The organism is Kerstersia gyiorum, assembly GCF_048595715.1.
GTDB classification, from domain to species: Bacteria; Pseudomonadota; Gammaproteobacteria; order Burkholderiales; family Burkholderiaceae_B; genus Kerstersia; species Kerstersia gyiorum.
In genome coordinates this window covers 862,901-978,243 of the sequence record NZ_CP169556.1, presented here as the reverse complement: position 1 = coordinate 978,243, position 115,343 = coordinate 862,901, and the positions used below count along the sequence as shown (strand labels likewise).

99 protein-coding genes and 1 tRNA gene (2 of these 100 running past the window's edge) are annotated in these 115,343 nt (G+C 63.1%); 45 read left to right on the top strand and 55 right to left on the bottom strand.

What is annotated here, in order from left to right; all coding sequences use genetic code 11:
• The 7 genes from ACEW7X_RS04250 to ACEW7X_RS04220 form a co-directional block, all read left to right on the top strand.
• A protein-coding gene (locus ACEW7X_RS04250) for a flagellar protein FlaG (RefSeq protein ID WP_420177646.1) crosses the window boundary here: on the top strand, positions 1-392 show its 3' portion. Its footprint begins 1 nt before the window's first position; only the last 392 of its 393 coding nucleotides appear in the window; only part of the start codon is in view: it crosses the left edge, with 2 bases visible at positions 1-2; the stop codon is at positions 390-392.
• Positions 393-445: 53 nt separating this feature from the next.
• Positions 446-1,870 carry a flagellar filament capping protein FliD gene (gene fliD, locus ACEW7X_RS04245; protein WP_420177645.1) on the top strand — a complete coding sequence of 475 codons (1,425 nt, stop codon included), beginning with the start codon at positions 446-448 and terminating at the stop codon, positions 1,868-1,870.
• A gap of 33 nt (positions 1,871-1,903) precedes the next feature.
• Positions 1,904-2,347 (top strand): flagellar export chaperone FliS, encoded by a 444-nt coding sequence (gene fliS / locus ACEW7X_RS04240; protein ID WP_339137900.1) that lies wholly within the window; start codon positions 1,904-1,906, stop codon positions 2,345-2,347.
• A 4-nt stretch (positions 2,348-2,351) separates the two neighbouring features.
• A complete protein-coding gene (fliT, locus tag ACEW7X_RS04235; RefSeq protein WP_420177644.1) occupies positions 2,352-2,735 on the top strand; it encodes a flagellar protein FliT in 384 nt (127 codons plus the stop codon).
• On the top strand, positions 2,732-4,075 hold the full coding sequence (locus ACEW7X_RS04230; RefSeq protein ID WP_420177643.1) for a flagellar hook-length control protein FliK: 1,344 nt from the start codon (positions 2,732-2,734) through the stop codon (positions 4,073-4,075). The genes fliT and ACEW7X_RS04230 overlap by 4 nt, the downstream gene beginning before the upstream one ends.
• Positions 4,072-4,419 carry an EscU/YscU/HrcU family type III secretion system export apparatus switch protein gene (locus tag ACEW7X_RS04225; RefSeq protein ID WP_339137906.1) on the top strand — a complete coding sequence of 116 codons (348 nt, stop codon included), beginning with the start codon at positions 4,072-4,074 and terminating at the stop codon, positions 4,417-4,419. Before ACEW7X_RS04230 ends, ACEW7X_RS04225 begins: the two co-directional genes overlap by 4 nt.
• 130 nt (positions 4,420-4,549) lie before the next feature.
• On the top strand, positions 4,550-5,887 hold the full coding sequence (locus ACEW7X_RS04220; RefSeq protein WP_420177642.1) for a FliC/FljB family flagellin: 1,338 nt from the start codon (positions 4,550-4,552) through the stop codon (positions 5,885-5,887).
• A 223-nt stretch (positions 5,888-6,110) separates the two neighbouring features.
• Here the strand turns inward: ACEW7X_RS04220 and ACEW7X_RS04215 are convergent, their stop codons facing one another.
• From ACEW7X_RS04215 to ggt, 4 genes are all read right to left on the bottom strand, one after another.
• Complete coding sequence (locus ACEW7X_RS04215) at positions 6,111-7,427, bottom strand: NtaA/DmoA family FMN-dependent monooxygenase (RefSeq protein WP_420177641.1); 1,317 nt, start codon at positions 7,425-7,427, stop codon at positions 6,111-6,113.
• A 69-nt stretch (positions 7,428-7,496) separates the two neighbouring features.
• The gene (locus ACEW7X_RS04210) at positions 7,497-9,785 is read right to left on the bottom strand and encodes a TonB-dependent siderophore receptor (protein ID WP_420177908.1); all 2,289 of its coding nucleotides are present in this window, start codon (positions 9,783-9,785) and stop codon (positions 7,497-7,499) included.
• Positions 9,786-9,959: 174 nt separating this feature from the next.
• Entirely contained in the window at positions 9,960-10,883 is a 924-nt protein-coding gene (locus ACEW7X_RS04205) for a helix-turn-helix domain-containing protein (RefSeq protein ID WP_420177640.1), read from the bottom strand.
• A 101-nt stretch (positions 10,884-10,984) separates the two neighbouring features.
• Positions 10,985-12,715: a gamma-glutamyltransferase gene (gene ggt, locus ACEW7X_RS04200; protein WP_420177907.1), complete on the bottom strand. Its 1,731-nt coding sequence runs from the start codon at positions 12,713-12,715 to the stop codon at positions 10,985-10,987.
• Positions 12,716-13,074: 359 nt separating this feature from the next.
• Between ggt and ACEW7X_RS04195 the strand changes: the two genes are divergently transcribed.
• Positions 13,075-14,997, top strand: a complete 1,923-nt coding sequence (locus tag ACEW7X_RS04195) for a bifunctional metallophosphatase/5'-nucleotidase (RefSeq protein WP_420177639.1) — start codon at positions 13,075-13,077, stop codon at positions 14,995-14,997.
• Positions 14,998-15,066: 69 nt separating this feature from the next.
• Here the strand turns inward: ACEW7X_RS04195 and ACEW7X_RS04190 are convergent, their stop codons facing one another.
• Positions 15,067-15,747: a response regulator gene (locus ACEW7X_RS04190; RefSeq protein ID WP_068371844.1), complete on the bottom strand. Its 681-nt coding sequence runs from the start codon at positions 15,745-15,747 to the stop codon at positions 15,067-15,069.
• 188 nt (positions 15,748-15,935) lie between these two features.
• Complete coding sequence (locus ACEW7X_RS04185) at positions 15,936-17,729, bottom strand: ATP-binding protein (RefSeq protein WP_420177638.1); 1,794 nt, start codon at positions 17,727-17,729, stop codon at positions 15,936-15,938.
• 4 nt (positions 17,730-17,733) lie between these two features.
• Between ACEW7X_RS04185 and ACEW7X_RS04180 the strand changes: the two genes are divergently transcribed.
• Complete coding sequence (locus tag ACEW7X_RS04180; protein WP_257740745.1) at positions 17,734-18,069, top strand: hypothetical protein; 336 nt, start codon at positions 17,734-17,736, stop codon at positions 18,067-18,069.
• Positions 18,070-18,472: 403 nt separating this feature from the next.
• Here ACEW7X_RS04180 and ACEW7X_RS04175 read toward each other — a convergent pair whose 3' ends face one another.
• The 5 genes from ACEW7X_RS04175 to ACEW7X_RS04155 are packed head-to-tail and all read right to left on the bottom strand — an operon-like array spanning position 18,473 to position 26,480.
• Positions 18,473-19,201: a response regulator gene (locus tag ACEW7X_RS04175; RefSeq protein WP_415358840.1), complete on the bottom strand. Its 729-nt coding sequence runs from the start codon at positions 19,199-19,201 to the stop codon at positions 18,473-18,475.
• Between the two features lie 4 nt (positions 19,202-19,205).
• The gene (locus ACEW7X_RS04170) at positions 19,206-21,938 is read right to left on the bottom strand and encodes a sensor histidine kinase (RefSeq protein ID WP_240733291.1); all 2,733 of its coding nucleotides are present in this window, start codon (positions 21,936-21,938) and stop codon (positions 19,206-19,208) included.
• A gap of 25 nt (positions 21,939-21,963) precedes the next feature.
• On the bottom strand, positions 21,964-22,623 hold the full coding sequence (gene kdpC / locus ACEW7X_RS04165; RefSeq protein WP_420177637.1) for a potassium-transporting ATPase subunit KdpC: 660 nt from the start codon (positions 22,621-22,623) through the stop codon (positions 21,964-21,966).
• Positions 22,624-22,633: 10 nt separating this feature from the next.
• Positions 22,634-24,664, bottom strand: coding sequence for a potassium-transporting ATPase subunit KdpB (gene kdpB / locus ACEW7X_RS04160; RefSeq protein ID WP_253105321.1), 2,031 nt, complete (start codon positions 24,662-24,664; stop codon positions 22,634-22,636).
• Positions 24,665-24,674: 10 nt separating this feature from the next.
• Positions 24,675-26,480 (bottom strand): potassium-transporting ATPase subunit KdpA, encoded by a 1,806-nt coding sequence (locus ACEW7X_RS04155; protein ID WP_420177636.1) that lies wholly within the window; start codon positions 26,478-26,480, stop codon positions 24,675-24,677.
• Between the two features lie 352 nt (positions 26,481-26,832).
• On the opposite strand from ACEW7X_RS04155, the gene ACEW7X_RS04150 reads away from it, so the two are divergent.
• On the top strand, positions 26,833-27,003 hold the full coding sequence (locus tag ACEW7X_RS04150) for a hypothetical protein (protein ID WP_420177635.1): 171 nt from the start codon (positions 26,833-26,835) through the stop codon (positions 27,001-27,003).
• Between the two features lie 137 nt (positions 27,004-27,140).
• Here the strand turns inward: ACEW7X_RS04150 and ACEW7X_RS04145 are convergent, their stop codons facing one another.
• The 5 genes from ACEW7X_RS04145 to ACEW7X_RS04125 all read right to left on the bottom strand — a co-directional run bounded on the left by ACEW7X_RS04145 (position 27,141) and on the right by ACEW7X_RS04125 (position 34,787).
• Positions 27,141-28,157 (bottom strand): mechanosensitive ion channel family protein, encoded by a 1,017-nt coding sequence (locus ACEW7X_RS04145; RefSeq protein ID WP_068371826.1) that lies wholly within the window; start codon positions 28,155-28,157, stop codon positions 27,141-27,143.
• 200 nt (positions 28,158-28,357) lie between these two features.
• Complete coding sequence (locus tag ACEW7X_RS04140) at positions 28,358-28,969, bottom strand: hypothetical protein (RefSeq protein ID WP_068371822.1); 612 nt, start codon at positions 28,967-28,969, stop codon at positions 28,358-28,360.
• 155 nt (positions 28,970-29,124) lie between these two features.
• A tRNA-Gly gene (locus ACEW7X_RS04135) sits at positions 29,125-29,200 on the bottom strand.
• A gap of 285 nt (positions 29,201-29,485) precedes the next feature.
• Positions 29,486-30,265 carry a hypothetical protein gene (locus ACEW7X_RS04130; RefSeq protein ID WP_415358815.1) on the bottom strand — a complete coding sequence of 260 codons (780 nt, stop codon included), beginning with the start codon at positions 30,263-30,265 and terminating at the stop codon, positions 29,486-29,488.
• Positions 30,266-30,278: 13 nt separating this feature from the next.
• Complete coding sequence (locus ACEW7X_RS04125) at positions 30,279-34,787, bottom strand: phosphodiester glycosidase family protein (protein ID WP_420177634.1); 4,509 nt, start codon at positions 34,785-34,787, stop codon at positions 30,279-30,281.
• A gap of 374 nt (positions 34,788-35,161) precedes the next feature.
• Here ACEW7X_RS04125 and ACEW7X_RS04120 point away from each other — a divergent pair, with 374 nt between their 5' ends.
• Complete coding sequence (locus ACEW7X_RS04120) at positions 35,162-37,099, top strand: FUSC family protein (RefSeq protein WP_420177633.1); 1,938 nt, start codon at positions 35,162-35,164, stop codon at positions 37,097-37,099.
• A gap of 12 nt (positions 37,100-37,111) precedes the next feature.
• Here the strand turns inward: ACEW7X_RS04120 and ACEW7X_RS04115 are convergent, their stop codons facing one another.
• Entirely contained in the window at positions 37,112-38,473 is a 1,362-nt protein-coding gene (locus ACEW7X_RS04115; RefSeq protein ID WP_278856726.1) for an anti-phage deoxyguanosine triphosphatase, read from the bottom strand.
• A 173-nt stretch (positions 38,474-38,646) separates the two neighbouring features.
• Here ACEW7X_RS04115 and ACEW7X_RS04110 point away from each other — a divergent pair, with 173 nt between their 5' ends.
• The 3 genes from ACEW7X_RS04110 to ACEW7X_RS04100 all read left to right on the top strand — a co-directional run bounded on the left by ACEW7X_RS04110 (position 38,647) and on the right by ACEW7X_RS04100 (position 41,487).
• Positions 38,647-39,570, top strand: coding sequence for a DUF2520 domain-containing protein (locus ACEW7X_RS04110; protein ID WP_253105123.1), 924 nt, complete (start codon positions 38,647-38,649; stop codon positions 39,568-39,570).
• Between the two features lie 73 nt (positions 39,571-39,643).
• Entirely contained in the window at positions 39,644-40,042 is a 399-nt protein-coding gene (locus ACEW7X_RS04105) for a nuclear transport factor 2 family protein (RefSeq protein ID WP_130487252.1), read from the top strand.
• A 185-nt stretch (positions 40,043-40,227) separates the two neighbouring features.
• Positions 40,228-41,487, top strand: a complete 1,260-nt coding sequence (locus tag ACEW7X_RS04100; RefSeq protein ID WP_420177632.1) for a ParB/Srx family N-terminal domain-containing protein — start codon at positions 40,228-40,230, stop codon at positions 41,485-41,487.
• 51 nt (positions 41,488-41,538) lie between these two features.
• Here ACEW7X_RS04100 and ACEW7X_RS04095 read toward each other — a convergent pair whose 3' ends face one another.
• Entirely contained in the window at positions 41,539-42,390 is an 852-nt protein-coding gene (locus tag ACEW7X_RS04095) for a MurR/RpiR family transcriptional regulator (protein WP_420177631.1), read from the bottom strand.
• A 406-nt stretch (positions 42,391-42,796) separates the two neighbouring features.
• Between ACEW7X_RS04095 and ACEW7X_RS04090 the strand changes: the two genes are divergently transcribed.
• The 4 genes from ACEW7X_RS04090 to ACEW7X_RS04075 all read left to right on the top strand — a co-directional run bounded on the left by ACEW7X_RS04090 (position 42,797) and on the right by ACEW7X_RS04075 (position 45,862).
• Positions 42,797-43,606, top strand: coding sequence for a transporter substrate-binding domain-containing protein (locus tag ACEW7X_RS04090; RefSeq protein ID WP_068371800.1), 810 nt, complete (start codon positions 42,797-42,799; stop codon positions 43,604-43,606).
• A gap of 98 nt (positions 43,607-43,704) precedes the next feature.
• A complete protein-coding gene (locus ACEW7X_RS04085; RefSeq protein WP_068372084.1) occupies positions 43,705-44,361 on the top strand; it encodes an amino acid ABC transporter permease in 657 nt (218 codons plus the stop codon).
• Between the two features lie 28 nt (positions 44,362-44,389).
• Entirely contained in the window at positions 44,390-45,049 is a 660-nt protein-coding gene (locus tag ACEW7X_RS04080; protein ID WP_068371797.1) for an amino acid ABC transporter permease, read from the top strand.
• Positions 45,050-45,082: 33 nt separating this feature from the next.
• The gene (locus ACEW7X_RS04075; RefSeq protein WP_420177630.1) at positions 45,083-45,862 is read left to right on the top strand and encodes an amino acid ABC transporter ATP-binding protein; all 780 of its coding nucleotides are present in this window, start codon (positions 45,083-45,085) and stop codon (positions 45,860-45,862) included.
• Between the two features lie 94 nt (positions 45,863-45,956).
• Here ACEW7X_RS04075 and ACEW7X_RS04070 read toward each other — a convergent pair whose 3' ends face one another.
• Entirely contained in the window at positions 45,957-46,616 is a 660-nt protein-coding gene (locus ACEW7X_RS04070) for a TetR/AcrR family transcriptional regulator (protein ID WP_127773314.1), read from the bottom strand.
• Between the two features lie 17 nt (positions 46,617-46,633).
• The gene (locus ACEW7X_RS04065; protein WP_253103527.1) at positions 46,634-49,069 is read right to left on the bottom strand and encodes a membrane-bound PQQ-dependent dehydrogenase, glucose/quinate/shikimate family; all 2,436 of its coding nucleotides are present in this window, start codon (positions 49,067-49,069) and stop codon (positions 46,634-46,636) included.
• Between the two features lie 451 nt (positions 49,070-49,520).
• Between ACEW7X_RS04065 and ACEW7X_RS04060 the strand changes: the two genes are divergently transcribed.
• The 3 genes from ACEW7X_RS04060 (at position 49,521) to ACEW7X_RS04050 (ending at position 52,876) form a co-directional block, all read left to right on the top strand.
• A complete protein-coding gene (locus tag ACEW7X_RS04060) occupies positions 49,521-50,351 on the top strand; it encodes an aldo/keto reductase (protein WP_420177629.1) in 831 nt (276 codons plus the stop codon).
• A 1-nt stretch (position 50,352) separates the two neighbouring features.
• Positions 50,353-50,688, top strand: a complete 336-nt coding sequence (locus ACEW7X_RS04055; RefSeq protein ID WP_083969622.1) for a thioredoxin family protein — start codon at positions 50,353-50,355, stop codon at positions 50,686-50,688.
• Between the two features lie 79 nt (positions 50,689-50,767).
• Entirely contained in the window at positions 50,768-52,876 is a 2,109-nt protein-coding gene (locus ACEW7X_RS04050; protein WP_420177628.1) for a TonB-dependent receptor family protein, read from the top strand.
• Between the two features lie 19 nt (positions 52,877-52,895).
• On the opposite strand, the gene ACEW7X_RS04045 is transcribed toward ACEW7X_RS04050, so the two are convergent.
• Complete coding sequence (locus ACEW7X_RS04045; RefSeq protein ID WP_068371782.1) at positions 52,896-53,159, bottom strand: hypothetical protein; 264 nt, start codon at positions 53,157-53,159, stop codon at positions 52,896-52,898.
• A gap of 167 nt (positions 53,160-53,326) precedes the next feature.
• Between ACEW7X_RS04045 and ACEW7X_RS04040 the strand changes: the two genes are divergently transcribed.
• A complete protein-coding gene (locus ACEW7X_RS04040; protein WP_420177627.1) occupies positions 53,327-53,851 on the top strand; it encodes a GNAT family N-acetyltransferase in 525 nt (174 codons plus the stop codon).
• Between the two features lies 1 nt (position 53,852).
• Here the strand turns inward: ACEW7X_RS04040 and ACEW7X_RS04035 are convergent, their stop codons facing one another.
• The gene (locus tag ACEW7X_RS04035; protein ID WP_083969621.1) at positions 53,853-54,752 is read right to left on the bottom strand and encodes an ABC transporter ATP-binding protein; all 900 of its coding nucleotides are present in this window, start codon (positions 54,750-54,752) and stop codon (positions 53,853-53,855) included.
• A gap of 128 nt (positions 54,753-54,880) precedes the next feature.
• On the opposite strand from ACEW7X_RS04035, the gene fepB reads away from it, so the two are divergent.
• From fepB to ACEW7X_RS04020, 3 genes are read left to right on the top strand one after another with little or no spacing between them, the layout of a single operon-like run.
• Positions 54,881-55,858 carry a Fe2+-enterobactin ABC transporter substrate-binding protein gene (gene fepB / locus ACEW7X_RS04030; protein WP_083969620.1) on the top strand — a complete coding sequence of 326 codons (978 nt, stop codon included), beginning with the start codon at positions 54,881-54,883 and terminating at the stop codon, positions 55,856-55,858.
• Positions 55,848-56,870 (top strand): FecCD family ABC transporter permease, encoded by a 1,023-nt coding sequence (locus tag ACEW7X_RS04025; protein WP_420177626.1) that lies wholly within the window; start codon positions 55,848-55,850, stop codon positions 56,868-56,870. The genes fepB and ACEW7X_RS04025 overlap by 11 nt, the downstream gene beginning before the upstream one ends.
• Positions 56,867-57,937 (top strand): FecCD family ABC transporter permease, encoded by a 1,071-nt coding sequence (locus ACEW7X_RS04020; protein ID WP_130487260.1) that lies wholly within the window; start codon positions 56,867-56,869, stop codon positions 57,935-57,937. Before ACEW7X_RS04025 ends, ACEW7X_RS04020 begins: the two co-directional genes overlap by 4 nt.
• Before the next feature lie 150 nt (positions 57,938-58,087).
• Here the strand turns inward: ACEW7X_RS04020 and ACEW7X_RS04015 are convergent, their stop codons facing one another.
• Positions 58,088-58,447 (bottom strand): EF-hand domain-containing protein, encoded by a 360-nt coding sequence (locus ACEW7X_RS04015; protein WP_134838123.1) that lies wholly within the window; start codon positions 58,445-58,447, stop codon positions 58,088-58,090.
• 259 nt (positions 58,448-58,706) lie between these two features.
• On the opposite strand from ACEW7X_RS04015, the gene ACEW7X_RS04010 reads away from it, so the two are divergent.
• Positions 58,707-58,964, top strand: a complete 258-nt coding sequence (locus ACEW7X_RS04010; RefSeq protein ID WP_068371773.1) for a DUF2789 domain-containing protein — start codon at positions 58,707-58,709, stop codon at positions 58,962-58,964.
• Positions 58,965-59,074: 110 nt separating this feature from the next.
• Here ACEW7X_RS04010 and ACEW7X_RS04005 read toward each other — a convergent pair whose 3' ends face one another.
• The gene (locus tag ACEW7X_RS04005) at positions 59,075-59,809 is read right to left on the bottom strand and encodes a tyrosine-protein phosphatase (RefSeq protein WP_420177625.1); all 735 of its coding nucleotides are present in this window, start codon (positions 59,807-59,809) and stop codon (positions 59,075-59,077) included.
• 169 nt (positions 59,810-59,978) lie between these two features.
• On the opposite strand from ACEW7X_RS04005, the gene ACEW7X_RS04000 reads away from it, so the two are divergent.
• Entirely contained in the window at positions 59,979-60,257 is a 279-nt protein-coding gene (locus ACEW7X_RS04000) for a peptidylprolyl isomerase (protein ID WP_068371766.1), read from the top strand.
• Positions 60,258-60,371: 114 nt separating this feature from the next.
• On the opposite strand, the gene ACEW7X_RS03995 is transcribed toward ACEW7X_RS04000, so the two are convergent.
• The 9 genes from ACEW7X_RS03995 to ACEW7X_RS03955 all read right to left on the bottom strand — a co-directional run bounded on the left by ACEW7X_RS03995 (position 60,372) and on the right by ACEW7X_RS03955 (position 70,507).
• Complete coding sequence (locus tag ACEW7X_RS03995; RefSeq protein WP_068371763.1) at positions 60,372-61,439, bottom strand: linear amide C-N hydrolase; 1,068 nt, start codon at positions 61,437-61,439, stop codon at positions 60,372-60,374.
• A gap of 215 nt (positions 61,440-61,654) precedes the next feature.
• Complete coding sequence (locus ACEW7X_RS03990; RefSeq protein WP_420177624.1) at positions 61,655-62,614, bottom strand: peptidylprolyl isomerase; 960 nt, start codon at positions 62,612-62,614, stop codon at positions 61,655-61,657.
• A 110-nt stretch (positions 62,615-62,724) separates the two neighbouring features.
• Positions 62,725-63,234, bottom strand: a complete 510-nt coding sequence (locus tag ACEW7X_RS03985; RefSeq protein ID WP_253103537.1) for a YbjN domain-containing protein — start codon at positions 63,232-63,234, stop codon at positions 62,725-62,727.
• Positions 63,235-63,333: 99 nt separating this feature from the next.
• Positions 63,334-64,005 carry a DNA repair protein gene (locus tag ACEW7X_RS03980; RefSeq protein WP_253103539.1) on the bottom strand — a complete coding sequence of 224 codons (672 nt, stop codon included), beginning with the start codon at positions 64,003-64,005 and terminating at the stop codon, positions 63,334-63,336.
• Positions 64,006-64,007: 2 nt separating this feature from the next.
• Positions 64,008-65,756 carry a putative porin gene (locus ACEW7X_RS03975; protein WP_068372066.1) on the bottom strand — a complete coding sequence of 583 codons (1,749 nt, stop codon included), beginning with the start codon at positions 65,754-65,756 and terminating at the stop codon, positions 64,008-64,010.
• A gap of 47 nt (positions 65,757-65,803) precedes the next feature.
• Positions 65,804-66,574, bottom strand: a complete 771-nt coding sequence (locus ACEW7X_RS03970; protein WP_238591388.1) for an energy transducer TonB family protein — start codon at positions 66,572-66,574, stop codon at positions 65,804-65,806.
• Between the two features lie 14 nt (positions 66,575-66,588).
• Positions 66,589-67,005, bottom strand: coding sequence for an ExbD/TolR family protein (locus ACEW7X_RS03965; RefSeq protein WP_068372060.1), 417 nt, complete (start codon positions 67,003-67,005; stop codon positions 66,589-66,591).
• Between the two features lie 12 nt (positions 67,006-67,017).
• Entirely contained in the window at positions 67,018-68,844 is a 1,827-nt protein-coding gene (locus ACEW7X_RS03960; protein WP_420177623.1) for a DUF2341 domain-containing protein, read from the bottom strand.
• A 49-nt stretch (positions 68,845-68,893) separates the two neighbouring features.
• A complete protein-coding gene (locus ACEW7X_RS03955; protein ID WP_068371748.1) occupies positions 68,894-70,507 on the bottom strand; it encodes a ShlB/FhaC/HecB family hemolysin secretion/activation protein in 1,614 nt (537 codons plus the stop codon).
• A gap of 213 nt (positions 70,508-70,720) precedes the next feature.
• Here ACEW7X_RS03955 and ACEW7X_RS03950 point away from each other — a divergent pair, with 213 nt between their 5' ends.
• The 5 genes from ACEW7X_RS03950 (at position 70,721) to ACEW7X_RS03930 (ending at position 75,629) form a co-directional block, all read left to right on the top strand.
• Positions 70,721-71,137, top strand: coding sequence for a hypothetical protein (locus ACEW7X_RS03950; protein ID WP_253103545.1), 417 nt, complete (start codon positions 70,721-70,723; stop codon positions 71,135-71,137).
• 154 nt (positions 71,138-71,291) lie between these two features.
• Positions 71,292-73,382, top strand: coding sequence for an FUSC family protein (locus tag ACEW7X_RS03945; protein ID WP_253103548.1), 2,091 nt, complete (start codon positions 71,292-71,294; stop codon positions 73,380-73,382).
• Between the two features lie 13 nt (positions 73,383-73,395).
• The gene (locus tag ACEW7X_RS03940; RefSeq protein WP_068371745.1) at positions 73,396-73,590 is read left to right on the top strand and encodes a DUF1656 domain-containing protein; all 195 of its coding nucleotides are present in this window, start codon (positions 73,396-73,398) and stop codon (positions 73,588-73,590) included.
• A 28-nt stretch (positions 73,591-73,618) separates the two neighbouring features.
• Positions 73,619-74,542: an HlyD family secretion protein gene (locus ACEW7X_RS03935; protein ID WP_238591387.1), complete on the top strand. Its 924-nt coding sequence runs from the start codon at positions 73,619-73,621 to the stop codon at positions 74,540-74,542.
• Between the two features lie 10 nt (positions 74,543-74,552).
• Complete coding sequence (locus tag ACEW7X_RS03930; protein WP_420177622.1) at positions 74,553-75,629, top strand: efflux transporter outer membrane subunit; 1,077 nt, start codon at positions 74,553-74,555, stop codon at positions 75,627-75,629.
• On the opposite strand, the gene ACEW7X_RS03925 is transcribed toward ACEW7X_RS03930, so the two are convergent.
• The 9 genes from ACEW7X_RS03925 to pcaF all read right to left on the bottom strand — a co-directional run bounded on the left by ACEW7X_RS03925 (position 75,607) and on the right by pcaF (position 84,201).
• Positions 75,607-76,230 carry a transferase hexapeptide repeat family protein gene (locus ACEW7X_RS03925; protein WP_420177621.1) on the bottom strand — a complete coding sequence of 208 codons (624 nt, stop codon included), beginning with the start codon at positions 76,228-76,230 and terminating at the stop codon, positions 75,607-75,609. The genes ACEW7X_RS03930 and ACEW7X_RS03925 overlap by 23 nt on opposite strands.
• A 14-nt stretch (positions 76,231-76,244) precedes the next feature.
• Complete coding sequence (gene paaZ / locus ACEW7X_RS03920; protein ID WP_253103556.1) at positions 76,245-78,287, bottom strand: phenylacetic acid degradation bifunctional protein PaaZ; 2,043 nt, start codon at positions 78,285-78,287, stop codon at positions 76,245-76,247.
• A 138-nt stretch (positions 78,288-78,425) separates the two neighbouring features.
• On the bottom strand, positions 78,426-79,178 hold the full coding sequence (locus ACEW7X_RS03915) for a Phenylacetic acid catabolic protein (RefSeq protein WP_130487269.1): 753 nt from the start codon (positions 79,176-79,178) through the stop codon (positions 78,426-78,428).
• Positions 79,179-79,202: 24 nt separating this feature from the next.
• On the bottom strand, positions 79,203-80,279 hold the full coding sequence (paaE, locus tag ACEW7X_RS03910; protein WP_068371724.1) for a 1,2-phenylacetyl-CoA epoxidase subunit PaaE: 1,077 nt from the start codon (positions 80,277-80,279) through the stop codon (positions 79,203-79,205).
• A 37-nt stretch (positions 80,280-80,316) separates the two neighbouring features.
• On the bottom strand, positions 80,317-80,844 hold the full coding sequence (paaD, locus tag ACEW7X_RS03905) for a 1,2-phenylacetyl-CoA epoxidase subunit PaaD (protein ID WP_068371721.1): 528 nt from the start codon (positions 80,842-80,844) through the stop codon (positions 80,317-80,319).
• Positions 80,845-80,855: 11 nt separating this feature from the next.
• On the bottom strand, positions 80,856-81,632 hold the full coding sequence (gene paaC, locus ACEW7X_RS03900) for a 1,2-phenylacetyl-CoA epoxidase subunit PaaC (RefSeq protein ID WP_068371719.1): 777 nt from the start codon (positions 81,630-81,632) through the stop codon (positions 80,856-80,858).
• The gene (paaB, locus tag ACEW7X_RS03895; RefSeq protein ID WP_068372050.1) at positions 81,632-81,916 is read right to left on the bottom strand and encodes a 1,2-phenylacetyl-CoA epoxidase subunit PaaB; all 285 of its coding nucleotides are present in this window, start codon (positions 81,914-81,916) and stop codon (positions 81,632-81,634) included. Before paaB ends, paaC begins: the two co-directional genes overlap by 1 nt.
• Before the next feature lie 47 nt (positions 81,917-81,963).
• Positions 81,964-82,953, bottom strand: coding sequence for a 1,2-phenylacetyl-CoA epoxidase subunit PaaA (gene paaA, locus ACEW7X_RS03890; RefSeq protein WP_068371717.1), 990 nt, complete (start codon positions 82,951-82,953; stop codon positions 81,964-81,966).
• A 42-nt stretch (positions 82,954-82,995) separates the two neighbouring features.
• The gene (gene pcaF / locus ACEW7X_RS03885) at positions 82,996-84,201 is read right to left on the bottom strand and encodes a 3-oxoadipyl-CoA thiolase (RefSeq protein ID WP_127773295.1); all 1,206 of its coding nucleotides are present in this window, start codon (positions 84,199-84,201) and stop codon (positions 82,996-82,998) included.
• Between the two features lie 335 nt (positions 84,202-84,536).
• Here pcaF and ACEW7X_RS03880 point away from each other — a divergent pair, with 335 nt between their 5' ends.
• Together ACEW7X_RS03880 and ACEW7X_RS03875 are read left to right on the top strand one after the other, a co-directional pair.
• Positions 84,537-84,785, top strand: coding sequence for a PD-(D/E)XK nuclease family transposase (locus ACEW7X_RS03880; RefSeq protein ID WP_416054060.1), 249 nt, complete (start codon positions 84,537-84,539; stop codon positions 84,783-84,785).
• Complete coding sequence (locus ACEW7X_RS03875) at positions 84,673-85,056, top strand: PD-(D/E)XK nuclease family transposase (protein WP_068371710.1); 384 nt, start codon at positions 84,673-84,675, stop codon at positions 85,054-85,056. Before ACEW7X_RS03880 ends, ACEW7X_RS03875 begins: the two co-directional genes overlap by 113 nt.
• 118 nt (positions 85,057-85,174) lie before the next feature.
• On the opposite strand, the gene ACEW7X_RS03870 is transcribed toward ACEW7X_RS03875, so the two are convergent.
• The 8 genes from ACEW7X_RS03870 to paaN form a co-directional block, all read right to left on the bottom strand.
• On the bottom strand, positions 85,175-86,092 hold the full coding sequence (locus tag ACEW7X_RS03870) for a PaaX family transcriptional regulator C-terminal domain-containing protein (protein ID WP_127773293.1): 918 nt from the start codon (positions 86,090-86,092) through the stop codon (positions 85,175-85,177).
• A 37-nt stretch (positions 86,093-86,129) separates the two neighbouring features.
• Positions 86,130-88,175: a 3-hydroxyacyl-CoA dehydrogenase NAD-binding domain-containing protein gene (locus ACEW7X_RS03865; protein ID WP_420177620.1), complete on the bottom strand. Its 2,046-nt coding sequence runs from the start codon at positions 88,173-88,175 to the stop codon at positions 86,130-86,132.
• Positions 88,176-88,177: 2 nt separating this feature from the next.
• A complete protein-coding gene (locus ACEW7X_RS03860; RefSeq protein WP_068371705.1) occupies positions 88,178-88,879 on the bottom strand; it encodes an ABC transporter ATP-binding protein in 702 nt (233 codons plus the stop codon).
• Positions 88,866-89,657, bottom strand: a complete 792-nt coding sequence (locus tag ACEW7X_RS03855; protein WP_068371702.1) for an ABC transporter ATP-binding protein — start codon at positions 89,655-89,657, stop codon at positions 88,866-88,868. The genes ACEW7X_RS03860 and ACEW7X_RS03855 overlap by 14 nt, the downstream gene beginning before the upstream one ends.
• A 1-nt stretch (position 89,658) precedes the next feature.
• Positions 89,659-90,618 (bottom strand): branched-chain amino acid ABC transporter permease, encoded by a 960-nt coding sequence (locus ACEW7X_RS03850; RefSeq protein ID WP_068371699.1) that lies wholly within the window; start codon positions 90,616-90,618, stop codon positions 89,659-89,661.
• The gene (locus ACEW7X_RS03845; protein WP_068371696.1) at positions 90,619-91,491 is read right to left on the bottom strand and encodes a branched-chain amino acid ABC transporter permease; all 873 of its coding nucleotides are present in this window, start codon (positions 91,489-91,491) and stop codon (positions 90,619-90,621) included.
• A gap of 198 nt (positions 91,492-91,689) precedes the next feature.
• Entirely contained in the window at positions 91,690-92,847 is a 1,158-nt protein-coding gene (locus tag ACEW7X_RS03840) for an ABC transporter substrate-binding protein (RefSeq protein WP_253105356.1), read from the bottom strand.
• A gap of 177 nt (positions 92,848-93,024) precedes the next feature.
• A complete protein-coding gene (paaN, locus tag ACEW7X_RS03835) occupies positions 93,025-94,704 on the bottom strand; it encodes a phenylacetic acid degradation protein PaaN (protein ID WP_420177619.1) in 1,680 nt (559 codons plus the stop codon).
• 237 nt (positions 94,705-94,941) lie between these two features.
• On the opposite strand from paaN, the gene paaG reads away from it, so the two are divergent.
• The 4 genes from paaG to ACEW7X_RS03815 all read left to right on the top strand — a co-directional run bounded on the left by paaG (position 94,942) and on the right by ACEW7X_RS03815 (position 98,672).
• On the top strand, positions 94,942-95,745 hold the full coding sequence (gene paaG / locus ACEW7X_RS03830) for a 2-(1,2-epoxy-1,2-dihydrophenyl)acetyl-CoA isomerase PaaG (RefSeq protein WP_253105444.1): 804 nt from the start codon (positions 94,942-94,944) through the stop codon (positions 95,743-95,745).
• Between the two features lies 1 nt (position 95,746).
• Entirely contained in the window at positions 95,747-96,202 is a 456-nt protein-coding gene (gene paaI / locus ACEW7X_RS03825; protein ID WP_130487274.1) for a hydroxyphenylacetyl-CoA thioesterase PaaI, read from the top strand.
• Positions 96,203-96,304: 102 nt separating this feature from the next.
• Complete coding sequence (gene paaK, locus ACEW7X_RS03820; RefSeq protein WP_253596044.1) at positions 96,305-97,615, top strand: phenylacetate--CoA ligase PaaK; 1,311 nt, start codon at positions 96,305-96,307, stop codon at positions 97,613-97,615.
• Between the two features lie 454 nt (positions 97,616-98,069).
• A complete protein-coding gene (locus tag ACEW7X_RS03815) occupies positions 98,070-98,672 on the top strand; it encodes a TetR/AcrR family transcriptional regulator (RefSeq protein ID WP_130487276.1) in 603 nt (200 codons plus the stop codon).
• 115 nt (positions 98,673-98,787) lie between these two features.
• Here ACEW7X_RS03815 and ACEW7X_RS03810 read toward each other — a convergent pair whose 3' ends face one another.
• Both ACEW7X_RS03810 and ACEW7X_RS03805 read right to left on the bottom strand, forming a co-directional pair.
• Positions 98,788-100,050: an MFS transporter gene (locus ACEW7X_RS03810; protein ID WP_420177618.1), complete on the bottom strand. Its 1,263-nt coding sequence runs from the start codon at positions 100,048-100,050 to the stop codon at positions 98,788-98,790.
• Complete coding sequence (locus ACEW7X_RS03805; RefSeq protein ID WP_130487278.1) at positions 100,047-101,144, bottom strand: class I SAM-dependent methyltransferase; 1,098 nt, start codon at positions 101,142-101,144, stop codon at positions 100,047-100,049. The genes ACEW7X_RS03810 and ACEW7X_RS03805 overlap by 4 nt, the downstream gene beginning before the upstream one ends.
• Positions 101,145-101,381: 237 nt before the next feature.
• Between ACEW7X_RS03805 and ACEW7X_RS03800 the strand changes: the two genes are divergently transcribed.
• From ACEW7X_RS03800 to ACEW7X_RS03785, 4 genes are all read left to right on the top strand, one after another.
• Entirely contained in the window at positions 101,382-102,353 is a 972-nt protein-coding gene (locus ACEW7X_RS03800) for a helix-turn-helix transcriptional regulator (RefSeq protein ID WP_130487279.1), read from the top strand.
• 309 nt (positions 102,354-102,662) lie between these two features.
• Positions 102,663-105,815 (top strand): TonB-dependent receptor domain-containing protein, encoded by a 3,153-nt coding sequence (locus tag ACEW7X_RS03795; protein ID WP_130487280.1) that lies wholly within the window; start codon positions 102,663-102,665, stop codon positions 105,813-105,815.
• A 76-nt stretch (positions 105,816-105,891) separates the two neighbouring features.
• A complete protein-coding gene (locus ACEW7X_RS03790) occupies positions 105,892-106,740 on the top strand; it encodes a Slam-dependent surface lipoprotein (protein WP_130487281.1) in 849 nt (282 codons plus the stop codon).
• 98 nt (positions 106,741-106,838) lie between these two features.
• Positions 106,839-108,332 carry a surface lipoprotein assembly modifier gene (locus tag ACEW7X_RS03785; RefSeq protein ID WP_130487282.1) on the top strand — a complete coding sequence of 498 codons (1,494 nt, stop codon included), beginning with the start codon at positions 106,839-106,841 and terminating at the stop codon, positions 108,330-108,332.
• Between the two features lie 111 nt (positions 108,333-108,443).
• On the opposite strand, the gene ACEW7X_RS03780 is transcribed toward ACEW7X_RS03785, so the two are convergent.
• Together ACEW7X_RS03780 and putA are read right to left on the bottom strand one after the other, a co-directional pair.
• Positions 108,444-108,788 carry a DMT family protein gene (locus tag ACEW7X_RS03780; RefSeq protein WP_130487283.1) on the bottom strand — a complete coding sequence of 115 codons (345 nt, stop codon included), beginning with the start codon at positions 108,786-108,788 and terminating at the stop codon, positions 108,444-108,446.
• A gap of 145 nt (positions 108,789-108,933) precedes the next feature.
• Positions 108,934-112,710, bottom strand: coding sequence for a trifunctional transcriptional regulator/proline dehydrogenase/L-glutamate gamma-semialdehyde dehydrogenase (gene putA / locus ACEW7X_RS03775; protein WP_253596039.1), 3,777 nt, complete (start codon positions 112,708-112,710; stop codon positions 108,934-108,936).
• Between the two features lie 112 nt (positions 112,711-112,822).
• Between putA and ACEW7X_RS03770 the strand changes: the two genes are divergently transcribed.
• The 3 genes from ACEW7X_RS03770 (at position 112,823) to ACEW7X_RS03760 (ending at position 115,259) form a co-directional block, all read left to right on the top strand.
• On the top strand, positions 112,823-113,308 hold the full coding sequence (locus ACEW7X_RS03770; RefSeq protein ID WP_068371656.1) for an Lrp/AsnC ligand binding domain-containing protein: 486 nt from the start codon (positions 112,823-112,825) through the stop codon (positions 113,306-113,308).
• 179 nt (positions 113,309-113,487) lie between these two features.
• Positions 113,488-114,639, top strand: a complete 1,152-nt coding sequence (locus ACEW7X_RS03765; RefSeq protein WP_253103192.1) for an ABC transporter substrate-binding protein — start codon at positions 113,488-113,490, stop codon at positions 114,637-114,639.
• A 146-nt stretch (positions 114,640-114,785) separates the two neighbouring features.
• A complete protein-coding gene (locus ACEW7X_RS03760; protein WP_068371650.1) occupies positions 114,786-115,259 on the top strand; it encodes a MarR family winged helix-turn-helix transcriptional regulator in 474 nt (157 codons plus the stop codon).
• A 55-nt stretch (positions 115,260-115,314) separates the two neighbouring features.
• On the opposite strand, the gene ACEW7X_RS03755 is transcribed toward ACEW7X_RS03760, so the two are convergent.
• A protein-coding gene (locus ACEW7X_RS03755; RefSeq protein WP_127773275.1) for a MarR family winged helix-turn-helix transcriptional regulator crosses the window boundary here: on the bottom strand, positions 115,315-115,343 show its 3' end. Its footprint extends 466 nt past the window's final position; 29 of the gene's 495 nt are visible here — the last part of the coding sequence; its start codon lies off the right edge, out of view; the stop codon is at positions 115,315-115,317.

Sequence of the window (115,343 nt, the reverse complement as noted above, 5' to 3'; positions counted from 1 at the left end):
TGGCTGCCGTTTCTTCTTCTACGCTGCTCATTGCACCGATACCGGCAGCGGTATTCACTGCCGTTCCTGCTCCTCGAGGCCTGGAAAAGACCGCCGCGAGCGGCCGCACCGCAACAGACCCGCAAACCCAGCCGGCCGTCACCGCGCAAGACGAAACACCATCCTCGCCCGTGCTGGAAGAAGCACTGGCCAAGCTCAACCAGAGCATGCAGGCCTGGGCCACCAGGCTGAACTTCGTCGCCGACAAGGAAGCCCAACGCATCGTCATCCGCATCATCGACAGCGATAGCGGCGAAGTCATCAAGACCATCCCCAGCGAAGCCGTCCTGCACGCTGCCAGGCTGCTCAACAACCAGACTGGCGCCGCCGCTACGATTGCGGCGCAGGCCTGACCCCGGGAGTACCTGCAGACAGCGCAGGCACACCAACGCATCAAGGAATTTTCATGGCAACTTCTTCTGTCTCTTCCAACCTCGGCGTAGGTTCCGGCCTGCCTCTGACCAAGCTGCTCGAAGACCTGCGCAAGGCCGAGAACAAATCCCTGGAACGCATCCAGGTACAGCAACAGACCCAGGAAGCGCGTCTTTCCGCGTACAGCCAGTTGAAAGGCGCCGTCGAAACCATGCGCAGCAGTGCCAAGACGCTGGCATCCGGCGACCTGTTCAACGCCACCAAGGCCACCAGCAGCAGCGAAGCCTTCACTGCCAGCAGCACCAACAAGGCCATCGCCGGTGATTACTCCGTCGCCGTGACTTCTCTGGCACAGGCCCAGACGCTCTATACAGGCAGCGCCTTCAGCGCCCGGGACACTGCCGTAGGCAGCGGGGGTAAAGTGACCTTCTCGTTCGCGGGCAAGGAAAGCACGACCCTGGAATTGCAGGGCGAACTGACGCCGGAAAAGCTGGTCCAGGCCATCAATGCCAAGGAAGACCTGGGCGTGAAGGCCAGCCTGCTCAATGACGGCAATGGTTTCCGGCTGCTGCTGACCAGCAGCGAAACCGGTACCCAGGCGGCCGTGACCGCAATCCAGGTCGAAGGCAACGCCGCACTGGGCCAGGCTATCGGCTACAACGACGGCACCGGCGCCGATCCGGCCACTCAGTTGCAGGTCGGCACGGCCGCCGCCGATGCAAAGCTCAACATCAACGGCATCGACATCACCAGCCAGAACAACACGGTGAAAGACGTCATCGACGGCGTGACGCTGAACCTGAAAAGCACCACAGGCGACAGCACGGACCCCAAGCCTGCCAGCCTGAGCATTGCCCGCGACAACACGCTGGCAAGCACGGCGATCCAGAATTTCGTCAATACATACAACAACCTGCAGAAGACCATCGCCAACCTGACGGCCTTTGATGTCGAGGCGGAAACCGAAAGCGTGCTGACCGGCGACTACACGACGCGCCAGATCCAGACCAGTATGCGCCAGCCGCTCAATACCATCGGCAGCGGCGAAACCATACGCTCGCTCAGCCAGATCGGCATCACTACCGACCCTGTCAGTGGCGACCTCAAGCTGGATACTGATAAATTGTCCAAGGCTCTGAGCAATCACGGCGCGGATGTCGCCGCCCTGTTCCAGGGAGAAGACGGTATTGCGGCCAAGGTGGAAAACACCACCAAGCAAATGCTGGAAGACAGTTCGGCAGGCAGCGGCCTGTTCAAGAACCTGGAAGAAAACATCAACCGCAACATCAAGAGCCTGAAAAAACAGTACGAGGCTGCCAGCCTGCGCCTGGAAGACCAGATGGCGGTCTATACCGCGCAATTCACCGCGCTGGACGCTGCCGTGACAAAAATGAGCTCTGTCAGTACCTACCTGACCGAGCAGTTGGCGCAACTGAAGAAAAATACGCAATCCTCATAATCCTTACCGCCCGCAGCCCGGATAGCCGCATTCATGAACACTTTTTCCTACTCCGCAGGCCGCCGCCCCGGGCAAGGCGCCCGTGCCTATGCCCGCATTGGCCTGGAAACCCAGGTGGGCAGCGCTTCACCGCAACGCCTGATTACCCTGCTGTTCGACGGTGCCCTGGCCGCCGTCGCCAAGGCCAGGCACCAGCTTGCTGCCCATGACATCGCCGGGCGCGGCCAGTCGGTCTCCAAAGCCGTCGACATCGTCCAGAACGGCTTGATGAACAGCCTGAACCTGGACGCCGGCGGTGAACTGGCAGCCAATCTGCACGACCTCTACGACTACATCATCCGGCAACTGCTGCTGGGCAATCTGCAGGCTGACGACGACGCCCTGCAACGTGCCGCCACGCTGTTGGGCCAGATTGCAGATGCCTGGCGCAGCGGCGTAGACACGCCGGCCAGCAGCAGCCATGCCCTGACACCCTGAACCGATGAAAACGTCCCCCTCCCCCCTGCCCACGCCAGACAGCGCCCGCGACGCAGCCGGATGGCTGCGCTGCTGTGCTGCGCTTGCCAGCACGGCCAGCCAGCTACTCGAGGCTGCCCAGGCCGGCCGCTGGAGCGATTTCATTGCGCATGGCCAGCACTACGCAGGGCTGGGCGAGACCTTGCGAGCGGGCATTACCCTGGCTGAGCTGCCCGAACCGACGCAGGCCCGCTGCGCGGCCCTGCTGCAAGAAGCCCTGGCGCTGGAACTCGCCGCTCGCCAGATATCCGGCAAAGAGCGCGACAGCCGGCTGGCTGCAGTACACAGCACGCGTCATTCCCAGCGCCTGCACCGCAGCTACGGCGCACTGCAGGCTGAATTCAAATGAACGGGCCGTCGGCTCCCAACGCGCTCCTGCTGCAACGGCTGGATGCCGTGCTGGGCGTACCGCTGTCGAAATATGCCCGCCCGGCCACGGCACCTTTTCCCCTGCCGGAGCATCCGGGCCATGAAGCCGCTCCCGGCGCCGATGGCCGCAGCGGCGATGAAGACGGCGCCATCAGGGCGCCTGGCCGTACTGGCAGGCGCCCCATTGCTCCCGACACATCGGTGCCCGGGCAAAACGCCACCGACAGCACGGCGGGAAGGCGTTTCCCTTCCTCGCCCACCACGCTGGGACAGGCCGCCCGCGCCATCCTCACATTGCTGCAACAATTGCCGCAACAGCCTCCGGCAGTTGTGCTGCGCCAGCCCATGCTGCCCGGCGCAGATACCCTGCCTGCAGCCACACTACTGGCCGCCGCCACTCCTCATCCCCAGCCAACCCTGGCCGACGGCCTGACGCCACGAACAGGACAGCCGCCATCAACGGCCAGTCTGTCGGCAACGCCCTTCGTGCCGGGCAATAGCGCTGTGCAGCCCGCCGCCATGCAAGCCAGCTCGCCGCTGGTGACCCTGCTGGCACAGCACCTGATGCAACAGGTCAGCCAGAGCGGCATGTTCTATGAAGCCCAGCTGGCCCGGGTGGCGTTCGAAGGCCAGCCGGCCGACACCCTGCGGCAACAACCGCAGAGCAGCCTCCCGGCCCTGGCGGGTGCGGACCGCGGCGCACCACCCGCTGCCGCCGTTCTGGCTGGCCAGGGCGGCACGCCGCTGGCGCCTGAACACGCCATGCTGGTACGCCAGCAACTGGAAGTCCTTGCCACGCAGACATGGCAGGCCAGGGGCGAGGCCTGGCCCGGCGCCCCCATGCACTGGGAAATCCAGCGTGACGCCATGCCGGCCTTGCTGCCGGAATTGCCGGGACGGGAAGGCAACGATGATGACGGCAATGACGGCAATGACGGCAATGCTGGCGAAGAGGAAGCCGGCAAGGCAAGCGCAGAATCGTCCGCCAGCGCCTGGAGAACCCGGTTGCGCCTGCAATTGCCACACCTGGGAGAAGTGAATGTCGCCTTGAGCCTGCGCGGCATGCAATGCGAGCTGCAGTTCGAAAGCGCCAGCCATGAAAGCGTGCTGCACCAGGCCAGCCCCATGCTTCAGCAACGCCTGGCTGCCGCCGGCCTGGATATCCTGAGCCTGGACGTCCAGCAAGCCGGACCCATGGCAAGCATGGCACGGCAGGCGGAAGCTGCGGAAACGGCGGAAGCTGCGCCTGCTGCTACCGCCACCGATGCCAGCCGCGCGCCCCCATTGCCGGCAAGGCCCCGCAACGGAGAGTCGGCATGAGCACGCAGGGCGGCCCCCCTTCTCCAGGCCCCCGGCGTCCGCGCGCCGCCGTCCTGCGTTATGAAAGCCATGACAGCGCACCACGAGTGGTCGCCAAGGGCTATGGCGCCATCGCCGACACCCTCATCCGTACCGCCAGGGAACATGGCGTTCATGTGCATGAATCGCCGGAACTGGTCGAGCTTCTGATGCGCGTGGATATGGATGCAGAGATTCCGCCAGCCCTTTATCTGGTGGTCGCGGAACTGCTGGCCTGGCTATACCAGCTGGATGCAGAAGCGGCGCCCGCTGCCGCAAAGATAATTTTGCCGGACACACTAAATCCTGGCGGCCAGCAGCCGTAAACCCGGGTGTACAGGAAACACAGGGCCTGCCCGGCACCAGCGGTGAAGGGCCAGGATTCCACCCCGAACGGGGTTTTCCTGGTCAACCGGCAGCAGGACATTGCTGCCTTATCCCTCACAGGAGTCATCTATGTCCGTCATTAATACCAACTACTTGGCTTTGGTGTCCCAGAACAACCTGAGCAAGTCGCAAAATGCCCTGGGCACGGCCATCGAACGCCTGTCGTCCGGCCTGCGCATCAACAGCGCCAAGGATGACGCGGCAGGCCAGGCCATTGCCAACCGCTTCACCGCCAACATCAAGGGCTTGAGCCAGGCGTCGCGCAATGCCAACGACGGCATTTCCATCGCCCAGACGACGGAAGGCGCGCTGAACGAAATCAATAACAACCTGCAACGCGTGCGCGAACTGACGGTGCAGGCCGCCACCGGTTCGAATTCCAAGACCGATCTGGACACCATTCAGGCAGAAATCACTCAGCGCCTTGGAGAAATTAATCGCGTTTCAGAACAAACTCAATTCAATGGTGTCAAGGTACTAGCATCCAATCAAACACTATCCATTCAAGTAGGATCGCACGATTCTGAAACAATTTCGGTAAATTTGCAAAAAATCAACCGAAACTCATTGAATCTGAGTAATTTGGATGCAACAAAAATCGCTCAAACCATCAATGAAGGAGATGCCGTTTCTGTTACAACTGCGCCAGTTACTGAAACAAAACTCAGTCTGGATACAACAGGGATAACAGGGCAATCTATAGAATCGGGCATCTTTACAGATGGCACTAATTACTATGTTAAAGATAGCGGCGCTTCCGAAACTTACTATCAAATCGACCTTGACAATGCGAATCCTGATACTGGTGCAGTAACGCAAGATATCTCAGGCGCCACTGCTGTTACAACAGGTACGTTTACCCCGGTCACCTCGGGAAATGAACCTACTGTACGCACAGCATCTGCAGGAGAGCCTGACGACGGAAAAGCAAAAATTGATCTTTCTGCCAATACTGCCATTGCCAATAATCAAAATAATTTGATTAAACTGGAAAACAGTTTCTACATTCGCAGTACCGATGCGTCAGGCAACACCTCCTACTACGATGCAACGCCAGGTGCCAAAGATGCTGCAGGAAATATCACATTCACGGTTGCTACAACCGCTACGACTGACGCCATCGCTCCTGAGCAGGGATCTCCTCTTGCCGCATTGGACCAGGCCTTGCAACAAGTTGACTCACTACGTTCTGACCTCGGTGCCATCCAAAACCGCTTCCAGTCCACGATTGCCAACCTGAACAACACGGTCAACAACCTGTCGGCCGCCCGTTCGCGTATTGAAGACGCCGACTACGCCGTCGAAGTCTCCAACATGACGCGTGCGCAGATCCTGCAACAAGCCGGCACCTCGGTGCTGGCCCAGGCCAATCAGGTTCCGCAAACCGTGCTGTCGCTGCTGCGTTAATTCCATCAGCAGATAGTCACCTGCCATGGTTGCCTCCGCTCAGTGAACGGAGGCAACCCAAGTGCCGACGCAGGCGTCTTCCCCTGGACGCCGCGTGGCAAAATAGAAATGCCAGTCCTGGCAACAGGGCTGGCATTCTCGCATTCGGTTCCATGTTTCTGTCACGCACTTATCCCCGGGCAATGTCCCCCCAGCTTGGTCCCGCCAATGCAGCCGCCCTGCCTCAGGCCTCCGTCATGCCCAGGTGCTCGCGCAGGGTGGAACCTGCGTAGTCCTTGCGAAACAGCCCCGCCTGGGCCAATCCAGGCACCACCTCATCAAGAAACAGCGTCAGGCTTTGCCAGGCGCCGCCCGGCAAGGCGATGAAACCGTCCGCCGCGCCGGCCCGAAAGCGCTCGCTGATGGCCGCCACCGCCTGCGCTGGCGTACCGACGACCTGCCAATGCGCGGAACCGGCCACTTCCGGGCGCTGCATGAAATCACGAATACTCGGTGTTTCCCGTTCGATCAGGCGGCGCATCAGTGCCGCATGCGTCTGTCCTTGTCCCGGCGCGCTATGCGCCGCCGGCAGCATGTCCAGCGCCAGCGGTTCGTCCGGGTCCAGCACGGTGAGGTCCACTCCCAGCAGTTGCTGCACGCGCGCATACTTGCGCGCCATATCCTGCTCGACGTGCGTCTCGGCATATAGCTCCCGGGCTTCGCGCTCGCCGGGCGCCAGGAACAGGCTGAGCCCCGGCAGCACGCGAATGGCGTCGGGCTGGCGGCCGTAAGCGCTGGCGCGCTCACGCAAATCGCGGCGCAGTTCCTGGCCGGCTTCGATATCGGGCGTGGCGGCGAAGACCGCATCCGCGATACAGGCCGCGAAATCCCGCCCCCAGGGAGAAGCCCCGGCCTGGAACAGCGGCATCATGCCGTAGGCCGGCGCCGGCAGGTTCAATGGCCCCTGCACCGAGAAAAACTCACCGTCATGGTCGATGGGCCGCACACAGGATGCGTCGGCATAGGCACCGGATTCCCGTTCGCAGCGCAGCGCTGCGTGAGGATAGCTGCGCCAGAGTTCGCGCACAACCTGCACGAACTCCAGCGCCTTGCGATACCGCTCAGCAGACGACGGCATGGCCGCCGCGCCAAAATTCAGGTTGCCGTCCAGCGCCGTCACCACGTTCCAGCCCACCCGTCCCTGCGTCACCCAGTTGAGCGACTGCAGCTGGCGCGCCACGACATAGGGCGGATTGAAGGTCGTCGCGGCCGTGGTGACCAGGCCGATGCGCCGCGTGGCACCAGCCAGCGCAGCCACCAGCACGGTCGGGTCCAGGCTGCTGAATCCGGGCGAATGCCGCAGTGCCTGCCGGTCCAGGAAGAGCGCATCCGGCCGGAACAGGAAGTCCAGACAGGCCGCTTCGGCCCGGCGCGCCAACCCGGCATAGAAGCCGATGTCATAGATGTCTTCGACGCGGCTGTCCGGACGGCGCCAGCCGTTGCCCATCAGCCAGGTCACGGCCAGCGACAGGCCGATGCACAATTGTTTTTGTTGTCCCACCTTGAAACTCCTTGCCGCCTGCCGCGGATGCCACCGGCGGCAGGCGGGCAACCGCTCTTGCGGCTGTGATTACCAGCTGTAGCGCAGATTGGCGATGACCGTCCGACCGGTACCGTAGTAGCACGATGTTGCCGCCGTGCAGGTAGCAACATAGCGCTTGTCCGCCAGGTTGCTGGCGTTGATGGACAGCCTCAGGTCGCCGTTGCCGACATGGGCGATGTCATAGCGCAGCGCAGCGTCGAACAAGGTATAGGACGGAATATGCAGCACATTGGCCAGATCACCATAGGTGTCGTCGATGTAGCGCAGGCCGCCGCCGAAACCCAGGCCCTTGAGCGCGCCACTGCGCACGGTGTAGTCCAGCCACAACGAGCCCATCCAATCCGGTACGCGTATCATTTCATTGCCGACATTGCCGTCATTGCTGCGCATGACCTTGGAGTCCATGCGCGTGACTGCGCCGATCACGCTGAAACCATCAAATGGCGTGATCCGCCCTTCCAGTTCAATGCCCCGCACCCGCACCTTGCCGGTCTGCACCTGGAACGACGCACCGGTCGTCACATTGGTCGGATCGGCCGTCAGCACATTTTCCTGGGTCAGTTCATACGCCGACAGCATCAGCATGCCGTCCACGTCCCGGGGTTCGTACTTGATACCCGCTTCCCATTGCTTGCCCTTGAGCGGCTTGAAGGTATCGCCATTGCGCTGCACGCCGCCCACAGGCTGGAACGACTGCGAAAAGCTCAGGTACGGCGCCAGGCCATTGTCGGCCAGGTAGGTCAGCCCGGCCCGCCCGGTGAAGGCGCGATCGGACGTGACCGTGCGTTCATCGTTGAGGCGGTTCAGCGTGTCGATGCGGCTCCAGTCCTGGCGCCCGCCCAGCGTGACGCGCCACTTGCCCCAGGCCAGCTGGTCCTGCAGGTATACGCCCATCTGGCGGTTCTTCTCGTCCGTCTCCATCTGCACCAGCGTCAGCGAAGGCTCGAAATCGTAGTGGGTGTAGACGGGATCGTAGATATCTATGGCGATGGCATCCGGCGAGGCATTGGACATCTTGCGCAGGAAATCCCACTTGTTCTCGCGCCAGTCAAAGCCCGCCAGCAAGGTGTGCTCCAGCGCGCCGGTGAAGAACTTGCCCTCCACCCGGGTATCGACGGTCTTGGCGTTGGAATCCCCTTCCCCCTGCACCGCCCTGCGCTTCAGGATATGGCCGTCGGTCAGGGTATTGAGATCCGTCACCGCCGCGCCGCGCACGCCGAACCCCACCGTCGCGCGGTACAACGAATCCACGTGCGTGTAGCGCGCATTCTGGCTCAGTTTCCAGTTGTCATTGAACTTGTGCTCGAACTGCCAGCCGGCGTACCACTCCTTGCGGTCATAGACATTCCAGTCAGGCTCGCCCAGGAAGGTTTTGTTCTTGATAAAGCCTTGTGCGCCCGGCACCACTGTCCCCTGGTAGGGCAGGAACTGGAACGTGCTGCCGCCGCTGTCCTTCTGGTACATGCCCAGCAGAGTCAGTTTGGTGTTGTCCTCGTTGAACTTGAACGTCACGCTGGGCGCCACGAACCATTGCTTGTGGCGCACGTGGTCGAGCTGCGTCTTGCCGCTGCCATGCAGGCCGACCACGCGCCAGAGCACGCTCTCGTTGTCATTGGCGCCCCCCAGATCAAACGCTTCGGTGGGGCGGCCATTGGCGTCTATCTGGGCCCAGACCGTCTGCATCTGCCCGGCACGCGGCACCTTGGTCACCTGGTTGACCATGCCGCCGGGCGCCAGCTGGCCGTAAAGCACGCTGGACGGTCCCTTGAGCACTTCCACGCGTTCCAGGTTCCAGGTGTTGAACGATGCGCGGTTCCAGCTCAACGTGCCATCCGAGGGCGCCCGCATGCCGTCCAGCATCAGGTTGGCCCCCCAGCTGCCAGCATCGAAACCACGAATGTACATATCGTCGACACGGTTATCCATACCCTGGCTTTCCGGCAGCACACCTGCGGTATAGCGCGTGGCTTCGTTGAGGTTCTGCACGCCCCGGGCATCCATTTCGTCGCGCTCGATAACCGTCACCGTCTGTGGGGTTTCGATCAGCGGCGTTTCAGTCTTGGTTGCCGCGCCTATGGTTTCCGCCTGGCGGTAGGCATTGATGGTGATGCTTTCCAGCATTGCAGGCTGGGCCGGTGAAGCCTCGCTCTCCGGCGTGGGCAGCGGGGCCACGGCGGACTGGGCCGCCGCCTGCCCCCAAACGGACAGCAGCAGCGCCGCCAGCAAGGCATGGGTGAATACCGGTAGGGAAGCGGCGTCATGATGACGCTGGCCCAGGCCGATGCACCGGTGCGACAAACGGCTGGGGGAGGACATATGCACGGAATTCTCCTTGGTGATAATAAGATTCCTTACCATTTATGAAATGGTCGCATGTGCGCTCCTGTCCGGCCTTCGCCGGAAAGGCAAAAAGCTTCGAGGAAAATGCAATCGAAAATACTCAGGGGAACATGATGGCGCCCACTCCGTACCGGCTCGCCGGGACGAAGCTCAGCGCAGGCGGGCCTGGCTGGGCGACAGACCGAAACAGCGCCGGAAGGCCGTGGCAAAACCGGTGGCATTGGCATAGCCCGCCAAGGCAGCCGCCTGCTCCACACTGATGCCATCCCGCTCCAACGCCACCCTGGCCTGGCGCAATCTTTCCTTTTGCAGGAAATCGAAGACCGTCGTGCCGAACGCCAGGCGGAAGTGACGTTGCAGGGTGCTGGGGGTGGTATGCATCTGGCGGGCGATCTGTTCCAATTGCAGCGGCTCGGCGGCATGGCCCTGCAACCAGGCCTTGAGTTCAGCCATGCGCCGCAGACTGGCGGCGGACAACCGGGCGCCGCCCGGCTCCTGACCGGCAATGCTGCCGCCGCGCGCCTGGACCAGCGCCTCGGCAATCAATTCGATGGTGCGGCTTTCCTGGTACAGCCCTGCCAGATAGGATTGCAGCGCTGGCGGATTCAGCAACTGTTCCGCCAGCACGCAGGCACGCGGCGAAATAGCCCATTGCACGGTATCCAGATGCCTGGCGGACACACCGCTCTCATGCCCCGGTTCCCCCAGCGTGTCCTGCAGCCAGGCGCGGGACACGCCTATGCTGATACGGCGCGAGGCATCCCCCTGCTGCACGACCCGGCGCAGGCGAACGGGTTCCTGCAAGGTAACGACCGCCCCGTTGCGGACGTTGCGGCCCATGCCGCCGGACGGCCCTTGCAGATTCAGCGGATGCGAGTCGTAGCGCAGATCCAGCGCGCCCTCCAGGACCAGCACGATACGGATATGGTCGTCGATGATGGCTTCGCCCACGCAGGCGTCTGCGTGGGTATCCACCCCGCACTGCAAGGTCAGGCCCGGCCGCAGTTCACGCCAGCCATGGCGCGGCCGTTGCGGCGCAAACGCGCCGCCGCCGATGCTTCGCTGTTCTGTCATATCCACCGGACGCCCTGACCATGCCGCGATTTCTCATTAATGAGAACTATTATATTTAATATATCCCTGGCCAGGGGCGCAACTTGCGACACGGCGGAAGTTCAGTCGCCCAGCACCAGCCCTTCGCGGCGCGGGTCCGTACCGCCGCTCAGGCCCTGGGCATCCAGGACGATGCCATTCAGCCCGCTGGGAAATGCCATGATATTGACCTCATGCCCCATGAGCCGCAGGGGCTCGGCCAATGATTCCAGCGCCGTGTCGGCTTCCAGTTCGGTCTGCCGGTTACGGCTGCCCATATTGGGCAGGGAAATCGCCTGCTGGATGTCCAGATGCCAATCGAGCACGCCGACCAATACCTTCGCCACATAGTTGATGATGGCACTGCCGCCGGGCGACCCCAGCACGATATAGGGCTTGTCGCCGCGATACACCACCATGGGCGCCATGCTGCTGCGCGGCCGCTTGCCGGCCTCCAGACGGTTGGCGACCTGGCGGCCGGCCTTGTCCTCGGGTGACAGAGAGAAGTCGGTGAGCTGGTTATTGAGCAGGAATCCCCGGACGAAAATCTTGCTGCCGAAGGCCTGTTCGATGCTGGTCGTCATGGACAAGGCATTGCCTTGCGCATCCACGGCCACGATATGGCTGGTGGACGGCAGATCAAGCGCCTGGTCCTGCCCCGGTTCCGCCTGCATACCTGGCGGCCGGCCCGGCGCAGCCATGCCCATGGAATATTCAGGGTCTATCAGTGCACTGCGATCATCAAGATAATCCGGGTCCAGCAGACCTTCCAGCGGCACGTCGACGAACGCCGGATCACCGACATAATAGTCGCGGTCGGCATAGGCCAGGCGGCCTGCCTCGGAGAACAGATGCACCGCCGCCAGGCTGCCTGGCTCCAGGTGGCGGATTTCATAGGGTTGCAGCACGTTGAGCATCTGCAGGATAGCCAGCGTGCCGGAACTGGGCGGCGGCATGCCACACAGCCGGTAGATACGGTAAGTGCCGCACAGCGGCTCGCGCTCTTCGACGCGGTAGGCGGCCAGGTCTTCCATGCTCAAGTCGCCCGGCACGGGATGCGCCTGCACGGCGGCGACGATGTCGCGCCCGATACTACCGTGATAGAACGCATCGGCCCCCTGGCTGGCCAGCAATTGGAACACCTGGGCCAACTGCGGATTCTTCAGCAGATGGCCGACCGGCCACGGCTCGCCGTCCGGGTCCAAAAAGTAGGCAGCGGCCGCGGGCTGGTCGCGCAACGCCCGGTTCTCCGCAAGCAAGCCATGCAAGCGCGGTGAGACCGGGAAGCCTTGTTGCGCCAATTCAATCGCAGGCTCGAACAACTCCGCCCAAGGCAACTTGCCGTGCTCCCGATGCATGGTTTCCAGCAGGCGCAGGACACCAGGCGTCCCGACCGACAGACCGCTATTGATGGCCATGCGCATGGGCATGGGCTGGCCATCGGCCATGAAACGATCAGGTGTGGCGGCGGCCGGCGCCGTTTCCCGGCCATCATAGGCATGCAGACGTCCCTGCTCCGCATCGTGGTACATCAGGAACGCGCCGCCGCCCAAGCCGGACGACTGCGGCTCCACGAGCGTCAGCACCAGTTGCGCCGCAATGGCGGCATCGGCGGCGCTGCCATGGCGGGCCAACATGCGATAGGCGGCCTGGGTCGCCAGCGGATTGGCCGTCGCCGCCATGAAATCGTGGGCCCGAACCAGGGTTCTGTCGGCATAGCCAGTGGCTGCCTCGGGATTCTGATCAGCCGCCACCAGCCGTGCAGCGGCAGGCCCCGCAAGCAGCAAGGCTGCCAGCAAGCCCACGCCGGGCAGGAAACGAAATCGAATGGCGCGCAATGAAAATGACATGGCAATGCTCCTCCCAGCCCTGGCAGGGAAGCCGTCGTGAACCCAGAACCGCTCACGATATCACGCATGCGCCAGGGCTCGTCCTAGGAAAAAACGCCAAAATTCGTCATTAACGCAAAATATGCAGCGAAAAGTGCCAATTATCCGGTCGGAACCGCCCCCGGCATATTCCTTCCTGCCGTCGCATCCCCGGCCGCCTGCCCCCGGGCCCGAAGCGAAGCCCGCCAGCCACACCTGAAAGCACCGCCTGCAAGCACAGTCAAATGCCTGTCATGCCACTGCGCCAGACTGTCTGCTCCGAACTTCCAAGGACAGGGTGCCTCATGAATTTCCCCTTGCGCGCATCAGCGTTGGCGTTGATGCTGGCAGGCCTGCTCAGCGCCTGCGGCAGTGACCACGACAAAGACGATTCGACTACGCCGGAACCCTCCGCCCCGCTGGCGCTGACGATCCTGCACATCAACGATCATCACTCCCACCTGGATAGCGAGAGCCGTACGGTCAAGCTGCTGAATCCGGATGGCGATACCGTGGAAGTGAATGTCGCATCCGCCGGTTTCCCTCGCGTCACCACCGCATTCCAGCAATTGTCGGCCCAGCACGACAATGTGCTCAAGCTGCATGCAGGCGACGCCCTGACCGGCACGCTGTACTTCAACCGCGCAGGCAGCCTGGGTGCCGCCGACGCCGCGCTGATGAATACGGTGTGCTTCGACGCCATGGCCGTCGGCAACCATGAGTTCGACAAGGGTGATGAGGGCCTGGGCATCTTCATCGACGAATTGCACAGCGGCGCATGCAAGACACCGGTGCTGTCGGCCAACGTCAAGTTCGGCGCGTCGTCGCCGCTCAAGGACAGCGGCAAGGTCCTGCCCTCCACCGTGGTCGAGCGCGGCGGCCAGCGCATCGGCCTGGTTGGCCTGACCATCGCCAGCAAGACCAAACAATCCTCCAGCCCCAATGCCGACACCGAGTTCGAGGACGAAGTCGTTGCCGCCCAGCGCGAAATCGACCAGCTGCAATCCCAAGGCGTGAACAAGATCGTGCTGCTGAGCCATATCGGCTACACCTACGACCTGGAAGTGGCCAGCAAGCTCAAGGGCGTGGACGTCATCGTCGGCGGAGATTCGCACACGCTGCTGGGCCCCAAGGATAAACTGTCGCGCTACATCGGCGCCGACATCAGCCCCGGCTATGACTATCCCACCCGCGTCAAGGACAAGGACGGCAACACGGTCTGCGTGGTGCATGCCTGGGAATACTCGCAGGTCGTGGGTGAACTGACCGTGAACTTCGATGCCAACGGCAAGGTCGAGAACTGCGACGGTACGCCGCGCGTCCTGATCGGCGACGACTTCCAGGTCAAGGACGGCAGCGGCCAGCGCGCCGCCACCGCCGCCGAAGCCAGCGCCTTCAATGCCGACATCAAGGACAGCGGCATTCTGTATGTCACCGCCGAGGACCAGAAGGCCGCCACCACCCTGGCGCCATTCAAGGTCGAAGTCGATAAGTTCAAGGCCAAGCAGGTTGCGGTTGTCCCACAGGAACTGTGCTCACGCCGCGTGCCTGGCGGCCCCGATTCCATCGACTACTCCCGCTCGGCCTCCTGCGCCAACGGCCAGGCTTCGGTCAGCGCGCGTGGCGGTGATATCCAGCAACTGGTGGCGCAAGCCTATTACGACATTGCCAACAGCAACTACGGCGGCGCCGACATCGCCCTGCAAAACGGCGGCGGCGTGCGCGTTCCGCTGAAGGGCAACGTCACCGCAGCCAATGTGATCGAAGTCCTGCCCTTTGCCAACATGCTGTGGAAGATGACGGTGAGCGGCCAGGAGGTCAAGGATACGCTGGAAGACGCGATGGACATGGTCTTCGGCGAAACGCCATCGTCCGGTCCCTACCCCTATGCCGGCGGCCTGCGCTGGCACGTGGACACCAAGCAGCCCAAGGGCCAGCGGATCAGCAATCTGCAGGTCTTCAACCGCGACACCAAGCAATGGCAGCCGCTGGACCTGCAACGCCAGGACTACACGCTGTTCCTGCTGAGCTTCGTCGCGCAAGGCGGTGACGGCTACGCCACGCTGGGCAAGTTGCCGGATTCGCGCCGCCTGGACGTGGGCGTACTGGATGCCGACGCCTTCCAGGAATGGATAGACAGCCAGACGGAAAAGGACGGCACGACGAACCTGCCTATCCTGCGCCCGGTCGACGACGCGTTCTACAGCACCCAGCAGTTCGTGGAGTAACACGGCGGCGGCAGGCGCTGCCTGCCCCGGTCTGCCGCCCGCGCCCTCAGGCGCGGGCGGCAGACCGTATCAGGGCAGCAGCCCCCGAGTACGCGCCTCGTTGACCGCACGCACGCGGGAGGACACGGCCAGCTTGTGATAGATATTCTTGACGTGGCAATCGACGGTATAGCGGGAAATGCAAAGCATGTCCGCAATCTCCCGGTTCGTCAGGCCATCGGCAACCCGTGACAGGATCTCATGCTCGCGCGCACTGAGCGCATCCATCGCCACCTGCCCTGACGCCTGTCCGCTCGCTGCCGGCACAGGCTTGCCCCCGAGCTGATCAATCACCCGACGTGCGATGAACGGATCAATCGGCGCGCCGCCCCTCAGTACGCTGCGTATCGACAGCATGACTTCCATGTCATCCCGCTCCTTCAGCACGTAGCCTGTCGCCCCGGCACGCAAGGCGGCAAGAATGGCGTCCTCGGTACTCCAGGCGGAAATCACGAGAATCCCCATGTCGGCATCCCTGGCGCGCAATTCGCCGATCAGATCTATGCCATTGCCATCCGGCAGGCCCAGATCCACCAGGGCCAGCGCGTAGGCGTACTTCTGCACCAGGCTGCGGGCGTCCGTCAGGGTGGCGGCACCATGCACCGAACCCATTTCATAGCTCAATTGCGCCAGAATGGAGGTCAGGCGGGTACGGATGAAAGGCTCGTCTTCAACGATCAGAACCGGTGCTGGCAAAAGAGTGTCGGACATGGGTGAAGCACCTACTTCTATCGAACAATAAATGTCTGCGGAATCATACCGTCACCGCCGGCCAGGGCAGACCGGACCACGGCGCCATAGCCGTTCGCCATGCGTCATGCATTGCTGCAGCAAACGGTCTGCGTCTTTTCACGCCTATAGTACGCAAGCCTGTACGGCATTCGCATCGCCTGAACCGGTTAATTCGCGGTTCGCAGCGTCGCACCGCCCTCTGCCGCACCGGCAGCGTGCAGGTGCAGGCTGGCCTCCAGCATGGTATGCCCACGCCGCGAACTCACCTGCAGACTGCCGCCTATGCGCTCCATCCGCACGTGCATCGAACGCATGCCGACGCTGAGCCCGGCGTCCTGCACAGCGTCGACATCGAACCCCACGCCATCATCCTCGATGCGCAGGACCAGCATATCCTGTTCCGGCAGTTCAAGCGTAATCAGGGCACGACGGGCGCGGCTGTGCTTGATGACATTGGCCAGTGCTTCTTCGACCAGCCGGGTCAACGCCAGGCACACCCGGGCACTGGGCGCCATACGCCAGGCGGACGGAATACTCCATTCCGACGCAATACCCAATTCGTCAAACAGATTCACGAAACGGTGGCGCAGGGGCGCCATCAGGGCTTGCGGCGAATGCACACCGGCCGATTCGACCTGGGCGCTGCTATCTATGACCTGGCGCAAATCGTTGCGCAGCAGCTTCAGCATGGACAGGAAGCGGGTATTGTCCAGCGGGGTACGAGCCTGCTCCACCACTGCAATCGAGCGCACCAGCGAGCCTCCCAGGCTGTCGTGCAGGTCGCGCGAAATCTGCAGGCGCTCCTGCAAAACGGAATTGTCCAGCGCCAACGCATGCTCACGCGCCAGGGTTGCGCTCAGATCGTCACAGGCCTGGGACACGGCACTGCTCAATTCCTGGTTGAACTGCGCGATGCGGCGCATGTTGCGGGCAATGCGCCGCCCCAGCAGAATGGACAGCGTCAACATGGTCAGCAAGCTGGTGTAGCTCAGCAAGGGCTGCGACTTGATGAGCTCGGCCATCAACAGAATGTCATGAATGCTGATCGCGATGCACAGCAGCCCGCTGATTGCCAGGACCAAAGGCTCTACCGAGCGTTTGACCAAGCCGTAGCCCAGTAGCAATAGATTGCTGGAGCTGAAGATTGCAGCGGCCCCCAATATGGCGACCTGAGTGACCGGCGACAGCCATTTGTCTGGCACAAGCAGTACGGCAAACGCCATCCCCAATTGCAGCAAACCCAGTACCCATGCCGTGCGGCGCAGACGCAACCGGCAGAAACTCCAGGTAAACATGCAATAGCAGCACACGAACAACAGGCAGGCCACGACATTGATTCGAGCCATCCACAGGGTGCTCAAGAACGGCCAGGGCTCGGTGCACAGCATATTGGCGGCAAACACAATCCAGAAAAATGCCGTCAGCACATACCAGCCGCTGGCATGCTGGGAGCGGTCCTGCAGCCAGATGCAGAAAAACAGGCAACCCAGCACAGTGGAAATGGCCAGGTTGATGATGAACATGGTGCGCTGGTGCCAGACTTTGGTTTGCTGCAAGCTTTCCAAAGCTCCGGGCTCGCCCAGGTGCACCCGGCCCAGGCCGCCGCCCTGCGAGCTCAGGCCATGCACCCCGATCCATAACGTATTGACTCCATCATGCAGGCTGGACTCCGGCAGGCGCCAGTAACGCGGCATGTTCCAGCTGCGCGAAAAAGGTTCGGACAGGCTGCGGTCGCGCCACAACAAGTCGTCATTGATATATACGATGCCTGCCAGGCTGATCCATTCCATCGCCAGCCCTACGGGCGCAGGCGGCGCTGCACTGTCGCGGCAGCCGCGCACCCAATCGACGCGATACCAGACCGCACCGGTATATTCCGGCCAGTGCGCGGCCCAGCGATCCGGCAGCACGGTTTCCTGCCAGCCCTCCACCGGCCGGCTGCCATCGGGCGCTTGCGCCATCTGTATGCTGAGGATCTCCGGTTCGCACGCGTCGGTAGCCTCTGCCCATGCTGGCATACAGAAAAAAACCGCTGCCAGCCAAAGCCAGTTCGGCCATGCCGCCAGCCAGCGCATGACGCCCCGGCCCCATGCCAACGGGCCGGCTGCAAACGCGCCTCTGATCATGGCCTGCCCCGGCGACAAGGCCCGCAAACACATTGCACACGGTTGGAACGGCAAGCGCCACGGATACCGGCACACGCGGGCAGAACAGGAAAAGTCATGGGATCAAAAAACGGAATTTCAGGAAAATGCGTCCAATCATACTGGTCAATCAGAAAATGACGCACTCCAGGCCTGAACACCTGCCCCGCATTCTTATGCTTCACCATCACAGACTTCACGCCCTAGCTCTTGCTGCAATGATGCGCGCCTGCCACAGGAAAAAGGGTGGCATGGTCCCGTCACACGAGCTGCCTGCCTCAGACTGGCTGGCGGCGCACCGGGTGCCTCTGCTGAATTTATGCACAATTTACACAGACCGGCATCCAGGAAAATTACACTGGAGGCATCATTTTCCTATCCGGGATAGTCCAACATCATGGACTCGTTTGAATTTCCTTTACTCCTGATACTGGCCATGGCCTTTATGTACTCGCTCATCATGGCAGTCATATGGGTGGCCTCGCGGGCATCGAACAGCGCAACCAGCACCCGACTGCCCGACTCCTGTCATTCCGACAAGCGCCGGGCCTCGCGCAACGTCACATAAGGCTGCGGTCTTTCACCACAAAGCGCAGGCCGACACCAGGCTCGGTCACAATATAGCGCGGCGCCGACGCATCATCCCCGAGCTTGTGACGCAGTTTCCCTACCAGGATGCGCAAATAATGTGCATCGTCTTCGTGGGTAGGCCCCCAGACTTCACGCAATAGCTGGGTTTGCGTCACCAGCCTGCCCGGCTGGCGCATCAACAGCGACAGCAGCGTAAACTCCTTGCGCGTCAGCGCAACCGGTTCGCCACCGAGAGTTACCTCACGCAAGGCCAGATCCACCCGCAACTGCCCATCGTCAAACACCGGGCTGGCCTCGCCACGCGCGCCCGCCATGCGCAGCAGCACACGTATCCGTGCCATCAGCTCGTCCACGCCGAAGGGCTTGGTGACATAATCATTGGCGCCCAGGTCGAGCAGATCGACCTTCTCCTGCTCGCCATCGCGCACCGTCAACACGATCACCGGCACCGGCGACCACTGGCGCAGCTCGGCCAGCACCTCGCGACCGTCCTTGTCCGGCAGGCCCAGATCGAGGATGACGATATCCGCCCCCTTGCTGGCCAGCAGCGTCAGCCCCTCCTGCCCGGTCGCGGCCTGCAGCGTGGCATAGCCCTGCGAGCGCAGGCTGATATCTATGAACTTGCGTATCTGCGGCTCATCGTCGACGATGAGCACCCGCGCCGCCGGCAGGGCGGCATTCGTCTCTGTTTGGCTTATCACGCTATGACATTTCCTCTTCGTCATTCCCCAGGGCAGGCGCAGCTTCCCAAGGCAGGGTCATGCGCACGCAAGTTCCCTGCCCGTCCGGGCCGGGCAAGGCAATGACGCTGCCCATGTGGGCGCCCACGATGCCCTGGACGATGGCCAGGCCCAGGCCCGTGCCATGGCGCCCCCGGTCGCCCCGTTCCACACTGTAGAACATATCGAAAATACGTCGCCGCTCGTCTTCGGGTATCCCCGGCCCACGATCGGACACGTCGATCTGCAACTGCCCTTCCTCGCCTGGCCGCACCTTCACGGTAATGGCTTGCCCAGGCGGGGAAAATTTTGCCGCATTTTCCATGACATTGAATAGCGCCTGCTCCACCAGCGCCGGATGTACATGAATGGGCGCCAGGTCCGCCGGAATGTCATGCTCGACCCGGACATGCGGTTCGTAGCGCTGCAGGCGGCGCGAGGCCGAACCCACCAATTCATCCATGCCGATCCAGTCACGCGTGAGGGTCAGCCCTTGCTGCCCCAGGCGCGTCATGTCCAGCAGATTCTGGATATAGCGGTCCAGCCGCTCTCCTTCCACATGAATGGTTTCCAGCAGGCTGCGCTGGTCTTCCTCGCTCATGTCCTTGCCGTAGCGCGCCAGGCTGTCGGCAGAGCCTATCATGGAAGACAGCGGCGAACGCAGGTCATGCGACACCGAGGACAGCAGCGCAGACCGCAGGCGTTCGGTTTCTCCGGTCACGCGGGCGGCCTCCAGTTCCGCCACCAGGCGGGTGCGCAATGCCGCCTGGGCGATATCGTCCACCATGCTTTCCGCCAGGCGGCGTTGCTCGAAGGACAGGCGGCTCATGTCTGCCGGAAACCGCAGGCCCACCACGCCCAGCGTGTCCTGGTCCGAGCGCACCGGCAAAAACCACCATGACGATCCCGACAGCGTATCGGTAAAGCGGCCGCTGGCCTGCCCGTGCTGCTGGGTCCAGTCGGCGGCGACCTGTTCCTTGCCACTCAGCGCCACGCCCGGTGGCGCCTGCGGCGTCACCACATTGCCTATCCTTATCCAGGCGTCTGCCCGCAAGGCCCCGTGCAAGGCGGCAGAGCCGGCGGCAATCACCTGCCCCAAATCTGCCGCCTTGGACAGGCGGCGCCCCAGGTCCTGCACAGCAGCGGCATGGGTATTGGCGGCGCGCAGCGCCACCACCTGCATGCGCAGCCGCGACGCCAGGCGGCCGGCAATCAGCGCAGCGGCCAGGAACAGCAGCACGGTGGCCACGCCACGCGGCGCACTGATCATCGGCGTGAAGCGCGGCTCGATGAAAAAGAAATCGTAGGACAGAAAGCACAATGCCGCCGTCATCACGGCGGCCACCATGCGCGTGCGCGAGGCCACCAGCATCACCGCCACCAGGAACACCATGGACAGGTCCTGCAGGCCCAGCAGCATATCGGCCAGCGCCGCCATCACCGTGGCGACCAGGCTGGCCTGCAGCACGAACATTGGCTCGCCCTGTGTCAGCCACTCGCCCGTCACGTCCGGCCAGCGCGGCAGGCGCTTGCGCACCTCGGGCGTGCTCACGATGGTCAGTTCGTAGTGCGCTCCGCGCCGCAGCAGTTGCTGCGTCAGGGTGCGGTTGAACATACGCGCGATGGGACGCTCGCGTGTACGGCCAATCACGATGGATTTCGCGCCACGGGCCGCACCGGCGTCCAGCAGGGCCTGGGTGATATCCGTGTTGTGCAGAACTTCGGTTTCTCCGCCCAGCGCCCGCGCCAGCGCAAACGCCCGATCCAGTTCCATCTGGCGGCGCTGCTCCTGCCGCGCGGCGCGGTCCTGGCGGTGTCCGAGACCACGCTGGCCGGAAGAAATCGTGGCCTCGGCCGAACTGCCCGTGTCCACCGTCACCACCGACCAAGGGGCGCCCCGCCGCTCCGCGATGCGCGCCCCAGCCCGTACCAGGTATTCCGACTCGCCCAGCCCGTCGATGGCGATCATCACATGGCGCTGTATCGGAATTCCTTTCAAGCCCCGGGCAGCCCGCGATTCGCGCAGGTCGGCGTCGACGTGGTCGGCCACGGTTTGCATGGCCAGTTCGCGCAGCGCCGTCAGGTTGGAAGGCGAGAAGAAAGCGCGCAAGGCCTGGCTGGCCTGGTCGGGCAGGTAGACCTTGCCTTGCTTGAGCCGCTCGATCAGCTCCCGCGCCGGCAAGTCCACCAGGCGAATGTCCCGCAAACGCTCGAAAAGCGCATCGGGCACGGTTTCCGTGACCCGTATGCCGGTGATCTGGAACACCAGGTCATTGACGCTTTCCAGATGCTGGATATTCATCGTGGTATAGACGTCGATACCGGCGTCCAGCAATTCCTCCACGTCCTGCCAGCGGCGCTCATGGCGGCTGCCCGGCGCATTGCGATGCGCCAGCTCATCAACCAGTACGATGGCGGGCTTGCGCACGAGGATGCCGTCGAGATCCATCTCGTCGAGCGCCATCCCCTGGTGCTGCGTTGCGCGGCGCGGCACCAGCGGCAGGCCTTCCGCCAGGGCCTGAGTTTCGCTGCGGCCATGGGTTTCCACGATGCCGATCACGACATCGAAACCCTGGCGCATCAATTCCCTGGCCCGCGTCAGCATGGCGCAGGTCTTGCCGACGCCTGGGGCCGCCCCCAGGAAAACCGTCAACCGTCCTGCTTTCTGACGCCGGATTTCTCCAAGAATGGCATCCGCCTGTCCGGCTCCCATCATGTTTCTTTCCTTGTTTCCAACTGCGCTATTTTCCACCGGAAACCGTATCGGCATCCTGAACGGGCAATAAGCGGTCGAGCGCTAGGTTCAGCGCCAGTACATTCACGCGCGGTTGGCCCAGCAGCCCAAACTGCCTGGGCTCAAGCTGTCGGGCCAGCAATTCCTGCACGTGTCCCGCCGTCACGCCCCGGGCACGGGCCACACGATACACCTGGACGGCCGCCGCCTGCGGGCTGATGTGCGGGTCCAGGCCGCTGCCCGATTGCGTGATCAGGTCGGCAGGCACGTCTGCCGGAGGAATCTGCTCACGCGCAGCCGCCGCCCGCCTGGCCACGTCCAGGCGTTGCTGCAAGGCCGGGTTGCTGCGCGCCTGGTTGCTGCCGGCGGCGGCCAGCGGATCGTAACCGGCCGCCGAAGGCCGGGGATGGAAGTACTCTGCCCCCTGGAAAGGCTGGGCCACCAGCGCCGAACCCACGATCACGTCATCGCGCACCAGCAGGCTGCCATTGGCTGCCTGTGGAAACAGGGCCTGGCCCAGCCCCACGCCAGCCAGCGGGTACAGCAGGCCCAGCCCGACCATGGCCAGCAGCGCCATACCCAACGCAGCCCGCAACCAGCCGCCGTCATGGATGAAAATGCCTGCCTGGGGTGCCACGCTTGCCTCGTCCGTGTCGATAGTGGACATATCCGTCTCCTCAGAACTGAAAAAATATGGCCAGGACCGCGTCTATGGCCTTGATCGCGATGAACGGCAGGATCACTCCGCCCACGCCATACAGCAACATGTTGCCGCGCAACAGCCGGATGGCGCTGGCCGGCCGGAAACGCACGCCGCGCAATGCCAGCGGAATCAGTGCCGGGATGATCAGGGCATTGAAGATCAACGCCGACAGCACGGCGCTGGCCGGGCTGGAGAGCTGCATGATGTTCAGCACCGCCATCTGCGGAATTGCCGCACTGAACAGGGCCGGCAGGATGGCGAAATACTTGGAGACATCATTGGCGAGCGAAAATGTCGTCAATGCGCCGCGGGTAATAAGCTGTTGCTTGCCGATTTCCACGACCGACAGCAGCTTGGCGGGGTCATTGTCCAGGTCCACCATATTGCCCGCCTCCTTGGCCGCCTGCGTCCCCGCGTTCATGGCCAGCCCGACATCGGCCTGCGCCAGCGCGGGCGCATCGTTGGTTCCGTCCCCCACCATCGCCACCAGGTGCCCGGCTTCCTGCTCGGCGCGGATACGCGCCAGCTTGTCTTCCGGCCGGGCTTCGGCAATGTAGTCGTCCACCCCGGCCTCGGCCGCGATGCTGGCTGCCGTCAGGCGGTTGTCGCCGGTAATCATGACCGTCCGTATGCCCATGGCACGCATCCGAGCAAAGCGCTCCTTGATACCGTGCTTGACGATATCAGCCAGTTCTATGACACCCAGCACCTGGCCGGATTCGCTCACGACCAGCGGCGTGGCGCCTTTGCGGGCAACCGTGGCCACCATGTCATCCAGCCCGGGCGGCACCGTGCCGCCTGCCTGCCGCACATGCCCGGCCACGGCATCCAGCGCGCCCTTGCGTATGATCTTCCCGTCGGGAAGATCCACGCCTGACATACGCAGTTGTGCGGAAAAGCCGATGAAACCTGCCCCGGCGGGCGCTTCCATTTCCAGCCCTTGCTGCCGCGCCAGCGCCACGATGGATTTGCCCTCCGGCGTGGGGTCCGCCAGTGAGGCCAAGACCGCAGCCTGGCGCAGGCGTTCCAGCGAACCGCCAGGCGCGGCATGGAACGCCGTGGCCTGCCTGTCACCGTGGGTAATGGTGCCGGTTTTGTCCAGCAGCAGGACATCTACGTCCCCCGCCACTTCCACCGCCTTGCCCGAACTGGCCAGCACATTGGCCTGCAGCGCGCGGTTCATCCCGGCAATACCGATGGCAGGCAACAGACCGCCGATGGTGGTCGGGATCAGGCACACCAGCAAAGCAATCAGCAGGACCAGATTGATCTCCACCCCGACCGAGCGCCCGATAAAAGGCAATGTCGCCACGACAATCAGGAACGTGGCCGTCATGACTGCCAGCAGGATGCCCAGCGCTATTTCATTGGGCGTCTTCTGCCGGCTGGCGCCCTCGACCAGTGCAATCATGCGATCCAGGAAACTGTGCCCCGGTTCCGCCGTCACCTGCACCACGATGCGGTCAGAAAGCACGGTCGTGCCGCCGATCACGCCGGAACGGTCTGTCCCGGCTTCGCGCAGCACCGGCGCCGATTCGCCGGTTACGGCTGCCTCATTGACCGAGGCCAGCCCTTCAATGACCTCCCCGTCCGCCGGAATCATTTCCCCAGCCTCGACCACGACCCGGTCGCCCGGACGCAATTCTGCTGCAGGCACCGTCCTGGCGTCATCTGCCGCATCCAACCGCCGGGCGCTCAGGCCCTGGCGCGCACGGCGCAACGACGCCGCCTGGCCGCGCCCTCGGGATTCCGCCACCGCCTCGGCAAAATTGCCGAACAACACTGTTGCCAGCAGGATGCCGGTGACCGTCCAGCCGAACCCTGACGGCGACTGGCCGGCGAGGGTCGCCACCGCTGTCAGTACCGTGCCCAGCCAGACAACCCCCATGACCGGATTGCGCAACATATGCTGCGGCGCCAACTTGATGCAGGCATTGGCCAGCGCGGGCAACATTCCGCGGGCAGACAGCCAGCCGCGCGGCTGTGTTTTCTGTGTTTCGTTCATGGCCCTCTCCTCAATGCGCCATCACGTTGGCGGCGGCCTGCGCTGGCGCCGGCAAATACTGGCCCTGCACCAGCGACAGATGGTCGGCCACCGGCCCCAGTACCAGCACCGGCATGAACTGCAGCAATGTCATGACGACCACGATAGCCACCAGGACCAGCGCGAATGTCGGGGTTTCAACCTGCAGGCTGCCGCTGCCCTCGGGCATGCGCCGTTTGCAGGCCAGCCTGGCGGCAATGACCAGGGGCACGATCAGGCCCGGGTAGCGTCCCGCCGCCAGCGCCAGGCTGGCGGTCACGTTCCACCAGACGCTGTTGTCCGCCAGGCCTTCGAAACCAGAACCATTGTTGGCGAAGGCCGAGGTGTACTCATAGAACACCTGGCTGAGCCCATGGAAGCCGGGATTGGATGTGCCCGCCAGGCCCGGGACGGAGACCGTCACCGCAGTCAGCACCAGCAGCACTGCGGGTTGCAGCAACAACAGCCCGGCCAGCAGGCGGATTTCCGGCGCCTCGATCTTGCGCCCGAACAGTTCAGGCGAGCGGCCCGTCATCAATCCGGCCAGGAAAACCGCCAGCAATAGATAAACCATGAACTGCTGCAGACCGCAGCCTATGCCGCCCCAGATGGCATTGACCAGCATATCGCCCAAGGAAACCAGGCTGGTCAGCGGCGCCAGCGAATCATGCATGGAAACAACCGAACCGTTGGACGTCTGGGTGGTCAGCGCGGCGTACAGCGCCGATGGCGCCGCGCCCAGCCTGACTTCCTTGCCTTCCATCAGGGCAGGCGCCGCTGCCGTGGCGGAATAGGCCTCGGACCATACCGCAAGCCCCGCCGACACCAGCGACATGCCCAGCATCGTGCCGAATACCAGCGCACTCAGGCGCCGCCTGCCGGTGAACGCGCCCACCATGAAAGTCACGGCCACCGGCACGAGTATCAGGGCCAGGGTTTCGAGCAAATTCGACAGCGGCGTCGGATTTTCCAGGGCGACCGTACCATTCGGCCCGTACCAGCCGCCGCCATTGGTACCCAGTTGCTTGATGGCCACCATGGGTGCGACAGGCCCCACGGGGATTTTCTGTGCCTGTCGTTCCACCGAGGCTTCCAGCGGCGTTGCCAGTGGGCCGCCGGACAAGGTCGCGGGTACGCCCTGGCTGGTCAGCAGCACCGACCAGACCAGGCACAAGGGCAACATGAAGCGCAAAGTGGGCCGGATCACATCGACCCAGAAGTTGCCGACATCCACTGCGGCAGGCGTGGCCGGGGTGATCGCGGTAGCCGGGATCGCCGAGGTAGCCTGGATGGCATCCGTGCCCGCCGGCGCACCTGCGGCGCGACGGCCGCCGAAGAAGGCCCGCAGGCTGGCCGTCACGACAGCCAGGCCCATCATGGGTGTCACCACCTGCAAGGCGACGATGCCAGCCATCTGCGACAGATAGGAAAGCTGTGCCTGGCCCGAGTAATGCTGCTGGTTGGTATTGGTCAGGAAGGACACCATGGTGTGCAGTGCCAGATCCCAGCTCATGTTCGGCGCGCCATCCGGATTCAGGGGCAGCCAGGCCTGCGTCATCAACAGGGCCCACACCAGCACGGCCAGCACCGCGTTGCTCGCCAGAAATGCCATGGCATAGCCTTTCCAGCTCATGCCGCTTGCCGCCCGGACGCCCAGCAGCGCATACAGCGGACGTTCCAGCCGCAGGAATATCGCATCGCCCCACATGGGCGCGCCGCGCATCACGGACGCCAGATAGCGCCCCAGGGGCCAGCCCAGGATGACAGCCACGACAAAGACCAGGAGGAACTCAGCCATGACAGACCTCCCGGCACCGGCATCCGCACGCTGCAGGATGCCTTCGGCTCAATGAAAAAATGGATTCGAGAAACATGACGCAACTCGCAGGACATGGCGAAACAGCCATGGCCCGCAGTATTCCGCCCGCCCCCGTAAAGTATCCATTCACCAAAATGAGCCGTACATAAACTCTACATAAATTCGCTCACTCACCCATCAGGGGGGCTTTCCCGTCCCCCAGGGGACTGCCGGAAATTAGGGGATAACCCTGGTTTTTTACGCAAAACCGCCTTGAATTTACGCCGAATTTACGACCCATCCAAAGGGGAAGGGCTATCGTATGCCCGCCAGAAGCAAGCGGATATCAGTCATGCCACAAATACTTCAGGACCTCACCTTTATTCTGATTGTCGCGGTGCTCTTCACCGCCCCCCTTTACTGGATCAACCGCCCCAAGAAAAAACGGGACGAGGAATCCGGTCGTGCCTCGCTGCCCGGTTTCTCCGGCATATCCAAGCAAAAAACGCCTGGCGCCGACTGAACGTGCCGGCGACGGCGCGAACGCCGCAGGCCCGTCCCGAACGGATCTGCTGACTACCGCAACACCCCGGCCTGACGAAAAAAAGCCCAGTTCGCAGTGTGAACCGGGCTTTCGGTTTGCCATGGCCGACGCTGTCGTCAGCCGTCTTTTTCCATATAGAGCGTTTGCGTCGGGAAGGCGAAATCCGCGCCATGCTGCTGCACGATGTCTATGATCTTCAGGTAGACCTCCTGCTGCGCATCCAGCCAGGCCGCCCACTTCGTGGTTTTGGTGAAGCAATAGACCATGATATTGAGCGAAGAATCGGCAAAGGCATTGAAGTAGACCAGCATGGTTTCGGACTGGTCGATATTGGCATCCTGCATCAGCATCTTGCGGATATCCTCGACGATGACGCGAATCTTGCCGGCGTCCTCGTAGCGCAGGCCGATCTCGACATTGATCCGGCGGTTCGTCATGCGGCCCGGATTCTCGACGCTGATGGACGAGAACAGGGAGTTCGGCACGTACAGCGGCCGATTGTCGAAGGTCATGATTTTGGTGAGACGCCAGCCTATCTCCACCACCGTGCCCTCGATGTTCCTGTCCGGTGAACGTATCCAGTCGCCGATATTGAATTGACGGTCGAAATACAGCATCGTGCCGGAAAACACATTGCTCAGGATATCCTTGCCTGCCATGCCGATGGCAATGCCGCCAATGCCGCCGAAAGCCAGCAGGCCAGACATGCTCAGCCCGAAATGTTCGCCGAAGAACAGCAACAGCACGATAAACACGACGAACTTCATGACGCGGGCGATCATGCGTGTGGAAGTCGGGTCGCTGCCCTTGTTGATCTGGGTCTTTTCCAGCCGGTTGATCAGCAGGGAAAGCTGGCGCAACAGCACCCAGGCAATAACAATGACCGCCATCAGGTCCACCATGCGGGGCGCCAGCCACGTCAGGTGGTAATCGTCTATCGCCATATGGGCGTAATGCCGCGCGACAGCCACTGCAGAGAACAGGACGATCACCTGCACCACGTGGACAATAATGCTGCGCGACCAGTTCCGCTTGCGCCGCTCCACCATTGCAATAATGATGGCCCCCAGCAAACAGGCTGCCAGAACACCTGCGCCAACCAGATACTTGATCAACAATTCGTGGCCTTCCACTGTTTCTCCTTGTCGGGCGGTGGTAGCGGCGCGCCCTATGCCTGATACGCAGCCAGGATTATAAAGAGCCGCCCGCCAGGCATTGCCAGCGGTCTGTAACCGACTCTCGCGTCCTTGCTCGACTTGAGCCGCGTGCTTCCTGCGCCGGCCCTTGCCCGGCAATCATGCGCCAGCCCCCTTACTTCCGCCTGGGCAGATTGTCAGGCGCCGCCGTTCTGCCAGCGCAGGTATGCCGTGCGGGTCACGTCCGACACCGACTCCAGCACTTTCTGCCGCGTCACCTGGTGGCGCACCTGCAAGCGGGCATCGGCCACCAACCGCGATTTGCAGTACCAATGGCAACTGTGCTGGAACAGGTACAGTTCGGCCGACAGGTGATAAGCGCGCTGCTTGGCATCCCAGCCCTCGACATTGTCCACCACGTGGCGCAAGCCGGCGGCATGGATGGCGAGCAAGATGCGGAAATCACGCGTGGCCCCCGGCAGCAAGCGCTCCAGATAGGGAATGCAAATGGCGAAATTGCCCATGGCAGTCGCCGCCTGGCTTTCCTGGCGCATGGATTTCGCCAGCGACTGGGCCTGCGCAGCCACGGCCCGCTCTGCCTGCGTAAATGTTTCCAGCACCTGCAGCTGGCGGATTTCGGAAGGCTCGTGGATGGCGCGCGCATAGCCTTGCGTCAGCGTTTCCATATGGCGTTCCAGCTGCAAATTGGCGAGATGGCTGCCCAGCAGCGCGATATGCGCACGCTGGTAGCGCGCACGCAGTACCTGCAACACCAGTGCAAGCGCCAAAAGGATCAAAACAATGTCCATCGCATCCCTTCACTATTTGACCGGCGCTGCGGCATCAAAGGCAGCGCCTTCCGGCTCATTGCACCGCGGCAGAGCCGCCGAAGCATCCCTGTTTCGCTGGCACGCGGACAGCAAACAAAAAGGCCCAAACCGAAGTTTGGGCCTTTTTTGAATTCTGGAGCGGGAGACGAGTCTCGAACTCGCGACCTCAACCTTGGCAAGGTTGCGCTCTACCAACTGAGCTACTCCCGCATTTCGTCTTGCTTGCGCTGCAACGAGAAATAAATAATAACCTGTTTTTTCGGATTTGAGCAAGCCCTTCCAACGAATTTTGTCAGCGAAGGCCGATTCCATTGCACACGTCATGCAATATGTCTCAAAAACACAACAAAACCATGGGATCCAGCACTGTCTCTGCATGGACGGCTGGACATCCGGCCCGCCGTCCTGCCCAGCGGGTGGCGCAGCAGCCAGGCTGCGCCACCCGCGCTACCCGCGCGCTGGATGCTCGGGTAGCGATGCCATGCCTGGCCTGCCCTACTGGCAGAACAGATTGGCTTCGTTCACCCTGGACACGCGCAACATATCCACCTGCCCGCTGAAATGCTCGCTGGCCGGCGTCGTCGGGCGTGCGCCCAGCATCAGCGCACTGGCTGAGCGCGAAAGCAAGGGTGCGCCTGCCGTCTTGCCAAAACCGGGGCCATTCTCGCAATTGAGCTGCAAGCTGACATTCTGCCCGTCGGACACGATATACAACTCGTTCCAGCGCTCCGGGCCTTCGAGCGGCAGAAGCAGGCGCTTGCCTTGCACCGGAAACTGCACCACCACGCTGGCACTGCCCGCTTCCACGTTGAATACGCCCGTTCCCAGCGACATGAGGGTCTGCAATGCCTCGCCTGCCGCCGGCTTGAAGCGCAGGTGGATGGCGAAGACTTCGCCGATGGGGGTGGCGGCAAACAGCGAATCCTCAGGCGTGCGCAATTGCGCAGGCAAGGCTTCATCGTCGGCATTGATCTGGATGATCTTGCCGCCGATGTCGCTGTTGCCGCGTTCCATATAGCGCTCTGCCACCGGTTGCAGGCTGGCATCCTCCAGCACCAGGTCATTGCTGTAGGGCGAGTTGTCGTTGATGCAGATGGCAGCGGCGCCGTCCAGGCAGGTTTCCGTCTGCATGATCCAGAAACCCAGGGTATCGCCATTCACCGGCATGGTTTCAACCGATATTTCCCTGTCCTCGACCACGGTATCCGTGCCGCCGCAGGCCGCCAGCGGCAACGCCGCTGCGGCGATCAGGCGTTTGAGCCATTGAGTGTTCATAGTCTTCATTCCTTCAGCGCGCCGCCGTGGCGCGGGGTTGCAGGATGACGTCATCGACCACTTGCCCCGCCAGTGTCTTGGTGAGGACATGCATGCGGTCGCCACGGATGGACAGCGTGGTATAGGTATTGACGTTGTCATCGAACAGCACGTCCGCCACGCGGGCAATGCCGTTGCCATCGTTGTCGTAGTACTTGGCCGAATCCGACCCTGCGATCAGATAGGTAGCCCCGCCCAGGCGCGGCACGCCACCTACCAGCGGCACCGAACGCGAATACATGTGGTCATGACCACTGATCACCAGGTCTATCCCGGCCGCATCGACCACCGGCGGGATGTACTTGGCCGACCGTCCGTTGCCAGACGCCGGATTGCCGTTGTACGGCGGGCGGTGCAGCATCAGGATCTTCCAGGTCTTGGCGCTGGCCTTCATGTCGGCTTCCAGCCACTGCGTCATCGTCGTCCAGTCGGCCTCTTCCAGCATTTCCGTGCTGACCACGGCAATATGCGCATTGCCATAGTCAAAGCTGTAATTGGCACTGTCGAAAGGCGCGGCGCTGCTGCCTGCCGCCATCGGCAGCCGGAACATGGACGCGAACTTGCTTGCCCCTTCGTTGATGACCTCGTGATTGCCCTGCGCCGGCACGAATACCTTGGACGCCAGCGCCCCCTCCCCTTCCAGGGCATCGAAGAACAGGCGGACCAGACGGTAGTCGCTCAGGTCGTCGGTAAAATCGCCGACGTGCAGGATCAATTCGCTGCCGGGCAGCTGGGCCATCATCTTCTTGTACAGGTCGCGCACCAGGCCATTGCCATCGAAAATATTTTCATTGGCCGCCGTTTGCGTATCGCCAAACAACACGATGTCCACCTGGTCGTCGCCGTTATCCGTCAGCACGGTATAGACGGGGCTCATGCTGCCCGCACCGTCACCCACGCTGTAGTGATACGTCTTGCCCGGCTTGAGACCAGTCAGCTTCGCATGGTGCACGCGCACCGCACCCGATTCCGCGCCATAGAAAAACGGCAGGATCTCGGAGTTGCCGGTCGCGCTTTGCGACAGCGCTTCGGTGTCGCCGTAATGCACGACGGACGCCTGGCTGCCCAGCGCGGTATACCAGGTGACATTCAGTTCGGATGGGCTCGCCGCAGGCGTCAGATAAACATGGCGCGGCGCGGCATCCAGACGTTCGACCAGGGCCTGCACCTTGGTCATCAGCGAAGAACCCACACTGTCATAGACCCGGAAAATCAGGTCTTGCGAGCTGGTGCCTGCCGGCAGTTGCACACGCAACATGCCATGCTCGTCCGTCACCCCCAGGATGCGCACTTCCGTCACCGTATCGTTGGCGCTGTTGTAGACCAGTGATTCGATCGTCACGCCGCGCGCCGGCTTGCCGTCCGCACCGACGACCAGCAGTTCGGTCGCCTGCCCGCCCACGCCCCAATGCGTCATCAGCGTATAGCGCCCGCCCACCGGCTTGCGGATGACCGGGTGATACCAGGTCTTGCCATCGACTTCCGCTGCAGCCGTCACCGAAATATCCGTATTCTGGATATAGTCCTTGACCTTCAGGCGCAAGGTGGCGATGGTTTGCGTATTCTCCTTGAAGCCGTTGAACGTGGCTTTCAAGGTACCGCTGCCGGTACTGACCTGGCTGGGCGTCAGGTCGGCGGGCAACAATTCCAGGCTGGTCTTGGTGGCGTCATAGCTCAGATGCAGCACCATTTCGCTGAAGTTCGCTGCGCCCACTACGCGGATGGGCAGATCGAAAGTCCCACCCGGGTAGAACGCCACATTGCTGCTTTCGATATGGATGCGCGGCGCACCGGTCACCACGTTGAACATCAGGTCGCCGGCGGAAACGTTGCCGTTGATATCAAGAACGCGGTAATCCAGGCGGTGCCAGCCATCGGCGAGGCCGGAGGCCTGGTATTCCAGGCGGTCCGTGCCATTGCTGCTGGTCTTGGCGCTGATATCCTGGCCGTCGAGTTTCAGCTCGAAGTTGTTGAAATCGACGCCCGAAGCATCCGCCAACTGCAGGCTGATCCTGGGAGATTGACTATCCACCGTTTCGCCGCTGGCAGGCGTCACCACGACGCCCGGCCCCTGCAGGTCGGTGTTGTCGCTATAAACCGCAGTGAAGTTGTCCAGCAGCACATGTGAATCTATGCGCTCGGCAGTCTTCAACACCAGGAAACGGAAAGGCTGGGAAAAACGCAGCGGTTCACGGTAGCCCTCGGGAATTTCCGCCATCATGAAATTCCAGCCGCGCTCTGGCAGCCCTTCGCCATCATTGTTGTAGTTGATGGTGATCTGCTTGTTGTCAGCGTCCACCAACAGGCCGCGTACCCACCAGACCTTGCCGGCAAGCTCATCCGGAATGTAGACGTTCACGCCCAGGTACTTGGGATAGCCCGGCAGCGTCTTGACCTTGCCTGGATCGGTCACATAGGCGCCGAAGGTACCCGGAGACTTCGGATCGGTTTCCCAGGACAGGCGCATCGAATATTCACCCGCAAACACCGGGTCGCTGACGCGTTCCAGCGTCACGGCCTTGTGGCGCGCCCCGCTTCCGGCGTACATGCTCACGTCACCCTCGAAGTCATCGACAATCACCGGCGGCACGCCAATATCCACCTTGACCGTGGCGGACTGGTCGCCATAGCTGACCGTGACCTGGCAACTGCGGCCCTGCACGGCGCCCGCCGTCAACACGCCGGTCGAGGCATTGATGGCACAGTCTGCAGCGTTATCCACGGTGTACGTCAGCACCCCGCTTTCATAACTGACGGCACGGCCGCCACTGGTCAGAACAGGCTTGAGCACCAGGGTGGCACCGCTGTCCAGCGTATACACGTTGCGCGGAAAGGCAATGTTGTCGATGCTGGACACCACGTTGACGCGCGCAACGCCCTTCTTGTCGCCGGCACGCGCCACAACATAGCCTTCCGCCTGCTGCCCGCCCGCCTTGAATGCGCCGGTGACCTTGTCGATCAGGCCCAGGCCGGCGTCACTGATGCCGTACTCCACCTGAATACCGTCACGCTCCCATTGCCTGGCGTCGAAACCGACACCGCGGAAACGCCGGAAGGTCGAGCCCGCCAGCAAGGTCAGCTCGCGCGGATGCAGCGTCACGCTGTCTTCGTAGCGGGCCTTGTCAGGGTCGAGCACCAGCGCCCATTTGGTCGCTACCGAACGTTCCGTGCCATCCGATGGCTGGTTCAGCAAATGCGTGTAGCGGTCGCCAGGAAAGCGGCCTACCAGCGTGGAAGACCCGCCGCCATCGAAATTGATGGCCTTGACCGCGCCATAGGCGCGCATCAGCTGGGCCAGCTTGGTACGGGTGATGCCGTCGCCAGTGGAGCCCACCGGCTTGTCGGCCACCAGGAAAAAGGCGCTGCCGTCAGCCCGTATGCCAAACCCGGTACGGCTGCTGATCTCGCCTTCGTCGGCATCGCCAGCCAGTTCGCCATTTTCCACCAGCAGGCCGCGCCCGAAACCGGAGCCGACGGCATAGCGCACCTTGGCCCAATCGGCATTATCGGTTTCATAGCGCACATCTACCTGGCTGCTGGCCGGGATATCGGCGCCCACGACCAGCGCGTGGCCGGCGGGGATCACGTAGGCAGCATCGTCCTGCACCACGCCTACTGCCTGCCCTGAAAACGGCACGAACTGGACGCTGCTGCTGCCGTCCGGTTGCGCCAGCACTGTCACGCCATTGGCCTGCGGACGCACCAGTACGCCGGTCTTGCCCTTGAGGTTGACCGGACCCCGGTAGTTTTCCGCCACATACACCGCGACGTCGGAACTGCCGCGCACATAGGCAGCGTTCTTCTGTTGCGAAGCATCGTAGCGGTACACGCTGCCGACTTCACCGGCGAGCTTGCCGCCAACATACAGGCGCAGCGTGAAATCCGGCACCTGATTCGCCGCCAGGATATCGGCGCGTCCATCTTCATAGACCACCACGACTTCTTCGACACGGTCGCTGAAACCGGTATAGGTCACGCCGTCCATCTTGGTCAGGCCCATGTTCCAGCCGTTGACCATGTCATAGGGGTCGGCATTGACTGCCAGTACGATATTGCGGCCCTGGTCGATGGCCTTGTCGGCCGATTGGGTCGTGCGCTCCATCGAAAACTGGCCCCGGGAACGCTCCAGCGGCTCCAGCGACAGGCCTTCGCCGAGCTTGAAATCAGCCACGATCAACGCTTCGTTGTAGGTGTGATTCAGCTTGCCTTCAATAATGCGCAGCGAATCATTGACCTTGTACTGCTGCAGGTCGCTGATGACGGTAGGAACCTGCTCCTTGCTGGTGATGCCTTCGACCACAGGGGCCTCCGGCGCCAGGAACTGGCTATCGGCATCGGCCGGAGGCGCGATGATATTGCTGACGAACTGCTCGCCGGTTGAGCCGTCGACGACATGTTCGACCGTCTTATCGTTGTAGACGGTCTCCTTGTCGCTACCACAGCCGGCCAGCAATGCGCCGAGCAGCAGGGAGCCACAAGACATTCTTGTGGCCGCTAGGGAACACCACGACATAGATCTAATCCTTGAAGGGGCTTGGGGAGGGGATGGGCACGGTTGCCGGCCCCTTGACATGGCAGGCCATGGAAAGCGCGGCAGCGAATGCCCAGACAGGAAAAATGCGCAAAGGCTACCGGCGCAAGATTGCAGTTTTGTTGAGAAAGAATGACCGTTCTGCCCCGAATGCTGCTTACCCGGAAGTGATCCTTAATCGGCCCGGAAATCCCACATACCCTGATAAAAAACTCACACCAAATAGGAAAATTAACTAGTTTCAGTGTTGGAATCGTCATATACGCAGTGATACTTTAGGCAGTTACCCATTCGCCCCATTCTTGTTTTCCCAGGAGCTGTCACCAATGAGCGTGGAAACTGAGCCAACGGTACCCGGCCACTGGCTGGAATCGCTGACGCAACATCAACCGGCGCCCTGGCGCTGGGGCCGCTCCGTCCGCAGCGCACTGGGGATTGGCCTGCCGATGTTGATCGGCCTGCTGTCCAATGATCTGCTCGCCGGTATGTGGGTCGCACTGGGCGCGCTGATGCACACGACCAGTGAGCGCGACGGCACCTACGATTCCAGCTTCAGGCATCTTGCCATTGCCACGCCCGTCGCCATGCTGGGTTGCCTGGCCGGTTATCTGGGTCTGCTGCCCTGGCCCGTCACCGTCGCCGTCATGGCGGCGCTGGCCTTCCTGGCCGGCATCCTGAGCAGCTTTGGCGCAGCCCTGTCCGTCGGCTGTCTGCAGGCCTTGCTGCTGGCTGGCATCGCCATCGGCATCCCGGCCAGCGCATCACCGTGGCAACCCGCCCTGCTCTATCTGGTCGGTACGCTGCTATATGCCGCGCTGCTGGGCCTGGAGGCCAGCTTCTTTCACCAGCGGCCGGGCCGTAACATGCTCGCGGGCCTGTTCAATGCCATGGCATCGCTGGCCATCAACCGTGCCGAGCGGCGCCCGGTGGACGAACCCCTGCGACTGGTCCGTGAACGTTTCTCCGCCGCCCATGCCGCCCTGCTGCAACAGCGCCGCCGACTGGCCGGCCGCAGCCTGGAACTGGAGCGCAGCGACGCCATCCTGCAGCGCAGCGATGCCATCCTTGCCATCCTGCTGGCACGCGATGACCTGGAAACGCTGCGCAGCGCCGCCCAGCGCCTGCATCAGATATCCGGTGCGCTGGGGTCGTCCACGCGCTTTCCCGCCGCCGCGCTGGGCACGCCGGATTCCGACCTGGACCGCCATCTGCGCGCCCTGACCGCACTGCTCGATGCCCAGGCCATCTTCGACCTGCCCCTGCAAGCCGCTACGGCACCGGCCCTGCCGCCTTCGGCCAGCCGGTTGTCGGTCAACCCTTGCGACCGCCTGGCGCCCAGCCGGGACGTCATGCTCGCGGCCCTGGTGCTTGCGCTGTGCACTGGCCTTGCCTATGCGACGCGCTGGGTGGCGAACGATGCCCACTGGTTCTGGATTCCCGTCACCGTCAGCCTCCTGCTGCGGCCGGATTACGCCTCCATCATGGCGCGCTCCGTTCTGCGCAGCCTGGGTGCTCTCGCCGGCGTGGCACTGGGCGCCGCCATACTGCTGTTCATTCCCCAGGGGGGAGCCATCGTCCTGGCCATTGCCGTGCTGGCCAGCCTGCTGCCGTGGGGCATGCAGCACATCTATGCGCTGCAGGTCATTCCCCTGGCGGCAATCCTGCTATTGCTGGGTGACACCGTCGCGCCCGGCGACCACAGCGCTGCCTTCGCACTGCAATGCCTGCTGGGCACCGTGGCCGGCGCCATCATCGTCATCGCCGCAGGGGCGCTGGTCTGGTCCCGCGGCAAGCAGACGGCGATCAGCGCCCGCTTTACCGTGGTGAGACAGGCCCTGGCCGAGTATCTGCAAGCCAGCCTGCCCGATCCGGCGATGGCCTCCGGCCCCGCCCGGCAAGGCCGTATCCGGCAACAGCGCCGCAACGCCTACCGCGAGCTCTCCGGCCTGCGCGCGCAATTGCAGCGTCAGCAATACGACCCGCCGCCCACCGGCCACCAGGCCGCCGCCTGGTTCCCCCTGCTGGATGGTGCGGAGCGCTTGTGCGACGACATCACCATTTATTCCTTGCAGGCGACCCAGGCACCCGATGACAGCACCAGTCAGGTCCTGCTGCAACAGGCCGGACAACTGGCAGGCAAGGACACCGGCACCGCCATCGCCCTGACCTGGCCCGGAACGCGCCCCAGCACGCCCGAAGCCCGGCTGATCGAACGCATGGACAACGAACTGGCCTACCTGCGCACGCTCAGCGCAGGACGCTGAGCGTGCGCGGCCTTACATGCGGTCGAATGCCGACCCCACGTGAGGCAGGAATAGCCGGTCATAGGTTTTCAGCAAGAAGGCATCGGTCATGCCTGCCATGTGGTCGCAGATGATGCGCAGACGCTCGGCTTGCGGCGCCGCCTGCCAGCGCTGATGCACATCGCGCGGCAGAAAAGCCCTGGGTTCGGACGCCAGGGCCTCGAATACGGCAATGACCAGCCGCTGCCCCTTGAATTCCATCTGCTGCACGCCCGCGCTCAGGATCACCGTTTCCTTCACCGCATTTTTCAGGGTATCCAGGAACGCCATGGCGTCGCGTGGCAGGCTGGCGCGGTAACGCAGCAAGGGCGCCTCGAAGTCCGGGTCGGTATGCACGCGGCAATGGCTGATGAAGTAATGCACCAGCCTGCCTATGAAACGCTTGCGCCGCCCGCCGTCGCCGAACAGGCGGTCTACCAGCCACTCGTGGATTTCCGGCAGCGTCTTGCCTGCCATTTCGTCGGCATAGCGCTCGCGCAGGTATTCCAGGAAGCAGGCACACTTTTCCCAGGGCGCATGCAAGCGGAAATCCTCCGGCTCGATCAGGTCCATGGCCAGCGCATCTTCCAGGTCATGTACGCCGAAAGCGATGTCATCGGCGATATCCATAATGCTGCAATCAAAGGATTTGTGCCTGGCGCGGCCATGTTTGCCCGGCACAGGCGGGTCGAATGCGGTGAAGCGTTCGCGGTCCGCCACGCTCAGGGGCGCCAGTATCCACTCCACCACTTCCTGTTCGCTGTCCAGGTAGCACTTGGGCGGCCGGGACACCTTGCGGTCTATGATGCGAATGGTACTGGGCCCGGTCTCCAGCCGGGGGGCCAGCTCCGGGTTGTACACCTCGGCGTAAGGCACCGGATACTTGAGCAGGCTCAGCATGGCGCGGCGCGTCAGGTTGGCACCCGCCTGCTGCGAAAATTTCTCCAGCCGCGACACGATCCGCAGGGTCTGGCCGTTGCCCTCGAACCCTCCGGCCTCGCGCATGCAGTAATTCAGCGCTACCTCTCCGCCATGGCCGAACGGCGGATGGCCCAGGTCATGCGTAGCGCCAGCGACCTGGATCATGCTCAAGCTGGGCAGATACGGGTGGATCTCGCCATACTCGGGATTGCATTCGAACTGGCGCACGATGCCGGCGGCAATTTGCGCGACCTCCAGGCTATGCGTCAGGCGGGTGCGGTAGAAGTCATTGTCCCCTGGGCTCAGGATCTGGGTCTTGCCCTGCAACCGCCGGAACGAAGCGCAATGGATAATGCGCGCATAATCGACATCGTAAGGGGTGCGGACGTCGGTGCCGACGGGCTCCCAGGGTTCGCGGCGCTGCTGCCAAAGCATGACTGCCTCCTTGTCTGGCTGAATGCGGTGATACGGCCCTGCGGCGGCTATCGGGCGCCGACGCGGCAGGGGCCGGGCACTCGGAGTGCCTGCCTGCGGTACGGTAACATGCGCCAGAACAGGCTACATGCGCCCCGCCACCGCGCTGGCCCAGCTCCATGAAGAAGAGAGATATGGCACAGGGTCTTTCCCGCTACCCGTCCCACACAGACACCTTGCCGTCAGGCACGATGGACCGCATAGGCTTCATCGGCGCCGGCAGGCTTGCCCGGGCCCTGGCCTGGCATTGCCATGCACGCGGCCTGCACGTCACGGCCGTCGCCAGCCGCACGCCGGCCAGTGCACAGCAATTGGCCGCCCGCCTGCCCGGCTGCGCCGTCCTGGACAGCGCTCAGGCAGTCGCCGACCGTTGCAGCCTCGTTTTCATCACCACGCCCGATGCTGCCATCGAACCCACTGCAGCAGCCATACACTGGCGCGCCGGCGTCCGGGTCGTGCATTGCAGCGGCGCCACGGAAGTCGCCGCGCTGGGTGCCGCGCAGGCCGCCGGCGCGCTGACTGGCGGGTTCCATCCCATGCAAACCTTCGCCGACCCGGAAGCTGCGCTCGAACATCTGCCCGGCTGCACGGTCACCATCGAAGCCGAAGCTCCGCTGGATGCCGAACTGAGCGCCCTGGCCACGCGCCTGGGCTGCCGCATCAACCACCTGCCTCCAGGTGCCAGGCCGCTGTACCATGCCGCAGCCGGCTATGCCTCACAGTTCATCAACGCCCTGCTGCATGACGCCGTGCGCATGTGGCAATCCTGGGGAGCCACCGAGGACGACGCCCTGCATGCCCTGTTGCCCCTGCTCCATGGAACCCTGGCCTCGATTGCCGGCAGCGGCATCGCCGCTGGCATGCCCGGCCCGGTTTCCCGGGGCGACACGCGCTCGGTCGCCGGTCACGTCGCCGCGCTGCGATCCTTCGACCCGGCCACCCTGCCTCTCTATGCCGAACTCTGCCAGCGCACCATAACGCTCGCATTGCAGCAAGGCCGCATAGATTCCCCTTGCGCCAGTCATTTGCACCGTCTCCTGGCCGCACCTCTGCCCTGAGCAGCGCAGCCACCCAACCATGCCGGCCCAGCTGCCGGACACCCAGCGATCACCACAAGGAAATCAATCTGCCATGCCGACCCAACGCGATAACAACCTGCAACAGGCACATAAGGTCCTGGACTGGAACCGAAAATACCTGAACCACGCTTCAACGCTCTCACCCGAACGGGTGGGAGAATGCTTTGCCCCGGCTTTCGTGGTCGAGGCCAACGGCAGGCGTTACCAGGCCAACCATCAGAACTACCAGGCCTTTCTGGAAGACATGAAGCGCTCGCTGTCCGGCATCGAATACACGGTAGACCACGAAGTCGCCGATGATCATTCGGCGGTCTTTGCCATGCGGGTCGGCATCAGCAAGAAAGACGGCAGCACCGAACACTTCAATGCCGTGCTGCTGACCCAATTCGATGCCGATGGCAAAGTGACGCTCTGGCACGAAGTCTACGTCCCCCAACCCGGCCGGGCCTGACGCGCATGGTCGTTCCGGCCGGCCGCGTGGCCATGCCACCTGCCGGGCCGGCGCAGTCATGATTCCGTCACACTTGCTTGACATACTGGGGCGCGGCGGAGAAGCCCCGGAAAAGGCGCGGCTCCGCTTCCGTTCGAGCCTCAGGCTCCCGAAAAGAATCGCTGGCTTTCACCGGACCCCCCTGCATGTCTTCGTCCTATCCGACTTACTGCCTTCCCGTCCTGACCCGGCGCCTGTTGCCCGCCACTTTCGTGCTGGCAGTACTGGCCGGCTGTGGCAGCAGCCATGACAAGAACGATACCGAACCAGCGCCGGAACCCACACCGACGCCCACGCCGGTTTCACCCTATGTCGATGCCCGCGCCGGAGACGTCCTGAAAGTCCAGATCAAGGAATTGCACCCGACCCAGCCGTCGGTAGGCTACGACCAGATCTACTACCACCTGGGCCGCAAACAGCCTGACCTGAACCGCTACCAGCCGACGGAAGCCGGCTACCTGGGTGATGACGACGAAGATAACTACTCGCGCTACATCTACCGTACCGAGCGCAAGCGCATCGACGACTATTGCGCCGACAACGGCCAGGGGGGCGTGGCCAGTTTCACGCAGACCGGCACGCGCCTGATAGACAGCACGAGCTACACCTGTTCCCTGCCCGAGCCCACGCCCGATGCCGCTGCCGACATCCTGGCGCAACTGAAGACGGTGGTGGTGGGCCCCGGCGGCACCCTTTACCTGACGGACGGGCACCACACCTTCACCACCCTCAAGGAACTGGCGGACGGCGGCGAAGAGCTGCCGGTCTGGGTACGCGTGGCAGCAAACTACAGCGGCGCCGAAACCCAGGCCAGCTTCTGGCAACAAATGCAGGACGCCCGCTACGTCTGGCTGGAAGACCCGGAAGGCAAGGCCATCACCCCCGACCAGTTGCCGGACCGCCTGGGCCTGGATACGCTGAGCGACGACAAATACCGCTCGCTGGTCTACCTGACGCGAGGTATGGGCTACGACAACAGCGACATGCCGGAATTCGCCGAATTCTACTGGGGCAGCTGGCTGCGTGAAAACGGCCCCGACCTCTCCCAGTACAAGTTGACCGACCTGGCGCGCGCCCGCATCGAAGTAAAGAACGGTGTCGTCAGCGCCCGTAGCGGCGACAGCACGGACAGTTATGTTGCTGCCGTGCGTGATGCAGCGCTGCGCATGGTCGCGCTCGACGATACCGCCACCGTATCCGGCGGCCGCCTTGCAGGTGAGCTGGGCCGCCTGGACGCGCCCGCCGCCGCCAAGGACTGGAACGATTTCATGGAAGACGAAATCTGGCGCACGGACACCAACAGCAGCGGCCGCTACCGCACGGCCGGCAAGGCCTGGTACGCGCTCAAGTATCGCGAATGCGGCGGCTCGGCCAACACGCAGCCGGCATGCTGGCTGCAACCCTGAGACCTAGCTGCCAGGCCGTCCTGGTCAGGCCGGGGCCATCAGGCCGACGGTTCAGGCCAGGTCGCCCAGCTGGCGGTGCAAATCCTCGATATCCCGCAGCCGCCCGCGAACCTCGGCCGGATAGGCCGACGCCATTTCGACCGCCAGGAAATGGATCAGCGCAAAGGCCGCCAGGTGTGAATCGAAAACATGCCGCCTGGCATTCGGGCAGCACAACGTGAGCGCCGCCCGGGGCACCAGGTCCGACATGGCGGTGTCGGTAATCAGCAACTGACTGACCCGGCGCCGCGCCACGGCCTCCATCAAAGGCAGCAGCTGGCTGGCCCGCCGCCGGAAATCAACGACGACCAGCAAATCTCCCGGCCGCAGCTGGCTGAGCAACTCGCTGGGCCTGCCAGCGGCATCTCCCAGCACGAAGACGTCCTGGCGCAACTGCAGCCACAAGGCCTGCGCATAGCAGGCCAGCACGTGGCTGGCACGCAAACCCAACACAAACACCCTGGGCGCGCGGAACAGATACTCTACCGCCTGGGTCAGTTGCCCCGGCTGCAGGCTTTGCTGCAGTAGGCCTAACTGCTCCTGCTCCGCTGCGATATAGCTGCCCCAGGCGGGTTCCGGGTTCGGGCCCGGCGTGTTACCCAGCCCGCATCCCATGGCGGCTGCCGTGCGGTCCAGCGGCGAATTGCCATCCTGGTCACGCGCCTGGCGCCGCGCCTGCTGAAAGCCCTCGTACCCGAGTTTCTGGAAAAAACGCGCCGTGCAGGCGCGCGACACGCCGGCCATCGCCGCCAGTTCCGCCGCCTGGAAGCCGGCCATGGAAAAGCCCGGCTGCATCAGCAGGCTGGCCAGCTTGCGCTCGGACACCGACAGTCCGTTCCATTGGCCCAGAATGCGTCCCCGCAACGACCCTGGCGCGGCTCCGCCCCCCTCCGCCTCACGCCCAGGCTCCTGGCGTCCGCCTGACCCTGCATGATCCCTGCTGTCGTACCCCATGTCGCTCTCCGTCCGCCATGCCTGTTGTCATTCAATAGCGCACCATTCCAGTGCCTGATGTCTGTCAATGGGGTGCAAAACGCACCGCCATGGGCCTCGTCCAGGCGGCTCCGGCCTGGCATTTCACCCTGGCCCGGCACGAACGTCGCGCCCGCCCGTCCTGGAATTTCCATTTCACCCACAAGGAGAAATGGAACACCCATTCCATCCACTAGCACGATGGATGCCAGTTTTTTTCCGGAGTTGGCACGGCATTTGCTTGTGTCCTGTCATCAGCAAACCTTTCCTCACCCTCGCTTCAGCAAGGAACTCTGCCATGACAGCCCGCCTCACTTCCCGGACCGCCGCCTTCATCGCCACCCTGGCCGCCAGCTGCGCCATGCTCATGCATGCCGGCAATGCCAGCGCCGACGACTCGCTGAACCGCGTCCTCGACAAGAAAACCCTGGTCGTCGGCATCGCGGGAGACTTTCCTCCCTATGGTTTCATTGGCCCTGACTTCCAGCCCCAGGGCCTGGAAATCGACCTGGCCCGGCATATCGCCGGAAAAATGGGCGTCGCGGCGGAGCTGGTCACGGTAACCAACCCGAACCGTATTCCCTACCTCCAAACTCGCAAGATAGACGTCATCATCTCAACCCTGGGCAAGAACCCGGAACGCGCCCAGGTCATAGATTTCGGTTCGTCCTATGCACCCTTCTTCCAGGCTGTGTACGGCCCTGCCGACCTGAAAATCGAAACCATCGAAGACCTGGCAGGCAAAAGCGCGGCCGTCACGCGCGGCACCATCCAGGACGACCTCATCACTCAGCTCGCCCCCAAAAGCCTGAAGATCCAACGCTTCGAGGATGATGCATCGACGGTCCAGGCCTTCGTATCAGGACAGAACCAGTTGCTGGTCACGGGGGCATCCATGGCGGATGTCGTGCTGAAGAAGAACCCTCAGCTGAACGCTGAGTACAAGCTGCTGCTGAAAGACTCGCCTTGCTTCATCGCCGTGCGCAAGGGAGAGGATGCTTTGCGCGCACAGCTCAACGCCATCATTCTGGAGGCCAAGCAGGACGGCACGCTGGAAACGCTGTCACAGCAGTGGCTGGGCCGCAGCACCGGCGAATTGCCGCTCTGATCCCGCCAGACCATGCATGGCAGGCGGCCGACCAGCGCCAGCCATGCTCCCTCAGGATGCCTGCCACGCAGGCCTTCCGCCGCCAGGAGCCCCGCCTCATGCTTTCAGACTTCCTGCCCGTCCTGGCCCAATGGCCGCTGCTGCTCCAGGGCCTGCTGCTGACCGTGTTGCTGACAGCCATTTCCACGCCGCTGGGGGTCGCGATCGGCATCGCCGGCGGCTGGCTGCGCGTGCATGGCAATACGCCAGCGCGGGTAGCCACCAGCATCTACCTGGAACTGACCCGCAACACTCCTTTCATCATCCAGCTCTTCTTCATTTTTTTCGGATTGCCCGCGCTAGGCGTAAAACTCAGCACGGAAGCCGCCTGCGTGCTCGCACTGAGCCTGAACCTGGGCGCCTACTGTACGGAAATCGTGCGTGCCGGCATCCAGGCCACGCCCAGGGGTCATATCGAAGCTGCGCAAAGCCTGGCGCTGAACCGCTGGCAGGTGTTTGCGCATGTTGTCCTGCCGCCCGCGCTCAAGCGGGTCTGGCCCGCCCTGGTGGGGCAAATCATCCTGGTCATGCTTGGTTCTGCCGTATGCAGCCAGATCTCCATGGAAGAACTGACCTACAGCGCCAACCTGATCTCCAGCCGGACCTTCCGCAATTTCGAGGCATATATCCTCATTGCCGCTGTCTACCTGCTGCTGGCCATCCTCTTGCGCCAGGGGCTGAACTGGCTGGGTCCGCGCTGGATCTTCGGCCGCTGAGCGCCAGAACCTTACAGGTGCCGCCATCATGATCGACTTCCCTTTTTCCGCCATCGCCTGGCAACTCCTGCTGGCCCTGCGCTGGACCGTACTGCTGTCGCTGCTCGCCTTCATCGGCGGCGGCGCCCTGGGTTTGCTGCTGCTTGTGCTGCGTCTAGGCGCAAACCCTTGGCCACGCCGCTGCATCCAGCTTTATGTACAGATATTCCAGGGCACACCGCTGCTTATGCAGCTATTCCTGGTCTATTTCGGACTGCCCATGCTGGGCCTGGATACCCCGCCGCTACTGGCCGCCGGCCTTTGCCTGGCGCTCTATGCGGGCGCCTTTCTCTGCGAAATCTGGCGCGGCTGCGTGGAGTCCATTCCCCGGGGCCAGTGGGAAGCTTCGAGCAGCCTGGCGCTGAACCGCTACGAACAACTGCGCCACGTCATCCTGCCGCAAGCGGCCCGCATGGCCCTGGCGCCTACCGCCGGTTTCCTGGTCCAGGTCATCAAGGGAACAGCGCTGGCCTCCGTCATCGGCTTCGTGGAAATCACCAAGGCCGGGCAAATGATGGCCAATGTCACGCACCAGCCCTTCCTGATCTACGGCTGCGTCGCCCTGCTCTACTTCGCCCTGTGCTACCCGGTCTCGCTCTGGTCGCGCCATCTGGAACACAGCATGCGCCGGCCAGCTCCCCGCCCTTGAACCCATCCCTGCAGCCGACAACAGGAGCCCCTCATGCCTACCCCCAAGCTACCCCATCCAGCCACCGGCAACAGTTCCTCCATTCCGCTGGTTGCCATCCAGGGCCTGCGCAAAAGCTACGGCGACAATGAAGTGCTGAAAGGCGTGGATCTGGACATACACCGCCGCGAAGTCGTCACCATCATCGGCAAAAGCGGTTCGGGCAAAAGTACGCTGTTGCGTTGCATCAACGGCCTGGAAAGCTTCCAGGCCGGCAATCTGACCGTGCATGGCCAGGCCCTGCGTGCCCACGACCCGGCCGCGATGCGCGAACTGCGCAAAGATGTCGGCATGATCTTCCAGAACTTCAACCTGTTCCCGCACATGAGCGTGGGCCGCAACGTCATGCTGGCACCCATGCTGGTCATGAACATGCCGCGCGCGCAAGCTCGCCAGCGGGCCCAGGTGCTACTGACGCGCGTCGGCCTGGCCGACAAGATCGACAGCATGCCTGACCAGCTTTCTGGTGGTCAGCAGCAGCGCGTGGCCATTGCCCGTGCACTGGCCATGGAGCCGGAAGTCCTGCTGTGCGACGAAATCACGTCGGCGCTGGACCCGGAACTGGTGGGTGAAGTCCTGCATGTCATTGAAGACCTGGCTGGACAAGGCATGACCATCATCATGGTGACCCATGAAATGAATTTCGCCCGCAAGGTCAGCGACCGCGTCGTCTTCATGCACCAGGGCCGCGTACACGAAACCGCCACGCCGGCGCAATTGTTCAACGCACCGCAAACACCGGAACTGCGTCAGTTCCTGTCAGCCATGGCCTGACACGCGCTTCCGACCCACGTTCGCCCGGCCCCGGAGGACGTGTCCGGGGGGATGGGCTGACCGGCCTGGTTCAGGCAGGCCTGCCGCGCAAAGGCTAGCGACAGGATGGCGCCAGGCGGCTCTGCGCCATGGCGATCAGCGCTTCAATGACAGGCTCGGCCAGCCGCTTGTCTATCGGCTTGCCCAGAATAACGAACTGGGTCGTCAGGAAACTGAGCACAGCATCGAACAGGATGCCCGCCACCACCGCCTTGGGCGCATCGGCCCGAATCTGGCCCTTGCGTTCCTGGATGTCGAAAAGCCGCATGAACACATCGAACCACACCATGGGGCCATGCTCGTACCAGGTCTGCCCGGCTTCGGGGAAACGCTTGGAACCCGCAATGACGAGGCGATAGAAGGCGACGTGGCGGGCATTGGCCACGACATTGACGAGTTCCTGCAGGATGGTGCGCAGGCCATCGGCCAGCGTGACACCCGATACGTCTATGGCCCGAAGCTGGGCCAGGAACTCAGCGCAGAGCTGTTCGATGACGGCGGCAAACAAAGCCTGCTTGCCGCCGAAATGATGATAGACCGCAGCCTTGGAACCGCCCGCCTCGGTCACGATGGCATCGAGGCTGGTGGCGGCATAGCCATGCTTGAGAAAATGCTCGCAGGCAACGTGCAGCAATTGCTGCTGCCGCTGCCTGCCCCGCTCTGTCGCCGGGACTTTCTTGTGTTGGGATTTCGTGGCGACAGAGACTTTGGGCATGGCAGGGTCAGGGCAACTTATGGCTTCTTGGGAAGCGCATAAGCTATCACGTAATCGCCACGATCTGGCGATTGCCGCGCACCGCCTGCCGCGATGACCACGAACTGGCGGCCACTCTGCGGCGCCACGTAGCTCAGCGGGGTGGCCTGGCCTCCCACCGGCATGCGGCCCTTCCACAGCTCTTCGCCGGTGGCGATGTCCAGCGCGCGCAGGTAGTAGTCCTGGGTGCCGGCATAGAACACGATACCGGAAGCCGTGCTGACACCGCCGCCCAGCGTGGGCATGCCCAGCGGCACCGGCAGATTGGCCTTGACGCCATTCACGACGGCATCTTCGACCGTACCTGCCGGCGTCTGCCACACCAGCTGACGGGTATTCAGGTCAACGGCAGCGAACACGCCCCAGGGCGGCGCATTGCAAGGAATGCCCAGCGGCGAATTGAAGGCCTCGTGGTCGATCACGAATGGCGTACCCTGCATGGGATAGGTACTGCCTACGCCATGGCCTGCCACCAGCTTGCTTTCGTCCACTTCCGAATGCGGGATCAGCGTCACAACCTGCGGAATGCGGATATCGTTGAGGAACAGATAGCCACGGTCTTCATCTATGGCTGCGCTGCCCCAGTTGAAACCGCCGTAATAGCCGGGATACAGCAGGGTCGGCTTGGTCGACGGCGCAGTGAATTCCCCTTCGTAGTTCAGCTTGCGGAAGGCAATGCGGCACGCCAGCTGGTCGAAGAAGGTGGCGCCCCACATATCGGCTTCGGTCAACGGCTCGGCGCCCAGGGCGGGCATGCCGACCGAATACGGCTGGGTCTTGGCGACCCAATCCCCGGCGGCAACCGTTTGCGGCACGGGACGTTCTTCCACCTCAGCCAAGGGCTTGCCGTCACGGCGATCCAGCAGGAAGATCTGGCCACGCTTGGTCAGCTGCACCAGCGCCGGCGTCACGCCGCCCTTGCCATCCGGAATGTCATACAACGCCGGCTGGGCCGCAATGTCGTAGTCCCAGATGTCGTGATGCACGGTCTGGTACGTCCAGCGTTCGCGGCCGGTCAGGATATCCAGCGCCACCACGGCAGACGAATGCTTCTCGGTGGTTTCCGGACGATGACCGCCCCAGAAATCAGGCTGCTGGTTACCTGTCGGCAGGTAAACCAGGCCCAGTTCCTCGTCAAAAGCCGGCGTGGACCAGACGTTAGGGGTCGAACGCGAATAGCTGCCGCCCTCGGGAGGCAGCTTCGTGATTTCCGGCTGTCCCATGTCCCAGGCCCACAGCAATTCACCGGAATCGGCGCTGAAAGCGCGAATCACGCCGGAAGGCTCATCCACCGACCGGCCGTCAAATGTCCAGCCGCCGATGATGATCATGTTGCGCACAACGGTCGGTGCGGAGGTCAGGTAGTACCAGAGCACGTTGTCGTAATCGACCTTGCCCATGCCGACGGTGAGGTCGACCGCGCCATTCTGGCCGAAATCCTCACACAGCTCGCCCGTTTTGGCGTCGATCTGCAGCAGGCGGGCGTCGATCGTGGTCATCACGATACGGCTGGCGCAAGTACCATTGCCGCCAGGCGCCGCCGGATGCGACTGCTGCCAATCCAGGTCTTCCGCAAACGCATAAGGTTGCTCGACCTTGGCAGGCTCGTAGTAGCCCAGGCCGCGGCAACGGTTCCAGGTCTTGCGATCTTCGACCTTGGGATCGAATTTCCAGCGCTCCTGACCGTTCTCGGCATCCAAGGCGATGACCTTGTTGAGCGGTGTGCACACGAATACCGTGTCATCCACCTGCAGCGGCGTATTCTGGAATTCCGAGGCGCCATCCGCAATTTCGCCCGTTCGGTAGGTCCAGGCGACCTCAAGCTGGTCGACATTGCCCGGGTTGATCTGGTCGAACGGGGCAAAGCGGGTACCTGCCGGTGTCCGGCCATAATGCTGCCAGTCCCCGCCCACGCCGGCCGTCGCGGAGTTGCGCTGCACTTTGGGCGCAGCCGCGGCCTGGATCACGCCATGCGGCTGGAATACAGCCACCCCGCCCGCGACCAGGCCCAGGCCCAGTACGCCCGCCAGCAGATGCGGCACACGACGCGAGCGCACGCCCGGCAGTTGCGGCAACAGCAGCGCCAGCACAAAGGCCAACACAAGGAACGGTGCCAGGCGCGGCACCAGCATCCAGAAGTTCAGGCCGACTTCGGCCAGCGCCCATACCACGGTCGCCACGGCGGTCAGGCCGAACAGCCAGGCGCCTGCCACTCGGCGGGCCGCCAGCAAGCCGCCCGCCACCAGCAGGGCTGCGCCCGCCAGGATGTAATACCAGGAACCGCCCAAAGCGGCGAGCTGGATACCGCCCACCGCCAGCACCAGGCCGATCACGGCCAATATGGCGCCAAACAGCGCCAGCGGCCAGCGCCGCTGCTTAGTGCTGGTCTCCGAATCAGCTTTAGCTGTTGTCATATTCAAGATCACCAATGAAAAGGGAAACGTCGTAAGGACTCAGGGGCACCATTGCCCCTTCCCGTGAAGCACCTGCCAAATGGCTGCTGCGCCAGGCTGCAAGCCTCGTGCAGACGCTCTTGCAGACGATGTGCCCGGCCACGACCGGTGCAAAAAACCAGTTGCCGCTTGCGCAGCAAATCCTGTACTGTACCGTACAGTACTATTTTGTGTCATTCAGAACCCATGACGCAGCGCGGCAATACCGGGCCTGTAAAACCGTGAAACTCAGCGTGGCATTCCATGGGCAAGACAGCCGGGCCGGAACAGCGCCCGCCGGACGGCCGCCGCAAGACCCGCCAATATGCATGGCCTTGCCCAGCCCGATGCCGTACGGCATGGTACCGTGGCCTGCACGCTTCACATGTCAAAGCCACCACTGGCATATCGCCTATTTCCCAGGAGCCCCGTCATGGATTCCCAGCCGCGCATCGTCCTGAATGACCAGAATCGCATTCCCCAGCTAGGCCTCGGTGTCTGGCGTACACCGGATGACCAGGCCGGCCCTGCCGTGGAGGCTGCCCTGGCCGCGGGCTACCGCCATATCGACACCGCCGCCGTCTACGAAAACGAAACCGGCGTGGGCGCAGGCATCCGGGCGGCAGGCCTGCCGCGCCGTCAATTATTCATCACCACCAAACTCTGGAATACCGACCAGGGCTATGACAGCACGCTGAAAGCCTTCGACGCCAGCCTGGCACGGCTGGGCCTGGACGACATCGACCTCTACCTGATTCATTGGCCCTCCCCTGCTCGCGACCTGTACCTGGAGAGCTGGCGGGCCATGCGGCGGCTGCATGAAGAAGGCAGGGTGCGCTCCATCGGTGTTTCCAACTTCGCCGCAGAACACCTGGAGCGGCTTATCCAGGACAGCGGCGTGGTGCCCGTGCTGAACCAGATCGAACTGCACCCGCGCTTCCAGCAACGCACATTGCGCGACTTCCATGCCCGGCATGGCATCGCCACCCAGTCCTGGAGCCCGCTGGGCCAAGGCACGCTGCTGGACGACCCGGTCATCACGGCCATTGGCAGGAAACACGGCCGCACGCCGGCCCAGGTCATCATCCGCTGGCACCTGGACAACGGCCTGATTGCCATCCCGAAATCCGTGACGCCCAGCCGTATCGCAGAAAACTTCAATGTCTTTTCGTTCCGGCTCGACGCCGATGACAGGTCGGCCATCGCCGCGCTGGACACCCCCGACGGCCGCATAGGCCCCGACCCGCTGACGGCGGAGTTCTGACATGCAGGCCGCTCCGTCCACCCAGGATTACCTGCCGGAAAAGCTCACGGCACAGGCTGCCGCGCAATTGCCGGGTGCCGTCGTGCTCGATTTCGGTACCAACTGGTGCGGCTACTGCCAGGCCGCACGCGCACCGGTCGATGCCGCACTGGCCGGCTTTCCATCCATCCGGCATATCCGCGTCGAAGACGGCAAGGGCCGGCCGCTGGGCCGCGCTTTCGGCGTCAAGCTCTGGCCCACGCTGGTCTTGCTGCGCGACGGCAAGGAAGCGGCGCGTCTGGTCCGCCCCGACAGGCAGGCGGAAATCGAGCAATTGCTGCATGCGCAGGTGCCCTGAGCCGAATCCTTTTTCCTCACCCTAGTTCCCTATAGCGATGTCCAGGCAAACACCCCTTACGCTGACTCTTCTGTCCCTCATGGCCGTGCAGGCGGCCCAGGCGGCGCCTGCCGCCGACGCCGACAGCCCGCCGCCGGCCAGTACACCGGCAAGTACGCCGGAAGTGGCGCAGTTGCCTGCCATCGAAGTCATCAGTACCTTGGGGCCACGCGCTATCCTCGACGCTCCCGCCTCAATCAGCCAGCTCAACGAATCCGACCTCTACACTGGCAGGCCGGCGCTCAAGCTGTCCGAAGGGCTGGCCAGCGTGCCGGGCATCCAGGTGCAGGACCGCAACAACTCGGCCCAGGACCTGCAGATTTCCATTCGGGGTTTTGGCGCCCGCTCCACCTTCGGGGTACGCGGCGTGCGCATCTACGTGGACGGGATTCCGGCCACCATGCCCGACGGCCAGGCACAGTTGTCCAATATCGACCTGACATCAGCCAGCACCGTGGAAGTGCTGCGCGGCCCGTACTCGGCGTTGTACGGCAACTCCTCCGGTGGCGTCCTGATGGTGGAAACCGCCAAGGGCAGCGGCACGCTGCGCCCGGCCGCGAGCCTGACAACAGGCAGCTATGGACTGCGCCGCTACGGTCTGCAGGCCGGCGCTGCCACGGAATCCAGCGTGGGCCTGACCAACTACAACGTCAGCGCCAGCCGCCAGACGCTGGACGGATGGCGCGACCATAGCGAAATGAGCAAGAACCAGGGCAACGCCAGGCTTGATTTCGCATTCGCGGATGCCAGCCGCCTGAGTCTGCTGGCCAGCTATGCGCTGATACATGCCGACGACCCGCTGGGCCTGAGCGCCGAAGACGTGGAAAACGATCCTCGCGGCGTCACGCCCAATGCACTCAAGTTCAATACCCGCAAAAGCACCCGGCAATCCCAGATCGGCCTGCGCTATGAAAAGTCGCTGTCTACTGACACGCAGTTGCAGGCCATGGTTTATGCCGGCGAACGCCGCACCGCCCAGTACCAGGCGATCCCTCCTGCAACCCAGAAACCTGCCACGCACGCAGGCGGCGTCATCGACCTGGAACGCGGGTTTGCCGGTATCGACCTGCGCGCCACGCACCAGGCCAGCCTGCTGGGGCAGCCGCTGTCCGTGACCATCGGGGGCGCCTATGATCATATGAACGAAGACCGGCGCGGCTATGAAAACTTCCAGGGCAGCGCCACCGCCCCGACTGACCTGGGCACGCGTGGCGAACTGCGCCGCAAGGAACGCAATACCTTGCGCGACATGGATGTCTACCTGCAGGCCGGCTGGGACATCAGCGACCGCTGGCTGCTGGAAGGCGGTCTGCGCCGCAGTGAAGTGCGTTTCCGGTCCCGCGACCGCTACCTGGAAAATGGCGACGACAGCGGCAAGAGCTCCTACAGCGCCTGGCTGCCGGTCTTTGCAGCACGCTATGCGCTGGGCGCGGACAGCAGCCTGTACGCGTCGTTCGGCAAGGGTTTCGAAACCCCGACTTTCAATGAGATTTCCTATCGCCCGGATGGCTCCGGCGGCCTGAATCTGGCGCTGCGCCCGTCCACCAGCCGCAACTACGAGATCGGTGCCAAGACCGGCAGCCTGGGCGGTCTGCTGACCGCCGCGCTGTTTCGCATAGATACACAAGATGAAATCGTCAGCGCCGGCAGCAGCGGCGGCCGCGCCACCTTCCGCAATGCCGGCAAGACGCGCCGCAATGGCGCTGAACTGTCCTGGCAGGCTTTCCTGGTGCAGGATCTGCAATTCACCTTGAGCTATACCTACCTGGATGCTGCCTTCCGCCATTCCGGTCAGGGCAGCGACGGCAAGCGCATTCCAGGCGTCGCCCGCCATAACGGCTATGCCGGGCTGCGCTGGATGCCGGAACAGGGCTGGCAGGCCGGTGCGGAATGGCGCGCCATGGGCAATATCGAAGCCAATACCGCCAACAGCGCGCACGCACCGGGATACGCCGTAGCGGCGCTCTACACCGGCTACAGGATCACCCGTAACGCCTGGGACCTGGACCTGCTGGCCCGGGTCGACAACCTGTTCGACAAGCGCTACATCGGTTCGGTGATCGTCAACGAAAGCAACAGCCGCTATTACGAGCCTGCGGCCGGCCGCAACTGGACCTTCATGATCAACGCGGGATACCGGTTCCAGTAGCGGCAGCGGCGCAAGCGCTTCAATCCTTCAGCGCTTGCGCCAGCAGGGTATCGAGCAATTCGTTGACACCCACGCCCTCGGCCTGCGCCCTGGCCCGTAACGCGTCGATGACAGGCTGGCGCAACTTGACGGGGAAGGACACCAGTCCGGCAGCCTGATCCAGCCGCCGCTGTTCGCGGCGGTCCAGGACAGCAGCGCCAGCATAGCGCCCAGGCGGCACGGCCGCCTGCATTTTGCCCATGAGCTTCAGGGCCTTGTTTTTTTCTAGGTCGGTTTTTTTCATCGGAGATCCGCAAAAGTGGCGCATTCGCCACCGGCGCACTGTAGCTCAAGGCGCCTGGGCGCGCCATGGAAATAAACGGCCCGGGCCGTCCCGCCCGGCCACGGACTTGCCGATACCACGCCGGATGCGACAATTCTGGCCTTGCCCACCCCAAGGAACATCCCGCGATGATTGCCATCCGTCCAGCAGACACGGCCCTCGTGCCCGCGCTCCAGGCCATAGAACGCTCGGCCGCCCAGGCCTTCCTGCAAATTCCCGATCTCGCCTGGCTGGCGGACGGCGATGCCATGCCTGAGGAGCGCCACCGAGCATTCATCCGCCAGGGCACGGAGTGGGTGGCGCTGGATGCCGACGGCCAGGCTGCCGGTTTCCTTTGTGCCGAAATTACAGGCAAGGAACTACACATCTGGGAGCTCTCTGTCAGCCTCACTCACCAGGGCCAGGGGCTGGGCCGGGCGCTGCTGGCCCATGCCATCGACACCGCGCGCAGCCGCGGGCTGCGCTGTCTCACACTGACGACATTCCGCGACGTGCCCTGGAACGCACCGTTCTACCAGCGCCTGGGCTTCGATCCCGTGCCAGCAGCGGCGCTGGACGCGCGGTTGGCGGCAATCCTGCAGGAAGAAGCCGCCCATGGCCTGCCTGCCGGCCGGCGCTGCGCCATGCGCCTGGCGCTGTCCGGCCAGGGCTGAATCACGCGCCCGCCGCCCTGGCGGTATCCTGGCGGCTGCCGGTACTGGCGATGGGCACAACCATCGGCGTATGGGTCACGGGGTCGTCGATCACCACCGAACTCAGGCCGAAAACCTCCTCGACCACTGCGGGTGTCACGACCTCGTGCGGATGGCCCGATGCGACGATCCGCCCGGCCTTCATCGCAATGATGTGATCGGCATAGCGCGCCGCCTGGTTCAAGTCGTGCAGCACCATGACCAGCGTGCGCCCTTCGGTACGGTTGAGCCGCTGGCAAAGATCCAGCACCTCGATCTGATGCGCGATATCCAGATACGTCGTCGGTTCGTCCAGCAACATGATGGGCGTGTCCTGCGCCAGCACCATGGCCAGCCAGACACGCTGGCGCTGGCCGCCCGACAACTCATCCACCGCACGCTCCGCCAGCATTTCCACGTGTGCGGCTGCCATCGCCTTGCTTACCGCCGCTTCGTCTTCCACGGACCATTGCTGCAACATGGTCTGGTGCGGGAAACGCCCGCGCGCCACCAGGTCCGCCACGCAAATGCCCGAGGGCGCCACCGCGCTCTGCGGCAGCAGGCCCAACTGGCGCGCCACGGCCTTGGGCGCATAGCTGCGGATATCCTTGCCATGCAACAGCACCTGGCCGCTCACAGGAACCAGGAGGCGCGATAACGCGCGCAGCAACGTCGATTTGCCGCAGGCATTGGGGCCGACGATCACCGTCACCTTGCCGGCCGGAATATCAACTGTCAGGTTTTCCGCGATCAGGCGCGATTCATAGCGCAGGGTCAGGGCCTCGCCGCGCAGCGGAGACGTGCCGGCCGCAGAAGCCGCGGCGGCAATGCCGGCAGATGCCGGTGACGAAGAGAAATGGCTGGCGCCCTGGCCTGTGGTCATAGAGTCCTATCCTGCCGGACCAGACGCCCCGCAGCCGGTCCATCATAATGAAAAACATTACAATTATAGATACTGCAAGTGCCTGCCGCCCGGCGCCAGGCTTCCTGATCCTATTGCCCGGAATATCAATGCGCACGAAGAAATCCCTTGCCGCATTCGGCCTGATGCTGATGGCCCTGCTCATGCTGCTGGCTCGCCCGGCACAGGCCGGAACCGAGGCTGCGGCCGAAGCCGCCACGGCGTCCCAGCCCTGGCCCCGTGACTTCCACAATGCCGACGGCAGTATCACGCATATTCCTGCCCAGCCCAAGCGCATTCTTTCCACCACGCCCACCATCACCGGCACCCTGCTGGCCATAGATGCGCCCGTCGTGGCCAGCGCCACGGCAGCCAATGGCCAGTTCTTCGCCCAATGGGCCGAGGTAGCCAAGGCACGCAACCTGGAAAAAGCCTGGCCCGCCGGCCGTGTGGACCTTGAAACCGCCTATGCCTACGCACCCGACCTGATCGTGGTGGCGACCAGCGGCGCCGATTCCGCGCTCGAGCATATCGCCAGCCTGCGCCAGATCGCCCCGACCATCGTACTCGACTATGGCCGGCGATCCTGGCAGGACCTGGCTCGTCAGTTGGCCGAAGCCACCGGCCTGGAACATCAGGCCGAAGCCAGAATCGAGGCCTTCGATCAGCTTGTTGCCGACGCGCGCGACAAGATCAAGCTGCCGGCAGGCCAGGCCAACATCATCAGCTATAACGGCGCCTCCATGGAAAACCCGCTGGGCACCCGCACCGGCGCGCATGGCCGCCTGCTGCAGGCGCTGGGCTTCGACATCGAGGCCCCGAACCCGGCCTGGCAGAGCAATGCCGACGTCAACCACGACTTCATCTGGGCGCCCTATGAAAAGCTGCCCCAGCTGAAGGCGGAAACCACCTTCCTGTTGCGCGTGGGCGATGAACGCCGCGATGCCTTCCTCAAGGACCCGGTGCTGGCCAATCTGCCGTCGGTGAAATCGGGCCAGGTCTACGGCCTGGGCGCGAACTCGTTTCGCATCGACTATTACAGTGCCACGGAAATCGTCAACGACATGGTGAAGCGGTTTGGCCAGTAACAGCAGCTTACGCCGGCAGCGCCAGCGGCGCAACGGCCTGCTGCTTTGCGGCGCCGTCCTGCTGCTGTGCTGCGTAGCCAGCCTGGCGGTAGGCACCCAGATGCTGACGCCGGCCCTGGCCTGGGATGCGGTGTTCCACCTGGACCCGGCCGACAACAACCAGCTCATCATGCTGCACCTGCGCATTCCGCGCACGCTGCTGGCCATCCTGACGGGCTGCGCCCTGGGCGTCGCCGGCGTCATCATGCAGGCGCTGACACGCAACCCGCTCGCCGATCCCGGCATCCTGGGCGTCAATGCCGGTGCCGCCGCTGCCATCGCGCTATGCATTGCCGTGCTGGGTATCGAGGATATTTCCATCTATATGTGGTTCGGCCTGCTGGGTGCGGCCCTGGCGGGCGCCGCCGTCTATCTGCTGGGCGGCGTGCGCCACGGCGTCAACCCGGTGCGGCTGGTGCTGGCCGGCGCGGCGCTGACCTTCGTGCTGATGGCGATCACCCAGATCATCACGGTCAACAGCACGGACGAAGCCTTCAACCAGTTCCGCCACTGGGCGGCAGGCTCGCTGCAAGGACGCGGCTACGCAGTGCTGCTACCGGTGTCGCTGCTGATTTTCGCGGGCCTGGGCATCGCCATGACGCTGGGCAAATCCCTGGACATCGCCGCCCTGGGGCAAGACCTCAGCCATGCGCTGGGTGCGGCCACCGGGCGCGTCTGGGTCCTGTCTTCCGCCGCCGTCATCGTCCTGGCTGGCGCCGCGACGGCTGCCGTCGGCCCCATCAGTTTCATCGGCCTGACCGCGCCCCACCTGGCCCGTTTCATCATCGGTCCCGACCATCGCTGGCTGTTGCCCTACGCCATGCTGCTGTCCGCCATCCTGATGCTGGCGGCAGATATCCTGGGACGCCTGATCGCGCCGCCAGGGGAAGTCGGCGTCGGCATCATGATCGCCCTCATCGGCGGCCCCTTCTTCGTGGCGCTGGTGCGCCGACGCAAAATCGCCCAGCTATGAACGCAAGCTCCCCTGTTTCCCGAACGGCGCGCCGCGTGCTCAGCACGCCGGTCTGGCGCACCCGCCACGCCTCATTCGTCATGCAGCCCCGGCTGGCCGTCGTGACCTGCCTGCTGCTGCTCCTGATCCTGGCCTGCGCTGCCTTCGCCATGAGCAGCGGCCGCGTCGCGCTGTCGCTCGGACAAGTGGCGGATATCCTGCTGGGTCGGGGCGACGGCGGCATGGGCGAGCGCATTGTGCTGAACATCCGCCTGCCGCGCGTGCTGACCGCGATCTTCGCAGGTGCCGCGCTGGGCATATCGGGAGCGGTGTTCCAATCGGTATCCCGCAATGCGCTGGGCTCACCAGACGTGATCGGATTCACCACGGGGGCTGCCACGGGTGCGCTGATGCAGATCATCGTCTTCGACCAAGGCAGCCTGGCCGTTGCCTTGTCGGCCGTGCTCGGCGGCCTGTTCACCGCCGCCGCCGTCTACCTGCTGGCCTTGCGTGGCGGTGCCGTTGGCGGCTACCGCCTGGTGCTGGTCGGTATCGGTGTCGGCGCAATTCTCAATGCGCTCAATGGCCTGATGCTGGTCAAGGGCAAGCTGGACAATGCCGTGATGGCCAATCTGTGGCTGGCCGGTTCGCTGGATGCCCGTACCTGGCAACACGTACTGCCGGTCATGATAGGCACCCTGGTGCTGATTCCGCTGATCCTGCTGTCGGCACGCACCCTGCACCTGACCGAGATGGGCGACGACCTCGCCAGCCAGCTGGGCATACGCGTGGAACGCACCCGCGTATTGATGATCACCTACGCCGTCATCCTGGCGGCACTGGCCACCGGGGCGGCCGGCCCCATCGCCTTTGTCGCCCTGGCGGCACCGCAACTGGCACTGCGCCTGACCCGCGCACGCCACCTGCCCGTCATCAGCGCTGCAGCCATGGGCGCATTGCTGCTGGTGGTCGCCGACCTGCTGATCCAGCATATCCCGCTGGCCATGGCCATTCCCATCGGGCGCATGACAGGCATCGTCGGCGGCGTCTACCTGCTCTGGCTGCTGACGCGCTCCCGGCAGGTGTGAACCAAAAACAGCCAGGCCGGGCAGGCTATCTTCCTGCCCGGCCTGGCGGAACGCTTGCCGCCGCTATCGCCAGCGCACGGCTGCTTAACGGATTACCCGCATAACGGGGGCTGCCTGCTTGATGGGATACCTGCTTGATGGGATACCTGCCTAATGGGCTGCCTGGCGCGCCGCCTCGTCATAATCGGCCAGGACCTGATTCATGAACTCAGCCCGCGTCACCTTGCCATCACGATTGACATCCATGGCAGCGAACTGTTCATCAGTCACGTTGGCCGGCAATTCGCTGCGGTCCAGCACGCCATCCTGGTTGGCATCCAGGCGCGTGAACGATGCTTCCATGAACTCCTGGTATTCCTGCCGGCTGACATCCCCGCTTTTGTCCTTGTCCAGCCTTTGCATCTGTTCCGGCGACAGTTTCAGGCCCGGCGCCACGGCAGTCTGTGCCTGCGCTGCCGTGCCGGCAGCCAGCAACACTCCCGCCAGGGTACTCAAGACGATACGCTTCATGTGAAAGTCCTCCTCATTGAACATGCCTGCCTGTGGCGCCGGCCTGGCGCCACCGCCCGCAAACAGTGGGGCTGCCAATCACGTTAGCACAGCCAGCCCGGGCAACGGTTTCATTGTTTTACTGAGCCTGGGGGATGGCCGCCCCTGGTTTCCCGGCGCTTGCCCGCCGCCGGAAACAGGCTATAGTCCGGATAACAAGCCCCGGCGCCGCCCGTTGGCCCGGCAAACCGATATTTCCCGCCCTGACTAGGAGCCCGCGATGAAGACAGCTACGCCTCGCATGACCAACCTGTTCCTGCAACTGGGCCTGGATGCCAGCGAATCAGGCATTGCCGACTTCATCGGCAAGCACCAGCTTCCCTCCAGCAAGCATCTGGTCGATGCCTCCTACTGGAACGATGCCCAGCGCCAGTTCCTGTCCGAACAATACAAATCGGACGGCGATTGGGCCATCATCATCGACCAGTTGAATGAATCCCTGCACGAGGATTCCGTACGCCGCCAGACCGGACTATGACGCCCGGCATCCTGGCAGGCTGTGCCTGTTCCTGTTGAAAGGCAGTCGGGGGCGGACCGCTCATCATGACCCGCCCCTGATGGATTCGTCCGCGCCGCCGCCTGGCGGCTTCAGGCCAGCAAACGCGTGCGCAGACGGTCCTGCGTCGCCTCGTCCAGGCCCAGGCCCTGCCCGAGGTATCGGGCAACCGACCCGAAATCCTGGCGCAGTTGGTCCAGGCCTGTCATCAGGAAGCTTTCGCGCACGCTCAGCGCGGGCAGGATGGCCTCGGCGGCAGCCTTGCCGTGTTCGGCAGCCACTGCCGCATAATTCTGCTCGATGAATGCCGTCATGCGCTGGTTGGTCAGCAGATAATCGTGCATGACGTCGTCCTGCGATACGCCAGCATGCAGTTGCAGCAACGCCGATACCCAGCCGGTCCTGTCCTTGCCGCCCGTGCAATGGTAGAGCTGGGCGTCCTCGCCATTGGCCAGTGCGCCGAACAGTTGCCCCAGCCGCTCGCGCATCCTGGCTTCCTTCACCATATCGCGCTGCAGCTGCTCCATCGCCGCCACGGTATCTGCCGCCGAGGACAGGGTGCCGAACACCACGTTGTCCTCCCCGAGGACATTGATCTGCACATAGGCCGCACCTGCCGGCAGGACATCCGGCTGGCGCGCCACTTCCGAGGGCGTGCGCAGGTCATAGATGGCGCTCAGGCCCAGGCTGTCCAGCAAGCCGGCCCGGCCGTCTGCCTGAGACAGCGCATTGGAACGATAGAATACGCCACGCCGCAGGCGATGGCCGCCTGCGGCGACATAAGTACTGGCGGCATCCACGCCGGCCACATCACGAAGGTTATCCACGGAACCGTCCAGGAAAAAAGAAGAAACTTAACATAGCCTGGTGACCTGCCTGCCAGACAGGAATCCAGGCGGCATTGACCCTGCTCCGGGCAAACGTCGAGGACGACCGCTGCGAAAACATGCGTTATGCTCCCGCCTTCGTTCCCGGATATTTGAATAAGGAATAAAGATGACCCAAGCCAGCGCCCGCCACATCCTCGTGGACTCCGAAGCCAAGTGCAACGAACTGAAGGCCGCCATCGAAAACGGCGCCGACTTCGCCCAAGTAGCACGCGAGAACTCCAGCTGCCCGTCAAGCCGTGACGGCGGCAACCTGGGCACCTTCGGCCCAGGCCAAATGGTGCCGGAATTCGACCGCGTGGTGTTCAGCGCCCCGGTCAACGTGGTTCAAGGCCCCGTGCGCACGCAATTCGGCTACCACCTGGTTGAAGTGACCAGCCGCCAGTAAGGCGCACGCCAGGTCCGTGGGCTGCCCGGCAACTTGCAGCAGCCCTGGCGGACGGAATGACGGAAGAAGGCCCGCGCATCATGCCCGGGCCTTCTTTTTTCCACCTAACGGCGTTCAGATCCCCAGGAACGGGAAAGGCTTGCTTTCCTTGAAGCTGGCATTGGCCTTGCCGGAGAAGATATTCTTCTGGTCCGGGCCCAGGTCCAGCTTCATGACCTTGCCGGTCTTCTCGGAGAAGTCCAGCTCGTTCAGTTCCACCCAGAAGGTATTGGGCGTCAGTGCCGATTCGAAGTAGTAGTGCAGGCGCTTCTGGTCTGCCACGGTACGCCAGCGGGTGGACGAAATATTCGGCTGGTCCGGGGTAGTCAGGCCATAGGGCACGGAGACGTTGCGGATCACGCTGAACACGCTGGCGATGGTTTCGCGGCGGTCGGCCGTCTTGGGAACGGCATTGATGTAGAACGACGCACGGGCAAAGCGGTCGGAGGCGCGGTTAGTACCCGGCAACATGATGGTGCCGCCAATCTGCTCCCAGTACTCATTCATCGCCAGCTGCTTGTCGAAGGTCGGTGAGTTGGTCATCACCTGATATTCGCGGCTGTGATGGATCACCTGCTTGCCATCTATGTATTCGACGATGGCGCTGTCCCCGCTGGCGTCGGATATCGACAGGTGCAGCGTCGCCAGGCGGCTCTCGCCAGGCACGTTGTCGGTCACCAGCGTGAAGGGTTCGGTTTCCAGCACCTTGACGGCTTCTTCGACCGTGGCGAAATTATCCAGCACGTATTGTGCCCATGCCGCGATGGACAGCCCGGGCTTGTCGCCATCAAAGGTCGGGTATTCGGACTCCACCAACCACAGCACGCTGGCCGACAGGCCGGCTTCGTTCAGACCGTCCGTGGTGGAGATGTCATAGCCCGAGGCAATGACGCTGCCGTACCTGGATTTCCATTTCAGCGAGTTCGGCCCGGCTTCGCCAGAGCGCTCCATTCCTCGTGGAAATACCCACAGGTTGGTCGCGACGTCCGTTTTCCAATCCATGGAACGGGCCGTCACGATCTGACCGTCGATGCCGTGATACACCACCCGCGTGCAGGCGTCGGCGTCCGGCGCTGCGGCGGCGCCTGCCGCAAGTAGCGCGGCGGCCAACAGGGCGGCCAACGGTTGCCTGGAGAATTTCATGGGTGTTCCTCCTGTGTCAGAAATCCATTGCCGGCGCTGATGCCGGCGACATGCCTTCATTATGCCCGCAGGCGCCCCGGATCAGGCGGAACATTGACAGGACTTGACCTCGCTCAAGCGCCAGCGGCTCGCCTGGCAAGATGCTTCCTGCCTACGACGGCGATCTTGCGTCCCGGCCCCGGCCTATGCTATGCCCTATCACAAGCCAGGCCCGGCTATTCCAGTGCCGCCGCCAGCGCCTTGCCATCCACGCTGACCGTCCCGGTATTGAGCATTCCATCCAGGTAGGCCCGCGCAGCCTGTTTCTGGCGCTGCGCCCGCAAGGCCGCGCGCAGTTCATCCTCGACCTCTGCCAGCGCCGGCGTCCCGGCCGCCTGGATTTCCTGCAACTTCAGCACATGAAAGCCTGCCGGCAACTGCACCGGCCCGGCAATCTGGCCAGCCTTCATGCCTGCGATCACCTCGCGCAGCTCGGGCACCACCTGTGCCAATGGCAGCAAGCCGATCTCCCCGCCCTGCCCGGCCGAGGTCTGGTCCTGCGAGAACTCGCGCGCCAGGCTGGCGAAATCCGCCTTGGGCTGGGCTGCCCGACGCGCCAGATCCGCCGCCTGGCGGCGCGCCTGCTCCACGGCGCCGGCATCGCCGTAGGGGGCGGCAATGAAGATCTGGCTCAGGCGGTAACGCGCCGGCACCTGCAATTGCGCCTGGTTCTGCTCATAGGCCACCTGCAGCTCCTGCGCGGACGGATAATCCGCCGGCGCCTGGCTGACCGACTCCAGATACGTGCTCAAGACGATGCGCTCGGTGGCGGCCTGGATCATCTCGCTCACGTCCGAACGCTCCAGCCAGCCCTGGTTGCGGGCCTGCTGCGCCAGCGCTTTCTCTGCCAGCCGCGCCTGCAGCAGGCGGTCCAGCGCCGGCCGGTCTGCGGCCAGTTGCTGGCGCTCGGCTGGCGGCACGGCAGCCAGCAGGCCACGAACCTCATCAGCAGTCAGGAAGACCGTACCCAGGCTGGCGACCACGGTTGCAACCTGGCTCGCCGGCCCGCTCACAGGCGTACTGACAGCATGTTCCTGTGGCGGGGTGTCGGCCTTGCCTGCGGCATCGCCGCAACCGGCCAGCACCAGCCCGCCCATCGCCGTGGCAACGGCAGCCACCCTACGTTGCATTTTCATGGGCGTCGAAAAAATTCCTGCAAACCGTTTCATCCTGGCTTCCTCGTCCTGTTCCTGTCCAGGCCTGGACCGACCTGGCGCATGATTCGAACTGCTGCCGGTCGGGCCGCTCAAGCAGCTGTTCCGGCAGCAGCGGCCTCTGCCGAGGTCGCCGCAATGGCGGCCTCGGGATCGCTATCGGCCTTGGCGGCATCCGCCTGCATCATGGCGAACTGGCGCAAGAACAGCACAAACTCCTGCAGCAGCCTGTCCCACAACTCGATCATGGCGCGCACGTGATTGCCGGATACGCCCCCGGCCACCACCACGTCCATCTCCATGACCAGGAAGTCACCCTGGGTACTGAGACGCGCGAAACGCTTGCTGCCGTTCCAGCGCCCGACCAGGGTGTCGGGCAGCTCGCCCTGCACACGCAAGACGCAGGCGAAGGTGTAGTCGACAAACTCGCCAACGGCGGGCGCCTGGTTACCGGGCCGCACCGAAAAGCCGATGCCCTGGGCCGCGCTCAGCAACTGCGCCTGGCCGTTCTGTTCTGAATGCGTGACCCGATAGCCCATGTCCTGCAGCAATTCCTGCAGACGTGCGGTCGACATGGCCTGGATGAGGGAAAGATCGTTCATGGGAGAAAATCCATCAGTCTGGAAAAAAGGGGTTCCCCGCATCCATGCGGAGACAGGAAGGGAGCAACCAACAAAAGAACCGCTGCCGCTGCCATGACGCTAGTCACCGGCAGCCCGGGCTGCCGCCTGTCCGGGATCGAATCGGCCGTCGTACAGCTGGTCGCCATATTCCTGCGCCTGGTTTTCGAACATGACACGGGCCTCGCGCGAGAATGGCTGGCGCAGGGAGAACACCGCGCCGGTGCTGAACGACTCGTAGGCCGCCAGGATTTCCTTGCCGGCGGCATACAGCTGTGCATTCTTCTGCGTGCAGGCCAGAAGCTGGCCCTGCGTTTCCTCCTGGCTGGCCAGCAGGGCCTTGCGCTGGGTTTCGGCAGCACGCGCCATGCCCAGCAGCTCTTCGTAGGCTTGCCTGTACTTGTCTAGCTGTTCGTGGCTGGCCGCAACCTGTGCGCGGGCGCTGGCGTAGGCGGCATCCTGGCGCGATTGCAACTGGCCAGCCTGCTGGCGCGCCTGCACCAGCTCCTGCCTGAGGCTATCGCGCTCTTTGTAGGCCGCATCGCGCTGCGCCTCGGCCGCGCCTATCGCCGCATTCAGCTGCGCCTGCTGGCTCTGCAATTGCTGCAACTGCTGCGTCGTGGAACGCAGCTGGGTGCGCAGGCGCTCTTCCATGCTCTGCGCATTCTGCGCCTGCGCCGGCAGCGCGGCGCAGAACAGCGCCGCCGCCAGCACGCGCAGGCCAACGATCAATGGGGCTGGACGTTTCATCATGATCAGAACCGTGCGTTGACTTCAAGCTGCAGGACGTCGATGGACAACGGTGCGCCCGAGACTTCCTTGGAGCTGCTCCAGCGCAGCTGGCCATAGACGTTTTTCTCGAAGGCATAGCCCGCGCCGATGATGTAACCGCGCGCGTTGGTACCGCCCAGGTGGAAGCTGGAATCGTTGTAGGCATCGGGCAGCGCATCCGGCTCGATGTAGCGGTAGCTTGCGAACACCTGCCAGTCTCCCTTGTCGTTCAGGCCATAGCCATTGCCCAACGCTGCCTGAACCAGCCAGGCGTTCGGACCGCTGTCGATTCCGACGCGCACATCGTTGTCGTTGTAGATACCGTTGGACGCGATGAAATCCGTACCATGGCGAGTACTGCGTTCTTCCATCCGGCGCTTGCTGAATGCCAGGTTGCGCACATAGTTGCCAGTGACGCGCAGGCCCAGGCCATTGAGCACGCGGGTGTCCCAGCGCAGGTTCAGGTCCAGCAGGTTGAATTTGGAAGCCAGGCCCACATACTGGTATTCGTTCCACGACTTGGTGCTGGATGGCTGCCAGTCGCGCAGCAGCATCAGGGTATTGCCCTTCTGCATGAAGGCGGGACGCGACCAATCGGTATCGCAGGCGGATTCCGTCAGCGGGTCACAAGGGGAGGAAAGCTGCCCCAGCGTATTGTCATAGTAGTAATAGGCCAGCGCCCCGCGCAGCGTGTTGCTGGCATTTATCTTCCAGTCCGCGCCGGCCTGGGCGCCGAACAGCCATTTGTTCTCGCTGTCGCCTTCGCTCATGTCGCTCCAATTGAAGGGGCCATGGGCATACTCGAGCGCGAACGCGCCCAACGTACCGAACCAGGTCACGGGACGGCCCGCCGGCGCATGCCTGAACACGGCCGAAACGCCATCGAAATTCAGGTCGCCGGCATACAGCATATCGGTGGACACGAAGGGATTGGCGGCACGCCCTGCGGTCAGCGTGACCCAATCGGCAGGGCTGTACTTCAGGTAGGCCTGGTCCAGCCAGATGTCTTTTTTCTCCATGCCGCCGCCCAGCGTCGTCGTGGTGGAAACCGGGCTGCTGGTGCTGCCGCTGGCCAGGCGGATACCCGCCTGCCACTGCTCGGCGAGCTGCACCTTCACACCCAGCCCGGCGCGGATGCGCCATTGGTTGCGACGGTCCTTGCGTGCGTTCAGATAGGGAATGTCGTGCGCATAGACCGGCTTGCCGCTGTCGTCATAGACGTTGAACAAGGTTGGGCCGGCGGAATTGAACTTGGCGAAGTTGATGATGAGATCGCTGTTGCCGCCATCGAAAAAGTGGGATTCGTCGCGCACTCGCATGTCGCCTTCCACGGTAATGCGCGACACCCAGTCCGGGAAGGTATTGGGCTGCGCCCAGTTTTCCGCCTGGGCCTGCGCCATGACATCGGCGCGCACGTCCTGACGTATCTGCTCGCGCACGGTTTCGGGGATATACGGCACGCGCACATCGCCAGGCTGGGCGAGGGCCGCACCCGTAGCCGCCACCGGCACGCCTGCCGCCGCCGTGCCGCGCGCCTGCGCGGCTTCTGCCTCGGCCTGCCGGACCAGCGCTTCGGCCTGGTCTTTCTGGATAACGCCCTGCTCCACCAGCAGGCGGATCAGATTGATGGTGGCATTGTCCGAGGGGGCCGCTACCTGGGCCAGCGCCTGGCCGCTGCCCAGCGCCATGGCGATCGCCAAGGTGCAGGCCAGCCGGGTCGGTTGCAATTTCATTTTCAGAATCTCCGGAAGGAATATCTTGTTGCGACGGAATGACAGCTTCATGAAGGCCGCCTGCTGTTGAGAACGGCACGCACCGGCATGGCCAGCGAGGCCGGCGGGCGCTGATCCAGGGCAGGCACGTCGCGCAAGGCGGCAATCACCTTAGCGTCTATGCCTGCGTCGCCGCTGGAACGGACCAACTCGACACGCGCCACCTGCCCCGTTTCCGTCAGCCAGATGCTGACCTGCACGCGATAGGCCAGGGTGCGTGTGCGTTCGTCTTCGCGCAGGATCTTCTGCAGCGCGTAGCTCATGTACTGGCCGTAGGTGGCATTGCCAACGCGCCCACCACCACCGCTACCAGCCATGCCACGACCACTGCCGGCGGCGATATTGAAGGCGTCGCTGCCGGCCTGCGCGCTGGCATCCATTTCCATGGCCTGAGCCATGTCATCCGCAGGGGAAGGCGCTTCTTCCGGCTGTGGTTCCTCGGCCGGCACGGGTTCGGGTTCAGGCTCGGGCTCTACCAGTTCTTCGGGCGGCGGTTCTTCCGGCTCCGGAGGCGGCGGCTCAGGCTCGGGGGGAGGTGGCGGCGGCGGTGGCAGCGGGATGATCGCCGTCATGTCCGGCGCCTTGCGCTGTACGCTGCTCAGGCCGCTGGCCCACTGCCAGACGGCGTAGCCCAGCACGCCCACGACCACCAGCGCAACAACCAGCTTGCCGGCGCGGCGCCGGCGCGCACGGCGTGCGTCATCCTGCGCGCCAGTACCCAGCAGGTCGGCGAATTCATCGCGGGGCGCCGGCGCAGCTTGTTTTTTCGGCTCAGTCACAATGCCTCACCCCGTTATTGCGGCTTGCCGGTCACCAGGCCGACCTGGCTCAGTTCCAGCCGGCGCAACAGATCCAGCACTTCAACCACCTTGGCGTACTGCACCACCTGGTCGCCGCGCACGATGACCGGGAAATCCGGGTTCAGTGCCTTTTCCGTGCGCAGCCTGTCCTCCAGCTCAGGCAGGGTCACCGGGTAGGCATCCAGAAACACCTGGCCGACGTCATTGATGGAAATCGCCTTGGTCTTGGCCTGCGATAGCGACACCGATGAACTGGCCTTGGGCAGGTCCACCTTGATGCCGGACACCTGTGCCGTGGCCGTCAGGATGAAAATCACCAGGACCACCAGCAGGACGTCCACCAGGGGCGTGATATTGATGCCGTCGACCAGCGCGCCGTCGTCGTCATCCTGGGAAGAAGCGGAAGCCATGTCCATTCCTCCTCAGGCAGCCTGCGGCTCAGGGGCGGCAAAGCGCACCTGGCCAGCACCGCTGGTTTCGGCCAGGCGCGTGACGAACTCGTCGACAAAGACACGCATGTCCGCATTGACGTTCCGGTTGCGCGAGGCCAGCCGGTTGTAGCCGAACAAGGCGGGAATGGCGACGAACAGGCCCATGGCCGTTGCCAGCAGCGCAGCCGCCATGCCCGGGGCAATCGCATTGATGTTCACGTCACCGGCCATGGCCGTGCCCAGGAACACCACCATGATGCCCAGCACCGTGCCCAGCAGGCCGATATAGGGGCCGCCGGCAATGGCGTTCGATAATGTCCCCAGCCGTGCCCCCAGTTGCTGGTTTTCACGGGTGCGCGTGGTTTCCATGGATACGCGCACGGACTCGATGGTGGCCGGGGAAATCGCCGACATATCCATGCCCTGGCTGCGGCGCACCCGCAGCTCATTGATCGCCGTTTCATACAGGCGCCAGAGCGACGCATCCTTCAGTTTGGCCGCCAGCGGTTCGTTGTCCGCCATCATTTCCAGGCGGCTGCCGACCTTGGAGAAGGCCTGACGGAAAGCGTCGTTGGCCCGCTCGACGCGGCCCACGCGGCGGCTCTTGGCAATCATGATGATCCACGACTGGATCATCATGAACACAAGCACGGCGATCACGACCCAGGCGTCTATAGGCACGGATTTCACCAGAAAGGCCAGGCCGCCCAGGTTGAAGCCGGACTGCTCTTCGTCCGCACCGTACTGCACCAGGCGCGATTCGCTGCCCTGCGCCGTGGCATCGGCCAGGATCAACGCGGCAGGACGGGCGATTTTCGACAGGCGGATTTCATCCAGCGCACCGACAAACGGCGCATAGGCCGATACAGCCGGTGCCACCAGGCTGCCTTCCGCAGACAAGACTGGCACGGTGGGCACGTCCCCGCCCAACGCGGCGGCCGTGGCCAGCGGCGGCAGGTTCGCGGCCAGCGCCGTGCTCTGGCGGCCATTGACATAGAGCTTGACCTGACCGTCTTCGGCCGTCACGGCCAGATGCTGCCAGGCCCCGGCAGCCAGCGGCTGGCCGGGCTGCGAGCGCTGGCCGTTGACCTCTACGAAAGGGATGCCCTGGCTGCTGCCGATCAGCAGCGAATTGCCGGCGTCGCGGCGTGCATAGATCAATTGTTCGCCAGCAGGCTGGTCGGCCCGCACCCAGGCGCTGAAGGTAAATGCACCGGCTGCCGGAATGGCCAGTGACGGACTCGCGGGCAGCATCAACGGCGCACCGCCGACAAACTGCGCGGCGCGGCCGACCACGCCATCGACCAGGCCTGCGGCCGGGGTCTGTGCATGGTTGCCGTAAGCCGTGGTGTCACGCGCCGGCGCTTCGGCCGGACCGTTGAAATGATAGACCAGCGTGTAGTTGGGGTCGAAACTCAGTTGCCCGTTGGCAGCCGCCGGCGCCGCCGGGTTGCCGTAGTACATCCAGATGTCCTGGCGCTGCGCGCCAGCAACTTCAGGCACGTCCACCCAGACCAGCGCCATACCCAGCAAGGGATCGAAGGTTTCGATCTGGTAATTCAGGACAGTGCGGTCATCGGCAGCCACAAAGCGCAGGTCGGCACCGTTTTCGGCCACGCCATCAAAAATGAAATTGCCCGTATGCAGGCGCACCAGCAATGGCGTGCGGCCGACGTTTTCCGTTATCGCCGCGCCCTGTGGCGTGGTATCCACGGCAATCTGCTTGCGGAATTGCCAGTCTGGCTGCCACCAGGCGCTGGCCACCGCAGGAAGGATACTGGCCAGGCAGGCCAATACCAGCATGATCAAGCGTTGCATGATAGTCGTACTCCGAAATCCGTCATCCGGATGGTTGAATCAAAGAAGCCTAGAAATTGGCCCGCAGGTTGAAATGCAAGCGCGGGTGATATCTGCGAGTCTCGGAGCCGGCATAGAGCGGATAGGCCCAGTCCAGGTTGGCCGACAACCAATCCATGACCTGCATCCGGGTGCCCAGGCCGACGCTGCCCAGGTGGAAAATGCGCTGCTGTTCAGGCAACGGGTCGCGCAGGCGCAGCCCGGCCCACTCGGCAAACACATGCCAGCGCCAATCAGTGACGGCGTTGCCCAGCCAAGCGCCCAGCGACGGCGTGCGCAATTCCATGGAACCCAGCAAGCCTTCATCCGCACTGGCTTCCGCCGCAAGATAGCCGCGCACACTGTTGGCACCGCCGGCAGAGAACTGCTCGTTGGACACCAGGGCCCCGGAAGCCACCTGGAAGCTGCCACGCAGATACAGCTGCCAATCGCGTCCCAGGCCCTGGTTGTGCGTCATATCCCCCTTGAAAACAGCGAAGCTCGGGCTGGCGAGATAGCGCTTGTAGTCAAAGTCGCGCCAATCGCTGTTCAGGCCGAACATGGAACGCGTGGCGGTCACCAGGCTGAGCCCCAGCGTGCTCTGCGCGCTGTCCGCATAGCGGTAGCCGTTATAGGAAAGCGTGATAGGTACGTAGGTCAGCGGCACCGTGTCGTCCACATTGCCGAAACGCACGGTTTCGTCGAAATCCTTGTAGTCGGCCCCGATTCCCAGCGAGTGATGCCAATCTCCCTGGCCTGGCACGGTATAGGTAGCGGCAACGCCAAAGGAGTGGCCCTTGCCCAGCACGTTGGTGCCGCCCACCGTGGCGACCTTGCTGTCGGAGCTGTAGCCCGCCACCTGCAAGCTCCAGTCACGCGACAGCGGCAGGGAGTAAGAGCCCGAAAAAACCTTGAGCTTGCTGATTTCCTGGGGAGCCGTGAAGAAGCTCAGGGACACGGAATGCCCGCGCTGCCACAGGTTGTCATGCCCCACGCTGAGCACCGCCCGCAACTTGCGGGTATCGGCACTGTAGTCATTGTTCAGGCCGGCACTGACATACCAGGGGCGCTTGTCTTCGACTTGCAGGTCGACATCCATGGTGCCGGGTATCCGGCCTTCCCGTACCAGCGGCAGCACCTGGCGGCTGGCCGTCTGGTTAAGTTCAGTCAGCTGGGCCTGCGCCGCATTGAAATCGGGCACCTCGCCTTCACGCAGCGCCGGCACTTCGTCACGTATCGCCAACGGTGAATAATGCCTGGCGCCCACTACCTTCAGGCGCCCGACTCGGGTTTCGGCAACCTGCAGGATGACCACGCCGCCCTGAACGGATTGCTCGGGCAGGTCCACATACACAGACTGGTAGCCGTGCTCGTGATAGACCGTCTGCAGCGCATCGCGTGCCGCCTCGATATCTTCCAGCGTGCGTTGCGGCCCCATATGCGGATAGACGGCCGCTTCGATGGTCTTGTTATCGAGCACCGTATTGCCGCGCACGATGAATTCGTTGATATTGACGCGCCGGACGTCATCCCCGGCAGGCGCCGCATCCTGCGCTTGCGCGGCCATATGCACGCCCAGCAGCAGCATGACGGCACAGGCCCCCCGCTGGCACGCCGAAAAGCCGGTAATGTTGGAGTGATGCATGGAAAAGCACTCGTCCTCGTGAAATAGCCCTCCATGCGCGATTCGCATGGGTTTGGCTACTAGACGTTCCAGCACCGTCGAACCGATGCAATGTCATAAAAAATTCATCAGGCGCGCCTGGCTCCACGGGCACACTTTCCCTACTTTCCCCTCTTCGCCCATTGCTTGCCGCCTGCGGTGTCCCCGGAACCCCCGCAGACCAGGAGCCCCGCCATGCCCGTTCGCCGGCTACCCTGCTTTCCCTTTTCCCCCAGCCATGACGCCTGGCTGCGCCTGGCCGCCAGTGTGCCCTTGGCCTGGCTGCTGGCCGCCACGCTGCCGGTTGCCGCGGCCCAGCCCAGCGCGGACGACACCGCCACGCCCGCCACAGCCAGCGAATCCAGGGCCTGTGTGGAGGTTGAGGTCGATGGCTATCGCGGGTTGTCATATGACTGCCTGAGCCAGCAGATGACCCCGCCCCCCTCCAACCAGCCCCCCGCCGCGGACACTACGCCGTCGGAAGCGCCGCTGCGGCAAGCGCCCAATCAGATCGGCATTCCCACGCCGGCCACGCTGAGCAACCGCATGGGCAACCAGCTCGGTCATTCCGCCACGCCCCAGCGCCCGCCACGCTCGCCCGACGCCCGCTGACAGACAACCAGGGCCCCTGCGGAAACGGCAAGCGGGCTGCCAGCCTCGCAGAGCAGTGCGTGAAACACACTGCTAATGTGCAAAACATCAACTTTTCGTCATCCATCGGCACTCCTACACTTGCTCCATCAAGAATCAACGAGCGAATGAGAAAGTGTCTCAGCAATTGGCTTCACCGGCTTCCGCCAGCCCGCGCCTTGCCCGCCCGGTCCAATGGCTGGACCGCTGCGCCGGACAGTTCTGGCTTTTCACCCCGCGCAACGGCTATATCCTGCGGTCCATCCTGGCCGCAGCCCTGGCATTGGTGGTGGCCTATCTGCTGGACCTGGAAATGCCCTATTCCGCGGCATCCACGGTCCTGCTGGTGATCAATCCAGTCCAGGGCGCCGTGATCGGCAAAGGCGCCTGGCGCATCATCGGTACGATTGCCGGCATGCTGGTCGCATTCATCCTGATGTCCGTGGCCGGCCAGATGCCCCTGCTTTTCCTGCTCGGTTTCGGATGCTGGCTCGGGCTTTGCGTCGCCGGCATGACCTTGCTGCGGCACTTCCGCGCCTCCGGCGTCGTGGTCGCGGGCTACACCATCGGCCTGGCCACCTACGGCGCCATGGGGCACCCTGAAGCGACGTTCGAGCATGTCATGGGACGGGGTTCGACCGTCGTTATCGGCGTCATGTGCCTGGGCCTGGTCACGGCCTTGATGAGCCGGCGCAGCGTGCGCGGCCGCCTGGCAGCACTGTATGCAAAACTGGCTGGCAACGCCGCTGGCGCCATTGCCAGCCAGCACGGTGACGCCACGGCTGCGGCGACGCGCCGCCTCGGGGTCCTGGGCGACATTTATGCGCTGGACGACCTGCTCGCCGTAGGCAAGGCCGAATCCGAAGAACTGGCCCAGCGCGCAGCCGGTGTACGCCATGGCATGGCCTCGCTGTTCGGCGCGCTGGCCGGCGGCGCCATGCCGCTGGCTGCCGACAGCGCCAGCGCCAAGGCTGTGCAGCGCCTGCAGGCGCCGCTGCAACAAGCCTGGGAACAGGCAGCCGCACGGCTGGAACAAGGTGCAGAAGGCGCCGGCGCGGCGCGTACACTGCTGCTGCAGGCACGACGCCAGTTCATTTCGGCGCTGCAGGACACAGACCTGCACCACCCGGCCCAGGAAGCCGCGCTGCTTATCGCCGCAGACCGCCTGCTCGAACAGCTTGATGCCTACCTGGGGGCGCTGGCCGGGCTTTCCGCGCTGTCCAGCCGCCCCGTGCAGGGCCGCCTCGCTCCCGTGCGCTTTCATCGCGACTGGGGTGGCGCGTTGCGCAACGGCGTACGCTCCATGCTTGCCATCGTTCTGGCGGGATTGTTCTGGCTACAGACCGGCTGGAGCTACGGCGACATGATGCTGCTGGTACTGGCCCCCTACTGCGCCCTGCTGGCCACGGCAGGCAATCCGGCAGCGGGTGCCTGGCAATTCGTCAAAGGCACGATCTGGGCCGTGCCTGCCGCATTTGTCTGTTCCTTCCTGATCTTCCCCCTTCTCGACGGATTGCCCCTGTTGCTGCTGACGCTGGCGCTGTTCTGGCTGCCCGGCATCCACGCAACCAGCGTGCCCCATCGCGCGCTCGCAGGGCTGGCCTATCTGGTGGCTTTCAATACCCTGGCTGCAGCCGGCAACCCCATGCACTACGGCCTGCTCGACTTCCTGAATTTCTCGGCCGCCTGGATACTTGCAACCCTGTTCGTCGTCCTGGTGTTCCAGCTCATCCTGCCGCGCAATCCAGCGCGGGACCAGATCCGCCTGCGCCATGCGATCCGGGACGACAGCCTGGCGCTATTGCGCGGCCGGGGTGCGATGGCACAAGCCTGGCAACAACGCCAGCAGCATCGTATCGCCCAGCTTGGCGCCCAACTGAAAGGACACCCCGAGCTCATGCTGCAGGCCGTCAGCGATGCCATCGCCGCCCTGCATACCGGGCGTGAAGTACTGCGCATCCGGCACCAGCTGCGGCATGCCGCCCTGCCAGCCACCGCTCGCAAACAAGTCCATAACGGCTTGGCAAAGATGGCCCGTACCGCCAGAAGCGCACGCCACCCCTCCCGCTGCGCCATCCATGCGCGCCGTTGCGCCCGCCAGCTCGCCGCACTGCTGGCGCATTGCCCGGTCACGGCCCGCCGTGATGTGCAGCGCGCCCTGGCGGCCTTCACCGACATGGACGCGCTATTGCGCCGCCATGCCGCCTACTTCGACACGACGTCATGACCTGGAGCCACTCATGCTGAGTGAATTCGCCCTGGCCGGTATCTACATGCCGCCCTTTTTCTTCTATGCCTGCGTGACCATCCCGGTCTATCTCATCATGCGCTCCCTGCTGGCCCGCAGCGGCCTGCTGCGGCGCGTCTGGCACCCTGCACTATTCGAATTCGCCGTCTCCCTGATCCTGCTCGCCGCACTGATCCTCTATCTCTGACCGCCCCGCTTTTCCGAGCTGTTGAACCATGATGAAACCCCTGTTCCGCAATCTCTCGCGCATTCTTCTGACCCTGGCCATCCTGGTGGCGGCAGCCTTTCTGGTGCGCGCCCTCTGGCAAACCTATGTACTGGCGCCCTGGACCCGGGATGGCCGGGTCAGCGCCCATGTCGTGCAAAGCGCGCCCGAAGTCTCGGGCACGGTCGTCGAGGTCGCCGTCCGCGACAACCAGTATGTCCGGCAGGGAGAAGTGCTGTATCGCATCTCCCCGCAACGCTTCGAGCTGGCCGTGGAAGAAGCCCGCGCCAGGCTGGCTGCGGCCGAAGAAACCCTGCGCCAGCGCCTGGACGAGTCGCGGCGCCGCCATGGCCTGGACGATATCCTCCCGCGCGAGGACATCCAGCGCGCCGGACGCTCCGTCGCCATTGCCCGCACCCAGGTACGCCAGGCCCAGGCCAGCCTTGAAGTCGCCGAACTGGATCTGGCGCGCAGCGTCATAACGGCGCCAGTGGAAGGCTATATCACGCACCTGCGTCTGCAGGCCGGAGATTACGCGGTCTCGGGGCAGCCGAACCTCACCCTGCTGGACGCCAACAGCTTCTGGGTCACGGGATACTTCGAGGAAACCAAGCTGCCCAGCATCCGCAGCGGCGCCACCGCCCGCATCCGGCTGATGGGGCACGACGAAGAGATCGAGGGCCATGTCGAATCCATAGGCCGCGGCATTGCCGACGAAAACGATGTGCCGGATTCCCATGGCCTGCCTGCCGTGAATCCGACCTTCAGCTGGGTGCGCCTGGCCCAGCGCATTCCCGTGCGCATCGCGCTCGACAAGGTTCCGGAACACATTGTTCTTGCCGCCGGCATGACCTGCAGCGTGGCCGTTGACGAACCTGGTGCAGGCCCGAGCGCCCATGGCAGGCTTGCTTCCTGGCTGAGCACCATCCTGTAAGGAGCACGACGTGAAACACCTGTCCCTGCCCCGCCGCACCCGTTTCCTGGGCCTGCTGCCAGCCGCCACCCTGGCCGCCTGCGCAGCAGTTGGCCCGGATTACCAGCCCTATGTCCCGCCTCACCCCCAGACATGGTCGGCCGCCACCGCCACAACGGAGGATGCATCAACGCTGCAGCGCTGGTGGCAATCTTTCGAAGATCCGGTGCTCGATACGCTGGTTCGGCTGGCGCTGCGCCACAACCAGGACCTGGCCATGGCGCGCGAGCGCCTGGTTCAAGCCCGTGCGGAACGCGATCAGGTCGCGGCCGGACTGCTGCCATCCATCGGCGCCGGTGCGGACGCCACGGCCCAACGCTCGGCCACCGCGCTGGATTATCCGCCCGGCATCGGCGAATCCCGCGCCTATCGCCTGGGGCTGGATGCCAGTTGGGAAATCGACATCTTTGGCGGGCGCCGGCGCGCACTCGAATCCGCCGACGCCTATGCCGATGCCGTCAGCGAAGACAGCCACGCGGTGCTGCAAAGCCTGCTGGCGGAGCTGGCCAACGCCTATGCCACGCTGCGCGCCACCGAAGCGCGGCAGCACATCGCCCACGCCCATGTCGCCACGCTGGCAGAAACCGAAACCCTGACCGAACGCTTGCTGGAACATGGGCTGGCGACAGGCCATGAAGTCTCGCAAGCCCGCGCCGAGCGTGAATTGGGTGAAGCCAGGCTGCCGGCGCTGCAGGCAGACGCCACCCGCCTGCGCCATGCCATTGCGGTACTGGCCGGCGGCTACCCGGCGGCGCTTGATGACCTGCTCGCCCCGGATGCCGCGCCTGCCTCCCAACCGCAGGCACCGCACCTGCCTGCCATACTGCCGTCAGAGATGCTGCGCCAACGCCCGGATATCCGCGCAGCGGAACGGCGGCTGGCAGCTGCCACGGCAGATATTGGCGTTGCCACGGCGGAACGCTTCCCGCGTTTTGTCATTCCACTGGGCCTGGATACGACGGCCAGCCTGGTGCACCAGCTGTTTTCCCACGCCAGCCTGGCATGGTCGGCTGACGCGACGCGTCTCAAGCGCCCCGGCTGCGCTTGAGACGTTCGATCAATAAGGGGTCATAGGCCGGCGAACGTACCCGGCGGCGATCGGCTTGTGCTTCGGCCAGCGGCGCTTCCAACTGCACCATACTGTCGGGCGCCTCCAGCGCCAGGCGCTGGTAGATCAGCGTACCCTCGCGTTTCCAGGCGATATCCTGCTCGGAAAGCTGGCGCACCACCCGCGCAGGCGAACCAAGCGCCAGGTGCCCGTCCGGGATTTCCATGCCGGCCTTGACGAAAGCCATGGCACCGACGATGGCATTGGCGCCTATTACCGCACGGTCCATGACCACCGAATTCATGCCTACCATGGCATTGCGCCCCACGGTGCAGCCGTGCAGGATGGCACCATGGCCGATATGCCCCTCCTCCGCCACGATGACGTCGGCATCGGGAAAACTATGGGCCACACAGTTGTCCTGGATGTTGGAACCAGCCTCCAGAACAATGCGGCCAAAGTCGCCGCGCAACACCGCGCCCGGCCCGACATAGCAGGCAGGCCCGATGATGACGTCGCCAATGAGCGTGGCCGACGGATGCAGCCACGCGCTCGGGTGCGCCACCGGCACCACGCCATCGAAAGAAAATATCTGTGCCATGGCTGCGTTCCGCCTTATTGCCAGGTCTTGGCGACCATGGTCAGGACGTCATACTGGGCAACCAGCTTGCCGTCCTGATTGGTCACGATGCAATCCCAGCGAACTTCGCCATGTTCGGCGCTGCTGCGCGGGTTGATCTCCTTGCAGGTCAAGCGCACGCCCAGCGTATCGCCCGCGTATACCGGCGTCAGGAAGCGCAGGTTGTCCACGCCATAATTGGCCAGGACGGGGCCCGGCGCCGGGTCCACGAACAAGCCGGCAGCGAAGGAAACGATGAGATAGCCGTGGGCGACACGGCCATCGAAGAAGGGGTTGGCCTTGGCTGCCGCTTCGTCCATGTGCGCGTAGAAGGTATCACCGGTGAAATTGGCAAAGTGCTCGATGTCATCCAGCGTGACCGTGCGCTTGGCCGTCACCAGTTGATCGCCGATCTGCAGTTCCGCCAGCGACTTGCGGAACGGATGGCGGCCGTCGTTCTGCGCCGGTGCGCCGTCAAGCCAGCGTCCGGTCACGGCAGCCAGCAACGCCGGCGCACCCTGTACGCCGGTGCGCTGCATGTAGTGCATGACGCTGCGCAGGCCGCCCAGTTCCTCGCCGCCGCCCGCGCGGCCCGGTCCGCCGTGCACCACGCCAGGCACGGGCGAACCGTGGCCAGTGGAGCTGCGCGCGCTGGCACGGTTGCCGATCATGACCCGGCCATGGTACGGGGCGATGCCCAGCACCACGGTCTCGGCCACGGCGGCATCATTGGTGAAGAGCGAGGCCACCAGGCTGCCCTGGCCACGGCGCACCAATTCAATGGCTTCATCCAGCGTGTCATAAGGCATGATGGTGCTGACAGGTCCGAACGCCTCGACTTCGTGCACCTTGCGGGCAGCCAGCGGCTGTTCGCACAGCAGAACCACCGGTGCATAGAAAGCGCTGCCAACCGTATCGGCCTGTGCGGCATCGCCCACGACGACGCGAGCCTCGGCCAGCAGTTCCTGCACGCGTTCCTGTACCTCGACGCGCTGATCGGGGCTGGCCAGCGGGCCCATGGTGACGCCTTCGGTCGTAGGATTGCCCACCACAACCTTGGCCAGCGCGGCACGCAAGGCCTCGACCACGGCTTCGGTATGGGCGCGCGGCACGATCACGCGACGGATGGCCGTGCACTTCTGCCCGGCCTTGGTGGTCATTTCGTTGACGACTTCGCGCACGAACAGCTTGAACTCTTCCGAATCCGGTCCGGCATCGGTCCCCAGCACGGAGGCATTCAGGCTGTCGGCCTCCATGTTGAAACGCACCGAATTGGCCACGATGGCGCGGCCGGTCTTGAGTTTGTGCCCGGTTGCCGCCGAACCGGTGAATGTCACGACGTCCTGGCCGGCAACATGGTCCAGCAGATCGCCGGTGCTGCCGCAGATCAGTTGCAATGCGCCTTCGGGCAGCAGGCCCGTATCGAGGATGCGGCGCACCATCAGCTCGGTCAGATAGGCCGTCTGGCTGGCGGGTTTCACAATGGCCGGCATCCCTGCCAGCCAGGTCGGAGCCAGTTTTTCCAGCATGCCCCAGCACGGGAAGTTGAACGCGTTGATATGCACCGCCACGCCTTGCAGCGGCGAGAGAATATGCTGCGCGCTGAAACTGCCATCCTTGGACAGACGCTCTACCGTGCCATCAACCAGTACGCGAGTGTTGGGCAATTCACGACGACCCTTGGAGGCGTAGGACAGCAGGGTGCCAATACCGCCTTCGATGTCCACCCAGCTATCCACGCGCGTCGCGCCGGTACGCGAGGAAAGCGCATAGAGTTCTTCCTTCACTTCCAGCAACGCCAGGCCGATGGCCTTGATCATGCTGGCGCGCTCGTGGAAGGTCATGCCGCGCAGTGCCGCGCCACCCGCCTTGCGGCCATGCGCCAGGATGGCCTGGTAATCAAGGCCAGTGGCGTCGATCACGGCAACCGGTTCGCCGGTCGAGGCATCCAGCAGAGTCTGGCCCGTACCGGTGCCGGCGGTCCACTTGCCGCAGACATAGCTTTCCAGCCGGCGCGGGGAGTGAGTAGATGTGCTCATGAAGCTTTCCTTCTTAATCCTGTTACAGGAAAAGCACAGGCAGCCAACGGCTGCCCATGCCTTGTCAGTATGTGTCGTCGCCACGCAACCGGAGCAGGCCCATGGGCGGCCAGCCCCGTCGCATGGCTCGGCCCGTGGCTACAGTTCCAGCGCCGCCAGGCATTCGTCCAGCCGCTGCTCCCAGCGCGTGAGCAGGACTTCGTTAGGCTCGTGGCGCAGCCCGAAACGGGCCAGGGTGTCATAGCGCGCCGAACCGGCGTGGCCAAAGGTGGCAGCCACCCGCGGGCGCCAGTAGGCGATGGATGCCAAGGCATCGGCCCGGCCTTCGGGGTCGGCCACGATGCGTTCCAGGCCTTCCAGGCCCAGTTCCGCATGGCGCCGCTCACGCGGCTCGATGTCACGGAAGACCTCGGCCAGCGGGCCGTAGGACACGCGCGTAAATTCCTCGAACTGGATGCCGGCCGCCAGGCCTTGCAGCACGTTCATGACCACGGCATCGGTCCAGCCGGTGAAGGGGTAGTGGAACACCGACAGGCGCATATCGGCGCCATGGCGCGTCGTGCCGAGATCGGCGTCGCGCGCCACGCGCGCCGCCCAGTCATGCTGGCGCTGGTAGCGTTCGACATCGGTGCCGAAGGTCTGCATGACGTTAAGCACGCGTTCGGCGTGGTCTGCCTTTTCCAGCGTGATGCGGCTAGCGGCGATGCGTTCGCGGATGCCGGGCGCGTAGTTGATCGACGCGGCAAAGCCTGCCGATGCCGCCAGTTCGCTATCCACGAAAGAGGACATCAGCCGCATCAGCTCGCCGCGGTAGCGCGGCGGCGCATTGCCTGGCGACGTCAGGACACCGCCCTGCGCCAGGTAGTCTTCGATATTCATGGTTTCGGACATGGATTGTCTCCTCCCGCCGCTCATTTATTCATCGAAACTGACGACCACACGGTCGCTCAGCGGGAAGCCCTGGCAGCTCAGCACATAGCCCTGTTCGACTTCGTAGTCTTCCAGCGCATGGTTGATCGCCATTTCGACTTCACCTTCCAGCACCTTGCACTTGCAGGTGGAGCAAACCCCCGCCTTGCAGGCATAAGGCGCATCCATGCTGTTTTCCAGCGCCGCATCCAGGATGCTCTGGCCCTGCTTGGGGAAGTTGAAGCTGCGCACCACGCCATCCAGCGTGACTGTGGCGTCGCATACACCGACATTGGCGGTCGCCGCAGCCGAATTTTCCTTGCGGCGCGCCTTGCCCGGCTGGGCCGAGGCGAACAATTCGAACTTGATGCGTTCCTTGGGCATGCCGTTGCCCGCCAACGCATCGGCGATAGCCAGCATCATGGGCTCCGGACCACAGATGAACGCAGTATGCACCGACTTCAGGTCGATCCAGCGACGGAACAGTTCGTCGCATTTCTGGCGGTCCAGGTGACCGGTGAACAGGTCGATTTCCTGGCCTTCGCTGTTGAACACGTGAATGACTGAGAACCGGCCCAGGTATTCATTCTTGAGGTCTTCGAGTTCCTCGCGGAACATCACCGTGCTGATCTGGCGATTGGCATAGACCAGCGTGAAGCTGGACTTGGGTTCACGCGCCAGCGTGCTCTTGATGATGGACAGCACCGGCGTGATGCCGCTGCCGCCTGCAAAACCCAGGTAATGGCGGGCATTGTCGGGTTCGAGCGGAATATGAAAGCTGCCCATCGGCGGCATGGCTTCCAGGACTTCGCCCGGCTTGAGCTCGGTATTGGCCCAGCTGGAGAATGCCCCGCCATCCACGCGCTTGATGCCGACGCGCAAGGCGCCTTCATCCAGCCCGGAACAGATGGAATAGGAGCGGCGCAACTCATCGCCGTCGAATGCGCGACGGAAGGTCAGATACTGGCCCGGAATGAAATTGAACAGTTCGCCGTCTTCCGCGCGCGGCTTGAGCGTCACGACGACGGCGTCACGCGTTTCGCGGCGCACGTCGACAACTTGCAAGGGGTGAAAGCGTGCCATGGTCTCCTCGCTGGCTAGGCTTCTCTATGCATTTGGTTCAAATGCACTTGAAATAATCAAAAGGCTCCAGGCAATCCAGGCAGCGGTAGCTGGCCTTGCATGGTGTGGAGCCGAACTGGCTGACCCTGGCGGTGTGTTTGGAACCACAGTGCGGACAGGTAACGGACGGGCCGTTTTCCTGGCGCAGCCAGATCCGCTTGCCCGCGCCGGCCGCAGCCGCATCGCCGGCCTCTTCCACCGGCGGCGCGATGCCATAGCCACGCAGGCTTTCCCTGGCCTTGTCACTCATCCAGTCGGATGTCCAGGGAGGCGAGAGCTGGCGCTCCAGACGCAGGTCAGTCACGCCATGGGCCCGCAGCGCCGCTTCGATATCTTCATTGATGACGGTCGTGGCCGGGCAACCCGAGTAGGTCGGTGTCACCACCACCACCAGGGTCTCCCCGTCGTAGCGGACGTCGCGGATGATGCCCAGATCCACCAGTGAAATCACGGGAATCTCGGGATCAGGCACGCCTTCCAGCCACTGCCATACCTGCTCGATTTCGGGACGCGACAGGATATCCATGGCGCGCTCCGCTACCAGGTGCAGCCGGGGTAGGCGCGTTGCAGGAACTGCATTTCCGCCAGGATGAAGCCCAGGTGTTCGGTGTGGCGCCCCTGCTTGCCGCCACGGTGGGCATAGGTACTGTCCGGCACCTTCAGCGTGGCCTGCTCCATCACGTCGCGCACGGTCTGCATCCAGGCGTCGCGCAGCGATGCAGGCGCCGGCGCAATGCCGGCCTGCGCCACTTCGTCATCACAGGCATCGCCCAGGAACATTTCCCCGGTGTACGACCACAGGTCATCCAGCGCGGTCTGCATGCGTTTGTGGCTTTCGGCCGTGCCATCGCCCAGGCGGATCACCATTTCACTGGTACGGTCCAGGTGATAGCTGACTTCCTTGATGGCCTTGCCAGCAATTTCCGCGACGCGCGCATCACTGGATTCCAGCAGGGCTTCGAGTTGCAGGATGTGCCAGGCATCGAACAGGAACTGGCGCATCAGCGTATGTGCGTAGTCACCGTTGGGTTGTTCGACCAGCAGCAGGTTGCGGAATGCCACGGCGTCGCGCAGGTAGGCAAGATCGTCTGCAGTCCGTCCTTCGTCTTCGACTTCAGCAGCCAGTCCCAGCCAGAACTGCGTCTGCCCGATCAGGTCCAGCGCCACGTTGGCCATGGCGATGTCTTCTTCCAGGACGGGCGAATGTCCGCACCATTCCGAAATGCGGTGCCCGAGAATCAGCGTGCTATCGCCCATGCGCAGCAGGAATTCGCGCAGCGCCTGGGTCGAGGCTTGTTGGACGATGGTAGTCATTACATGTGCCCCACTTCTTCAGGAATTTTGAAAAAGGTCGGGTGACGATAGACCTTGGAGTTGGACGGTTCGAACAGCGGGCCCTTCTTGGAAGGAACGCTGGCGACGATGTCGTCCGACTTCACTGCCCAGATGCTGACGCCCTCATTGCGGCGCGTATAGACATCGCGGGCGTTGTTGATCGCCATCTCGGCGTCCGGCGCATGCAGGCTGCCGACGTGACGATGGTTCAGGCCGTGCTGGCCACGGATGAAGATTTCCCACAGGGGCCATTCTTGCGACATGATGATTTGCTCCAAATAGTTTTTTCGATGTATCCGGGGCTGGCGCGTCAGGCGGCCAGCTTGCGCAGGCGTTGCTTGTCGGCATGCGCAGCCAGGCCCTCGCGGAACCAGGCGCCGTCTTCCCATGCCTTGACGCGCGCGCCCAGGCGTTCGCGGTTGCACGGGCCGTTGCCGGCGAGCACTTCGAAAAACTCATTCCAATCGGGCTCGGAGAAGTCATGCGCACCGCGCTCTTCGTTCCAGACCAGGTTCTCGTCCGGAATGGTCAGGCCCAGGTACTTGGCCTGCGGCACGGTCTGGTCAACGAATTTCTGGCGCAGCTCATCGTTGGTATTGATCTTGATCTTCCAGGCCATGGATTGCGCCGAGTGGACCGAATCCTTGTCGGACGGCCCGAACATCATCAACGCCGGGTACCAGAAGCGGTTCAGCGCATCCTGGGCCATGGCTTTCTGTTCGGGGCTGCCGGCGCACATCTTCATCATGATGTCGTAGCCCTGACGCTGGTGGAAGCTTTCTTCCTTGCAGATGCGGATCATGGCGCGGCTGTACGGGCCATAGGACGTGCGTTGCAGCGGCACCTGGTTCATGATGGCGGCGCCGTCAACCAGCCAGCCCACTGCGCCGATGTCGGCCCAGTTCAGCGTCGGGTAGTTGAAGATGGAGGAATACTTCATCTTGCCCGCGTGCAGCAGCTCGACCAGTTCGTCGCGGCTGACACCGAGCGTTTCGGCCGCACAGTACAGGTACAGGCCATGGCCGGCCTCATCCTGCACCTTGGCCAGCAGGATGGCCTTGCGCTCCAGCGTGGGCGCACGCGTGATCCAGTTGCCTTCAGGCAGCTGGCCCACCACTTCCGAGTGGGCGTGCTGGCCAACCTGGCGGATCAAAGTCTTGCGATAGGCTTCGGGCATCCATTCCTTGGGCTCGATTTTTTCGCCACGCTCGATGCGCGCCATGAACTCGCGTTCCTGTTCCGACATTTCTTCGACGCTGCGCACGCGATCGCTGTCGGTCTTAATCATTTGTGCATACATGGTCTGGCCTCCGTACCTTGATAGGCTTTAATTAAGGGGCTTTCAAACACGCTCGATAATCATCGCGATACCCTGCCCCACGCCGATGCACATGGTGCACAGCGCATAGCGGCCGCCCTGGCGGCGCAGCTGGTAGGCAGCGGTGGTCGCCAGGCGAGCGCCGCTCATGCCGAGCGGATGGCCGATGGCAATCGCGCCGCCGTTCGGGTTGACGTGCCCGGCGTCATCGGGCAAGCCCAGCTGACGCAGCACGGCCAATGCCTGGGAAGCAAAGGCTTCATTCAGTTCGATCAGGTCCATGTCCTTGATGGACAGGCCGGCGCGCTGCAGCACGCGGCGGCTGGCCTCTACCGGGCCAATACCCATGACGCGGGGCTCGACACCCGCGGCCGCCATGGCAACCACACGCGCCAGCGGGCGCATGCCCTGCTGTTGCGCTGCCGCCTCGGAGGCGATGACCAATGCACAGGCGCCGTCGTTCACGCCCGAGGCGTTGCCTGCGGTGACGGTCAGGCCGGCGCCATTGACGCCCTTGAGGCGCGCAAGCTGTTCCAGGCTGGTGCCGGGACGCGGATGCTCATCGCGCTCGACGATGATGGCGTCGCCCTTTTTCTGCGGAATGGTGACCGGTACGATTTCTTCGGCAAAGATGCCGGCTTCGTTGGCCGCGGTCCAGCGGGCCTGGCTGCGCACGGCAAAGGCATCCTGGTCATCACGGCTGATGCCGAAGTCTGCCGCGACGTTATCCGCCGTTTGCGGCATGGTATCGACGCCGAACTCGGCCTTCATTTTCGGGTTGACGAAGCGCCAGCCGATGGTGGTGTCATAGACAGCATTGGCACGGGAGAAGGCGCTTTCGGCTTTGGGCATGACGAAGGGCGCGCGGCTCATGCTTTCAACGCCGCCAGCAACGACGAAGTCGCAATCGCCGGCACGGATGGAGCGCGCGGCCAGGCCGACCGCATCCAGACCGGAGCCACACAGGCGGTTCACGGTGGTGGCCGGAACGCCGATAGGCATGCCCGACAGCAGGACGGCCATGCGAGCGACGTTGCGGTTGTCTTCGCCTGCCTGGTTGGCACAGCCGAAGATGAGGTCGTCAACTTTGGACCAGTCGGCATTCGGGTGGCGTTGCATGAGCGCCGCCAGCGGTACGGCGGCCAGATCATCGGCGCGGACCGAGGACAGGGCGCCGCCATAGCGCCCAACGGGCGTGCGTACGGCATCACAGATAAAAGCTTCCGTCATGGATTCCTTCTCCCTGGTTGGCCGGAGCAGCCATTCGCTGACCGACCGGACGGTTATAGTATTCTCTATGTGCTATTAAGCACCGAAAAGCATCACAATTCAATAGGGGTTTCCGATTAATTTGTAATGTTTCAGTATGATGAAGCTGTTGTGGATGTGGTGTTTACGGGAGAGGCGCTGGTTGGCTGGTACAGGTGACCGAGGCAAGGCGTAGTGGGTCATCGGGGACAGGCGGCAGATCGCAAGCGCACATGGTCATGCCAGAACTGATATAGGGACAAGTGCCATAGGTGCAAGTGCCCAGCCTGACTGTGAGTTTTTCAGCCCGCTTGCGCATGGACGCGGTACGCTATCGCTATCCTCCCATCCAGGTCGTGCAGCTACACAACCCGAATATTCTGCCCGCTGACGTTTCCAGCAAACAGATTATTCTGGATATCCTGGCCAAAGATGCCTGCGGCAGCTTCTTCAATGTCGAAATGCAATTGCGGCATTACCCCCCAATGGCCGCAGCGCAATCTGTTCTATCTCGCCCGCATGCTGTCCGACCAGCTCGACACCGGGCAGGAATATCAAGCACTTAAGCCTGTCGTCAGCATCAGCCTGCTGGGCCATGACCTCTACCTCGACTACCCCGCACAGGCCGACTGGCACTTCACGCTACGCGACTCGCAACGTCCGGCCGTGCAGTTGCAGCCCGGTTTGGGACAGGCCATGCAGGTCCATATAATCGAACTCACCAAGGCAGAAACGCTGCATGCCTTTCCCCCAGCACTCTCTGCCTGGATCGCCTGCCTCCAGGCTGGCGGTGCACGGCAAAACAGGCAAGCGAGCAAAGCGTGGTGGCCTGGTTAAGCCAGACGCCATGGCAGGCCCAGGTAGGCATGGACATGGTCTTGCGCCAGCCGTGTCGTCAACCTTCAGCCTGGCGGCGCCGATATCCCTATCGCGCGCTTGCATGCTGCCCAGCCGGTTACTGCATCTGCCGCAGCTGCAAACTACGTTGCCTGACGGTCTGGCCCGCCTCCGGCAAGGCACCATCGCCATCAATAAAATGATTGGCGATGAAGCGCTCCGCAGGCCGCGATAAGGCCAGATAGAGGGTAGCAAATAACCGCCGGGCTTCGTGGCCGGCCCAGTCTGACGGCAAGGCTTGCACCGGCAGGCGCGGTGCGCGCAGGGCAATGCCCCGGTATTGATGCACCAGTAGCAGGCGCAAGGTCAACGCCATGGCGGGCTCGACGCTAGCGGCAATTTCCTGCACTGGGGAAAAACGCTCGATGAAAGCGCTGAATGCATCGGCATAACTCTGGAAATCCCAGTATTCCGTTGCAAACTGGCGCATGGCTGCCCCACCCTGCACGACACTGGCATCCCATACCAAGGCATCGTCCGTCAGTTCCGGCGCGCCGTCCGGCCCGATCGCCAGGCGTGGGTTGAGCGCGGCATAACCCAGCCGCTTAAGCCTGCGCATGGTAGCGTCCGGGTCGTTCCCCCCCAGATAAATCAGCCGCCATTGGCTGGCGTCGTGGGGTTCATAAAGAATGCTGGCAGCGTAGGCAAATTCCGCACGGGCTTCCGCCGTCAGACGATAGAAGCTGCGCCGACCCACCCGTTCCCCTTCCAGTTGCCCGGCTGCGACCAGGCGCGACACTGCCGTACGCACCAGGCTTTCGCTGATACCCACGGCAGCGCAGGCTTCGATCAGGTTGCCCATCCAAAGCACGCCGCCACGCGGCTCCACGACGTCGCCATAGATGGTGACAATGAAGCCCGCCCCCTTGGGAGGACTGGCAGCCAACAGACGTTGCACCAAGGTTTCCGGCAGGGAACGGGCGGCAGCCTGCAAGGCAGGCTGGCCAGTTTCAGAGTGGGGATTCGCGTTGCTCACGGGCCTGGTATGACGAATGCTGGAAAATGTCCGACACTCAGAATGTACCAGTTTCTGCCGCTTGCTCCAGCTTGCGGCACGGTTCAGGCGCCAACCCGGCTGCCGCCAGCTCGCGCAGGCGTGCCACCACCTCCTTCAATCCCCGCGCCTCGGCATCATGCAGCAGGCCGCCGCGCCAGCGCGGGAAGCCATAGCCGTGGACTTCAACCAAGTCGACATCCACGGCACGCCGGGCGATGCCTTCTTCCAGGATCAACGCCGCTTCATTCACCATGGGCAACACAATGCTGTCGATGATTTCCGCTTCGCTCCAAGCACGCTGAGGCACACCGGCAGCCGCCTCGGCGATCACCTTGGCTACCGTGTCGGACGGCAAGGGACGGCGCTCGCCCGGCACGTAGTCATACCATCCCGCCTGGGTCTTCTGACCCAGACGGCCTTGTTCACACAGCCGGTCCGCCACCGGCGCAAAAACGGCTTCGCCGCGTTCGCGCGCCGCCTTGCGCTGGAAGGCGGCAATATCCAGCCCGCCCAGGTCCTGGGCCTCGAACGGCCCCATGGGCATGCCATAGGCGCGCATGGCCGCATCCACCGCTTGCGGCGTGGCGCCTGCCAGCAACAGGCGTTCCGCCTGCGCGCGCAGGGTACGCAGAATCCGGTTGCCAATGAAACCATCGCAGATTCCAGCACGGACCGGAATCTTGCCCAAGCGGCGCGCCAGCGTAAAGCCGGCAGCCAGCACATCGGGCGCCGTTTGCGGAATCGGTACGATTTCCAGCAATTTCATGATCTGCGCCGGGCTGAAGAAGTGCAGGCCGATGAAGCGCTCGGGCGCGACCAGGCCTTCGGCGATCAGCGCCGGGTCCAGATAGGACGTATTGGTAGCCAGAATGGCGTCGTTGCGGCACACCTGGGACAGGCGGGCGAAGACATCGCGCTTGACTTGCAGGTCCTCGAACACCGCTTCGATGACCAGGTCGACATCGGCCAGGTCTGCATCGACAGTCGTACCGCGCACCCCGCCGATGCGCTCGGCAGCCGCGCCCTCGCTGATGCGGCCACGCTTGACACTGCTCTGGTAGATGTCGGACACCCGCTGCAGGCCGCGCTGCAGCGCCGTGTCATCCCGTTCCAGCAAGACCACGGGAATACCGGCATCACGCAGGGCAACCACAATGCCTGCACCCATGGTGCCGCCACCGACCACGGCGGCGCTGTTCACCGCTCGCGCTTGCACGCCATTGAGTTCGGGCGGACGCGTAGCGCCGCGCTCGGCGAAAAAGATATGACGCAGCGCACGCGCCTGCCCGGAAGCCCGGCGTTCCAGGAAGCTGGCGCGCTCGAATGCCAGGGCATCCTGCACACTGCCCTCACTGGCCCGGCGCACGCACTCCAGGGCAAGGCCCGGGGCAATCTCGCGGCCGGCACGCTTGCTCAGGTCCGCCTGGGCTTGTTCCCAGAACCCGGCTTCCACCGGTGCAACCTCGCGTTGCAGCAAAGCCTGGGGCAAGGGACGCTGCAAGGCGGCGCGCAGGTAGGCCAGGGCTTCGCGGCGCAGATCGCCCTCGACCACGGCGTCGAACAATCCGGCCGACAAGGCCTTGGCCGCAGGCAGGGGCGTACCGCGTGTAATCACTTCCACAGCCAGCGGCGCGCCAACCAGGCGCGGCAGTCGAACGCAACCGCCGGCGCCAGGCACCAGGCCCAGCTTGACTTCCGGCAGCCCAGCCTGGGCGCCGGCCTGCGCCACACGGAAGCGGCAGGCCAGCGCGATTTCCAGGCCTCCACCCAGCGCGCTGCCATGAATGGCGGCCAGCCAGGGCTTGGCAGCATTTTCGATGCGCGTCACGACGTCCGGCAGATGCGGCTCCTGCGGCGGCTTGCCGAATTCACTGACATCCGCGCCGGCGATGAAAGTGCGGCCTGCGCAGATCAGGACGACCCCCTGCACGCCAGGGTCGGCGTCCAATTCCTCCGCTGCGGCGATCAGGCCGCTGCGCAAGGCCTGCGACAAGGCGTTGACGGGCGGAAAATCGACGGTGACAACGGCCAGGCCGTCTTCGCGTTCTATCGTGATGCTCATTTCTACATTCCCAGGTAAGCCGAACGGATGCGCGGGTCTTCGATCAGTTGCTGTGCCGGTCCGGACAGCGTGATCTTGCCAGTTTCCATGACATAGCCGCGATCCGCAATGGATAAGGCGCCAAAGGCATTCTGTTCGACCAGCAGGACGGTGACATCCAGGCTCTTCAAGCTTTTGACGACATCGAAGATCTGCGCCACCAGGATAGGCGCAAGACCCATGCTGGGTTCATCGAGCAGCAGGCAGGAAGGCCGGCTCAACAGCGCGCGCGCCATGGCCAGCATCTGCTGCTGCCCGCCGGACAGGCCTCCGGCGGCGAGGTTGCGCTTTTCGCGCAGGACCGGGAACATCTGGAAGGCATCTTCCATGTCCCGGTCGACTTTATCATCGGAATACAAATAGGCGCCCAGGCGCAGGTTTTCCTCTACCGACAGGCTGGTGAAAATCTGCCGCCCTTCAGGAACCTGCGCCAGGCCGTGCTTGACGCGCCGATAGGCAGGGACATCGTTGAAACGCTGCCCCCGGAAGACGATGCTGCCGTCCTGCACCGGCTGGATGCCAGACAGGCAGCGCAGCAGCGTGGTCTTGCCGGCGCCGTTGGCGCCGACCACCACCACGATCTCGCCGGCGCTGACTTCCAGGTCCACACCATGCAGGACTTCGATGCGCCCATAGCGCGACCGCAATTGATTAACGCTCAGCATGTTTCGCAGCCTCCTCCTTCGCCGCCGCGCCCAGATAGGCTTCGATCACCCGCGGATGGCTGGCAACCTCTGCCGGCAGGCCTTCGGCGATTTTTTCCCCATGGTCCAGCACCACGATGTGATTCGAGATACGCATAACCATCTTCATATCGTGTTCGACCAGCAGGATGGAAATGCCGCTGGCGGCGACTTCCGCCACCAGATGCTCGATTTCCTCGGTTTCGACCGCATTGCAGCCTGCCGCCGGCTCGTCCAGCAGTAGCAGGCGCGGCTTGAGCGCCAGCGCGCGGGCGATTTCCAGGCGCTTGAGCGAACCGTAGGACAGCGATGCCGCCTCGAAATCCGCTGCCCGCCCCAGGCCAACGCGCTCAAGCAGCTCACGCGCCTGCTCCTCTGAGCGGCGGGTGCGCCGGCGTGCCGACGGCAGCCCCAGCAGGTCCGCCAGCAGGGAACCGTTTTCTTGCAGGTGAAAGCCGGTCGCCACATTTTCCAGCGCCGTCATGGCAGGGAAAATCTGCAGGTTCTGGAACGTGCGCGACATGCCGCGCCTGGCCAGCAGGTGCGGCGCCATGCCGGTTACCGGCTCGCCATCGAGCCGGACTTCGCCCGAACCCGGCTGGTACACGCCGGACAACATGTTGAACAAGGTGGTCTTGCCGGCCCCATTGGGGCCGATAACCGAAACGATTTCGCCGGCGCGCACATTGAAGCTGACATCATGCACTGCGCGCAGCCCGCCGAAAGATATGCCGACACCGGCCACTTCCAATAGACTCATCTCAGCCCCTCCCGCGGATGATGCGCGCAAGGCTGGGCAAAACGCCGCCGCGCAGGAAAATCATGACCAGCATCATGATCAGGCCGAGCACGATCTGCTCGTACTCCTGGAAGAATGTCAGCACCTGGGGCAGGGCCGTCAGCACGGCCGCACCGAAAATGGCGCCCAGCACCGAGCCAGCGCCGCCCAGCACCGCCATCGTCACAATTTCGACGGAGTGCATGAAACTGGCGGCATCCGGCGTGATGAAGCGATTCTGCATGGCCAGCAGGGAGCCGGCCAGCGAAGCGTAGATGGCGGAGATGACAAAACCGCGCAGCTTGAAGCGCGCCACGTCCACGCCGACAGTACGCGCCGCCACTTCGGAACCATGCAGCGCCCGCAATGCGCGCCCCGTGGCACTGTATTGCAAATTGAGCGCCACCCAGGCCCCCAGGACCAGCATGATGCCGTTGAACGCGTACCAGAACTCGGCATTGTTCAGGCTCAGGCCCATGTCCTTGAGCGCAGCGCGCATGCCGGGGTCCTGCACGGCGATGCCGTCCGGGCCGCCGGTCAGCCAGGCTTCATTGGTCAGCACCATGGCGACCAGCACGCCGAACCCCAGTGTGGCGACCGACAGGTAATAGCCCCGCAACCTCAGGATGGGGCGTCCCACCACCCAGGCCAGCAAGCCGGAAATCACTGCGCCCAGCAAGGCCGAAGGCAGCACCGGCAAGCCCAGGTACTTGGGTGCCAGCGCGCAGGCATAGGCGCCTATGCCCAGGAACCCGGCATGGCCCAGGCTGATCTGGCCCACGAAGCCCGTCAGCACCACGATACCCACCACCGCCAGACCATTGACGAAGATCAGCGAGCCGACTCGCAGGTAATAGGAAGAAGGAAAAAATAGCGGCGCCACGGCGATCAGGATCGCCAGCACCAGCAGCGTGGCATGTTTCGGAGACAGTTTCTTCATCATTTACACCCTCTCCGCCGCACGGCGTCCGAACAGGCCCTGGGGCATGAAGAACAGCACGCCGAGGATGACCACGAAAGCCGCCGCATCCTTGTATTGGGAACTGATATAGCCAGCAGTAAAAGCTTCCAGCAAGCCCAGCAACAGGCCACCGGCCAACGCCCCCTTGGGATTGCCCATACCGCCCAGCATGGCGGCGGCGAACCCCTTGAGCGCCATCGTCATGCCGATGTCGTAGCTCACCAGGGTGATGGGCGTGACCAGCACCCCGGCCAGCGCGCCGATGGCGGCCGACAGGGCGAAGGACAGCGTCATGATGTATTTGGTATTGATCCCCACCAGCAACGCGGCGATGCGGTTGTTGGCTGTCGCCAGCACGGCGCGCCCCGTCAGCGTGCGCGTGAAGAACAGCCACAAGCCGACGAAGATCACCAGCGCCCCGACGATGACCCACAGGCTTTGCGGCAGAATGGTCGCACCCAGCACACGGATTGGATCATCCCCGGAGAATGCGGGGAAGCGGTGCAACTGTTTGTCAAAGACCACCTGCGCCACGCCCCGGATGAAGATGGAGGCACCGATGGTGATGATGATCAGGCTCGCCACGGGCGCACCGCGCGCCGGTTCGATGGCCAGTTTGTTGAGCGCCACCCCAATGGCTGCCGTCACCACGATGGCGAGCAGCGCTGCAAGCGGCAGCGGCGCGCCTGCCATGTAGGCGAAAGCGGTGATCATGCCGCCGAGCATCACGAACTCGCCCTGCGCGAAGTTCGCCACGTCGGAAGCGTTATAGATAATGGTAAAGCCGAGGGCGACGAGCGCATACACTGCGCCGACTGTCAGCCCCGACAGCAAAAACTGCATGAATTCAGGCATGTATGTCTCCGGATGTGAAGAATCCCCGCCACGTCTCCCGAAACCGGGACCGGGCGGGGGAATCTTCGGCGCTACGATGAGCCGCCGCCGCGCATGGCTCGACCGGAAAGCGGTCGGCAAGCGGCGGCCCAGCTCGTCTTGCCAGACGGTGGCGGCCCCCTCGCCGCCCCGCGCTGCAAGCGCCGGAATGTCGGTCAGTTATTCGACGATCTTCCAGCCGCCATCACGGATTTCCAGCATGCGGAAAGCGCTCAGGTCCAGGCCCAGGTGATCCTGCGGCGTCATGGTGAAGCTGCCGGTCGTCCCCATGTAGCCAGTGGTCGATTCCAGCGCATCGCGGATGGCTTCGGGTTCGGCCTTGCCGGCGCGATTGATGGCGTCGACGATCAGGAACAGGGCGTCATGGGCATAGCCGCCGAAGGTCGACACCGGCTTGCCGGTCTCTGCTTCGTAGCGCTTCTTGTAGTTCTGCACCACTTCGCGCTGGGGATCGGCCTCCGCCAGTTGCTCTGCCACCAGCAAGGAGGTGCCGGGCAGGCGCACGCCTTCGGCCGCCTTGGCGCCCGCCAGTTCGATGAAGGCATCGGATGCCACGCCATGCGACTGGTACAGCGGCAGGTCGACAGCCAACTGCGCATAGTTGCGCGTCACGATGGCGGGGCCCGAACCCATGCCCAGGTTCAGGATGGCCTGAATGCCGTTCTTGTTGCGCAGGTTGGTCAGCTGCGGCGTCATGTCGGCGTCGGCCGGGCCGAAAGTTTCATCGCCCACGATGGTGATGCCATAATCGCCCACGATGTCCAGGCACTGCTTGCGCATGGAAGCGCCAAAGCTGTCGGAGCCAGACAGCAGGCCGATCTTCGTCAGATTGCGCTGCTTCATGTCTTCGAAGATCTTGGCGCAGGCCATGCGGTCGGTATGCGGCGTCTTGAACGTATGCTTGCGCACCGGCTGGATAATTTCGATGGCGCCGGCCAGCGAAATGAAAGGCACGCCCGCTTCTTCCACGACGGGAATGATGGACATCGTGGTGCCGGTGGTGGTGCCGCCGATGACTGCCACGACCTCGTCGTCCTCGATCAGCCGGGTTGCGAACGTGCGCGCCTTGTTCGGATCGCCGCCATCGTCATAGGCGATCAGCTTGATTTTCTCGCCTTGCACGCCGCCTTTGGCGTTGATGTCGTCAACCAGCATCTTCAGGGTGCGTGCCTCGGGCTCGCCCAGGAAGGACGCAGGGCCCGTCGCGGACACGGTAGAGCCGATCAGGATATCGGCGCTGGCCGTGCCGGCCGCACACCAGGCCAGCGCCACGGCGCCAGCCAGCTTGAATACATTCTTTTTGTTGAATCGCTTCATGTTGTCTCCCTCCAGTTTATGAAATGAACTGCTTGCCGGTGCCTGGCTCTTGAAGATGGCCCAGGCTGCCGGATACAGAAACCCCTGCATAACCACGATGAACACAGTCTGTCGCCATGGCGCCTCTTGGCGGGCGCCTGAAGCCACGAACAGTGATAACCACTCCCGGCGATGACTTTAGGCGCTGGTCGGCGCGGGCTGGCGCCACATGGCGACGCGAAAGCGGTTGGCGACGAAAGCGCTGTCGGCAAAGCAGGCATTGCCTGCCGGATTGGCGCCGGTCACGTGGAAGTCGCTGTATGCCGCGCTTTGGTTCACATAGATGCCACCCAGCAAATTGACCGAAAGGTTCACGCCGGCTTCGGCAAAGGCGTCAGCCGCGTCCAGGATGCCGGCTTCGCTCGTGTCATAGAGCGCGGCGGTGATGGCGCCCTTGCGCCGCGCCAGGTCGGCAGCGCGGCGTACACCCTCGGCGGCGTCAGCCACGGCCACGACCAATGCAATGGGGCCGAAGCGTTCAGCCTCGTAAGCATCGGTGGCCGCCGCATCCACCGCGACGATCAGCGGCGTCGCAGTACGAGCCGGACCGGCGCCCGCCAGCGGCGCCGAATCACGCACAATGCGGCCCAGGCTGCGTGCCGCATCGACACGCGCCAACGTATCCGGGTTGGCGATGGCGCCCGCCACCGCGGCGGCACGCGCCGGGTCGGCCAACAAGGCATCCACGGCTGCGGCAATGCCGGCCGCCACCTCGTCGAAAGACTTGCGCTCGCCACCAGCCAGGATGCCGTCACGCGGCACGAACAGGTTCTGCGGCGCCGTGCACATCTGGCCGCTGTAGAGCGACAGAGAAAAGGCGATGTTCTGGCACATCGCATCGAAATTGTCCGTGGCCGCAATCACGATGCTGTTGACGCCGGCCTCTTCGGTATAGACCAGCGGCGTAGCCGCATGGCGGCGCAGCCATTGACCGAACTCGCCGGAACCGGTGTAGTCGATCTGTGCAATGCCGGGATGCTCGGCAAACACCTTGGCCTGGCCCGAGCCCGGCTCTTCCGCTGCCAGCAGCACGACATCGGGCGGCAGGCCCTGCTCGGCCAGAACCTCGCGCGCCACCAGCACCGTCAGCGCCATGGGCAGAATGGCGGCAGGGTGAGGCTTGGCGATCACGGTATTGCCCGTCGCCAGGTTGGCGAACAGACCGGAATAACTATTCCAGGTCGGGAAAGTCTGGCAGCCGATCAACAGGGAAACGCCACGAGGCACGATGCGCCAGTGCTTGTCCATAATGATGTCGCCCGCCTTGCCTTGCGGCTTGACCCAGCGGGCACTGGCGGGAATGCGCTGCATCTCGTCCCAGGCATAGGCCAGGGCTTCGAGGCCGCGATCCTGCGCATGGGGGCCACCAGCCTGGAAAGCCATCGGAAAAGCCTGGCCGGAAGTATGCATGACGGCATTGGCCATTTCGAAACTGCGGCGGTTCAGCCGTGCCAGGATCTCCAGGCAGATTCCCACCCGGGTTTCGATACCGGCATTGGCCCAGGCTGCCGCGGCTGCCTGCGAATGCGAAACCAGCAGCTCAGCGTCTGCCGCCGGGTAGCGTATGCCCAGCGCGCCCTCGGCTGCGCCAAGGAAAGGTGACACTTCCGCGCCTACACGGCGCTGCTCGGGATGCCCCGGCAATTCGAAGTCGCCATTCAGGTGCGACTGGTAGCTGGCCAAGCCTTCCTGCTTGGCGTTTTCACAGTAGATCTTGCCGCTGGGAACCTCGGGATAGGCGCTCCAGAAGCCCCGTTCACGTATTGCTGCAAGGGCCGATTCAAGCGTGGCGCGGTGCTGATCAAACAGGCTGGACATACTGGTTTTTCCCATGTTGAAGAGTGCCAGGGAATTATTGACCGACCGGACGGTTTATGCAATAGTAGGAACCCGAATACCCAAGCGCCATCAAGCTGTGAAAATGGCGCCCCAGGACCACCGGAAAAAATCCGGCGAAAAAAAATACGGCCCCGTGCCTCCGTTCCGTCTGCTACCGTCGCTGGTAGCCTGATGCCGGAATAGATGGCCCGGCGGTAAAAAAACGAAGGAGACAACGTGGAGCAATCCTCTCACGACACCGTGCTCGTCAGTCTGGAGCAAGGCGTACTGCGCCTGACCCTGAATCGCCCCGACAAACTGAACTCGTTCAACGAAGACATGCATCTGGCGCTGCGCGCCGGGCTGGATCGTGCCGAACAGGACAGCGCCGTGCGCGCCGTGCTGCTGACGGGCGCCGGCCGTGGTTTCTGCGCCGGCCAGGACCTGGGTGACCGCGATCCGCGCAAGAGCGGCGGCAGCGCCCCCGACCTCGGCGCCACCATCGAAAAGTTCTACAACCCCCTGGTCCGCCAGATTCGCCGCCTGGAAAAACCCGTGATCTGTGCGGTCAATGGCGTGGCTGCCGGCGCCGGCGCCAATCTGGCCCTGGTCTGCGACATTGTCCTGGCAGCGCGTTCAGCCCGCTTCATTCAGGCCTTTTCCAAGATCGGCCTGGTACCGGATTCCGGTGGCACCTGGAGCCTGCCACGCCTGCTGGGCGAAGCCCGCGCCAAGGCGCTGGCCCTGACCGCTGCACCGCTGAACGCCGAGACCGCTGCCGACTGGGGTCTGATCTGGCGCGCCGTCGATGACGCTGCGCTGCAGGAAGAAGCCCTCAAACTGGCTCAGCAACTGGCACAGGGCCCCACTCGTGGCCTGGGCCTGACCAAGCGTGCAATCCAGGCGGCATCCACCAACAGCCTGGACCAACAGCTCGACCTGGAACGCGACCTGCAGCGTGAAGCCGGACGCAGCCACGACTACGCCGAAGGCGTCGCCGCCTTTCTGGACAAGCGTCCTGCCGTCTTCAAGGGGAACTGAGATGGACATCAGCACCTTGAGCCCGCAAGCCCTGGCGCGTGCCTGTGCGCAAGCCATGTGGGAGGATGACCGCGCCACCCAGCACCTGGACATGAAGCTGGACCTGGAACAAATCGGCCCCGGTACGGCAACCATTCAGATGCGTATCGACGCCAGCATGCTCAATGGCCACCGTACCTGTCACGGCGGCTATATGTTCACGCTGGCCGACTCGGCCTTTGCCTTCGCGTGCAATACCTATAACCAGCGCGCCGTCGCGCAGCACTGTTCCGTCAGCTTCCTCGCCCCCGCGTTCGAAAACGACGTTCTGACAGCCACGGCGCGCGAAATCAGCCGCAGCGGCCGCAGCGGCATTTATGACGTGGTCATCCGCAATCAGGATGGCGCCCATATCGCTGAATTCCGCGGCCTGTCCCGGACCATCAAAGGCACCTTGCTGCCGGAAGCGAACCCCTGAATACCCGTTGCCGGCAGTAGACCGACACGAAAGAACCAGACCGCAGCACGCCAACGCGCTGCGGCCTATCGCAAGAATCAGAAGCCATAGCAGGAGACAAACATGGAAAACCTGGCGCCTCGCAAAGAGGATCTTGATCCGATTGAAATCGCTTCGCGCGATGAACTGGCCGCACTCCAGCTGGAGCGCATGAAATGGTCGCTGACCCACGCTTACGAGAATTCGCCGTTCTACCGCAAGCGTTTCGATGACGCCGGCGTCCATCCTTCCGACCTGAAAACGCTGTCTGATCTCTCCAAGTTCCCGTTCACCTACAAGACCGATCTGCGCGATACCTATCCGTTCGGCATGTTCGCCGTGCCGCGTGAACAACTGGTACGCATCCACGCCTCGTCGGGCACGACCGGCAAGCCCACGGTAGTCGGCTACACCCGCAACGACATCGACACCTGGGCCACCGTCATGGCGCGCTGTATCCGCGCAGCCGGCGGCCGCCCGGGCGACGTCATGCACAATGCCTACGGCTATGGCCTGTTCACGGGCGGCCTGGGCGCCCACTACGGCGCGGAAAAGCTGGGCTGCACGGTGGTGCCCATCTCCGGTGGCATGACCGAGCGCCAGGTGTCGCTCATCAATGACTTCCAGGCGCGCATCATCATGGTGACGCCGTCCTACATGCTGTCCATCCTGGACGAATTCAAGCGCCAAGGCATGGACCCGCGCGAATGCTCGCTGGCGGTAGGCATCTTCGGCGCCGAACCGTGGACCAACGCCATGCGCCTGGAAATCGAACAGGCCTTCGACATGCACGCCGTAGACATCTATGGCCTGTCGGAAGTCATGGGCCCGGGCGTGGCCAACGAGTGCGTCGAAACCAAGGATGGCCTGCACATCTGGGAAGACCACTTCTACCCCGAAATCATCGACCCCGTTACCGGCGAAGTCCTGCCTGACGGCGAACAGGGCGAACTGGTCTTCACCACGCTGACCAAGGAAGGCCTGCCCATCATTCGCTACCGTACCCGTGACCTGACGCGCCTGCTGCCTGGCACGGCACGCACCATGCGCCGCATGGAAAAAATCACCGGCCGCAGCGACGACATGATCATCCTGCGCGGCGTGAATGTCTTCCCGACCCAGATCGAAGAACAGATCCTCAAGTGCAAGGGCCTGGCGCCGCACTTCCAGATCGAGTTGAGCCGCAATGGCCGCATGGACAACATGACGGTGCACGTGGAATGCCAGGCCGATGCCTGCGACGATCAGGCCCGGGCACGTTCCGCCAAGGAACTGGCACACCACATCAAGAGCATTGTCGGCATCAGCACCTTGGTGGATGTCACGCTGCCTGGCGCCGTGGTCCGCTCCGAAGGCAAGGCCAAGCGCGTCGTCGACAACCGGCCGAAGCGCTAAGCCAATCCGTACCGCCGGCATGCGGCGGACACCCGCGCATCCTTCCACCAAAAGCGCGGGACACCCGCATGCCGCGCCAGGCACTGCCCTGGCGCAGGCCCCACCGTTCCAGGCAACAAAAACATGACGGTCCTGCAGGACCGGGACCTGGACGAAGGCCGCCTCCGGCAGCGGAATGCGGTAACATCGGCCACAGCGTGGCGCCGTTTTGTTTGCGGCGTTTGAGTGGCCGGATACCGCCCATGCCTTAGGCGCCGCCCCCGCACTGCCTGCCAGACAACGCTGGCCGGCCCTGCGGGGGCGGCCTTCCGTTGCATCGCCGGCATGCCGCCAGGTTGCGCCGTCCTCCGGCAAGACCTGCTACGGACCGGCCAGCCCGCGCCGCTTGCGGCGCAGCGGGTGCCGTGATCCCGGCCACTCAGAATAATTACTATTAATAGGACGATATATCAGCATGGCACGCACGCGCGCGGCAGATTTCGAAGAAAAACAGCGCAGCATCCTGACCAGTGCCGCCGCAGTCTTTGCGGAACTGGGCATGGAAAAGGCATCCATGGCACAGATCGCCTCACGCAGCAAAGTCTCGAAGGCACTGCTCTACCACTACTACCCCAGCAAAGACGCCCTGATCTTTGACATTATCCGCAGCCACCTCGAAGAGCTGGATCACGCCCTGGAAATTACCGCAGAGGAAAGCAAGGGCGACGACGCAGAAACCCGCCTGCGCAAGCTGGTACGGCAAATCCTCGAGTGCTACCGCGATGCGGACGACATGCACAAGGTTCAGCTCAACCGTTCAGGCTCGCTGACCGAAGAACAGGCACAGGAACTCAACCTGCTGGAACGGCGGATCGTACGCAGGATTTCTGCGGTCATCTACGAGATCAACCCGCAACTGGACGAAAACCGCCCCTTGCTCAAGCCCGTCACCATGTCGCTGTTCGGCATGCTGAACTGGGTTTATATGTGGTTCCGCCCCGATGGCCCGGTCAGCCGCGAGGAATATGCGGATATCGCCACCACGCTGGTGCTGGAAGGGTTGAAGGCCATCCGCTGACATCCGCTGCGCCCCATGTGAGGACGCCGGTAAAGACAGGGCAGCCATGCCGGGCATATAGGCCCCTGGCATCGCTGCCCTGCGGTATTGCCGCCTGCGACGGCAATCGCCGGATTCAGGCGCGGGCGTCACTCGCCAAAACCCGCCGCGCGGCAACCTCCACCTTGGCTCGTGCACGCCAGGCCAGCACGCAGGCGCACAATACGCCGCAAGCTAGGCAAGCCAGCATTCCCGTCTGCCCGAGGTGATCCAGCAGCCAGCCGGCTGCGACAGGCACAGCCAGGCGGGTCACGGTAAACAAGCTGGATTGCAAGCCATAATCCGAGGCATTGCGCTGACGTCGCGTGAAGAACAAGGTCAAGCCGAACATCAAAGCCGACACCGCTCCCATGGCCGCAGCCAGCAGCAAGGCGCTGCCGATCAGCCAGACGCCCCCCAGGTGCAAGCCTATGATGGCGGTCAACAGCAGCAGCGCCACCAGGGCTGCCAGCAAATAGCAGAATACTGCCCTGCCAGCGCCCAGCCACATCGCCAGCCGTCCCCCCAGGAGACTGAACACGGCCCCCGTCAGCCCCCCGACGATACCGATGATGAACGCTACCTGCTCCAGCGGCATCCCCTGATCCAGCATCAGCGGCTTGAGGTATAGCCAGGCCGCGCCCAGGAATGGAAAACCCATCAGCAAAAGCCAGGTCCACTGCCGTGCCCCCGCCTGACTGAAGAAGCCGATCCAGTCGGCCACAAACCCTTCCAACGGCGCTTCGTCCTGCCTGGCGGATGCTGCCGAAGGTAGCGGCAAGCCAGCCTGCCCGCGCAGCCATAGAAAAGGCAGGCATCCCAGCGCCAGGGCAGCCCCCATCAGCCAGAACGGCATCTGCCAGCCATGATGGGCCTGCACCAGAATCATGATACCGCCCCCGATGATGGCTCCCAGGAACAAGGCCGCCGAACGGATGCTCCCGGCGCGCAATTGCTCGCCACGCGGCAGGCACTGGACTGCCAGCGCATTGAGCGGAATGTCAGCCCAGGTGGTAGCGATACTGATGGCGAAAGTCAGCCCGAAGAGCCACAGCGGCTGACTGATCAGGTTCTGCCTGCCAATCTGCCAGTACAGCACAAGCACCACCAGGCACAGCCCCAGCAGCCAGTTCACAAAATGTCCGTGGCCCAGCCGCACCCGCTGCACCGGCACGGCAAACAGGAACTTGAAGATCGCTGGAAGCGCCGCCAGCTGGAACAGGCCGATTTCCGTCCCGCTCCAGCCATGCTGGCGCATGACCAGCGGCATGCCGAACATCAAATAGATGCTGGGCACGGTCAGTGCCAGGTTCAGCCAGCCAAACAACAGCTGCAAACCGAATATCCGGGTCTTGTTCACATTGTCCGCCTTGCCTTGCGGGCCACCAGCGCCGTTACCGGGGCCACAGGGAAACAAATATCACCGGCCAGTTCCACGCTGGCAAAACCCGCCTGCCTCAATTGTCCGGCCATTTCTCGCGCCGGCAAGACATGACGCCCCATCATGCGCATATTGAGGTAATAGGCCAGCACCCGGTGATCCGGCAGCACCGCGCTATCACCATCGACCTGCGCATGACAGCAGACCAGTACCCCGCCTGGTTTCAGGGCGCGGAACAAGCGCGCGAGCAAGGCGGGCACGTCGGGCACGAAATGCAGCACCGAGGAGCACCAGATCAAGTCATAGCCCTGCCCGACCTCATCGCGGGCAATATCGCCCCCCTGCGCGCGCAAGCGGCTGGCCAGGCCCGCGGCGTCGATATTTTCCTGGGCCACGGCAGCCACTTCCGGATACTCAAACACCACGCCTTCCAGCATGGGCAGGCGCTGTGCCAGCGCCACTGCCACCAGCCCCGGCCCGCCGCCCAGATCCAGCAAATGCCGGCTCTCCGGATACTCCGGCAGGCGCTCCAACACAGACAGCGCGCCCTGGATCGACGCCGCACGCTGCTCCTGCGCAATCTGCAAGCGCGCCGCTGCCGCCCAGGCCCGGCCCGCAGCTCCCGGGACAGCCGGCGCTTGCGCCGCAACTGAACCGCCCTCATCCGGTAGCAACAACGCATCGAGCTGTGCGCCAGACTGCCGCAATACCTTGTGCCGGTATAGCAGCGCATCCCCGCAATACAAAGGCGAAGCCAAGGACAGATAAGGCGCCAGGGCAGGCGCCAGGCGATAAACAGGCCCGGCGTCAGCAATCCTGCCAGCGGCGTCAACTGAAGCCTCGACGCGTTCCACCACGCCCATGGCCCACAGCAATTCGATCAGCTTTTCCAGGCGCCCGGCATCCACTGCCAGCGCACGTGCCAGCTCAGCCATCCCACGGCAACGCGCCAGCTGCTCCGGAAGCTGCAATTGCAATGCCACACGCAGGGCGTCCGCTTCCAGCCCTGCCAGCTGCCTGTCCCAGTACACCTGCAGCGGATGTTCCTGCGCCACAGCAATTCCAGCACTCATGAGCGGCCTCCGCCAATCGTTTCCGAACGGCACGGGAACGTACCGAATAAAATAATCAACTCATTGATAATCATGGATTTTTAAGAAAAAAGATGATGTATTAAGCACATCTCGATAACCAAACAATGATATATTTAATGAGAATTATTAATTTTTGTTCTATGCAAAAAGCATGAAAAAGTATGCGTGGCACTGCAGCGCACCGATACGCATGCTTCCTTCCGGAGAATCACAGGGATGAATACTCGCGCAAGCGTCTGCCGCCTCGCCGCCGACGAGCCCCGGGCATACCAGTCCCTGGGGCACGGCAGAACCCGCATCCAGTTGCCCGAAGACCTGGGGCGCTGCTTTCATGACTTTCTCGAACTGGAACCTGGCCTGGGCTTGGGCCGCCTGCACTACCATCCGCTGCAATCGCTGGTCGAGGAAACCAATGGCCCGCACCGGGGCCGCGTCATGGTGGTCACTATCGGCCTGCAAGGCCGTTCCAGCTATCTGGGCCAAGATGCCACCCGCCTGGAATTCCAGGCCGGCCACACCACCATCACCGCCTTCCAGGCCATTCCTGGCGAGCGACGCTACGAAGCCGGCGATACCGTCGCGCAACTGCGTATCGTGGCTGACGAGCAACTCATCCGGAAATACCTGGGCGACACCCGCACCATCCAGCTATTCGGTAACAGCCGCCTCAATCGCCTGGCATTCCGCGCCGGATCTCCCATGACCCTGTCGCATGCAGCAGCACTGCTGCGCCATCTGCAAGCCGACCAGGAAGCGCCATCACGGCTGGATCTGCACATCCATGCGCTCAGCCTGTTGAATGAACAGTTCAACTTGCTTGCACCGCGCCAGGATGCAGCGTCCTGCGCCATGGCGCCACGCGATCTGGAGCGGATAGAGCACGCCCGCGACATGCTGGCTGAACACCTCGACAAGCCCCTCACGCTGGACTACCTGGCCACCACCACCGGCCTGAACAAAAACAAGCTCAAGGAAGGCTTTCTGCATCTCTACGGTTCGACGCCGGCAGAACTACTGCTGGAACTGCGCATGCGCAAGGCCCATGCCCTGCTGGAAGCCGGTCAGCAAGTCTCGCAGGCGGCTTGGCAGGTGGGCTACAAATACGCCAACAACTTCACAGTTGCCTTCACCCGCTACTACGGCCAATCCCCCAAGGCGATTTTCGGCAAACGCGTGGAAGACCGCTGACCCCCTTGCACCGCGCCTGACCGGCACCGCTCAGCATGCTACCTGCCTGCCCGGGGCGGCCATAGCCGCCCGCGCCCAGCCCCGGCGGCCGCCGCCGCGTCTTCTCCCCATACCCTCCCAGTCCCCCCTCTCTCCTGTACGCCCCCCCATCTGCCGCCCGCATACGAAATCATGCTTTTTCCATATGAAATCGTATGAGACGCATTCTTATTTATAGATAAGATTTGATCCGACATAGCTACTCCAGGACGGCGGCACTCTCCTGACACCCTGCCGTTCACCAACTTCCCCGCTTTCGGATCTGTCTACATGCCACCCAGTCTGCACCCGGCCGCGCACCCTTTCGCGCTACGCCAATTGGTCATTTTCATCGGACTCGCCCTGAGTGTGCCCTTGAGCACCCCGTCAAATGCACAGGCAGCCGGCGCCATCACCGAGCCAGCCGACACCGCGCTTCCGGACAACAGCACCGTGACCACCCTTGAGGAAGTGCAAATCGAAGGCAGCTACGAAAACCGCGACGAACACGGCCGCAACCAGGTTTTCGACAAGGATGTCGTCAACGTCTATCAGGGCAAGGAAGAAATCGAGCGCTACAAAGGCGCCACGGCTGGCGACCTGTTCAAGGGCATGAACGGCGTCTACAGCGGCGACAACCGAAACAGCGGCGCGCTGGACCCGAACATCCGCGGCGTCCAGGGCGAAGGCCGGATTCCCGTCACCATCGACGGCACCGAGCAGGCCACCTCCATCTGGATGGGACCTGCAGGTGTCGCCAACCGCAACTACATCGACCCCAATCTGGTCGGCAGCATCATGGTGGAAAAAGGCCCCTCGCTGACACCGGGACTCAAGAGCGGCATAGGCGGTGCGGTGCAGGTCAGGACGCTGGAACCCGATGACATCATCCAGCCGGGCAACACCTTCGGCATGGAACTCAAGACGGAAACAGGCACGAATGCCGTGCGCGCGCAGGAGAACTGGAAGAGTCTTTTCGGGCAGGATTACCGGGATGTCGAGGGAGCATATAGCTCCACTGATGGGCAAATCAACGTGGGAAAAAGCTGGGGTGGCCTGGAAGTGGCCCCGAGAAGCGGTGCCAGCGGCAAGGACTTTAATTTTGACGACAACTCGTTTCGCCTGGCCATGGCGAAAAAGCATGAGCATTTCGACTTCCTGGCAGCCTACAGCTACCGCAAGCGCGGCAACTACTACAGCGGCACCCATGGCGCGGAAAAATACCAGACGGATACCTGGCAGGACCAGGCCACCGCGCAATTCAATGCCGATGGCGGTATTGGCGGTTTGCAATCGAACTACGTGGCCAATTACTTCCTGCCCGGCCAGGAAGTCACCAACACATCGAACAACCAGGAATCCTACCTGCTGAAGGGTTCACTGTACCTCCCCCATGACCAGTCCATCAAGCTGAGCTACATGCACAGCAACCAGCAATATGGCGAAAGCCTGCCCTGGCTGGTGTCCTGGGCCGTGCGCGACGAAGTATTAGAAGGCAACCAGGCGCAACTGCCCTACAGCAAGGTCAAGCAGGACACGCTGAACCTGGGCTACAGCTTCAAACCGGAAGGCAACAAGTACATCAACCTGAATGCCAACGCCTGGATGACCGACAGCAAAAGCTGGCGCCACCAAAATGGCGATTTGGTCTATGGCATCACCGGCGATGGCGAGTATCACAGCGGTGATGGCCTCTGGAACAACCATGTCCGATGCAATGTGCTAGGCGGTGACATTACGATTGACTGCACCGATGTTCCTGGCACGCCGCCAGAGAAACTGTCCAATGTCGATGATGCCTACACCATCTATCCAAAAGCGCTGCAGATTTCCACGCACAAACGCTGGGGCTTCAACCTGAGCAATACGGCGGAACTGCACCCTCGCCTGCACCTGACCCTGTCGGGTGACTTCACCAAGGAAAAGCTGCGTCAATCGGACGCATCGGAAGGGATGCGTGTAACGGAACTGACCTGGGGTGTCAATCATTTGGGCCCCCGCAGCGGCACGCGCCAGCAATGGGATTTCGCCTTCAACTTCGACTGGAAACCTGTCGACTGGCTGCAGCTTTACGCTGGCGCGCGCTACAGCGACTACTGGTCGTTCGATGACGGCCTGGCAGAAAAACGGGCTAATCAGGTAGAGGCTTATAAAGTTTCTGAAAGCAGCATCACCGCCAAAAGATATAACTATTACCGATTGCTGAGCGATGAAGAAGTAAGCGCCATCAAAGCAACTTCCTATGCCACATATCAGTCCCGGATAGACCGATACACTGGCACCCGGTTGGAAAACTTCCTGGCGCAATACCCTGATGCAGAGACTTTCGCCCAAGAAGCCTGGTCCAACAAAATTGATGGCGTCTGGTACACCACTTACGACGCAAATAATTACATCGAGGTTCCCTACAATAATTCCTTTGAGGGCTTTGCCGACAACAATCCCTTTCTGAACGGCACCATAGACCTCAATGCCTGCACCGAAAATGCACAAGGCCAGGAAGGTTGCATCGCGAATTTCGTTTACCCGGGCACCAACAACAACGTCTACAGCTATGCCACCGACATAGATAGCTGGCAACAGCCAGAAAAAAAGAAAGGCCATGCCTGGGCACCTCAATTCGGCGCCAATATCTCTCTGACGCAAAACACCAGGCTATACGCGCGCTACGCGGAATTCATCCGTTTCCCAAGCCTGTATGAAGATACCCAAGCTGTCTGGGGCTACAAGGCGACATACCTGGCCGCTTCCGCCAGCAAGCCTGAGCATGCCTATAACTGGGAAGTCGGCTATGTGCATAACCTGGCTGATTATTTCCCCAGCCTGGAATATGCCGATTTCCGCATCAACTATTTCCACAACACCATTCATGACTATATAGACCGCGATAACACCTTCAATATCGTCCAGTTCGACAAGAAGAAGATGACTGGTATTGAACTGCAAACTCGCATGGATAGTGGCAGATTCTTCGCCAACCTGGCTGGCACCTATCGCCTGAAAAACGAAATGTGCGACCGCGATTACGCCTCTTATCTGGACCCGGTCCAGAACCGAATTCCCGCCTGCATTACCGCCGGCTTCCCGTTTTCGTTTTCCCGCACCAGCCTGCAGCCGAAATACTCCATCAATCTGGATGTAGGCACCAGATTGATGGACCGCAAGCTGGAAATCGGCGGCCGCATGACCTATCACAGCAGCGCGAACAATAAAGACGAGGAAGCGCTCGCCGTTACGGGTCTCTCCTACGCCGTCAACCGGCCTTATTACTGGAACCCGATCTGGGTCTTCGACGCCTACGCCAGCTACCAGGTGAATGACAACCTGTCGCTGGACCTGGGCATCAACAACATCACCAACCGCTACTACATCGACCCGCTGGCACGGGTGATGCAACCCGCCCCAGGACGCACGATCAAGGCCGGGCTGACGGCGCGGTTCTGAACGCTAATTTCAGATTTTTTGTCCGTTTTTTTGAAAAAACGGTCGTCAACCAACCTTAACCTTAAGGAAAATTGAAATGAAGAAACTCTCGAAACTCGCCATCGCTTCCACCCTGGCCATGATGTCCATGCAAAGCATGGCAGCCACTGTGCTCGGCGGCGCAACGACCGCTTACGTAGTCGCAGGCCCTTCGACGCTGCAAGGCCCTGACCTGGCCGGTATTTCCATGCCTAGTTCGGCTGCTGGAACGCCCCTGCCACAATCTGGCATCGTCAGCTTCGCGGGTGGCCCGATCGCGCAAACAAAGGCCGCCTATAACGATCCCAACCATACGGGCTCCTACTACTACATCAAGATCGGCACCACCACGTTCTCCCAAACGTGGAAAGCAGAAACCGCCAACGGCACGGAAATCTATGCCTACCGCCAGATCAGCGATCCGCAACCGAATTATCCTCACTTTGGCGGCGAAGTCGTCGCCAAGGTGCCAGGCTACGAAGTCTATTTCGGTGAGTGGGCACCCAAGGGGTCGAATACCGGCATGGGCAACGACACCAACCTCAACCTCGATAACGACCTGCATACCGCGTTCTATGTCGGTGAGAACCCCACCACCAGCATGCCCACGCTGGTCAACGCCACCTATGACGTCGTAGGCGTGTCTCAGTACAACCCGGGCACGCAGGACGGCGTCTATACCGGCATCCTGACGGCGAACTATGGCGGCGGCAGCAACACGCTGACCGGCAACATCGACTACGTCAGCTTCGCCAACACGACCATCTCCGCTGACGGCTCCTTCGCCAATCTCGACGGCAGCATCAAGGGGCACTTCTACGGTGATGCGGCAGAAGCCCTCGCCGGCTACTACAAGGATGATCTCGTCCCCAGCGACAGCATGGCATTCGGCGGCGCCAGGCAATAACCCGCCGCCCTCCGCGATCACTCGCTAAGGCCGCAGGAAAGGGGCTGGTTCGCCCCCTTTCCTGCCTTTTTTCTCTCTGCGCCCCCATAGGCTTTCCCATGCTGCCCCGCTTTTTCCTCGCCATCATGGCGCTGTCCGGCCTGCTGACTGCTACCGCGCAGGCCGACGATGACGACACCCGCCTATTGCTCAACCAGATCGACCAGCGTACCGCCGAGCGGGAACGAGGCTATTTGCCTGAAGAGACGCCGCCAGGCATGGATCCCGCCTCTCTGATCACCATCGGCAAAACGACCTACAGCGTGGAAAATACCTTGGCTGACCTGGAACCGGCCATCTACGTGTCGATGAACTTGCGACAATGGCCCAAGCTTGCCCAGTTCGTCCAGAAATACCAGCAATTGCCCAGCTACGACACCAGCCTGGTTTTACTGGCCGAAGGCATGCTGGCGAGAGAGGCACGCGACTACGGCACAGCAGAACGCAAGCTGGAGCAAGCCTTGCAAGCCAACCCGCAGTTCTCCCGGGCCAAGCTGGAGCTGGCGCGCATGTATTTCGAGAATCAGAAATCCCGCGAAGCCGCTGAGCTGTTCAAACAGATTTCCATCGCAGGCATTCCCGAGGCAGTCAGGCCGGTTATTGAAAGTTTCGAGAATGCGCTGGGCGAACGCAATGCCTGGCATGGTTCCTTTGCCCTGGGCATGGGCTACAACAGCAACATCAACCAGGCCAACGGCATGAGCACGCAGTTCATCACTTGCCTGTTGCCAGGCATACTCTGCCGCCAGGCCACACGCACCATGCCAGCACCCATCTCGTCGGCCATGCTGAGCTATGACTTCGCCGCCATGCGGCGCTACCCGCTTGCCGGACATCACAACCTGCTGGTGCGCGGCATCAGCTACGGCAAGCTGCCTCGCCAGAATCGCCTGGCCGACAACGTGACCACCCACTACGACGAAAGCACCAGCCTGCTCTACGCGGGCTATAACTACCTGAGTGCGAGCCAGGATGTTTCGCTGACGCCGCTGTTCGAGCACAACTATGGCAATCACCATGTGCGCTACCAGGCGGCAGGGCTGCGGCTGGACTGGAAATACACCCTGGCCCCTGGCGCGCAGCTTGGCGTGAATGCGCAACGCAAACACTTCAGTTTCCGTGGTCAGGAACGCCAGTACTTCGCCAACTACGATGAAAACCAGTTCGGCCTCTACGGCTCCTACCTGCTGAACCCGAAGACCGCGCTTTATGGAGGCTTCAACTTCACCCGGAAACTGTTCCCGGATCGCACGGCAAGCAGCAAGGAATACATGGCGAACCTGGGCATGTACCGCCATTTCGATATCGGATTCCGTCTCAATGCCACCGCACTCTACCGACGCATACGCAACGACGAATTCAACGGTTTGATGGGCGGCAGGCGCAAGGATCACCAGCAAATTTACATTGTGAATCTCGCCATGCCCCGGCTGGCATTCGCTGGTGTCACGCCCAATCTGTACCTGAAACGCACGGTCAACAACAGCAGCCTGGACTGGGCCTATGCGTATCGGCAAACAGAAGCCATATTGAAACTCGAAGCCAGCTTCTGAGAACACAACAAGCCTGTTGCCTGCCTGCTTGCCCGGGTCCATGGCACAGGCTCGCATTGCCTGGCAAGCGGCTTGTCCGTCCCATTCAGGAAGAAGCGGAAATCGTACCGCCTACAGCGGCCCCTTGAACACAAACCAGGCCCCCAGCGCAATGAAGCCGAAGCCCACCAGATGGTTCAGCGTCAGGCTTTCCTTCAGATAGACCACCGAAAAGACGGCGAAGACTGCCAGCGTGATGACTTCCTGAATGGTCTTGAGCTGGGCGGCACTATAGACACCGTGGCCGATGCGGTTTGCCGGGACGGCCAGGCAATATTCCACCAGCGCGATCCCCCAGCTGATGAGAATGACTTTGGCCAGGGGGCTGTTGGGAAACTTCAAGTGCCCGTACCAGGCGATTGTCATGAAGACGTTCGAAGCCAGCAACAGCAGAATGGGGATCAGTTTGGGCGCCATGGCATACCGTCGATCTATCATCGGGACGGCTATTATGCCCCGCGCAGGCATGCCGCCCACAGCCAGACAGGCATCACGATGCGCTGTCTGGCACCGTTACGCAGAATGCTCCCGGCCTTCTGCGTAACGGTAACGGGCGAGCGGCTTACGCCATCGTCATCAGGCTGGCGTTACCACCCGCTGCCGCTGTGTTCACGCTGAGCGCGCGCTCGATGACCAGACGTTCCAGCGGGATGTCCGCTGCACCCGGCTTCAGGCTGGCGATACTGACGATGATGCCGTCACGGCTGGCGATCTGCTGCTGCAACTGCAGCAGCGAGGCTTCGTCGCCATGATGCAGGGCAGCGTCGAAGCTGGCCGTTGCCAGGTCGTCCGCCAGCAACACGCTGCTGCGGACTTCCTGCGGCAGTTGCTGGTGCAGGGTACGGGCCACGCTGTCCTGGCCATTCCAGACCATGCGGCTGCCCACGGCCAGGACCGCTGCCAGCTGCACGATGTAATCGCGTTCGCTCGCCGCTACGCCCAGGACGGCCATGCGCGGCAGCACGCTATACACGTTGTTTTCGCCCGTCGGCCCTGTCAGCGCATAGCTGTTGCCACTGAAGAACGCCATGGGTTCGCGCACCGGACGCACGCCGGGGTTCTGGCGCAGCCATTGCGCCAGGGCTTGCGCCGCTGCCGGCAGTGCAGCACGCTGTTGTGCGGCGCCCGTGGCAAAGGGCGTGGCCAGGGCCTTTTCCGGGCGCGTCGTCAGCAGGCGGTACAGATAGAGCGGCCCGCCGGCCTTGGGGCCGGTGCCTGACAGCCCTTCACCGCCGAAGGGCTGCACGCCGACCACTGCGCCCACGGTATTGCGGTTCACGTACATATTGCCGACATGTGCGCCTGCCACCACGTGTTCGATGGTTTCGTCGATGCGGGTGTGCAGGCCCATGGTCAGGCCATAGCCGGTATTGCGGATCTGCGCCAGGATGTTGTCCAGTTGCTCGCGACGGTAGCGAATCACGTGCAGCACCGGCCCGAAGACTTCGCGCTGCAGGTCGGCCAGGTCCGGCAATTCGATCAGCGTCGGTGCCACATAGGTGCCGTGGGCGGTCGCGGCACCACGCGCGGCCTCGCCCCCCAGCGACAGCTGGTGCACGGGACGTCCCTTGGCACGCAGTTGCTCGATGTGGCGGTCGATATTGGCCTGGGCTTCGGCGTCGATCACCGGGCCGATGTCATTGGCCAACAACGCAGGGTTGCCCAGGCGCAGTTCGGCCATGGCACCCTTGAGCATGGTGATGAGACGGTCGGCCGCATCTTCCTGCACGCACAGGACGCGCAGGGCCGAGCAACGCTGGCCGGCACTGTCGAAAGCGGAAACAATCACGTCCTGCACCACCTGTTCGGTCAGCGCGGAAGAATCGACGATCATCGCATTCTGGCCACCGGTTTCGGCAATCAGCGGCACCGGCTGGCCATTGGCGCCCAGGCGCCGCGCCAGCGTGCGCTGCAGGATGCGCGCCACCTCCGTGGAACCGGTGAACATCACGCCCTGGACGCGCTCGTCCGCCGTCAGGCGCGCGCCCACGACACTGCCGCTGCCGGGCACCAGTTGCACGGCTGCACGTGGCACGCCAGCCTGCCACAGCAGGCGTACGGCCTGCGCCGCCACCAGCGGAGTCTGTTCGGCAGGCTTGGCCAGCACCGTATTGCCGGCAGCCAGGGCGGCCACCACCTGGCCGGTGAAGATCGCCAGCGGGAAGTTCCACGGACTGATGCAGACCACCGGACCCAAGGGACGGTGCGTGGCATTGTCGAACTGGCTGCGCGCCTGGGCCGCGTAATAGCGCAGGAAGTCCACGGCTTCGCGGACTTCGGCGATGGCGTTGGCGTAGGTCTTGCCGGCTTCACGCACCAGAATTCCCATCAGCGGCTGGATTTCCGCTTCCATGGCATCGGCAGCACGATCCAGCATGGCGGCGCGCTCGGCCACCGGCACGGCGGCCCATTGAGGCGCGTAATCATGGGCGGCCTGCAAGGCGGCATCGACCTGCTCCACACTGGCGGCATGCACGGTACCGACTGCATCGCGCAGGTCCGACGGATTGCGCACCCGTTCGGCTTCGCCCAGCTGGTCCAGCTCCACCGCCAACATGGGGCGCGCCACCAAAGCGGCACGAGACGACTCGCGCAGGTTGGCGACCAGCTGTTCCAGCTGCTGTTCATTGGCAAGGTCCAGGCCGCTTGAATTGCGGCGGGCGCTGCCATACAGATCCAGCGGCAGCGGAATGCCCTGGTGCGGCAGGCCCAGCGTGCCTTCGGCGGCGGCCATGGCTTCGACCAGCGTCACCGGATCGCGTACCAGCTCTTCCAGGGAAATGCCCTGATCCGCCACACGATTCACAAACGATGTATTGGCGCCGTTTTCCAGCAAACGGCGCACCAGGTAGGCCAGCAGCGTTTCATGCGTACCCACCGGTGCATAGATGCGGCAGGGACGGCCCAGCTTGCCTTCGCTCACCGGCCCGACCACCTGTTCATACAGGGGTTCGCCCATGCCGTGCAGGCACTGGAATTCATATTGGCCGGGCTGATAATTTTCCGGGCCGGCCAGTTCATAAATCGTGGCCAGGGTCTGCGCGTTGTGCGTGGCGAATTGCGGGTAAATGGCATCCGGCGCGCCCAGCAGCTTGCGGGCGCAGGCGATGTAGGACAGATCGGTGTAGGGCTTGCGCGTATAGACCGGATAGCCGTCCATGCCGTCGATCTGGGCACGCTTGATTTCGCTGTCCCAGTAGGCGCCCTTCACCAGACGGATCATCAGGCGCTGGCCGCTGCGCCGCGCCAGGTCGATCACATAGTCGATCACGAAGGGGCAACGCTTCTGGTAGGCCTGGATGACGAAACCGATGCCCTTCCAGCCCTTCAGATCCGGCTCGAAGCACAGGCGCTCGAGCAGGTCCAGCGAGATTTCCAGGCGATCAGCCTCTTCCGCGTCGATATTCAGGCCGATATCGTATTGGCGCGCCAGGCGTGCCAGCTTCAGCACAATGGGATACAGCTCGGCCTGCACACGTTCCACTTGCGCACGGCTGTAGCGCGGGTGCAACGCGGACAACTTGATGGAAATCCCCGGGCCTTCATAGACGCCACGGCCATTGGATGCCTTGCCGATGGCGTGAATGGCCTGTTCGTAGTCATTCAGGTAGCGTTGTGCATCCTCCGCCGTCAAGGCAGCCTCGCCCAGCATGTCATAGGAATAGCGGAAGCCCTGCGGCTCCAGCGAACTCGCGTGGCGCAGCGCTTCTTCCATGGTTTCGCCGGTGACGAACTGTTCGCCCATCATCCTCATCGCCATGTCCACACCCTTGCGGATCAAGGGTTCGCCACCGCGCGCGATCAGGCGTCCCAGCGAAGCGCTCATGCCCTTTTCGCTATGGGTAGCCACCAGCTTCCCGGTGAGCATCAGACCCCAGGCTGCCGCATTGACGAACACGGACGGGCTTTGACCGACGTGTTCTTTCCAGTTGCCCCGGCTGATCTTGTCGCGGATCAGGACATCACGCGTCGCCTTGTCGGGAATACGCAGCAGCGCTTCCGCCAGGCACATCAGCGCAATCCCTTCCTGTGACGACAGCGCAAATTCCTGCAGCAGGCCTTGCACCAGGCCGGCTTTGCCGGACGCCGTCTTGCGCTGGCGCAGCGCACTGGCGACCTTGAGCGCCAGCGCCTGGGCGCGGCCGGAAAGATCCGCCGGCAGGCGCGCACGCTCCAGCAACCAGGGGACAGCTTCGGTTTCAGGCCGGCGCCAGGCCGCCGTAATGGCAGCCCGCAATTCGGATTGCGGCGCCAGCGGCGTCACATGGGCAAACGGGGCGGCGGCAGGAGCAGCAGCAGAGGAGGCCTGGGGGGCGGCTACAGGAGCGGAAATGGACATAGGATCATCCAAGAAAGACACAGGCGGATATCGCCAAATTTTTTGCTATTATCTTTGAAGATGATTAAAATTTTTCTCCATAAAAATCACCATAAATAGAGAAAAAATCAAAATGAGCACCGGGGAACACGAGTTAGACCGAATGGACATCCGCATCCTCGAACTGCTGCAGCAGGACGGCCGGATTCCCAACACAAAACTGGCCGAAGCCGTCTCTTTATCCCCTACTGCGGTACTCGCGCGAGTTCAGCGCCTGACCCGCGAAAACTACATCCTGGGCTACGAAGCACGACTCAATCCACGCAAGCTGAAAGCCGGTTTGCTGGTATTTGTGGAAGTCCTGCTCGACCGCACGACGCCGAATGTCTTTGAAGAGTTCAAGCTGGCCGTGCAAGACCGCCAGGAAATCATGGAATGCCATATGGTGGCAGGCGGCTTCGACTACCTGCTGAAAACCCGCCACGACAATATGGAAGCCTATCGGGATTTCGCCGGCCGGGTGCTGTGGCAATTGCCGGGGGTGCGCGAAACCCGCACCTATGCGGTCATGGAAGAGGTGAAAAGCTCCATGGCACTGGATTTGACGCATGCCTGGTAGGCCGGCCCCTACCCTACCCCTGGCCTGCAGGAAAAAACAGAAAAAAGAAAACAATTAATTTAACAAGGAAAACAAACAAATAAGGAAAACCCTTTATACACAGCAATATACGGGTTATTCCCATCGGTAAATCCTGGCCATATATTTATCATAATTAACAAAATAACCAGGAGACCACCATGTTGAAAACCCAGTTCCACGCGACGGCCTGGCTGGCAGCCAGCGCCAGCGCCATCGCCTTGCCCGCTGCTGCCGATGTCACCATCGGCGTTGTGTTGCCCTTGACCGGGCCGACCTCCGCCCTGGGCCTGCAGGTCCAGAATGGCATCAAACTCTGGCCAGATGAAATCGCTGGAGAGAAACTCAAAGTCATCGTCATGGACGACGCAACCGATCCCACCGTCGCCATCCGCAATACCCGGCGCCTGGTCACCGAAGACAAGGTCGATGTGATCGTCGGCTCGGCCGCCACGCCCATTGCGCTGGCCATGGTAGATGTAGCGTTGGAGTCGAAAACGCCGCAGCTGGCGGTATCTCCGCCCCCGATTCCGCCTGGCAAGGAAACCTGGACCTTCCGCCTCGCCCCCTCATCGGCCACGATTGCGGAAGCCATGTTCGACCACATGCAGCGCCAGGGCATCAAGACCCTCGGATTCCTGGGATATACCGACGCCTACGGTGAGTCCTGGCTGCAGGATGTCAGCAAAATGGCGGCAGATCATGGCATAGCGCTTTCCGCTGTCGAACGTTTCCAGCGAACCGACAACAGCGTGACCGGCCAGAGCCTGAAGCTGGTAGCCGCCAATCCGGATGCCGTCCTGATCGTCGCCTCCGGTTCCGGTGCAGCCATGCCGCACCGGGCCATGGTCGAACGCGGCTACAAGGGCAAGCTTTACCAGACCCACGCGGCCGCCAGCCGGGATCTGCTGCGCGTCGGCGGCAAGGCGCTCGAAGGCGCCTACGTCCTGTCCGGGCCTGCTGTCGTCGCGGAACAGTTGCCGGCGGATTTCCCGTCCAAACAGGCAGCCATGGACTACGTCCAGCAATACGAGGCGAAATACGGTCCCGGTACACGCAATCAGTTCGCCGCCCACGCCTATGACATCCAGGAACTGCTCAAGCATGTCATCCCCATGGCGCTGCAATCCGCCAAACCGGGAACGCCCGAATTCCGTGCCGCACTGCGCGACGCGCTGGAGGCGATGCCGGAACTGCCCGTCTCCCAGGGCATGCTCGATTACACCCCCAGCGATCACTGGGGTTTTTCGCCGAAAAGCACAGTCGTGTTGAAAGTCGTCAATGGTGATTGGCAACTTGAACCCAAGGACTGAATCCCGCCACCTAAAGATATCCTCCCTGGGCAACAGGGAGGATTTCCCTGCTCATGCAGTGAATCCCTAGCGAAAACTCAGCGGCTACCTGCATTCTCTCCATGCAACCGGGCCATAATATAGACCTGCGACAATCAAGGTCCGACATGGAAGAAAAAGACCCGCAAGCCCTTTCGAGCTCATCCACGCTGGATACCAGTTGCCTGCACCATGTACTGGGACACCAGTTGGCCATGGCCACCGCCCCTACCCGCAAGGTATTCATCAAGCACATCGGCCAGCCGCTGGATCTGCGGCCGGCAGAATTCTCCATGCTGCTGATCATTGCCAACAATGCAGGCGTCACGCAAAAGCAGCTGGCCCAGGCGCTGGCCCTGCCGGCACCGAAGGTCACTGTCATGCTGGACCGCCTGAGCGAAAAAGGCCTGCTGCTGCGCGAGCGCAATACCACGGACAAGCGCTCCATCCGTGTGCACCTGACTCCCGCAGGACAGGAACTGGCCGACCGCGGCTACCAGATTTCCCTGCGCATGGAAAACGACCTGCTGCGCGGCCTGACCCAGGCAGAACGCTTCATGCTGCTGGAACTGCTCAACAAGGTTGCACGCCGTTCCCGCTAAGGCCGGGCCCGTCCCACGCTCTTCCTACCCACACGGCAGACAACAGCGCCACGGCTCATGCAGAAGCCGGCGCAGCTACTTTTT

Coding starts and splice junctions, on each gene's coding strand:
- fliD (WP_420177645.1), top strand. CDS start 446: ATGGCAACTTCTTCTGTCTCTTCCAACCTCGGCGTAGGTTCCGGCCTG.
- fliS (WP_339137900.1), top strand. CDS start 1,904: ATGAACACTTTTTCCTACTCCGCAGGCCGCCGCCCCGGGCAAGGCGCC.
- fliT (WP_420177644.1), top strand. CDS start 2,352: ATGAAAACGTCCCCCTCCCCCCTGCCCACGCCAGACAGCGCCCGCGAC.
- ACEW7X_RS04230 (WP_420177643.1), top strand. CDS start 2,732: ATGAACGGGCCGTCGGCTCCCAACGCGCTCCTGCTGCAACGGCTGGAT.
- ACEW7X_RS04225 (WP_339137906.1), top strand. CDS start 4,072: ATGAGCACGCAGGGCGGCCCCCCTTCTCCAGGCCCCCGGCGTCCGCGC.
- ACEW7X_RS04220 (WP_420177642.1), top strand. CDS start 4,550: ATGTCCGTCATTAATACCAACTACTTGGCTTTGGTGTCCCAGAACAAC.
- ACEW7X_RS04210 (WP_420177908.1), bottom strand. CDS start 9,785: ATGTCCTCCCCCAGCCGTTTGTCGCACCGGTGCATCGGCCTGGGCCAG.
- ACEW7X_RS04205 (WP_420177640.1), bottom strand. CDS start 10,883: ATGACAGAACAGCGAAGCATCGGCGGCGGCGCGTTTGCGCCGCAACGG.
- ACEW7X_RS04195 (WP_420177639.1), top strand. CDS start 13,075: ATGAATTTCCCCTTGCGCGCATCAGCGTTGGCGTTGATGCTGGCAGGC.
- ACEW7X_RS04190 (WP_068371844.1), bottom strand. CDS start 15,747: ATGTCCGACACTCTTTTGCCAGCACCGGTTCTGATCGTTGAAGACGAG.
- ACEW7X_RS04185 (WP_420177638.1), bottom strand. CDS start 17,729: ATGGCGCAAGCGCCCGATGGCAGCCGGCCGGTGGAGGGCTGGCAGGAA.
- ACEW7X_RS04180 (WP_257740745.1), top strand. CDS start 17,734: ATGCTGAGGATCTCCGGTTCGCACGCGTCGGTAGCCTCTGCCCATGCT.
- ACEW7X_RS04170 (WP_240733291.1), bottom strand. CDS start 21,938: ATGATGGGAGCCGGACAGGCGGATGCCATTCTTGGAGAAATCCGGCGT.
- kdpC (WP_420177637.1), bottom strand. CDS start 22,623: ATGTCCACTATCGACACGGACGAGGCAAGCGTGGCACCCCAGGCAGGC.
- kdpB (WP_253105321.1), bottom strand. CDS start 24,664: ATGAACGAAACACAGAAAACACAGCCGCGCGGCTGGCTGTCTGCCCGC.
- ACEW7X_RS04155 (WP_420177636.1), bottom strand. CDS start 26,480: ATGGCTGAGTTCCTCCTGGTCTTTGTCGTGGCTGTCATCCTGGGCTGG.
- ACEW7X_RS04150 (WP_420177635.1), top strand. CDS start 26,833: ATGCCACAAATACTTCAGGACCTCACCTTTATTCTGATTGTCGCGGTG.
- ACEW7X_RS04140 (WP_068371822.1), bottom strand. CDS start 28,969: ATGGACATTGTTTTGATCCTTTTGGCGCTTGCACTGGTGTTGCAGGTA.
- ACEW7X_RS04130 (WP_415358815.1), bottom strand. CDS start 30,265: ATGAACACTCAATGGCTCAAACGCCTGATCGCCGCAGCGGCGTTGCCG.
- ACEW7X_RS04125 (WP_420177634.1), bottom strand. CDS start 34,787: ATGTCTTGTGGCTCCCTGCTGCTCGGCGCATTGCTGGCCGGCTGTGGT.
- ACEW7X_RS04120 (WP_420177633.1), top strand. CDS start 35,162: ATGAGCGTGGAAACTGAGCCAACGGTACCCGGCCACTGGCTGGAATCG.
- ACEW7X_RS04115 (WP_278856726.1), bottom strand. CDS start 38,473: ATGCTTTGGCAGCAGCGCCGCGAACCCTGGGAGCCCGTCGGCACCGAC.
- ACEW7X_RS04110 (WP_253105123.1), top strand. CDS start 38,647: ATGGCACAGGGTCTTTCCCGCTACCCGTCCCACACAGACACCTTGCCG.
- ACEW7X_RS04105 (WP_130487252.1), top strand. CDS start 39,644: ATGCCGACCCAACGCGATAACAACCTGCAACAGGCACATAAGGTCCTG.
- ACEW7X_RS04100 (WP_420177632.1), top strand. CDS start 40,228: ATGTCTTCGTCCTATCCGACTTACTGCCTTCCCGTCCTGACCCGGCGC.
- ACEW7X_RS04090 (WP_068371800.1), top strand. CDS start 42,797: ATGACAGCCCGCCTCACTTCCCGGACCGCCGCCTTCATCGCCACCCTG.
- ACEW7X_RS04085 (WP_068372084.1), top strand. CDS start 43,705: ATGCTTTCAGACTTCCTGCCCGTCCTGGCCCAATGGCCGCTGCTGCTC.
- ACEW7X_RS04080 (WP_068371797.1), top strand. CDS start 44,390: ATGATCGACTTCCCTTTTTCCGCCATCGCCTGGCAACTCCTGCTGGCC.
- ACEW7X_RS04075 (WP_420177630.1), top strand. CDS start 45,083: ATGCCTACCCCCAAGCTACCCCATCCAGCCACCGGCAACAGTTCCTCC.
- ACEW7X_RS04070 (WP_127773314.1), bottom strand. CDS start 46,616: ATGCCCAAAGTCTCTGTCGCCACGAAATCCCAACACAAGAAAGTCCCG.
- ACEW7X_RS04065 (WP_253103527.1), bottom strand. CDS start 49,069: ATGACAACAGCTAAAGCTGATTCGGAGACCAGCACTAAGCAGCGGCGC.
- ACEW7X_RS04060 (WP_420177629.1), top strand. CDS start 49,521: ATGGATTCCCAGCCGCGCATCGTCCTGAATGACCAGAATCGCATTCCC.
- ACEW7X_RS04055 (WP_083969622.1), top strand. CDS start 50,353: ATGCAGGCCGCTCCGTCCACCCAGGATTACCTGCCGGAAAAGCTCACG.
- ACEW7X_RS04050 (WP_420177628.1), top strand. CDS start 50,768: ATGGCCGTGCAGGCGGCCCAGGCGGCGCCTGCCGCCGACGCCGACAGC.
- ACEW7X_RS04045 (WP_068371782.1), bottom strand. CDS start 53,159: ATGAAAAAAACCGACCTAGAAAAAAACAAGGCCCTGAAGCTCATGGGC.
- ACEW7X_RS04040 (WP_420177627.1), top strand. CDS start 53,327: ATGATTGCCATCCGTCCAGCAGACACGGCCCTCGTGCCCGCGCTCCAG.
- ACEW7X_RS04035 (WP_083969621.1), bottom strand. CDS start 54,752: ATGACCACAGGCCAGGGCGCCAGCCATTTCTCTTCGTCACCGGCATCT.
- fepB (WP_083969620.1), top strand. CDS start 54,881: ATGCGCACGAAGAAATCCCTTGCCGCATTCGGCCTGATGCTGATGGCC.
- ACEW7X_RS04020 (WP_130487260.1), top strand. CDS start 56,867: ATGAACGCAAGCTCCCCTGTTTCCCGAACGGCGCGCCGCGTGCTCAGC.
- ACEW7X_RS04015 (WP_134838123.1), bottom strand. CDS start 58,447: ATGAAGCGTATCGTCTTGAGTACCCTGGCGGGAGTGTTGCTGGCTGCC.
- ACEW7X_RS04010 (WP_068371773.1), top strand. CDS start 58,707: ATGAAGACAGCTACGCCTCGCATGACCAACCTGTTCCTGCAACTGGGC.
- ACEW7X_RS04000 (WP_068371766.1), top strand. CDS start 59,979: ATGACCCAAGCCAGCGCCCGCCACATCCTCGTGGACTCCGAAGCCAAG.
- ACEW7X_RS03995 (WP_068371763.1), bottom strand. CDS start 61,439: ATGAAATTCTCCAGGCAACCGTTGGCCGCCCTGTTGGCCGCCGCGCTA.
- ACEW7X_RS03990 (WP_420177624.1), bottom strand. CDS start 62,614: ATGAAAATGCAACGTAGGGTGGCTGCCGTTGCCACGGCGATGGGCGGG.
- ACEW7X_RS03985 (WP_253103537.1), bottom strand. CDS start 63,234: ATGAACGATCTTTCCCTCATCCAGGCCATGTCGACCGCACGTCTGCAG.
- ACEW7X_RS03980 (WP_253103539.1), bottom strand. CDS start 64,005: ATGATGAAACGTCCAGCCCCATTGATCGTTGGCCTGCGCGTGCTGGCG.
- ACEW7X_RS03975 (WP_068372066.1), bottom strand. CDS start 65,756: ATGAAATTGCAACCGACCCGGCTGGCCTGCACCTTGGCGATCGCCATG.
- ACEW7X_RS03965 (WP_068372060.1), bottom strand. CDS start 67,005: ATGGCTTCCGCTTCTTCCCAGGATGACGACGACGGCGCGCTGGTCGAC.
- ACEW7X_RS03960 (WP_420177623.1), bottom strand. CDS start 68,844: ATGCAACGCTTGATCATGCTGGTATTGGCCTGCCTGGCCAGTATCCTT.
- ACEW7X_RS03955 (WP_068371748.1), bottom strand. CDS start 70,507: ATGCATCACTCCAACATTACCGGCTTTTCGGCGTGCCAGCGGGGGGCC.
- ACEW7X_RS03950 (WP_253103545.1), top strand. CDS start 70,721: ATGCCCGTTCGCCGGCTACCCTGCTTTCCCTTTTCCCCCAGCCATGAC.
- ACEW7X_RS03940 (WP_068371745.1), top strand. CDS start 73,396: ATGCTGAGTGAATTCGCCCTGGCCGGTATCTACATGCCGCCCTTTTTC.
- ACEW7X_RS03935 (WP_238591387.1), top strand. CDS start 73,619: ATGATGAAACCCCTGTTCCGCAATCTCTCGCGCATTCTTCTGACCCTG.
- ACEW7X_RS03925 (WP_420177621.1), bottom strand. CDS start 76,230: ATGGCACAGATATTTTCTTTCGATGGCGTGGTGCCGGTGGCGCACCCG.
- paaZ (WP_253103556.1), bottom strand. CDS start 78,287: ATGAGCACATCTACTCACTCCCCGCGCCGGCTGGAAAGCTATGTCTGC.
- ACEW7X_RS03915 (WP_130487269.1), bottom strand. CDS start 79,178: ATGTCCGAAACCATGAATATCGAAGACTACCTGGCGCAGGGCGGTGTC.
- paaE (WP_068371724.1), bottom strand. CDS start 80,279: ATGGCACGCTTTCACCCCTTGCAAGTTGTCGACGTGCGCCGCGAAACG.
- paaD (WP_068371721.1), bottom strand. CDS start 80,844: ATGGATATCCTGTCGCGTCCCGAAATCGAGCAGGTATGGCAGTGGCTG.
- paaC (WP_068371719.1), bottom strand. CDS start 81,632: ATGACTACCATCGTCCAACAAGCCTCGACCCAGGCGCTGCGCGAATTC.
- paaB (WP_068372050.1), bottom strand. CDS start 81,916: ATGTCGCAAGAATGGCCCCTGTGGGAAATCTTCATCCGTGGCCAGCAC.
- paaA (WP_068371717.1), bottom strand. CDS start 82,953: ATGTATGCACAAATGATTAAGACCGACAGCGATCGCGTGCGCAGCGTC.
- pcaF (WP_127773295.1), bottom strand. CDS start 84,201: ATGACGGAAGCTTTTATCTGTGATGCCGTACGCACGCCCGTTGGGCGC.
- ACEW7X_RS03880 (WP_416054060.1), top strand. CDS start 84,537: ATGGACGCGGTACGCTATCGCTATCCTCCCATCCAGGTCGTGCAGCTA.
- ACEW7X_RS03875 (WP_068371710.1), top strand. CDS start 84,673: ATGTCGAAATGCAATTGCGGCATTACCCCCCAATGGCCGCAGCGCAAT.
- ACEW7X_RS03865 (WP_420177620.1), bottom strand. CDS start 88,175: ATGAGCATCACGATAGAACGCGAAGACGGCCTGGCCGTTGTCACCGTC.
- ACEW7X_RS03860 (WP_068371705.1), bottom strand. CDS start 88,879: ATGCTGAGCGTTAATCAATTGCGGTCGCGCTATGGGCGCATCGAAGTC.
- ACEW7X_RS03855 (WP_068371702.1), bottom strand. CDS start 89,657: ATGAGTCTATTGGAAGTGGCCGGTGTCGGCATATCTTTCGGCGGGCTG.
- ACEW7X_RS03850 (WP_068371699.1), bottom strand. CDS start 90,618: ATGATGAAGAAACTGTCTCCGAAACATGCCACGCTGCTGGTGCTGGCG.
- ACEW7X_RS03845 (WP_068371696.1), bottom strand. CDS start 91,491: ATGCCTGAATTCATGCAGTTTTTGCTGTCGGGGCTGACAGTCGGCGCA.
- ACEW7X_RS03840 (WP_253105356.1), bottom strand. CDS start 92,847: ATGAAGCGATTCAACAAAAAGAATGTATTCAAGCTGGCTGGCGCCGTG.
- paaN (WP_420177619.1), bottom strand. CDS start 94,704: ATGTCCAGCCTGTTTGATCAGCACCGCGCCACGCTTGAATCGGCCCTT.
- paaI (WP_130487274.1), top strand. CDS start 95,747: ATGGACATCAGCACCTTGAGCCCGCAAGCCCTGGCGCGTGCCTGTGCG.
- paaK (WP_253596044.1), top strand. CDS start 96,305: ATGGAAAACCTGGCGCCTCGCAAAGAGGATCTTGATCCGATTGAAATC.
- ACEW7X_RS03815 (WP_130487276.1), top strand. CDS start 98,070: ATGGCACGCACGCGCGCGGCAGATTTCGAAGAAAAACAGCGCAGCATC.
- ACEW7X_RS03805 (WP_130487278.1), bottom strand. CDS start 101,144: ATGAGTGCTGGAATTGCTGTGGCGCAGGAACATCCGCTGCAGGTGTAC.
- ACEW7X_RS03800 (WP_130487279.1), top strand. CDS start 101,382: ATGAATACTCGCGCAAGCGTCTGCCGCCTCGCCGCCGACGAGCCCCGG.
- ACEW7X_RS03795 (WP_130487280.1), top strand. CDS start 102,663: ATGCCACCCAGTCTGCACCCGGCCGCGCACCCTTTCGCGCTACGCCAA.
- ACEW7X_RS03790 (WP_130487281.1), top strand. CDS start 105,892: ATGAAGAAACTCTCGAAACTCGCCATCGCTTCCACCCTGGCCATGATG.
- ACEW7X_RS03785 (WP_130487282.1), top strand. CDS start 106,839: ATGCTGCCCCGCTTTTTCCTCGCCATCATGGCGCTGTCCGGCCTGCTG.
- ACEW7X_RS03780 (WP_130487283.1), bottom strand. CDS start 108,788: ATGGCGCCCAAACTGATCCCCATTCTGCTGTTGCTGGCTTCGAACGTC.
- putA (WP_253596039.1), bottom strand. CDS start 112,710: ATGTCCATTTCCGCTCCTGTAGCCGCCCCCCAGGCCTCCTCTGCTGCT.
- ACEW7X_RS03770 (WP_068371656.1), top strand. CDS start 112,823: ATGAGCACCGGGGAACACGAGTTAGACCGAATGGACATCCGCATCCTC.
- ACEW7X_RS03765 (WP_253103192.1), top strand. CDS start 113,488: ATGTTGAAAACCCAGTTCCACGCGACGGCCTGGCTGGCAGCCAGCGCC.
- ACEW7X_RS03760 (WP_068371650.1), top strand. CDS start 114,786: ATGGAAGAAAAAGACCCGCAAGCCCTTTCGAGCTCATCCACGCTGGAT.